This window comes from Streptomyces sp. NPDC005794, assembly GCF_042871445.1.
In the GTDB taxonomy this organism is placed as follows: domain Bacteria; phylum Actinomycetota; class Actinomycetes; order Streptomycetales; family Streptomycetaceae; genus Streptomyces.
The window spans coordinates 226862-342204 of the sequence record NZ_JBIAIN010000004.1 but is presented as its reverse complement, the minus strand read 5'-3'; the positions used below and the strand labels follow the sequence as shown (position 1 = coordinate 342204).

At 71.2% G+C, this 115343-nt stretch carries 86 protein-coding genes, 1 tRNA gene and 4 pseudogenes (2 of these 91 running past the window's edge); 45 read left to right on the top strand and 46 right to left on the bottom strand.

The annotated features are described in order from the left end of the window. Positions 1-167, top strand: partial view of a hydrogenase expression protein HypA gene (locus tag ACFYQ5_RS08580; protein ID WP_389194971.1) — the final stretch only. Its footprint begins 1231 nt before the window's first position; the window shows 167 of its 1398 coding nt (coding positions 1232-1398); the start codon falls outside the window, past its left edge; the stop codon is at positions 165-167. Positions 168-333: 166 nt separating this feature from the next. Here the strand turns inward: ACFYQ5_RS08580 and ACFYQ5_RS08575 are convergent, their stop codons facing one another. Together ACFYQ5_RS08575 and ACFYQ5_RS08570 are read right to left on the bottom strand one after the other, a co-directional pair. After that, positions 334-1080 (bottom strand): class I SAM-dependent methyltransferase, encoded by a 747-nt coding sequence (locus tag ACFYQ5_RS08575; RefSeq protein ID WP_389194968.1) that lies wholly within the window; start codon positions 1078-1080, stop codon positions 334-336. Between the two features lie 292 nt (positions 1081-1372). Then, the gene (locus ACFYQ5_RS08570; protein WP_389194965.1) at positions 1373-1918 is read right to left on the bottom strand and encodes an SMI1/KNR4 family protein; all 546 of its coding nucleotides are present in this window, start codon (positions 1916-1918) and stop codon (positions 1373-1375) included. A gap of 175 nt (positions 1919-2093) precedes the next feature. Between ACFYQ5_RS08570 and ACFYQ5_RS08565 the strand changes: the two genes are divergently transcribed. From ACFYQ5_RS08565 to ACFYQ5_RS08535, 7 genes are all read left to right on the top strand, one after another. After that, positions 2094-2717, top strand: a complete 624-nt coding sequence (locus tag ACFYQ5_RS08565; RefSeq protein ID WP_389194962.1) for an RNA polymerase sigma factor — start codon at positions 2094-2096, stop codon at positions 2715-2717. Beyond that, positions 2714-3745, top strand: coding sequence for a CU044_5270 family protein (locus ACFYQ5_RS08560; RefSeq protein WP_389194959.1), 1032 nt, complete (start codon positions 2714-2716; stop codon positions 3743-3745). The genes ACFYQ5_RS08565 and ACFYQ5_RS08560 overlap by 4 nt, the downstream gene beginning before the upstream one ends. A gap of 266 nt (positions 3746-4011) precedes the next feature. Then, positions 4012-7635, top strand: coding sequence for a DEAD/DEAH box helicase family protein (locus ACFYQ5_RS08555; RefSeq protein ID WP_389194957.1), 3624 nt, complete (start codon positions 4012-4014; stop codon positions 7633-7635). Then, positions 7632-9119 carry a restriction endonuclease subunit S gene (locus tag ACFYQ5_RS08550; RefSeq protein WP_389194954.1) on the top strand — a complete coding sequence of 496 codons (1488 nt, stop codon included), beginning with the start codon at positions 7632-7634 and terminating at the stop codon, positions 9117-9119. The genes ACFYQ5_RS08555 and ACFYQ5_RS08550 overlap by 4 nt, the downstream gene beginning before the upstream one ends. 59 nt (positions 9120-9178) lie before the next feature. Beyond that, the gene (locus tag ACFYQ5_RS08545) at positions 9179-10726 is read left to right on the top strand and encodes an N-6 DNA methylase (protein WP_389195382.1); all 1548 of its coding nucleotides are present in this window, start codon (positions 9179-9181) and stop codon (positions 10724-10726) included. A 33-nt stretch (positions 10727-10759) separates the two neighbouring features. Then, positions 10760-12151: an AAA family ATPase gene (locus ACFYQ5_RS08540; RefSeq protein ID WP_389194951.1), complete on the top strand. Its 1392-nt coding sequence runs from the start codon at positions 10760-10762 to the stop codon at positions 12149-12151. Then, on the top strand, positions 12148-12903 hold the full coding sequence (locus tag ACFYQ5_RS08535; RefSeq protein WP_389194948.1) for an HNH endonuclease: 756 nt from the start codon (positions 12148-12150) through the stop codon (positions 12901-12903). Before ACFYQ5_RS08540 ends, ACFYQ5_RS08535 begins: the two co-directional genes overlap by 4 nt. 27 nt (positions 12904-12930) lie before the next feature. Here the strand turns inward: ACFYQ5_RS08535 and ACFYQ5_RS08530 are convergent, their stop codons facing one another. The 3 genes and pseudogenes from ACFYQ5_RS08530 to ACFYQ5_RS08520 form a co-directional block, all read right to left on the bottom strand. Beyond that, positions 12931-13923, bottom strand: a complete 993-nt coding sequence (locus ACFYQ5_RS08530; protein WP_389194946.1) for a MarR family transcriptional regulator — start codon at positions 13921-13923, stop codon at positions 12931-12933. A 347-nt stretch (positions 13924-14270) separates the two neighbouring features. Further along, positions 14271-14477, bottom strand: a complete 207-nt coding sequence (locus ACFYQ5_RS08525) for a DUF397 domain-containing protein (protein ID WP_389194943.1) — start codon at positions 14475-14477, stop codon at positions 14271-14273. Next, positions 14464-15281, bottom strand: a pseudogene (locus tag ACFYQ5_RS08520) (Scr1 family TA system antitoxin-like transcriptional regulator). Before ACFYQ5_RS08520 ends, ACFYQ5_RS08525 begins: the two are co-directional and overlap by 14 nt. Before the next feature lie 261 nt (positions 15282-15542). Between ACFYQ5_RS08520 and ACFYQ5_RS08515 the strand changes: the two are divergent. After that, a complete protein-coding gene (locus ACFYQ5_RS08515) occupies positions 15543-16196 on the top strand; it encodes a hypothetical protein (RefSeq protein WP_389194941.1) in 654 nt (217 codons plus the stop codon). A gap of 33 nt (positions 16197-16229) precedes the next feature. Here the strand turns inward: ACFYQ5_RS08515 and ACFYQ5_RS08510 are convergent, their stop codons facing one another. Then, positions 16230-16436, bottom strand: a complete 207-nt coding sequence (locus ACFYQ5_RS08510; protein WP_389194938.1) for a hypothetical protein — start codon at positions 16434-16436, stop codon at positions 16230-16232. Between ACFYQ5_RS08510 and ACFYQ5_RS08505 the strand changes: the two genes are divergently transcribed. Further along, positions 16426-18687 (top strand): ATP-dependent RecD-like DNA helicase, encoded by a 2262-nt coding sequence (locus ACFYQ5_RS08505; RefSeq protein WP_389195379.1) that lies wholly within the window; start codon positions 16426-16428, stop codon positions 18685-18687. The two genes, ACFYQ5_RS08510 and ACFYQ5_RS08505, sit on opposite strands and share 11 nt — an antisense overlap. A 168-nt stretch (positions 18688-18855) precedes the next feature. Continuing rightward, complete coding sequence (locus ACFYQ5_RS08500) at positions 18856-20154, top strand: citrate synthase (protein ID WP_389194935.1); 1299 nt, start codon at positions 18856-18858, stop codon at positions 20152-20154. A gap of 174 nt (positions 20155-20328) precedes the next feature. Here ACFYQ5_RS08500 and ACFYQ5_RS08495 read toward each other — a convergent pair whose 3' ends face one another. After that, positions 20329-21048 (bottom strand): alpha/beta fold hydrolase, encoded by a 720-nt coding sequence (locus tag ACFYQ5_RS08495; RefSeq protein WP_389194932.1) that lies wholly within the window; start codon positions 21046-21048, stop codon positions 20329-20331. Between the two features lie 661 nt (positions 21049-21709). Then, entirely contained in the window at positions 21710-22015 is a 306-nt protein-coding gene (locus ACFYQ5_RS08490) for a heavy-metal-associated domain-containing protein (protein WP_389194930.1), read from the bottom strand. A 486-nt stretch (positions 22016-22501) separates the two neighbouring features. On the opposite strand from ACFYQ5_RS08490, the gene ACFYQ5_RS08485 reads away from it, so the two are divergent. Then, on the top strand, positions 22502-23554 hold the full coding sequence (locus ACFYQ5_RS08485; protein WP_389194927.1) for a zinc-dependent alcohol dehydrogenase family protein: 1053 nt from the start codon (positions 22502-22504) through the stop codon (positions 23552-23554). Between the two features lie 36 nt (positions 23555-23590). Here ACFYQ5_RS08485 and ACFYQ5_RS08480 read toward each other — a convergent pair whose 3' ends face one another. Further along, positions 23591-23782, bottom strand: a complete 192-nt coding sequence (locus ACFYQ5_RS08480) for a helix-turn-helix transcriptional regulator (protein ID WP_389194924.1) — start codon at positions 23780-23782, stop codon at positions 23591-23593. A gap of 159 nt (positions 23783-23941) precedes the next feature. Beyond that, positions 23942-24868 (bottom strand): sugar phosphate isomerase/epimerase family protein, encoded by a 927-nt coding sequence (locus ACFYQ5_RS08475; RefSeq protein ID WP_389194921.1) that lies wholly within the window; start codon positions 24866-24868, stop codon positions 23942-23944. 168 nt (positions 24869-25036) lie between these two features. Between ACFYQ5_RS08475 and iolC the strand changes: the two genes are divergently transcribed. The 6 genes from iolC (at position 25037) to ACFYQ5_RS08445 (ending at position 32548) form a co-directional block, all read left to right on the top strand. Further along, positions 25037-26086 carry a 5-dehydro-2-deoxygluconokinase gene (iolC, locus tag ACFYQ5_RS08470; protein ID WP_389194918.1) on the top strand — a complete coding sequence of 350 codons (1050 nt, stop codon included), beginning with the start codon at positions 25037-25039 and terminating at the stop codon, positions 26084-26086. Continuing rightward, entirely contained in the window at positions 26083-26973 is an 891-nt protein-coding gene (locus tag ACFYQ5_RS08465; RefSeq protein ID WP_389194915.1) for a deoxyribose-phosphate aldolase, read from the top strand. The genes iolC and ACFYQ5_RS08465 overlap by 4 nt, the downstream gene beginning before the upstream one ends. Positions 26974-27027: 54 nt before the next feature. Beyond that, a complete protein-coding gene (iolB, locus tag ACFYQ5_RS08460; RefSeq protein ID WP_389194913.1) occupies positions 27028-27912 on the top strand; it encodes a 5-deoxy-glucuronate isomerase in 885 nt (294 codons plus the stop codon). Next, the gene (gene iolD, locus ACFYQ5_RS08455) at positions 27909-29825 is read left to right on the top strand and encodes a 3D-(3,5/4)-trihydroxycyclohexane-1,2-dione acylhydrolase (decyclizing) (protein WP_389194910.1); all 1917 of its coding nucleotides are present in this window, start codon (positions 27909-27911) and stop codon (positions 29823-29825) included. The genes iolB and iolD overlap by 4 nt, the downstream gene beginning before the upstream one ends. A gap of 12 nt (positions 29826-29837) precedes the next feature. Next, positions 29838-31337 (top strand): CoA-acylating methylmalonate-semialdehyde dehydrogenase, encoded by a 1500-nt coding sequence (locus tag ACFYQ5_RS08450; RefSeq protein ID WP_389194908.1) that lies wholly within the window; start codon positions 29838-29840, stop codon positions 31335-31337. A gap of 167 nt (positions 31338-31504) precedes the next feature. Beyond that, positions 31505-32548 (top strand): aminoglycoside phosphotransferase family protein, encoded by a 1044-nt coding sequence (locus ACFYQ5_RS08445; RefSeq protein WP_389194905.1) that lies wholly within the window; start codon positions 31505-31507, stop codon positions 32546-32548. On the opposite strand, the gene ACFYQ5_RS08440 is transcribed toward ACFYQ5_RS08445, so the two are convergent. Further along, positions 32549-33502: a hypothetical protein gene (locus tag ACFYQ5_RS08440; protein ID WP_389194902.1), complete on the bottom strand. Its 954-nt coding sequence runs from the start codon at positions 33500-33502 to the stop codon at positions 32549-32551. It lies immediately after the preceding gene. Positions 33503-33780: 278 nt separating this feature from the next. Here ACFYQ5_RS08440 and ACFYQ5_RS08435 point away from each other — a divergent pair. The 4 genes and pseudogenes from ACFYQ5_RS08435 to ACFYQ5_RS08420 all read left to right on the top strand — a co-directional run. After that, a pseudogene (locus tag ACFYQ5_RS08435) lies at positions 33781-33924 on the top strand (hypothetical protein); the annotation flags it as partial. After that, positions 33917-34543, top strand: a complete 627-nt coding sequence (locus tag ACFYQ5_RS08430; RefSeq protein WP_389194899.1) for a DUF4291 domain-containing protein — start codon at positions 33917-33919, stop codon at positions 34541-34543. The pseudogene ACFYQ5_RS08435 and the gene ACFYQ5_RS08430, both read left to right, overlap by 8 nt. Positions 34544-34691: 148 nt before the next feature. Beyond that, a complete protein-coding gene (locus ACFYQ5_RS08425; RefSeq protein WP_389195376.1) occupies positions 34692-36104 on the top strand; it encodes a sensor histidine kinase in 1413 nt (470 codons plus the stop codon). A gap of 7 nt (positions 36105-36111) precedes the next feature. Next, positions 36112-36795: a response regulator gene (locus ACFYQ5_RS08420; RefSeq protein ID WP_389194896.1), complete on the top strand. Its 684-nt coding sequence runs from the start codon at positions 36112-36114 to the stop codon at positions 36793-36795. Between the two features lie 33 nt (positions 36796-36828). On the opposite strand, the pseudogene ACFYQ5_RS08415 reads toward ACFYQ5_RS08420, so the two are convergent. The 3 genes and pseudogenes from ACFYQ5_RS08415 to ACFYQ5_RS08405 all read right to left on the bottom strand — a co-directional run. Further along, positions 36829-37464, bottom strand: a pseudogene (locus tag ACFYQ5_RS08415) (phosphatase PAP2 family protein); the annotation flags it as partial. A gap of 140 nt (positions 37465-37604) precedes the next feature. After that, entirely contained in the window at positions 37605-37994 is a 390-nt protein-coding gene (locus tag ACFYQ5_RS08410; RefSeq protein ID WP_389194893.1) for a group 1 truncated hemoglobin, read from the bottom strand. Positions 37995-38157: 163 nt separating this feature from the next. Continuing rightward, positions 38158-38577, bottom strand: coding sequence for a GNAT family N-acetyltransferase (locus tag ACFYQ5_RS08405; RefSeq protein ID WP_389194890.1), 420 nt, complete (start codon positions 38575-38577; stop codon positions 38158-38160). Between the two features lie 131 nt (positions 38578-38708). On the opposite strand from ACFYQ5_RS08405, the gene ACFYQ5_RS08400 reads away from it, so the two are divergent. From ACFYQ5_RS08400 to ACFYQ5_RS08390, 3 genes are all read left to right on the top strand, one after another. After that, positions 38709-41393 carry an alpha/beta fold hydrolase gene (locus tag ACFYQ5_RS08400; RefSeq protein ID WP_389194887.1) on the top strand — a complete coding sequence of 895 codons (2685 nt, stop codon included), beginning with the start codon at positions 38709-38711 and terminating at the stop codon, positions 41391-41393. Further along, complete coding sequence (locus ACFYQ5_RS08395) at positions 41390-42280, top strand: ABC transporter permease (RefSeq protein ID WP_389194884.1); 891 nt, start codon at positions 41390-41392, stop codon at positions 42278-42280. Before ACFYQ5_RS08400 ends, ACFYQ5_RS08395 begins: the two co-directional genes overlap by 4 nt. 125 nt (positions 42281-42405) lie before the next feature. Beyond that, positions 42406-43995, top strand: a complete 1590-nt coding sequence (locus ACFYQ5_RS08390; protein ID WP_389194881.1) for a von Willebrand factor type A domain-containing protein — start codon at positions 42406-42408, stop codon at positions 43993-43995. 144 nt (positions 43996-44139) lie between these two features. On the opposite strand, the gene ACFYQ5_RS08385 is transcribed toward ACFYQ5_RS08390, so the two are convergent. From ACFYQ5_RS08385 to ACFYQ5_RS08375, 3 genes are all read right to left on the bottom strand, one after another. After that, the gene (locus tag ACFYQ5_RS08385) at positions 44140-44418 is read right to left on the bottom strand and encodes a hypothetical protein (protein ID WP_389194878.1); all 279 of its coding nucleotides are present in this window, start codon (positions 44416-44418) and stop codon (positions 44140-44142) included. Continuing rightward, a complete protein-coding gene (locus ACFYQ5_RS08380; protein ID WP_389194875.1) occupies positions 44403-44903 on the bottom strand; it encodes a hypothetical protein in 501 nt (166 codons plus the stop codon). The genes ACFYQ5_RS08385 and ACFYQ5_RS08380 overlap by 16 nt, the downstream gene beginning before the upstream one ends. 69 nt (positions 44904-44972) lie before the next feature. Continuing rightward, positions 44973-45281 (bottom strand): hypothetical protein, encoded by a 309-nt coding sequence (locus tag ACFYQ5_RS08375; RefSeq protein ID WP_389194872.1) that lies wholly within the window; start codon positions 45279-45281, stop codon positions 44973-44975. A gap of 450 nt (positions 45282-45731) precedes the next feature. Here ACFYQ5_RS08375 and ACFYQ5_RS08370 point away from each other — a divergent pair, with 450 nt between their 5' ends. From ACFYQ5_RS08370 to ACFYQ5_RS08355, 4 genes are all read left to right on the top strand, one after another. Then, positions 45732-47081 (top strand): hypothetical protein, encoded by a 1350-nt coding sequence (locus ACFYQ5_RS08370; protein WP_389194870.1) that lies wholly within the window; start codon positions 45732-45734, stop codon positions 47079-47081. Positions 47082-47101: 20 nt separating this feature from the next. Next, the gene (locus ACFYQ5_RS08365) at positions 47102-47650 is read left to right on the top strand and encodes a GNAT family N-acetyltransferase (RefSeq protein ID WP_389194867.1); all 549 of its coding nucleotides are present in this window, start codon (positions 47102-47104) and stop codon (positions 47648-47650) included. Positions 47651-48144: 494 nt separating this feature from the next. Next, positions 48145-49101 (top strand): STM4015 family protein, encoded by a 957-nt coding sequence (locus ACFYQ5_RS08360; RefSeq protein WP_389194864.1) that lies wholly within the window; start codon positions 48145-48147, stop codon positions 49099-49101. 61 nt (positions 49102-49162) lie between these two features. After that, complete coding sequence (locus ACFYQ5_RS08355; RefSeq protein ID WP_389194861.1) at positions 49163-50353, top strand: hypothetical protein; 1191 nt, start codon at positions 49163-49165, stop codon at positions 50351-50353. A 57-nt stretch (positions 50354-50410) separates the two neighbouring features. Here ACFYQ5_RS08355 and ACFYQ5_RS08350 read toward each other — a convergent pair whose 3' ends face one another. The 8 genes from ACFYQ5_RS08350 to ACFYQ5_RS08315 all read right to left on the bottom strand — a co-directional run bounded on the left by ACFYQ5_RS08350 (position 50411) and on the right by ACFYQ5_RS08315 (position 65394). Continuing rightward, on the bottom strand, positions 50411-50725 hold the full coding sequence (locus ACFYQ5_RS08350) for an L-rhamnose mutarotase (protein ID WP_389194859.1): 315 nt from the start codon (positions 50723-50725) through the stop codon (positions 50411-50413). Between the two features lie 17 nt (positions 50726-50742). Further along, the gene (rhaS, locus tag ACFYQ5_RS08345) at positions 50743-51834 is read right to left on the bottom strand and encodes a rhamnose ABC transporter substrate-binding protein (RefSeq protein ID WP_389194856.1); all 1092 of its coding nucleotides are present in this window, start codon (positions 51832-51834) and stop codon (positions 50743-50745) included. Between the two features lie 53 nt (positions 51835-51887). Next, positions 51888-52940 carry an ABC transporter permease gene (locus tag ACFYQ5_RS08340; RefSeq protein WP_389194853.1) on the bottom strand — a complete coding sequence of 351 codons (1053 nt, stop codon included), beginning with the start codon at positions 52938-52940 and terminating at the stop codon, positions 51888-51890. Continuing rightward, on the bottom strand, positions 52924-53976 hold the full coding sequence (locus ACFYQ5_RS08335; RefSeq protein ID WP_389194850.1) for an ABC transporter permease: 1053 nt from the start codon (positions 53974-53976) through the stop codon (positions 52924-52926). Before ACFYQ5_RS08335 ends, ACFYQ5_RS08340 begins: the two co-directional genes overlap by 17 nt. Continuing rightward, positions 53973-55496, bottom strand: a complete 1524-nt coding sequence (locus ACFYQ5_RS08330; protein ID WP_389194847.1) for a sugar ABC transporter ATP-binding protein — start codon at positions 55494-55496, stop codon at positions 53973-53975. Before ACFYQ5_RS08330 ends, ACFYQ5_RS08335 begins: the two co-directional genes overlap by 4 nt. 593 nt (positions 55497-56089) lie before the next feature. After that, a complete protein-coding gene (locus ACFYQ5_RS08325; protein ID WP_389194844.1) occupies positions 56090-59368 on the bottom strand; it encodes a family 78 glycoside hydrolase catalytic domain in 3279 nt (1092 codons plus the stop codon). Positions 59369-59401: 33 nt separating this feature from the next. After that, complete coding sequence (locus ACFYQ5_RS08320) at positions 59402-62812, bottom strand: glycosyl hydrolase (protein WP_389194842.1); 3411 nt, start codon at positions 62810-62812, stop codon at positions 59402-59404. Between the two features lie 41 nt (positions 62813-62853). After that, on the bottom strand, positions 62854-65394 hold the full coding sequence (locus tag ACFYQ5_RS08315) for a beta-L-arabinofuranosidase domain-containing protein (RefSeq protein WP_389194838.1): 2541 nt from the start codon (positions 65392-65394) through the stop codon (positions 62854-62856). Positions 65395-65827: 433 nt separating this feature from the next. On the opposite strand from ACFYQ5_RS08315, the gene ACFYQ5_RS08310 reads away from it, so the two are divergent. Then, positions 65828-68908 carry a glycosyl hydrolase gene (locus ACFYQ5_RS08310; RefSeq protein ID WP_389194835.1) on the top strand — a complete coding sequence of 1027 codons (3081 nt, stop codon included), beginning with the start codon at positions 65828-65830 and terminating at the stop codon, positions 68906-68908. 20 nt (positions 68909-68928) lie between these two features. Here the strand turns inward: ACFYQ5_RS08310 and ACFYQ5_RS08305 are convergent, their stop codons facing one another. Beyond that, positions 68929-70203, bottom strand: a complete 1275-nt coding sequence (locus tag ACFYQ5_RS08305) for a phosphoribosyltransferase family protein (protein ID WP_389194832.1) — start codon at positions 70201-70203, stop codon at positions 68929-68931. A 104-nt stretch (positions 70204-70307) separates the two neighbouring features. On the opposite strand from ACFYQ5_RS08305, the gene ACFYQ5_RS08300 reads away from it, so the two are divergent. Further along, complete coding sequence (locus ACFYQ5_RS08300) at positions 70308-71102, top strand: HAD-IIA family hydrolase (protein ID WP_389194829.1); 795 nt, start codon at positions 70308-70310, stop codon at positions 71100-71102. A gap of 266 nt (positions 71103-71368) precedes the next feature. Here ACFYQ5_RS08300 and ACFYQ5_RS08295 read toward each other — a convergent pair whose 3' ends face one another. The 3 genes and pseudogenes from ACFYQ5_RS08295 to ACFYQ5_RS08285 form a co-directional block, all read right to left on the bottom strand. Next, a complete protein-coding gene (locus tag ACFYQ5_RS08295; RefSeq protein WP_389194826.1) occupies positions 71369-72511 on the bottom strand; it encodes a Fic family protein in 1143 nt (380 codons plus the stop codon). 31 nt (positions 72512-72542) lie between these two features. Then, the gene (locus tag ACFYQ5_RS08290; protein WP_389194824.1) at positions 72543-73157 is read right to left on the bottom strand and encodes a hypothetical protein; all 615 of its coding nucleotides are present in this window, start codon (positions 73155-73157) and stop codon (positions 72543-72545) included. A gap of 107 nt (positions 73158-73264) precedes the next feature. Further along, positions 73265-73573 (bottom strand): annotated as a pseudogene (locus ACFYQ5_RS08285) (phosphotransferase); the annotation flags it as partial. Here ACFYQ5_RS08285 and ACFYQ5_RS08280 point away from each other — a divergent pair. Beyond that, positions 73526-73654, top strand: a complete 129-nt coding sequence (locus tag ACFYQ5_RS08280) for a hypothetical protein (RefSeq protein ID WP_389195373.1) — start codon at positions 73526-73528, stop codon at positions 73652-73654. The pseudogene ACFYQ5_RS08285 and the gene ACFYQ5_RS08280 sit on opposite strands and share 48 nt — an antisense overlap. Positions 73655-73803: 149 nt before the next feature. Here ACFYQ5_RS08280 and ACFYQ5_RS08275 read toward each other — a convergent pair. Further along, positions 73804-73876, bottom strand: a tRNA-Arg gene (locus ACFYQ5_RS08275). A 318-nt stretch (positions 73877-74194) separates the two neighbouring features. On the opposite strand from ACFYQ5_RS08275, the gene ACFYQ5_RS08270 reads away from it, so the two are divergent. The 7 genes from ACFYQ5_RS08270 (at position 74195) to ACFYQ5_RS08240 (ending at position 83011) form a co-directional block, all read left to right on the top strand. Further along, positions 74195-75835, top strand: coding sequence for an ATP-binding protein (locus ACFYQ5_RS08270; RefSeq protein WP_389194821.1), 1641 nt, complete (start codon positions 74195-74197; stop codon positions 75833-75835). Next, the gene (locus ACFYQ5_RS08265; RefSeq protein WP_389194818.1) at positions 75832-77787 is read left to right on the top strand and encodes a GTPase; all 1956 of its coding nucleotides are present in this window, start codon (positions 75832-75834) and stop codon (positions 77785-77787) included. Before ACFYQ5_RS08270 ends, ACFYQ5_RS08265 begins: the two co-directional genes overlap by 4 nt. A gap of 155 nt (positions 77788-77942) precedes the next feature. Beyond that, positions 77943-78368, top strand: coding sequence for a single-stranded DNA-binding protein (locus ACFYQ5_RS08260; protein WP_389194815.1), 426 nt, complete (start codon positions 77943-77945; stop codon positions 78366-78368). A gap of 244 nt (positions 78369-78612) precedes the next feature. Continuing rightward, positions 78613-80043 carry a Cys-Gln thioester bond-forming surface protein gene (locus ACFYQ5_RS08255; RefSeq protein WP_389194811.1) on the top strand — a complete coding sequence of 477 codons (1431 nt, stop codon included), beginning with the start codon at positions 78613-78615 and terminating at the stop codon, positions 80041-80043. 186 nt (positions 80044-80229) lie between these two features. Next, the gene (gene ettA, locus ACFYQ5_RS08250) at positions 80230-81894 is read left to right on the top strand and encodes an energy-dependent translational throttle protein EttA (RefSeq protein WP_389194808.1); all 1665 of its coding nucleotides are present in this window, start codon (positions 80230-80232) and stop codon (positions 81892-81894) included. 2 nt (positions 81895-81896) lie between these two features. Beyond that, on the top strand, positions 81897-82319 hold the full coding sequence (locus ACFYQ5_RS08245) for an acyl-CoA thioesterase (protein ID WP_389194805.1): 423 nt from the start codon (positions 81897-81899) through the stop codon (positions 82317-82319). Continuing rightward, positions 82316-83011, top strand: coding sequence for a hypothetical protein (locus ACFYQ5_RS08240; RefSeq protein WP_389194802.1), 696 nt, complete (start codon positions 82316-82318; stop codon positions 83009-83011). Before ACFYQ5_RS08245 ends, ACFYQ5_RS08240 begins: the two co-directional genes overlap by 4 nt. 15 nt (positions 83012-83026) lie before the next feature. On the opposite strand, the gene ACFYQ5_RS08235 is transcribed toward ACFYQ5_RS08240, so the two are convergent. From ACFYQ5_RS08235 to ACFYQ5_RS08165, 15 genes are all read right to left on the bottom strand, one after another. Continuing rightward, entirely contained in the window at positions 83027-83983 is a 957-nt protein-coding gene (locus tag ACFYQ5_RS08235) for an ABC transporter ATP-binding protein (protein WP_389194799.1), read from the bottom strand. Continuing rightward, complete coding sequence (locus tag ACFYQ5_RS08230) at positions 83980-86751, bottom strand: ABC transporter permease (protein WP_389194796.1); 2772 nt, start codon at positions 86749-86751, stop codon at positions 83980-83982. Before ACFYQ5_RS08230 ends, ACFYQ5_RS08235 begins: the two co-directional genes overlap by 4 nt. Position 86752: 1 nt before the next feature. Next, positions 86753-90079, bottom strand: coding sequence for an FtsX-like permease family protein (locus ACFYQ5_RS08225; RefSeq protein ID WP_389194793.1), 3327 nt, complete (start codon positions 90077-90079; stop codon positions 86753-86755). 149 nt (positions 90080-90228) lie between these two features. Next, positions 90229-90633, bottom strand: a complete 405-nt coding sequence (locus tag ACFYQ5_RS08220; RefSeq protein WP_389194791.1) for a globin — start codon at positions 90631-90633, stop codon at positions 90229-90231. 84 nt (positions 90634-90717) lie between these two features. Further along, positions 90718-92118 (bottom strand): FHA domain-containing protein, encoded by a 1401-nt coding sequence (locus tag ACFYQ5_RS08215; RefSeq protein ID WP_389194789.1) that lies wholly within the window; start codon positions 92116-92118, stop codon positions 90718-90720. Between the two features lie 77 nt (positions 92119-92195). Continuing rightward, positions 92196-93527 (bottom strand): VWA domain-containing protein, encoded by a 1332-nt coding sequence (locus ACFYQ5_RS08210; protein ID WP_389194786.1) that lies wholly within the window; start codon positions 93525-93527, stop codon positions 92196-92198. Between the two features lie 225 nt (positions 93528-93752). Further along, complete coding sequence (locus ACFYQ5_RS08205) at positions 93753-95120, bottom strand: PP2C family protein-serine/threonine phosphatase (RefSeq protein ID WP_389194783.1); 1368 nt, start codon at positions 95118-95120, stop codon at positions 93753-93755. A gap of 2 nt (positions 95121-95122) precedes the next feature. Beyond that, positions 95123-97882, bottom strand: coding sequence for a tetratricopeptide repeat protein (locus tag ACFYQ5_RS08200; protein ID WP_389194781.1), 2760 nt, complete (start codon positions 97880-97882; stop codon positions 95123-95125). Beyond that, positions 97879-99216 (bottom strand): hypothetical protein, encoded by a 1338-nt coding sequence (locus tag ACFYQ5_RS08195; RefSeq protein ID WP_389194779.1) that lies wholly within the window; start codon positions 99214-99216, stop codon positions 97879-97881. Before ACFYQ5_RS08195 ends, ACFYQ5_RS08200 begins: the two co-directional genes overlap by 4 nt. A gap of 47 nt (positions 99217-99263) precedes the next feature. After that, the gene (locus ACFYQ5_RS08190) at positions 99264-100304 is read right to left on the bottom strand and encodes a glutamate ABC transporter substrate-binding protein (protein ID WP_389194776.1); all 1041 of its coding nucleotides are present in this window, start codon (positions 100302-100304) and stop codon (positions 99264-99266) included. 11 nt (positions 100305-100315) lie between these two features. Continuing rightward, positions 100316-101701 carry a hypothetical protein gene (locus ACFYQ5_RS08185; protein ID WP_389194774.1) on the bottom strand — a complete coding sequence of 462 codons (1386 nt, stop codon included), beginning with the start codon at positions 101699-101701 and terminating at the stop codon, positions 100316-100318. 314 nt (positions 101702-102015) lie between these two features. Further along, positions 102016-102984, bottom strand: a complete 969-nt coding sequence (locus ACFYQ5_RS08180) for an N-acetylglucosamine kinase (RefSeq protein WP_389194771.1) — start codon at positions 102982-102984, stop codon at positions 102016-102018. Further along, positions 102975-104240 (bottom strand): 6-phospho-beta-glucosidase, encoded by a 1266-nt coding sequence (locus ACFYQ5_RS08175; protein ID WP_389194769.1) that lies wholly within the window; start codon positions 104238-104240, stop codon positions 102975-102977. Before ACFYQ5_RS08175 ends, ACFYQ5_RS08180 begins: the two co-directional genes overlap by 10 nt. Before the next feature lie 183 nt (positions 104241-104423). Then, a complete protein-coding gene (locus ACFYQ5_RS08170; RefSeq protein WP_389194767.1) occupies positions 104424-105584 on the bottom strand; it encodes an ROK family transcriptional regulator in 1161 nt (386 codons plus the stop codon). 144 nt (positions 105585-105728) lie between these two features. Beyond that, positions 105729-106793, bottom strand: a complete 1065-nt coding sequence (locus tag ACFYQ5_RS08165; RefSeq protein WP_389194764.1) for a mechanosensitive ion channel family protein — start codon at positions 106791-106793, stop codon at positions 105729-105731. A 317-nt stretch (positions 106794-107110) separates the two neighbouring features. Here ACFYQ5_RS08165 and ACFYQ5_RS08160 point away from each other — a divergent pair, with 317 nt between their 5' ends. After that, on the top strand, positions 107111-107647 hold the full coding sequence (locus tag ACFYQ5_RS08160) for an HNH endonuclease (protein WP_389194761.1): 537 nt from the start codon (positions 107111-107113) through the stop codon (positions 107645-107647). 35 nt (positions 107648-107682) lie between these two features. Here ACFYQ5_RS08160 and ACFYQ5_RS08155 read toward each other — a convergent pair whose 3' ends face one another. Beyond that, on the bottom strand, positions 107683-110667 hold the full coding sequence (locus ACFYQ5_RS08155; RefSeq protein ID WP_389194759.1) for a beta-N-acetylglucosaminidase domain-containing protein: 2985 nt from the start codon (positions 110665-110667) through the stop codon (positions 107683-107685). A 305-nt stretch (positions 110668-110972) separates the two neighbouring features. Between ACFYQ5_RS08155 and ACFYQ5_RS08150 the strand changes: the two genes are divergently transcribed. From ACFYQ5_RS08150 to alc, 5 genes are all read left to right on the top strand, one after another. After that, positions 110973-111287, top strand: a complete 315-nt coding sequence (locus ACFYQ5_RS08150) for a hypothetical protein (protein ID WP_389194756.1) — start codon at positions 110973-110975, stop codon at positions 111285-111287. Beyond that, complete coding sequence (malQ, locus tag ACFYQ5_RS08145; RefSeq protein ID WP_389194753.1) at positions 111288-113438, top strand: 4-alpha-glucanotransferase; 2151 nt, start codon at positions 111288-111290, stop codon at positions 113436-113438. 38 nt (positions 113439-113476) lie between these two features. Further along, the gene (locus tag ACFYQ5_RS08140) at positions 113477-113689 is read left to right on the top strand and encodes a hypothetical protein (protein ID WP_389195370.1); all 213 of its coding nucleotides are present in this window, start codon (positions 113477-113479) and stop codon (positions 113687-113689) included. Positions 113690-113768: 79 nt separating this feature from the next. Beyond that, entirely contained in the window at positions 113769-114692 is a 924-nt protein-coding gene (locus ACFYQ5_RS08135) for a LysR family transcriptional regulator (protein WP_389194750.1), read from the top strand. Between the two features lie 58 nt (positions 114693-114750). Further along, positions 114751-115343, top strand: partial view of an allantoicase gene (gene alc, locus ACFYQ5_RS08130; RefSeq protein ID WP_389194747.1) — the 5' portion only. It continues 553 nt past the right edge of the window; only the first 593 of its 1146 coding nucleotides appear in the window; the start codon lies at positions 114751-114753; its stop codon lies beyond the right edge, outside the window.

Below are 115343 nucleotides of genomic sequence, written 5' to 3'. Positions count from 1 at the left end.
TGACTGGTTTCGCCATGAACGTCGGCAAAGGCAGCGTCTGCCACACGGCCAGGATGGGCGACGGTGGCTGGGGCCCGCAGTTCTGCAAGAACAGCCGGCCCGAGTACATGTTCGTCGGCACCACCGACAACAAGAGGTGGTTCGAGGCCGTGAAGCTCACGGTGTGACCACCGGGCTTCGGCCCGCGAGGCGAGCCCCCTGGTTGTCACCGGGGGGCTCGCCGAGTCCGGCCCCCGGAGGACGCGGACCACGCCGGAGCGACCGCCAGGAGCGCGCCGTCGCTCACACTGCTGTCGATGCGCGTGCTGAACACCGAGGTCGAGGCCACGGCGGTCAACGACTGAGGCGGCCAGGCCCGTCCGGCTTCCTGAACAGCACGGTCCAGAGGAAGTCCTCACCGAAACACGGGGAGTCGGCCGGTTCGTCCCGCATCCGTCGCAGTGCGATCTCCTCCATCCCGGAGAAGATCCAGCGCAGCGACTCGGGTGTGTAGGCGAGGCCGCCCTGGAGCCCCGTACCGCCGTAGAAGTCGGCGTCGGGTCGCTCGGAACCCATCGCGCCGGACGCGAAGCAGCTGAGGGCGAGGTGCCCGCCGGGTACGAGGGCGCGCTCCACCAACGTGAGGTAGCTGACGCGGCGGTGGGGCGGCAGATGGTGGAAGCAGCCCGAGTCGTAGATCAGGTCGTACGGCCCGGCAGGCGCGTCCTCGGCGAAGGCGTCACCGCAGTGGAAGCGGATGTCCGCCCCGGCGTCGCGGGCCCGTTCCTCGGCCCAGGCGACGGCTCCCGGCGACAGATCGACCGCGTCCACCTCGAAGCCCCGCGAGGCGAGGTGCAGCGCGTTGCGTCCCGGCCCGCAGCCGAGATCGAGGGCACGGCCGGGCCCGATCAGACCGTGGTCGAGGTAGGACACGAGGCTCTCGTCCGGCTTCGCCACGAAGAACGGCACGGGCTTCGAGCGGTCCGCGTAGAACCCGTCCCACCAGCCGCTCGCGTCATCGGTCCACCGGTCGGCCTCCGGCGCGAACAGGCTGTCCATGAGCTTCAGTACGTCGTCCACCGAGCGTATGTTCCGGTCCACCCGGAACCCCCTTCCCGAGACCCCAACTCTAGGCACTGAGCGAGTATTTGTGCAGCTCAGGGCATGTGTGGGAGCTGCCTGGGGGCCCGTTCGGAAGCCTACGGGGAGCGCACGGGCGTGGCCCCCCGTACGTGACTCGTTCCCCTGCCCAAGACTCGCCCGCGGGCCGCCGAGGGCCCTTCCTGGATGTGGCCGAGGTGTGTTTCTCGACCGCTCCGCAGGCGAAGGGCCCTGAGGGGGAGAAATGGCCTCCCGGTCGCCTTGGTGCCGGGGGTGCCCGGGGTGCCGGTGGTCAGGCTTCGATCTCCCACTCGACGCAGTGGTGGCCCGACTCGTGTTCGTAGGTCGACGGCCGGTAGTACAGGAAGGGGGAACCCGTCTCCAGGGAGTCGGCCAGGACCCGGAAGAGCTCTGCCGGACCGGTGGCCCAGAGCGTGCCGTCGAGGTCTCCCGACCCGATACCCATCTCGTACACGTGCCCGTACGAAGGCCCCGGGCGGTGATCGACGAAGGCGACGCCCCCGTCGTTGGGCAGGGCGATCGGCACGCACAGGTGCAGATTCACAGCCAGTTCCTCGTCCTCCCACAGATCGGCTTCGATGTTGCTCTCGCCGACGCCCACGAGGATCTCGTGCATCATCACCATGTCGTCCACACCGCTCAGGCGGTGCCCCAACGGCAGAAAGGTCCCGGCGGGCAGGGGGAACGAGCCCGGTTCGGCCACAGGCGGGGCCGCGCCGTCATGAAGCTCCAGAAGCCTCCTCAGCTCCGGGTGCAGGGCGAAGCCCAGCCGCGATTCCAGCCTGGCTATCGCCTCGGGGGCCGCCGGCCCTCTCAAGGCCGCTCGATCGGCGGGCGAATGCGCCGAAAGCCATGACTCGAAGCGAGCCCACTCGTGATCGAACGCTGCGGTGTCCACCTGTGTCATGGGCCGAAGATAGACGTCCCCACTGACACCAGGGGGTGACCTGAGTCACGGGAACCGCCCCGAACCCCCGGACAGATAAGGGGACATGGAGAGACCACTGCGGGTCCGCATCCGGGACGGCGACGAGGATGCCTTCGCCGACCTGTTCGACAGATACGCACGTTCCGTCTACAACCACGCGTTCCGGCTGACGGGGAACTGGTCCATGGCCGAGGACGTGGTCTCGCTGACGTTCCTCGAAGCCTGGAGGCTGCGGGGCCGGGTGAACGCCGAAGGCGGATCGTTGCGGCCCTGGTTACTGGGGGTCGCGACGAACATGGTGCGCAACACCAGGCGGGCAGCGGCCCGGCACGCAGCCGCGATGTCACGTCTGCCCCCGGGCCCCCAGGGCGGCGCGGTCGGGGACTTCGCCGACGAGGTGGCGAGCCGTATCGACGACAAGGAGTTGCTGGCCGCCGTCCGGCTGGCCCTGGACACCCTGCGGCGCAACGAGCGCGAGGTGCTGGCGCTGTGCGTGTGGGAGGGGCTCGACTACGCGGCGGCCGGCGAGGCGCTCGGTATTCCCACGGGGACGGTCCGCTCACGGCTGTCCAGGGCCCGGCGGAAGCTCGCGGCGGCCGCCGAACGGCGGGAACCGCTGCGCGGCACCGGACAGATGAAAGAGGGCCGCACGAACGCGGCCCTGCCCATTCAGGAGGGAAACCGATGACGCACGACACCTCGTCGCTCCCCGAGAGGGACCTCCCCCCGGGCCGTCACCGCCAGCTCAAGGAGCATGTGATGCGCGAGATCAGGCAGGCCCAGGCCGAGGACCGGAAGACGACCCGTGGCAGGAGGTGGTCGCGGCCGGTCGTCGTGGGACCCGTGATCGCGGCCGCGCTGGCCCTCGCCGTGATCACGGGAGTCACGGTGACCGGAACGGACGGCGGCTCCGGTTCCGGCTCCAGCACCCCGGCGGGCAAGGACGGCAAGGCGACCTACGCCTTCGCCCCCATGATCAACGCCGACACCAAGGGCGGTGCGGCGGCGTTGCTCGACCGCGTCGCGACGGTCGCGGCGCAGTCACCTGCGGACGACGTCCGTGACGACCAGTTCGTCTACATCCGAAGCCTGGTCGCCTACGCGACGATGTCGGACGACGTCGGCGCCGAGCTCGAACCCCTCCACGAGCGTGAGGTCTGGAGGTCCGTGGACGGCACCCGCCCGGGACTGACCCGCGAGCCGGGCGACGAGTTCAGTGACGGGAGGGAGCTGGAACCCGCCCCGGCGCCCGGTGAGCCCGGCTACGAGACGAGCACCCACTACCGGCGCCTCCAGACACTGCCGACGGACGCGGACGCGATGCTGAAGTGGCTGCGCTCCCAGGGGGACGAGAGCGGCGAGGAGCGCAACCTCGACCAGGACGCGTTCGTCCTCGTAGGCGACCTCCTCCACGAGTCACTGATGCCGCCGGACGTCAGCGCCGCGTTCTTCCGCGCCGCGGCGAAGATCCCCGGTGTGGTCGTGGTGCCCGACGCGGTCAACGCTGAGGGCCGTCACGGTGTCGCGGTGGCACGCTACGACTCGTACAACCCGGGGGTCCGCGATGAGCTGATCTTCGACAAGAAGACCCTCGAACTCATCGGCGTGCGCAATGTGGCGACCAAGGCGATCGGCAAGATCGAGGCGGGACAGGTGCTGGGGACCACAGCAGTCCTCCAGCGTGCGGTCGTGGACGCGAAGGGGAAGCGCCCGTAGCCGAGCGGGCTTCGTGACGACCTGGTGGCGGTGGCGGCGGGTGCGCGTTCCCGCCGCAACCGGCCGGGACTCGGACTGTCACGGCCACCTTGTTCCGGTCGCCCGGGCGCTCGGCCCGGTGAGTCTCCGCACCGAGTCACCTCGCTGACGGCAGCGGATCGCCTGGGCGTCGGTCGGCGGGGGACCTGGCAAAAGCAAGGGCCAGGCCGGGTCCTGCCTCGTAGACTCGATCACCTGGCAGCTTGTACCAGTGGGGTGGGAACAGCGTGGACGACCGGCTTCGGGATCTGGCCAAAGCATCTCCGAACTTCGGAGTGCTCTACCAACACCAGCCACTCCTAGCCCTGTACGGCGCCCAGGCCGAACTCAACGTCTTCAGCAATCCGAACGCCGCCCAGGTCCAGGCCGGCCAGTTCGGCGAGGTCCTGGCCGAGGACCTCGTCACCCGTACCGGCATCCGCGTCGCGGGTACGCGGCAGATCGACCGGCTGCGCGCCCTCTCGGACATCCGCGCGCTGTCCCCGGCCGTACGCGATGCCTTCGACCAGCTGCGACGTGAGCGCAACGAGGCCGCCCACGCCCACCTCTTCGACACCACCCGCGCCCTGGAGGCCGTACGCCTCTGTTACGAGCTCGGAGTGTTCTACCACCGCGCCCTCACCGGAAAGCGCACGGTCACCGCCTTCGTACCGCCGGCCATGCCCGTACTCACGGACCCGGCCGAGGTGGCCGAGCTGCGGCAGGCGCTTGACGGCCACCGCGATGCACTGGCCCAGTCGAGAGTCAAGCTGAGCGAGTCCACAGACCGTCTCGAAGCCGAGCGCAGGGCCCGTGCCGAGGCCGAAGCCCTGATGGTCAGCGCCCAGCAGGCCAAGGCAGCGCTGGCCGCCCGCCTCGTCGACATGGAAGCGGAGATCGTCAGCCTCCGGACGACGCAGCACGCTCAGTACGAGACCGACCGCAAGCAGCCGCGTCGGGTGAACGCCGCCGCCCGCGAGGCCATCGTGCACCGCGCCCAGCGCCCGGCCCCGCTCAACGAGGTCCAGGCCCGGCAGAAGATCGACGTCATGCTCGACGAGGCCGGCTGGCTCGTCCAGGACCGTGCCGGCCTGAACCCGCTCGCCGGGCGGGGCGTCGCCGTGAGGGAGTTCACTCTCGCGACCGGGCGCGCCGACTACGTGCTGTACGTCGACGGGAAGATCGTCGGTGTCATCGAGGCCAAGCGAGAAGGCGACCACCTCTCCGGAGCCCTTGCCCAGAACGAGCGCTACGCCAAGGGCGTCCTGAAGGAGCACGCCCTCGCCGTGTGGCGGGAGTCGGAGCCCTTCGCCTTCCGTTACGCCACCACGGGGACCGAGACCTACTTCGTCAACCGCCTCGACCCCGAGGCACGCTCCCGCGAAGTCTTCTCCTTCCACCGTCCCGAGACCGTCGCCGCGTGGATGGAGCGAGCCGAGGACCGCCGCGCCCCCACCTTCCGGGCCGGTCTGCGCCGCATGCCGAAGCTGGAGCCGTACGGTCTGCGTCTCGCGCAGATCGACGCGATCAGCGGCCTGGAGCAGTCCCTCGCCCAGGACCGCCCCCGCGCACTGATCCACATGGCGACGGGGGCGGGCAAGACCTTCACCGCAGTCACGGAGACCTACCGCCTGCTGCGTCACGCGGGTGCCCGCCGCGTCCTCTTCCTCGTCGACCGCAACAACCTCGGCCGCCAGGCCTTGTCGGAGTTCCGCAACTACACCACCCCGGACGACGGCCGGAAGTTCGCCGAGCTCTACAACGTCGACCGCCTCGGTGCGGCCGGCCTCCAGGACACCTCGTCCGTCGTCATCTGCACGATCCAGAAGATGTACGCCCTGCTCAAGGGCGAGCAGCTCACGGACGACGACGCCCGCGACGACGCGGCGGACGCGAAGCGGCAGTCGACCGACACGGCCCTCGCCGGTAACACGGACGGGTCCGGCACGGTCCTCGCCGACAACACGGCGGACGACCCCGAGATGAACTACGCCACCGACCTCCCCATCGAGGTCGAGTACCAGCCTGACGTGCCTCCGGAGTCCTTCGACCTGATCGTCGTGGACGAGTGCCACCGGTCGATCTACGGCCTGTGGCGGGGTGTGCTCGACTACTTCGACGCCCACCTCGTCGGCCTCACCGCGACCCCCACCGCACAGACCCGGGGATTCTTCGACCAGAACACCGTCTCCGAGTACACGTATGAGCAGGCCGTCGCCGACGGGGTCAACGTCGACTTCGACGTCGTCCGCGTCAACACGGACCTGCGCGAACAGGGCGGCGCGAAGATCGAGGCCGGGACCACGGTCCGCATCAAGGACCGCAAGACCCGGGCCCAGCGGTATGTGGAGCTCGACGACGACCTCACCTACACCACCGGCCAGATCGGCCGCTCGGTGATCACCGTCGATGAGATCCGCGCGGTGCTGACCACGTACAAGAACAACTGGCAGCGCTGGTTCCCCGGACGGAAGGATCTCCCGAAGACCCTCGTCTTCGCGGTCGGTGAGGACCATGCCGAGGATGTGCTGAAGCAGGTCAAGGAGGTCTTCGGGCGCGGCGACAGCTTCGCGAAGAAGATCACGTACAAGAGCCGCCAGAACGGCGACAACCCCGACGAGCTGATCAACGACCTCCGGAACTCACCCCAACTGCGGGTCGCCGTCACGGTCGACATGATCGCCACAGGCACGGACGTTCGGGCCCTGGAGTGCGTGATCTTCCTGCGGTCGGTGCGCAGTGCCGTGCTCTTCGAGCAGATGAAGGGGCGCGGCGCCCGCACCATCGATGCCACCGAGCTGCGCGAGGTCACTCCGGACGCGGACGACGACGTGACGAAGGACAGATTCGTCCTCATCGACGCGGCCGGGGTCACCACCTCTCCGCTGGTGGATGCCCGGCCCATGATCCCGGCCACCGGCAAGCAGGTCTCGCTGGCCAAGCTGCTCGACAAGGCGGGCTCCCGGTCGATCAGCGCGGAGGAGGCAGAAATCCTCCAGCGGCGCCTGTCGCGGCTGAACCAGCAGCTCAAGCCGGAGGAGCGCGACCTCCTGACGCACACGGCCGGCGGCACGACGCTCGCCACGATCGCCCGAGACATCGTCGACGCGGTGGACGTCGACGCCCAGGACGAGGCACGGCGCCAGGGCGGGAAGGGTGCGGCCCGCAAGCTGGTCGAGGACGCCGTGGCCGTCCTCACCGGCAACCCGGAGCTGCGGCGCCAGATCCTGGAGATCCGCCGTGACAAGGACCTGACGTACGACGAGACGACCTCCGTCACGGTGACGGAGGTGGAAGAGATCCCGCGCGAGAAGCGCGCCCGCGAGAACCTGGACGAGTGGGGCGACCTGCTGAAGAAGCAGCGCGACCGCAACGCGGCCATCCGGATCGCCCTGGGCAGCGGAAACCCGGTCTCCCCGGCCGAAGCCCGCGCGGCGCTCAAGGAACTGGCGGCGACGATCCGGGCCTCCAGGCGCTCCTGGACGCCCAATGTTCTCTGGGGCTTCCACGAGGACCTGAACCAGGCAGTGGCCCGCCCGGGCCGCGAGGCCGGCATCCCGGACCTGATAAGCCTGATCCGTTACGAACTGGGCGCGGACAGTGAGCTCCGTCCGTACCGTACGGTGGTCCAGGAGCGTTTCGAGGGCTGGCTTCTGCGGCAGCAGCAGGCGGGCGTCGAGTTCACGGACGACCAGCGGTGGTGGCTGGAGAAGATCCGGGATGTCGTCGCCAGCGACGTCGGCATAGAGCCCGCAGAACTTGCCCGAGAGCCGTTCACGGAGCGCGGCAAGGGGCGGGGCTTCATGATGGCGTTCGGCGGGAAAGAGCCGGCGCTGGATCTGTTGACTGAGCTGAATCGGGAACTGGCTTGAGCGAGAAGGAACTTCCGGCGGGGTGGGCGGTCGCCACTTTGGGGCAAGTGGCCGACTGGGGAAGTGGGGGAACTCCTAAAGCTGGGACGCCAGAGTATTACGGCGGAGGTATTCCTTGGGCTGTCATCGGAGACCTTACGGATGGCCCTATAAGTGAGACAGCTGCGACGATTACTGATGCTGGGCTGGCGAACAGTTCAGCCAAGTGGGTACCTGAAGGCGCAGTCTTGATTGCGATGTATGGGTCGATCGGGAAGCTCGGAATCACAAAGCATCGCGTCACGACGAATCAGGCGATTGCTTTTGCTGTCGCAGAGGATCGCCTGATGGACCCCCTGTACCTGTTTTGGTACCTACGCTCACAGAGGGCAGAACTGCTGCGAGCGGGCAAAGGGGGAACGCAACAGAACATCAGCCAGACGGTTCTCAAGGCATGGCCCGTACCGGTGCCGCCGCTGGCGGAGCAGCACCGCATCGTGGAGGCCCTCGAAGGCCACCTGGCGCGCCTGGATGCAGCAGATCTTGGTTTGAGGAAATCCCTGGTGAGAGCTTCCTCTATGAGGCAATCCTTCGTCGGTCGATCATTGCGGGGGGAAGGTGTCCCTCTTTTGCTCGCAGAAGGAACGGCTGAAGATCTCTGCCGGCGTCCACAGTCTGCCCGTGATGCTGGCCCCTGGGTTCTCCCTTCCGGCTGGCTGTGGGCTTCCGTTGGTGAGCTCTTTGACGTCTTTGTTGGCTCGACGCCGAGTCGGAAGAATCCTGAGTTCTGGTCTGGATCTGTTCCTTGGGTGTCCAGTGGGGAAGTCAAATTCAATCGAATCTCCAGCACGCGCGAATCTATCACCGAGAGTGCAGTGGGGAATCAGAAGTCTCGAATCCATCCCCCCGGGACAGTGATGATGGCGATGATTGGAGAAGGGAGGACGCGGGGGCAGGTTGCGATTCTCGATATTGAAGCTGCGCATAATCAGAACTGTGTATCAATTCGAGTCTCTGACACGAGAATCCTTCCCGAATATGTCTATCTTGCGCTTGAGCAGCAGTATCAGGAGTCGCGCAGGGTGAGTTCGGGTGGGAATCAACCTGCGCTTAACAAGGGTAAGGTGAAGGCGATGCAAATCCCTCTGCCGCCGCTGGCTACGCAGCGTGAAATTGTGGCGGTCGAGAGGGATTTCAGTGAGGCGGCCTCCCGATTGCGAGCAGCCCTGCACAGGTCGTTGGCTCGGTCGGCTCACCTGAGGAGGGCTCTTCTCCATCGCGCCTTCACTGGCACCCTCGTCCCCCAGGATCCCACCGATGAGCCCGCTTTCGCGCTCCTCGCCCGTATCCAGGCGGATCGTGCCGCCCAGCCCAACGCGAAGCGCATTCGCCCCGCCCCCGTGTCCGGGAAGGTGAAAGCCCCAATGGCTTCCGCAGGGCCGGTATCGGCACCAGCCCCCACCCCCGCACCCGCTCACTCCGTACAGCAGGAGTTCGACCTGTGACCGCGACCGCCTCCACCCCCGACCAGGCCACTGGCGGCACCGCCTCCGTCGAAGACAACATCGTGCTCGCCCCGCAGGCTGCCGCCCAGACGAACGCCCTGGTGGCGAAGCTCTGGAACTACTGCAACGTCCTTCGTGACAACGGCCTCTCCACCATCGAGTACGTCGAGCAGCTCTCGTACCTCCTCTTCCTGAAGATGGTCGACGAGATCAACGACGACCCCTTCTCGGACGCGGACGCAGCCGAGATCGTGCCGAAGGCGTACGACTGGAAGTCCCTCGTCGGCAAGAAGGGCAAGGCGCTCGAACTCCACTACCGCAACGTGCTCGACGCCCTCGGTACGCGCCCCGGCACCACCCTCGGCACCATCTTCACCAAGGCGCAGAACCGCATCACCGAGCCCGCCCTGCTCGAAAAGCTCGTCGTCGATCTCATCGGCAAGCAGGACTGGACGGTCGGCGACGCGGACCTCAAGGGCGACGCCTATGAAGGGCTGCTTGCCAAGGGCGCCGAGGACACCAAGACCGGCGCCGGCCAGTACTTCACGCCGCGCCCCCTGATCGACGCGATCGTCGAGGTGATGCGTCCCCGTCCCGAGGACACCATCACCGACCCCGCCTGCGGAACCGGCGGTTTCCTCATCGCCGCGCACACCTACATCCGCAAGCACCACATGCAGGACCTCACCCGGGAAGAGCGTCTCGCACTTGGCGAGGGCAAGATCTGGGGCAACGAACTCGTCCCCGGTACCGCCCGCCTCGCCGCGATGAACCTGCTGCTTCACGGCATCGGCAGCAGCGAGGGCAAGAGCCTGATCGACGTCGGCGACGCGCTCGCCACGAAGCCGGGCTCCAAGCACGCCTCTCTCGTCCTCGCCAACCCGCCCTTCGGTAAGAAGTCGGCGATCACCATCATCGGCTCGGAAGGCAAGGCGGAGAGGGAGGACATCTCCTACGACCGTGATGACTTCCGCGCCACCACCACCAACAAGCAGCTCAACTTCCTCCAGCACATCATGTCGCTGACGGCGATCGACGGCCGGGCCGCGGTGGTCCTCCCCGACAACGTCCTCTTCGAGGGCGGCGCAGGCGAGAAGATCCGCCGGCGCCTGCTGGACGAGTTCGACCTGCACACGATCCTGCGCCTGCCTACCGGCATCTTCTACGCGGGCGGCGTGAAGGCCAACGTCCTCTTCTTCGACAAGAAGACCCCGCGTGCGGACGGCAAGCCGCACACCACCAAGGTCTGGGTCTACGACCTCCGCACCGCCAAGCACTTCACCCTCAAGCAGCGCCCGCTGACCCGCGCCGACCTGGAAGAGTTCGTTCAGGCATACGGGGAGAAGCCTGCCGACCGGGTGGACACCTCCGCCGAGGAAGGCGGCCGTTTCAAGGCGTACACGTACGACGAGCTGGTCGCCCGCGACAAGGTGAACCTCGACCTCACCTGGATGAAGGACCCGGCGCTCGAAGACGCCGACAGTCTGCTTCCGCCCGAGGTGATCGCCGCCGAGATCGTCCAGGACCTCCAGGCAGCGCTCAGCGAGTTCGCTGCGATCGCCGAGGCGTTGGGTGGCGAGGTCCCGGCCGACGCGGAACTGGAATAGCCGCCCCTCCCATACCGGACGGAACCGTCAGCCATGTACGTCTCCCGCGTGATCGTCAGCAACATCAAACCGTTTTATGGTCCGCGCACCGTGGATCTCAGACTCACTCGCCCGGACGGCTCGCACGCCGGATGGACCGTGCTCGCCGGACGCAACAGCTCGGGAAAGACGACGCTGCTTCGTGCGCTTGCCCTAGCCCTGAGCGGGCCGCTGGCGGCACGCGGATTGGTGCAGGGGTTCGAGAACTGGTTGTCGAGCGGCGAGGCCGTCGGCGTAGCGCACGCGAAGATCGTCAGAGATCCGGCTTTCGACAAGTTCACCGCGTCCGGGCGAACCAAGGCCAATGTCTGGGCGGGCTTGCGGTGGACAGCCCCGGCCGATGGTGTGGGCGGTCGCAAGAGTGCTCAGCCGGCGCTTGAAGAGATCAGGGAGAACCCCAACACCACGAGCGCCACCCCCGCCCAGCGCGGCCCCTGGGCCGACAATCCGGTGGGCTGGTTCTGTGCCGCCTATGGGCCGTTCCGTCGTATGGCCGGGGGCTCGGGCGAGGTGCAGCGGCTGATGCTGGCCTCGGGCCCCGTGGCGCGGCAGGCGAGCCTGTTCCACGAGGACGCCTCCCTGGCCGAGGGCGTCGCCTGGCTGATCGAGCAGCACCTACGCGCACTCGAAGGCCGAGAAGGTGCCGCCGGACTCAAGAGGGCGGCTCTCTCCGTCCTGGGGGATGGACTGCTCCCTGACGGCTACCGGGTGGAGGGAGTCGACTCCGAGGGCCTGTGGGTCACGCGCGACGGTCACCGGTTCCCGCTGCGGGAGATGAGCGACGGTTTTCGTACGGTGGCCGCGCTGGTGGTAGACCTGTTGAAGCAGATCCACGACTCCTTCGGTGACGAGGCGTTCAGTGCGGACGAGGACCGGCCTTCACTCCGCGTCCCTGGTGTCGTGATCATCGACGAGATCGACGCGCACCTCCACGTTTCCTGGCAGCGCCGCATTGGCCCCTGGCTTACCTCACACTTCCCTAACATCCAGTTCATCGTCACAACTCACAGCCCGTATATCTGCCAGGCCGCCGACCCAGGCGGGCTGATCCGTCTGCCCGGCTCGGCGGAGGACGCGGGGCCCGAGGTCGTATCGGAGGACCTGTACGAGAGGGTCGTCTACGGCAGCGGAGACGACGCGGTGCTCTCTGAGCTCTTCGGGCTGGACACTCCGTACTCCGAGCAGGCTGAACAAGTCCGCGCCGAGTTCATGGCGCTGGAGTCGAGGGTGTATGAGGGGAACGTGGAGCCGGAGACAGCCGAGCGATACAAGGAACTGAAGGGTGTGCTTTCCAGTTCCCCTGCAGCGCGTGTCCACGAGATGTCCGCCCACCTCCACCGCATCGCCGAAGAGATCGAGGATGGCGAGAGGAACGGGACGGAGTGATCCGCCTGGAACGAGCCGCCCTGCCCGTGGACACGGCGGCGCAGCTGAAGGTGTACACGCGGGAAGTGGAGCAGACTGCCGAGGTGGACCGGAAGGGCACGGCGGCACGCCTGTGGTCGCACTCCACCGTGCGACGGCGCGTCCGCGACGGCCTTCTCGCCGTCCTCGCGGACATGGCCCCCGGCCATCAGCGCTGTATGTACTGCGGTGACAGCCAGGGCACGGACATCGACCACTTCGAGCCGAAGAGCCTCGCTCCGGTGCGCACCTTCGAGTGGCTCAACCACTTGCTTGCCTGCGCGTACTGCAACAGCAACCAGAAGCGGAGCAGATTCCCGCGTGCCGAGGACGGCAGCCCGCTGTTACTCGATCCCACGCTTGAGGACCCTCTTGCCCACCTTCGGCTGGTCCTGCCGCTGTGCACGTACAAGGCGCTTACGCCTCAGGGTGCGGCGTGCATAGATGTGTTCGGACTCAACTCACGTGGTGTCCTTGTCGATGGGCGCCGAACGGCTTACGGCACCGCCAAGCAGTCCGTCGAGCTGTGGCGCATCGCCACGGACCGGGGACAGCACGACAAGGCGGCCGAAGTCGTCCGAGTCGCGTGGAATCGGCCTCTCGCCGACGTGCTGGTCGGGATGTTTCACCAGTCGGACCACCCGGCCGCCGCCCTGCTCTTCGACGGCGAGGAAGAGACCCTAGACCTGCTGCGTGACCCGGCTCTGCGCGAGGCATTCCTTTCGCGGGCCTGAGCACAGCGGGCCGGCCGGTGCCCTCGGTCAGGGGGCCTTCATCAGGTTGCGGAGGCTGCCGACGAGCGCGTGTACGTCCCGTTCTACGGGCGCCTCGGCGGACGAGGCCTGTGCGGTGGCCGGGGAGGGTGCCCGGCAGGGGCGGCAGAGGCCGTCAGGGAGGGCTTCCGGCGGTCCGGGTACGCCGCATTCGGTGCACTCCATCATGATGCGGTGAACGCGTGCCTCGTGGGCGGCCGTCGAAGTCGCATCAGGGAGGGGCGGCGGGATCTTGTCGGTGAGCCGACGGCGTACGAAGGCGACCGGTGAGCCGACCTGGGCGGGAAGACCGGCGGTGAGGGCGTGGGCGAGGTAGTCCGTGTTCACACCGCGTCCCAGCCATGCGGCGGCCAGCCCTTCGAGTACTGCGCAGTCGGCGGCGGACAGGGCCAGCCGGGGGTCGGTGCGGCCGAGTTGGGCGAGGGCGAGGTAGGCGGGCGAGTGGCCGCCTGGGCTCTCCGCAGGGGCTGTTTGCTGCGCGGGTACGGGACGCGGGGGCGATGCGGGGGAGGGCTGCGAAGGCTCTACCTGTTCGTATTCATCCGGCCGGGCCACCGAAGCGGCTTGATGGCCGACGGTGCCGGTTCGGGTGAAGATGTCCCACCACTCGCTGTCGTGCGCGGTACGGGACCAGAAAGTACGGGTGACCCACCGGCTCTGACCGCCTTCGCCGACGACCCGGCACCGTACGCGCCGCAGGTGACCGGCCACGCCCAGGGCACGCAGTGCGCTGCCGACCGCCATCTGGCCGTACAGGGGCAGTGACTTGGCCAGCGACTTGACGTCCACGGCCCCGCCCTCGGGCAGCCGGTCGACGTACCCGGCGACGTACCGCTCCCGCTCCGGCAGCAGCGCGAAGTCATCGGCGCGGGGCGGCTGTTGTTCGGGTGTGGTGCGCTTGCCGTAGCCGGGGTGAGCCTTGGCGTACGGACGCGAAGCTGCGGGCGCAGGCGAGGCGGGACTAAGGTTCTTGGTAGCCACGAGATCGGTTCCTTCGATCCTGGGGTGAGACCCCGGCCGGTGCGTCAACACCGCGTCGGGGTCGATTCGTTGAGGGCACCGTAAGCAGTCATGACGCCACGCTGCAAGTTGGTCACATTTAGTCATACTTGCTGGCCGTGACAGGTACGGGAGGTCGGGGTGGTTTTTCCAACCCCTTCTTTCCCTCCCGGAGACAAGCACCGCTCGAACCTCGGGGCTCGTGTCCCGGCCCCTGAATCCCGAAGCTCAAGCGTCGGGCCCGGACCCGTCCTCGTACCCACGAAAGAGTGGGCTGCCTTGTTCCGGGCCTTGACTCCCAAGCTTCGGGACCCGAGCTCCGAGAGCACTCAGGCGTCGAACTGACCGTCCACGACGGCGGCGACGAAGGTGGTCCAGCGGGGGGCGGAGAAGGTGATGACGGGCCCGTGTGGAGCCTTGCTGTCGCGCACGGGGATGTCGGGGTGGCCTGCGGCGACTTCCAGGCACTCGCCTTGGTTGGCACCGCTGTAGCTTGACTTGTACCAGCCGGTGAAGCTGTGCTCAGCACCGTGCATGTTTGTGTTCCTCCGCTATGGCCCTGACCAGTGCTACTGAGTCCAGATGCGAGGCCGCATCACCCAGGGCGAGAGCGTAGTCCGTGTGACAGGCCTCAACCAGTGCCGGATCGTCGAGCAGGTTGCCCGTGTACAGACCTTCCACGTAGGCAACTGGAGCTGTGTCGGCGAAGTTGAGCAGATAGAGCATTCCTTCGAGCAGCGCGTGTGCCCCGGCATCAAAGGTCAGCACATGCAGGCGGAGACGCCCGCGTTCAGCCATGTCTGCGATCGTGTGCAGTTGTTCGGCCATCACCTGAGGCCCACCGACGCGTCGTCTGAGCGCTGCCTCGTCGAGCAACGTCCATGCGACGGGTCCTTGGGGCGTCCGCAGCAGCTTGCTTCGCTCCGAACGGATCGTCACGGCGGCGTCAAGGTCCTCGTCAGTGAAGTTCGTGCGTGCTGACTGGAACACTGCGCGAGCGTAAGCGCTGGTCTGAAGCAACCCCGGGACGAGTTGGGCCCCGTACTGCCGGATCTCTGAAGCTTCGCGCTCCAGCTCCACCACTGCTGCGAAGTAGTCGGCGTACTTGGAATCCAGATCCTCCAGCACCTGACAAAGAAGCCGTCAGACTTCGGCGCCATGTCGATCCGCTGCGCATCATCCGGTTTCGGTAGCCGTCGACCCGCCTCGTAGTGGCTGATGAGGGTGGGTGAACAGACGACCTGTTCGCCCAGTGCCTCTTGCGTCAGCCCCGCCGCCAACCGCCGCAGTTTTAGTTCCTCCCCGTACTTCTCCCGTGGCGTGCGCGCATTCTGGTCCATTGCCACCGACTCCTCTTCCAAACGGGCCGGCTGTCAAGCCCGAACCCCTCAGCGAGTCTCTGCGGGAGGTTCTCCAGGTCGCTGAGTGTCGAGGTGCGCGGCCGGACCTGAACAGCCTCGATCCAGACAGTAAAGGGCCCGCAAGGCGAGATCCGGACATCGGTAATCAGTGATCCCGCAAGCCGCTTGACGTGCTCCCGGACCGTCGCCAAGGCTGTTCACGCAGGGCAGTGCACATGTGACAGTACGGGGGCTCCACCCATGGCCATTCCGAGGCCGGACACCAGCCAGTTCGAGGCGTTCACCACCAACATCGCCTACGCCCGCAAGATGGTGGACGCCGGGCGGAATCTGGCGCCCTTCAAGCCTGCGGCCATCGATGTGGGCGACTTCTACCGGGCTGCCTGGGTGCAGTCTGTGGCCGCGATCGACCACTGGTTCCACGAGGAGCTGTTCCGGCGCGTCGCTGATCTGGCGGCCAAGGACGGCACCGACATGCCACTGCAACTCCAGAACTACGAAATCCCCCTGCGTCAGGTCGAGGCCGTGCAGCGAGGGGATGTCACCTTGGCGGAGGCGGTTGTCGAGCACGTCAAGGAGAGGTGGGGCAGCGCCTCACTGCAGAACCCGCGCAAGATCTCCGAAGTCCTGAAGCTGGTCACCGACAAGAACATCTGGCAGGGCGCGGCCACCCAGATCAACACGTGGCAGGGCAACCGCACCGCCTACACGGAGAAGACGCTGAAGGCCCAGTACGTCACCATCACGGACCGGCGCAACAAGATCGCCCATGACGCCGACCTGGTGGACGGGGACCTCAAGCAGCGGCGCCCCATCAACGAGCACGATGTCACGGATGCGATCAACTGGATCGACCGCATCGCTCTGGCAGTCGCCCACGTGCTTGACGCCTGAGGCGGCCCGAGCCGACGCTGACCTGCGTCCGCTTCAGGCCTGACTCACTTCGTCGATGTGATCGACCAGAGAGCGATACCCGATCTCGTCGGTCCCGGCCTGAGCGACGGATGCCAGGAGGTGCCGCGCATCGGCAGCTGAGCGGAGCAAATGCCCCGGCAGATCACCGGTGCCGTAGCCCCGGCGCGGGCTGTCGGACCCGCCCGATACCGTCGGAGCCATGTCCACCGTGCCGAACATGGCTGTCCTCGAAGGGGTCCTGGAACGGATCACCTACGCCAACGAGGAGAACGGCTACACCGTCGCCCGCGTCGACACCGGGAGAGGGGCGGGCGACCTGCTCACCGTCGTCGGCTCGCTGCTCGGCGCGCAGCCCGGCGAGTCGCTGCGTATGGAGGGCCGTTGGGGCTCCCACCCGCAGTTCGGCAAGCAGTTCACCGTCGAGAACTACACGACGATCCTCCCGGCCACCATCCAGGGCATCCGCCGCTACCTCGGCTCCGGTCTGATCAAGGGCATCGGGCCGGTCATGGCCGACCGGATCACCACCCACTTCGGTGTCGACACCCTGGACATCATCGAGCAGCAGCCCGAGCGGCTGGTGGAGGTGCCCGGGCTCGGGCCGAAGCGGACGAAGATGATCGCCGCGGCCTGGGAGGAACAGAAGGCGATCAAGGAGGTCATGGTCTTCCTCCAGAGCGTCGGCGTCTCCACCTCCATCGCCGTCCGCATCTACAAGAAGTACGAGGACGCCTCGATCTCGGTCGTGAAGAACCAGCCCTACCGGCTGGCCGCCGACGTCTGGGGCATCGGATTCCTCACCGCCGACCGGATCGCCCAGGCCGTCGGGATTCCGCACGACAGCCCGGAGCGGGTCAAGGCCGGGCTGCAGTACGCCTTGTCCCAGTCCACCGACCAGGGGCACTGCTTCCTCCCGGAGGAGCGGCTGATCGCCGACGGGGTGAAGCTGCTCCAGGTCGACACCGGGCTCGTCATCGACTGCCTGGCCGAGCTCGCGGAGGATCCGGAAGGCGTCGTACGGGAGAAGGTGCCGGGCCCCGAGGACGGGCAGCCGGTCACCGCCGTGTATCTGGTCCCCTTCCACCGGGCCGAGATCTCGCTCGCCGCGCAGGTGCAGCGTCTGCTGCGTACGCCGGAGGACCGGATGCCGGCCTTCCAGGACGTCGACTGGGACAAGGCGCTGGCCTGGCTCGCGCGGCGTACGGGGGCGACGCTGGCCCCCGAGCAGGAGGCGGCCGTCCGGCTCGCGCTGAGCAGGAAGGTCGCCGTCCTCACCGGTGGCCCCGGCTGCGGGAAGTCGTTCACCGTCCGTTCGGTGGTCGAGCTGGCCCGCGCGAGGAACGCGAAGGTGGTGCTGGCCGCCCCCACCGGGCGGGCCGCGAAGCGGCTCTCGGAGCTGACCGGAGCCGAGGCGTCCACCGTGCACCGGCTGCTGGAGCTGAAGCCCGGCGGAGACGCGGCGTACGACCGTGACCGGCCGCTGGACGCCGACCTGGTCGTCGTCGACGAGGCGTCGATGCTCGATCTGCTCCTCGCCAACAAACTGGTCAAGGCGGTGGCACCCGGTGCCCATCTGCTGCTGGTCGGGGACGTGGACCAGCTGCCCTCGGTCGGCGCCGGGGAGGTGCTGCGGGATCTGCTCGCCGAGGGCGGTCCGGTCCCGGCGGTCCGGCTGACCACCATCTTCCGGCAGGCCCAGCAGTCCGGCGTCGTCACCAACGCCCACCGGATCAACTCCGGAGTGCCGCCGCTGACCCAGGGGCTGGACGACTTCTTCCTGTTCGTGGAGGACGAGACGGAGGACGCCGGGGTGCTCGCCGTCGATGTGGCGGCCCGTCGCATTCCCGCCAAGTTCGGCCTGAATCCCCGCCGTGACGTGCAGGTCCTCGCCCCGATGCACCGTGGTCCGGCAGGTGCCGGCCACCTCAACGGGCTGCTCCAGCAGGCCATCACCCCGAGTCGCCCCGACCTGCCGGAGAAGCGGTTCGGCGGCCGGGTCTTCCGGGTCGGCGACAAGGTGACCCAGATCCGGAACAACTACGAGAAAGGGGAGAACGGGGTCTTCAACGGCACGGTCGGCGTGGTCACCGCTCTCGACGTGGACGAGCAGAAGCTGACGGTCCTCACGGATGAGGACGAGGAGATCCCGTACGAATTCGACGAACTGGACGAACTGGCCCATGCCTACGCGATGACCATCCATCGTTCGCAGGGCAGTGAGTACCCGGCGGTCGTCATCCCGGTCACCACCAGCGCCTGGATGATGCTCCAGAGGAACCTGCTCTACACCGCGGTGACCAGGGCCAAGAAACTGGTCGTGCTGGTCGGCTCACGCAAGGCCATCGGCCAGGCAGTCCGCACTGTTTCCGCAGGCAGGCGCTGTACGGCGCTGGATTTCCGGCTACGAGGCGGGTCCGTCGAAGACTTCACCGAAAAAATGATCGATCAAAACGGTGGGAAACATCACTGAGCCCTTCCGGAACCGGATCTCAGGGGGCAGGATGAGAAAGTTGGCGGCACTCAGTGCCGTCGGTAGGTCCAATGGACGACCCCGAGTGCACTCTCCTGCGCCAAATGGGGGAGGGTGGAGACAGTCAGGGCACCTCGAAGAAGAGGCACTACGTCGGTGAGGGATGACGTGAGCGAGCACACCAACAACGCTGTAGTACTGCGGTACGGCGATGACGAGTACACCTACCCGGTGATCGACAGCACCGTCGGCGACAAGGGCTTCGATATCGGGAAGCTCCGGGCCAATACGGGCCTGGTCACGCTGGACAGCGGATACGGCAACACAGCCGCGTATAAATCCGCCATCACCTACCTCGACGGCGAGCAGGGCATCCTGCGGTACCGCGGATACCCGATCGAGCAGCTCGCGGAGAGCTCGACGTTCCTCGAGGTCGCCTACACGCTGATCAACGGTGACCTTCCCAAGGTCGACGAGCTGTCGGCCTTCAAGAACGAGATCACCCAGCACACGCTGCTGCACGAGGACGTCAAGCGGTTCTTCGACGGCTTCCCGCGCGACGCCCACCCGATGGCCATGCTGTCCTCGGTCGTCAGCGCGCTGTCCACGTTCTACCAGGACAGCCACAACCCGTTCGACGAGGAGCAGCGCCACCTCTCGACGATCCGGCTGCTGGCCAAGCTCCCGACGATCGCGGCGTACGCGTACAAGAAGTCGATCGGTCACCCGTTCGTCTACCCGCGCAACGACCTCGGTTACGTCGAGAACTTCCTGCGCATGACCTTCTCCGTGCCGGCCCAGGAGTACGTGCCGGACCCGGTCGTCGTCGCGGCGCTGGAGAAGCTGCTCATCCTGCACGCGGACCACGAGCAGAACTGTTCGACGTCCACCGTGCGTCTGGTCGGCTCCTCGCAGGCGAACATGTTCGCCTCGATCTCCGCCGGCATCTCGGCCCTGTGGGGCCCGCTGCACGGTGGCGCCAACCAGTCGGTGCTGGAGATGCTCGAGGGCATCCAGGCCAACGGCGGCGACGTCGACAGCTTCATCCAGAAGGTGAAGAACAAGGAGGACGGTGTCCGCCTGATGGGCTTCGGCCACCGGGTGTACAAGTCCTTCGACCCGCGCGCCAAGATCATCAAGGCCGCCGCCCACGACGTGCTGTCGTCGCTCGGCAAGTCCGACGAGCTGCTCGACATCGCGCTCAAGCTGGAGGAGCACGCGCTCTCCGACGAGTACTTCGTCTCGCGCAACCTCTACCCCAACGTGGACTTCTACACGGGCCTGATCTACCGCGCCATGGGCTTCCCGACCGAGATGTTCACCGTGCTGTTCGCGCTCGGCCGGCTTCCCGGCTGGATCGCCCAGTGGCACGAGATGATCAAGGAGCCGGGATCGCGCATCGGCCGCCCGCGCCAGATCTACACCGGCGAGGTCCTGCGCGACTTCGTTCCGGCCGAGGGTCGCTGAAGCCCGACCACCCGCTGGTTCGGCCTTCCCGGATCCGCTGACGTACCGGGCCTCTGAGCCCACTGCCTTCGCCCCGCGTACCGTGCTCGATCATCGAGCACGGTGTACGGGGCGATTCGGCGTTCCGGGGGCGGCCGGTGGGCCGTCCCGTCGGAGCCCGGAGTGGGGCGGCCGTCAGCCCGCGGCCTGGGCGGTGACGCGCTGGATGGCCTTGAGGGCGAGGTCGGGCCGGTCGACGTAGATCTCGTGGGCGCTCTTGTCGGCGGTGCTGAGCTTGGCGTTGGTGGAGACGCCGAGCCACTTGTGCTGGCCCTCGGTCCACACCTTCTCCAGGCCGTCCCCGTACGTGGGCACCTCGCCGAGGTAGCGGACACCGTGCTGGATGACTTCCACCGGGATGTCCCCGGCGGAAGCAACCTTCCCGTCGGGGAGGAGCAGCATCTCCGCGTTCTGTCCCTTGTTCACCGCGAGTGTCTGCGCCCGCAGCTCGTCGGCCGGGGCGGCGGCCGACTCGGGAATCACCTTCGAGATGTCGGCGGTCGTGGTCGGCGATGTGGCGTCCATCAGGACCAGGCCCCTGACCTGGTCCTGATGGTCGGGGGCGTACCGCGCGGCGAGCAGCCCGCCCAGCGAGTGTCCGGCCAGGACGACAGGACCGTCGCCGGCGACCTGGTCGAGCACGCCGGTGAGGATCTTCCCGCTGTCGGCAACGGTCTGAGGACCGGTCGGCTTGTCGCTCGCGCCCTGGCCGAGGCGGTCGAAGGAGCAGACCCGGTTCTCCTTGCTCACGGTCTCCTGGAAGTCGGCCATCTTGGTCAGGTCGTCACCCAGCCCCGTCATCATGACGACGACGGGTTTTCCGTCCACCGCGTCGCCGGAGCAGGAGACGTTCACCGCATGTCCCTCGACCGCCTGTCCCCCGGGCGCGCGGCCCGGAACGCGAAAAGCGCCCTGCCGCCAATCCCCCCACGGGTCGACGGACAGGGCGCTTCCCATATCCCGGAGCGGATTCCCCCCACGGGATCCGGCCGGGCGTTTGCGCGGGAGCCTGAACTCCCTTGGTTTCCGGTGGTGCGTATTCAGTTCGGTCCTGCTGTGCGGCTGCCGGGGTACGTACGCACGCGGGAGGGCCGCTCAAAGCTCCCCGGTGGACGTGCCCCGGCCAACACGTGCCAGGAGTGTCCCCCAAGACACTCCATCGGACGTCCCCCAAGACATCCTTGGCATCGCACTCTTAGACTCACCAACCCATCAGATGGTTACCCTCAAATCGGTGTGATCTAAGTCTCTTTGTGGAAATTATGTGAAGGGGTGCGGCCTCAGGTCGTCCGGCTACGGCGAAGGTCGGCGAGAACGCCGTTGCCGCCCCCGCGATCATGGCGCTGATCAGCCTGAACGGGGTGGGAGGCGATGGTCACGTCGTGGCCGAGGCCCTGGAGGGGGTTGCTTCTGATGGGTCACAGCGTACGCCTCGACGGGCGGATGGCGGCAAGGTTCACCTTGAGATCTTCATGAACGAGCGTGAGGACGCCCGCTTCGATCCTCATCGGTGGGGTCAGGCGCGGCCCACGAGCTCGTAGCCCGCCTCGTCGACGGCGGCGCGTACGGCGTCGTCGGTGAGCGGGGCCGTGGAGGCGACGGTCACCCGGCCGGTGGCGGCCTCGGCCTTCACCGAGGTGACCCCCTCGATCCCGGAGATCTCCTCGGAAACCGCTCCTTCGCAGTGGCCGCAGGTCATGCCCTTCACCTCGTACACCGTGGTGACGCCGCCCACCTGGACGTCAGCCGCCCCGTCGTGGCAGGAGCCGGTGGACGAGCAGCAGGAGCCGGTGGTCCGGGGTGTGTCGGTCTCGGCGGTCATGACGTTCTCCTCTTCGCGGGCGTATATGGATGTGGCGGATGTGACGCGAGTGGGTGCCGGGAAGCCCGGTGCGCCTACTCGTATCCCACTATACCCCTAGGGGGTATGAGTGGCCGCCTGTCGTCACCCCATCGGGTACGTCACGCGTCAGGGGCTCCAGGCAGCGGTGCGGCACCATCTTCAACTCCCTGATGCAGACCTCCCGTTCGGCCCCCTCGTGTGCCATGACCAGACCGAGGCCAGCCGTGAAGAGGACGAAGGACATCTCGGCGGTGCGGGCGGCCCGGTCCCCCGGGAGTTCCGGCGGGGCGCCGGGACTCCGAGGAGGCGGCCGGAGCCGACGTCCATGCGCGGGACAAGATCACAGCCGGGGCGTAGATTCGCCGGATCGGCGGACGGTGTGAGCCGGGGCGGGCGCGAGCTGGATGACAGCAGTCGGACCGTGCGAGTCGGGCCGTGCGAGACGGATCACGGGAGGCGGGGCCGATGCGGGCAGTGGTGTTCGAGGAGTTCGGGCGGGAGGCCCAGGTCCGGGACCTTCCGGATCCCGCCCCCTCGGCCGGGGGAGTCGTGGTCCGGGTCGAGGCCACGGGCCTGTGCCGGAGCGACTGGCACGGCTGGATGGGCCACGACGCGGACATCGTCCTCCCGCACGTACCCGGGCACGAACTGGCCGGAGTGGTCGAGGAGGTGGGCCCCGGCGTGCACAACTGGCGCGCCGGCGACCGGGTCACCGTGCCCTTCGTCTGCGCCTGCGGCCGGTGCTCCGCCTGCGCGGCGGGCGCCCAGCAGGTATGTGAACGGCAGACCCAGCCGGGCTTCACCCACTGGGGTTCCTTCGCCGAATACGTGGCGCTGGAACAGGCCGACGTCAATCTCGTCGCCGTGCCCGAAGGGCTGTCGTCGGCCACGGCGGCCGGACTCGGGTGCCGGTTCGCCACGGCCTTCCGGGCCGTCGTGGGGCGGGGGCGGGTGGCGCCGGGGGAGTGGGTCGCCGTGCACGGCTGCGGCGGGGTCGGGCTGTCGGCCGTGATGATCGCGGTGGCCTGCGGAGCCCGGGTCGTCGCGGTCGACGTCTCGAGGCAGGCCCTGGAACTGGCGCGGGCGTTCGGCGCGTCCGCGTGCGTCGACGCCTCGGCGCACCCGGCCGGTGCGGACGAGGCCGTACGTGAACTGACCGGAGGAGGTGCGCATCTGTCACTCGACGCGCTGGGCTCCCCGGTCACCTGCGCCGCCTCGGTGCGGAGCCTGCGGCGGCAGGGGCGTCATGTCCAGGTCGGACTGCTGCCGTCGGCCGCCGGTGACCCCGTCGTTCCCATGGCGCGGGTGATCGGTCTGGAGCTGGAGATCCTCGGCAGTCACGGCATGGCCGCTCACGACTACCCGCCGATGATGGACATGGTCCAGGCCGGCACCCTGCGGCCGGACCTGCTGGTGACCTCCACCATCACCCTGGACGCCGCCCCGGTGGCGCTCGCCGCGATGGGCACCGCCCCCGGAGCGGGTGTCACGATCATCGAACCGGCGAAGGAGGCCTGAGCGGTCGGACCGGCCGGCCGGGCCGAGCCATCCGCGTCAGCGCCCCCGGTTGCCCGGCCGGGACGCGATCCACGCGAGGACGGTGTCCGCACACCAGCGGGGCCTCCCGTTCCGGACCTCGTCGGGAGGCGGGAGCAGTCCGCGTTTGCGGTACGAACGGACCGTGTCCGGCTGGACCCGGATGTGCGCCGCGATGTCCTTGTACGACCAGAGTGTTCTGTCCGTCATGAGTACGACCCTCTCTGTACGTCCCTGTGTCTCCGTTCCGGTGAACGAGGGCGTCCCGGGCGGGGCAGGGTGCGTCTCGAACCCGTGACGCGGGTTCGGCGGAACGCGGACATACGTGACGGAGGAGTGACTGCCGTGACGGGAAGAGTGGGGTGCGACTCAGGAGGACGGCCGCGCGGGCCCGCAGATGCGGAGGAACTCCCGGGTGCGGCGTGCGATCGGCAACGGCTTGTCGGGCGGGCAGGGATACATGTCCTGCTCGACAATGGCGAACAGGTCGGTACCCAGGGCGCGCGCGGCGTCCAGTACGGGTTCCAATGCGGGCACTCCGCCCGGCGGCTCGCACATCACGCCGCGCGCCACGGCTGGACCGAACGGCACCTCGTTCGCCACGACATCGGCGAGCACCGCCGGGTCGACCTGCTTGAGATGCAGATAGCCGATCCGTTCGCCGTAGGTCCTGATGAGCTTCACGCTGTCCCCGCCGCAGTACGCGTAGTGGCCGGTGTCGAGGCAGAGGGAGACCAGGCCGGGGTCGGTGGCGTCGAGGAAGCGGTTGACGTTCTCCTCGCTGTCGATATGCGTGTCGGCGTGCGGGTGCACCACGATCCGCAGCCCGTAGCGGTCCCGGACCTCGCGGGCCAGGCGTTCCGTCTGGGTGGTGAGGTCACGCCACTGCGCGGGGGTGAGCGTGCGGTCCTCCAGCACCTCGCCCGTCTTGTCGTCCCGCCAGAACGAGGGGATGACCACCAGATACCCGGCGCCCATCGCCCGGGTGAGTGCCGCGATGCCCGCGACATGCTCCCAGGTCCGGTCCCAGACCGCCGGGCCGTGGTGCAATCCGGTGAAGACGGTTCCCGCGGAGACGGCGAGATTCCGGCGGGCGGTCTCGTCCGCGAGCTGGGCGGGGTCGGTCGGCAGGTAGCCGTACGGGCCGAGCTCGATCCACTCGTAGCCCGCCTCGGACACCTCGTCGAGGAACCGCTCCCAGGGCACCTGCTGCGGGTCTTCGGGGAACCACACTCCCCACGAATCGGGTGCCGAACCGATGCGGATGCGGGCCGGAGAGGGTACGGAGGAGGTCATATCGCCCACCCTCCAGTCCTCCGGGAGACGTGTCAAGAGTTCGTCCGAATGTCCGGACAAAGTGTTGACAGGGTTCCTGGTGAGGGCTAGACCTGGGAGCGGCCGCCCGGCCGTGGCCGACTCCCGGGACGAGATGCCGGGCCGGAGTACCGGGTCGAAGGGATGCGTATGCCTGAGCCGTACGACGTGATCACCATGGGGCGGATCGGGGTGGACATCTACCCGCTGCAGACCGGCGTACCGCTGGCCGAGGTCGAGACGTTCGGGAAGTTCCTCGGCGGCTCGCCGTCCAACGTGGCGGTGGCCGCCGCCCGGCTGGGACGGCGTACGGCTGTGATCACCAGGACCGGCAGGGACGCCTTCGGTGACTACCTCCACCGGGCGCTGGAGGAGTTCGGGGTGGACGACCGGTGGGTGAGCGCCGTGGCGGAGTATCCGACCCCGGTCACCTTCTGCGAGATCTTCCCGCCGGACCACTTCCCGCTCTACTTCTACCGGCAGCCCAAGGCACCCGACCTGGAGATCCGCAGCGGCGAGCTCGACCTGGACGCGGTGCGGACCGCCCGGGTCTTCTGGATGACCGGCACCGGACTGTGCGCCGAACCCAGCCGCACCGCGACCCTGACCGCACTCCGGGCCCGTGGTGCGGCACCGGACACGCCTGGGCAGCCGCGCGTCACCGTCTTCGACCTGGACTGGCGCCCCATGTTCTGGGGTGACGGGCAGGACGGGAACGTCGAAGCAGCCCGCGCCCACTACCGCGAGGCGCTCACCCACGCCACCGTCGCCGTGGGCAACCTCGACGAGTGCGCGATCGCCACCGGCGAACGCGAGCCGCATGCGGCCGCCCGCGCCCTGCTCGCCGCCGGGCCCGAACTCGCCGTCGTCAAACAGGGGCCGGCGGGTGTCCTCGCCGCCCACCGTGACGGCACCACCGCCGAGATCCCGCCCCTCCCCGTCGACGTCGTGAACGGGCTGGGCGCCGGGGACGCCTTCGGCGGTGCCCTCTGCCACGGGCTCCTCGCCGGCTGGGACACGGAACGCGTCATGCGCTACGCCAACGCCGCCGGGGCCATCGTCGCCTCGCGCCTCGCCTGTTCGTCCGCGATGCCGTTCCCGCACGAGGTCGAACGGGCCCTGGCCGACGGCGTCGTCGGTGCAGCCGTAGAAGCCGTGGAGGCCGTAGAAGTCACCGGAGTCACGGGAGCCACGCCATGACCCCGCCCGCCGCGGCCGGAGTCTCCGATCTCGTCCGGCTCCGTACCCACCGCCCCGAGGCCGTCGCCGAGGCCGCCGCCGCCCGCCGCAGGCGCCCCCTCGTCGGTGCCTCCGGCCGACTGATGATCATCGCGGCGGATCACCCGGCCCGTGGCGCCCTCGCCGTCGGCGACGACGACCTGGCCATGGCCGACCGCTTCGACCTGCTGGAACGCCTGTGTCTGGCCCTGGCCCGCCCCGGCGTCGACGGGGTGCTCGCGGGCGCCGACGTGCTGGAGGACCTGCTGCTCCTCGGCGCCCTGGAGGGCAAGGTCGTCCTCGGATCCATGAACCGTGGCGGCCTCGCCGGAGCCGCCTTCGAGCTCGACGACCGCTTCACCGGCCACCGCCCCGCCGACCTCTTCCGCCACGGCTACGACGCGGGGAAACTCCTGCTGAGGATCGACCACGACGACCCGGGCTCCCTGGACACCCTGCACACCGCCGCGCGCACGGTGGACGAGATGGCCGCCCTCCGACTGCCGGTCTTCATCGAGCCGTTCCTCTGCCACCGCACCCGCGACGGGCTCCGCACCGACCTGGGAGCCGCCGCCGTCACCACCTCCATCGCCATCGCCTCAGGCCTCGGCGGGACGTCCGCGTACACCTGGCTCAAGGTCCCCGTCACCGACGACCCCGGCGACATGGACCGGGTGATGCGGGCCTCGACCCTCCCCGCCGTCCTGCTCGGCGGCGAGGTCACCGGAGATCCGGACACGGCGTACGAGAAATGGCGCGGCGCACTGCGGCTGCCGACCGTCCAGGGGCTGGTGGTGGGGCGTTCGCTGCTCTACCCCGCCGACGGGGACGTGGCCGGCGCGGTCGACACGGCTGTGGGGCTGTTGTGAACGTCTGGCGCCGGGTCTTCTGTGAACGAGCGGGACGACGGGTAGGGATGAGCCATGAAGACGACCGACGAGCAGCAGAGGTACCACCTCAGGGCCGGCGAGTCCGCACAAGGCCCCTACGCCCTCGACATCGGCCCGGAGCGCGCCGGGTGGGAGCGGTCGAGCCTGCGCGTCCTGGAGCTGGAGCCAGGTGGTGTTCATACGCTGGTAACCGGGGAGAGCGAATGGATCATCCTTCCGTTGTCCGGTGCCTGTACGGTGCAGGCGGCAGGTGAGATCTTTGAACTGCTGGGCAGGACAGACGTGTTCGGTGCAGTGACCGATTTCGCCTATGTCCCACGCGACGCCCTCGCCCAGATCGCCTCCGGCGCAGGAGGCCGCTTCGCCCTGGCAGGAGCGAAGTGCGAGCGACGACTCCCCGCTCGCTACGGCCCCGCGCCGGAGGTACCGGTAGAGCTCCGCGGTGCCGGTGCCTGCTCGCGTCAGGTGCACAACTTCGCCGCCGCCGACACCTTCGACTGCGACCGGCTCATCGCCGTCGAGGTCCTCACCCCCGGCGGCAACTGGTCCTCCTACCCGCCGCACAAGCACGACGAGCACCACCCCGGCGCCGAGTCCGTGCTGGAGGAGATCTACTACTTCGAGGTCGAGGGCGACGGCCTCGGCTACCACCGGGTGTCGCCGTCCCGCCCCGGAGGCACGGACGTCCTCGCCGAAGTCGCCACGGGGGACGCCGTCCTCATCCCCGACGGCTGGCACGGGCCGTCCATCGCCCCGCCCGGCCGCACCCTGTACTACCTGAACGTGATGGCCGGTCCGGGCGAGCAGCGTGAGTGGCTGATCCGCGACCACCCGGACCACCGCTGGATCCGCGACACCTGGCCCACGGAGCCCGTCGACCCCCGACTGCCGCTCCACGACGTGGAGGCCGCCCGGTGACCACACCACACAGCACGCCCCGCACCGCCTCGAAGCCGACCCGCAGGCTCACCACCGCCCAGGCCCTCATCGCCTTCCTCGCCCGCCAGTACACCGAGCGCGACGGCCGGCGCCACCGTCTGATCAACGTCACCTGGGGCATCTTCGGCCACGGCAACGTCGCCGGCATCGGACAGGCGCTCGTCGAATCCGGCCCCGCGATGCCGTACCTCCAGGGCCGCAGCGAACAGGCCATGGTGCACGCCGCCGTCGGGTACGCCCGTCAGTCGGGCCGGCTCTCCGCCCACGCCGTCACCACCTCCATCGGCCCCGGCGCCACCAACCTCGTCACCGGCGCCGCGCTCGCCACCGTCAACCACCTGCCCGTGCTGCTCCTGCCCGGCGACACCTTCGCGACCCGACCCGCCGACCCCGTGCTCCAGCAGCTCGAAGTGCCGCACACCGGCGACGTGTCCGTCAACGACTGCCTGCGCCCCGTCTCCCGCTACTTCGACCGGATCACCCGCCCCGAGGCACTGATCCCGGCGGCCCTCCAGGCCATGCGGACCCTCGCCGACCCGGCGGACACCGGCGCCGTCACGCTCGCGCTGCCGCAGGACGTGCAGGCCGAGGCGTACGACTGGCCGGCCGAGTTCTTCGCGACGCGCGTCTGGAACGTACGCAGGCCGGCCCCCGATCCTCACGAGCTGGAGCAGGCCGTCCGAGCGGTGCGCTCGGCGCGCCGCCCCCTGATCATCGCGGGCGGCGGTGTCCACCACAGCGGCGCCGAGGAGACCCTCGCCGCGTTCGCCGCCGCCACCCGCATCCCCGTCGCCTCCACCCAGGCCGGCAAGGGCTCCCTGCGCCACGACCACCCCGCCGATGTGGGCGGCATCGGCCACACCGGCACCGCCACGGCCGACGGGCTCGCCCGCGAGGCCGACCTGGTCATCGGCATCGGCACCCGCTACACCGACTTCACCACCGCGTCCGGCACCCTCTTCGCCGACCCCGCGGTCCGCTTCCTCAACCTGAACATCACCGGGTTCGACGCCCACAAGCTCGCCGCCCTCCCCCTCGTCGCGGACGCCCGGACCGCGATCGAAGCGCTCGGCGAGGCACTCGGCGCCCGGGGACACCGCGTCGACCCCGCCTACGAGAGCGCGTACACCGATGCCAAGGACCGCTGGGAGCAGCGCGTCGACGCGGCCTTCGCCGCCGAGGACCCCGACGCCCGGCCCACCCAGGCACAGGTCCTCGGGCTGCTGGACGAGCTGGTCACCGAGGACGACATCCTGATCAACGCGGCGGGCTCCCTCCCCGGCGACCTCCACAAGCTGTGGCGGACCCGCTCCCCCCGCCAGTACCACGTCGAATACGGCTACTCCTGCATGGGATACGAGATCCCCGCCGCCCTCGGCGTCCAGCTCGCGGCACCGGACCGGCCCGTCTGGGCCCTGGTCGGCGACGGTACGTACCTGATGAACCCCACCGAGATCGTCACCGCCGTACAGGAGGGCCTGCCCGTCAAGCTCGTCATCCTGCAGAACCACGGCTACGCGTCCATCGGCGGTCTCTCCGCGTCCGTCGGCGCCGAACGCTTCGGCACCGCCTACCGCCACCGCACCGCCGAGGGGGCGTTCACCGGCGGCCCGCTGCCCGTCGACCTCGCCGCCAACGCGGCCTCCCTCGGCATGCGGGTGCTGCGCGCCGGGACCGTCGGGGAGCTGCGCCAGGCCCTCGCCGAGGCGCGCGGCGCGGACCGTCCCACTTGTGTCTACGTCGAGACCGAAACGGCAGACACAGTGTCGGGGCCTCCCCCGGCACAGGCGTGGTGGGATGTTCCCGTAGCCGAAACCGCGACCCGCCCGTCGGCGGTCGAGGCCAGGAAAGAGTACGACCGGCAGATCGCAGCCCGACGCCGCCACCTGTGAAGGAGCACGCTCATGAAGACCGTCAACCACTGGATCGGTGGCAAGAGCGTCGAGGGCACGTCGGGCCATCACGGTCCGGTCACCGACCCGGCGACCGGCGCCGTCACGACCCAGGTGGCGCTCGCCTCCACCGAGGAGGTCGACGCCGCGGTGTCCGCCGCGAAGACCGCGTACGAGACGTGGGGCACCTCCTCGCTCTCCGCCCGGACCGCCGTCCTCTTCCGCTACCGTGCCCTGCTGGACTCCCACCGCGACGAGATCGCCGCGCTGATCACCGCCGAGCACGGCAAGGTGCACTCCGACGCGCTGGGTGAGGTCGCCCGCGGCCTGGAGATCGTCGAGCTGGCCTGCGGCATCACCACCCAGCTCAAGGGCGAGCTGTCGACCCAGGTCTCCAGCCGGGTCGACGTCTCCTCGATCCGGCAGCCGCTCGGCGTCGTCGCCGGCATCACGCCGTTCAACTTCCCCGCCATGGTGCCGATGTGGATGTTCCCGCTGGCCATCGCCTGCGGCAACACCTTCGTCCTCAAGCCGAGCGAGAAGGACCCGTCGGCCGCCAACCTGCTGGCCGAGCTCGCCGCGGAGGCCGGGCTGCCCGACGGGGTGCTGAACGTCCTGCACGGTGACAAGGTCGCCGTGGACGGGCTCCTCGCCCACCCCGACGTCGCCGCCGTCTCCTTCGTCGGCTCCACCCCCGTCGCCCGGTACATCCACGCCACGGCCTCCGCCCACGGCAAGCGTGTCCAGGCGCTCGGCGGCGCCAAGAACCACATGCTGGTCCTCCCCGACGCCGACCTGGACGCCGCCGCCGACGCAGCCGTCTCCGCCGCGTACGGCTCCGCGGGTGAGCGCTGCATGGCCATCTCCGCGGTGGTCGCCGTGCGTTCCGTCGCGGACGAGCTGGTCGCGAAGATCCGCGAGCGCGCCGAGAAGATCACGATCGGCCCCGGTACGGACCCCGCCTCCGAGATGGGCCCGCTGATCACCGCCGCCCACCGCGACAAGGTCGCCTCCTACGTCACCGGGGCCGCCGCACAGGGCGCCGACGTCGTCCTCGACGGCACCGGGCACACCGTTGACGGCTTCGAGGACGGCCACTGGATCGGCCTGTCCCTCCTGGACAACGTCTCCACGGACTCCGACGCCTACCGCGACGAGATCTTCGGCCCCGTCCTGTGCGTCCTGCGCGTCGAGACGTACGAGGACGGCGTCGCCCTCATGAACGCCTCGCCCTTCGGTAACGGCACCGCGATCTTCACCCGTGACGGCGGGGCGGCCCGCCGCTTCCAGCTGGAGATCGAGGCCGGCATGGTCGGCGTCAACGTCCCGATCCCGGTGCCCGTCGGCTACCACTCCTTCGGTGGCTGGAAGGACTCCCTCTTCGGCGACCACCACATCTACGGCAACGACGGCGTGCACTTCTACACCCGGGGCAAGGTCGTCACCACCCGCTGGCCCGACCCGGCCGACGCCCCGGCGGGCGTGGACCTCGGCTTCCCCCGCAACCACTGAGTTTCCGCTCCACGCACGTGAAGTTCAGTGGGCTCTCTGGCCGGATGGCGCTTCGGCGTATTCACTCCCTCAACTCTCCGTTGACCAGGCGGAGTTGTAGAAGCATCAAGCCGGTCGCACTTCCGCCGGTGCGTGCACGGTCGGCCTCGGGCTGAAAGACTGAGCGCATGGTGTCGGCATCGCAGCTCCCGTTCGCCGAGGTACTGAGGGACCGGCTCGGCCCGCCCGTACGCCCGGCCGAGCTCGGGAGCAGCCCCCGTTCACGGGTCTGGCGCATCGAGCTCGCCGGGCGGTCGGCCGTACTGAAACAGCTGGTGGCGGGCCCCGAGGCCGACGAGCGGTACGAGCGCGAGGTCGCCGCCCTGACCATCGCGTCGAGGGCTTCCGGCTCCCCGGTCGTTCCCGCGCTCCTCGGCACCGACCCCGTCGAGCGGGTCCTCGTCCTCGAACACCTCGACGAGCGGCGGCCGTCCGCCGACTGGATCGTCGACTACGCGGCGGCCCTGGCGAGGCTGCACGCCACCGCCGGCCCCGGCGACGCGGGAACCCTGCCCCGCTGGCAGGGCCCGACCGGGGCCGACGTCACCTCGTTCCTCACCCTGGCCGAGAGCCTCGGGGTCTCCGCGACACCGGGGGTACGGGACGAGCTCCATGCCCTCGTGGACCGCCTCGGCCGGGCGGAAGGGACCGCACTGCTCCACGGCGACCCATGCCCCGGCAACGATCTGCACACCCCGGACGGCGTCAGGTTCATCGACTTCGAGCAGGCGTCCCTGGGCAGCAACCTGATGGAACTCGCCTATCTCCGCATCGGCTTCCCGACCTGCTGGTGCGTCACGAGGGCGGCGGGCCCTCTGCTGGAGCGGGCGGAGACCGCCTACCGCACGGCCTGGCACACCGAGACCGGCACCCCGCTCCCGGACACCGGCCTCGCCGACGCCTGCGCGGGCTGGCTGATCAGGGGCGACGCCCTGGTACAACGCGCCCACCGAGGCGCCACCGACCACTTGGCCCGCGTCCCGGCCGAGGACTGGACCTGGGGCACGGCGACCGCCCGCCAACGCCTCGCCCACCGGCTGGGCGTGGTCGCGGACATGGCCACACCTCACGGGGCCCTACAGGGCCTCGGCGCTCTCGCGGCGGACCTGCGCCGCGCGGTCCTCGACCGCTGGCCCGCAGTGCGGCCGGTGCCGGAACGGCGCCCGGAGTAGTCACTGGAAGCTCAGGCGGTGCGGGTGGGCGGGATCAACGGGGCAGGTGTGCACGCGCATCAGGCCACGGCCGAGGTAGACATCAGTCGGGTTGGTCACGTGTGGGTCGTGGCCGGAGTCCCGGTCCTCGATCGGCAGCCAGCTCCGTGAGGCCCCGTCACACTCCCACATGTCCACGGTGAGCAGGGGCGGCATCGCTGCCCCGCACACCTCGCAGTCGACCGGAGCGGGGTCGGTCAGGTGCCAGGAAGCAAAGCCGCCGACCTTCCAGCCAGGGGCGATCGACAGATCGCTCATGTAGTTGATCTCCTCGGGCTCGGCAGCTTCGGCTGCGGCCATCGCCTCTTCGTACTCTTCATACGTCGCGTAGCTTGCTGGTGGAGCGGAGCTGTATTCGTCCGCATCGTCCTCGTCGAGGCGCGCCTCCTCCCACTCGTCGATCGCCGCCTGGAGTTCCTCCTCCAGGAGGCCGAGATACTCGTGCTCCACGACGCGCTCAGGGTGTACGACGCACATGTTCGGCACGCATTCCTCGCGGCCGACCACCGGCGGTTCGGGCTGTGGCATGAGTACGGCGCCGACGTCGGTGGACCGTCGCCATTTCAGTACGACGTCGATGGTGCGGTCGGCGCCGTGCACCTCGAACGGGCACCAGAAGACCTGCAGCAGGTCGTGGTCCTCGGGGCCCACGAGATCGGGAATCTCTTGTGCGTACAGCTGTGCAACGGCCAGCATCGGCAGCGGGGCGTCGTCATGGAGATCGGGAAGGTGATTGCCCTGGGTCATACCGTCGAGCAGGTGCTGTTCCTCCTCGGTGTACTCCCTCTCCCGGGCATCCTCCTGGATCCGGCGGCGCCGGCGCACATCGGAGAGGAGGTGGCCCGTGCCCTTCGGGTGCACGGCCGTGCACACCGGCCACGGTTCGTCGGCAGGCCACAGCAGCGGGCCCGCCACCGAACTTTCCTGCACCCCGGGAACGCCGTGACGTGGGTGCAGCCGTGTGGTCGTGCGCCGGTGGGCTGCAAGGGCAGGGAAAGCCGCTTCCACGTCGAGGGGACGGGGCGGGGTGGTGCGGGTCACGAGAAAGCCTTCCGTATACGGTCGGTGGCGATGTCATACAGCGGGCCGGACACCGACGGCGGGGTTCTCCAGGCTGTGCGTGACGGTGTAGCCCCTGTTTCCGAAGACCGTGAACTCCCACCTGACCGGAAACGGGTCCGGGTCTCCGTGACAGCAAGGGGCCCCACGGCCCGACGCTCATGTGCGGGGCCGATGCGTGGTCCGCGTTCAACGGTGAGGCCGAGGCGGGCCGTACCACGGAGCGAATTTCATGTGCTGTGATCGCCGGGGTCCCGCATTCTGGGGCGTATGAATGACCAGACCCACCAGACCCACCCGCCTCGTTACGAGATCCGCGCGCAGCACACCGACTCCACCGTCACTGTGTATCAGGCCTATCCGCCCGCGATCGGACTGCCCGCCGCCCGCGACGGGCGCTTCCCGCCCGTCTGGAAGCGCGACCGCATGACGTGGATCAAGCCGAGCTTCCTGTGGATGATGTACCGCTGCGGCTGGGGCACGAAAGAGGGTCAGGAGACGGTGCTCGCCGTCGAGATCAGCCGCGAGGGCTTCGCATGGGCGCTGGAGAACGCCGAACTCTCGCACTACGTGGGCGAGGTGCACCAGGATCAGAGCGCGTGGAAGCGGGCGCTGCGATCGGCTCCCGCACGCGTCCAGTGGGACCCCGAGCGCGATCTGGACCTGAACCCTCTGCCGTACCGGTCCCTCCAGCTGGGGCTCTCCGGGGAAGCCGCCCGGCGGTACGCGGACGAGTGGATGGTGTCCGTCCGCGATGTCACGCCGCTGGCCCGTGAGGTGCACGCGGCCGTCCGGTCGGGGGAACGGGAGAAGGCCGCCGCCCTGCTGCCCGTGGAGACACCGCTCGAACTCCGTGCTCCTCGCCCGGTGCCCCCGGCCTCCCGGACACGACCCTGACTTTCGGCAGTGCCGGACGGCCTTCGGATTCCGTACCGTCGGGCCGGTGAACCCGAACCTGAACCTGAACCCGATTCCGCACCGGAGCGTGGCCGAGGAGTGTGGCGGACCGGCTGAGGACGACCGGCGGGGTCCCGGTTCCGGTGGGGTGTACGACCGGGCGCGCGTGGCGGCTGTCGTGGTGCCTGCCGCTGTGGCCGTGTCCGGCGGGCTCAGCCTGGTGAGTCCGTGGTGGGCCGTGCCGACCGTGGTCGCCGCGTTCCTGGCGGGGCGGGGCCCCGGGCGTACCGGGGCGGCCGTCTGCTCGCTGGCCGCCGTGCTCGCCGCCGGAGTGGTGGCCGCCTCACTGGTGCCGTCCTTGCTCGCCCTCGGTACCCGGTTCGTGGGGGTGATGGTTCTGGGCGTTCTGCTGCCCTGGTTCGCGGGGCGGTTCTGGCGGCAGTACCAGGAGCTGGTCCGGGCCGGCTGGGAGAAGGCCGAACGGCTGGAGCGGGAAAGGCGGCTGGTCGCCGAACAGGCCCGGCTGGCGGAACGGGCCCGGATCGCGCAGGACATGCACGACGTGCTCGGCCACGACCTCAGCCTGATCGCCCTGTCGGCGGGCGCCCTCAAGCTCGCACCCGGTCTCGACGAACAGCAGCGGCGCGCCGCCCAGGACATCAGGGCAAGGGCTGCCACGGCGGTCGAGCGCCTGGGCGAAGTGATCGGCGTGCTGAGTGAGAACACGGAGGGGCCGCCGTTGCGGCCGCACGGGCGGGAGCTTTCCGAACTGGTCGGCGATGCGGCCGAGTCCGGGCTGAGGGTCGAACTGCGGGTGGACGGGGAGGCGGACGGGCTTCCTCCCGTCGTCGGGCGGGCCGTGCACCGGGTCGTGCAGGAAGCACTGACCAATGTGGCCAGGCACGCCCCCCGTGCGGCGACGACGGTCCAGGTCAGGCACACGGAGACCGAGACCGAGGTGGCCGTCGTCAACGGTGCCGCGAAGGCCGCCGGACGGCCGCCGAGGGAGGGAGGCCGGGGGCTCATCGGGCTCGACGAGCGGGTCCGGCTCGCCGGTGGCACCTTCGAGCACGGGCCCCGGGACGACGGCGGCTTCGCCGTGTCCGCCCGGTTGCCGCATCGCCTTCCGGCACGGCTGCCGGACCGTCCAGCACCGGCCCGGGCCGGTGGCCCCGAGGGCGGAGCTCCGGCCGAGTTCCGTACGGCACGCCGGCGCGCGCGCCACACCCTGGCCACCGCGCTCCTGGTCCCGCTGGGTGCGGGAGCGGTGCTGGGTGCCGTGGTGACGGGGTGGGACATGGTGTCAGCGGCACGGTCGACACTCGATCCGGGTGACTACGCCCGGCTGCGGGTGGGGCAGGATCGTGCGGAGGTGCGGCGGGTGCTGCCGGACCGCCAGTCGGTCCACCGGCCGGACGGTGGAGAGCGGCCCGAGGGACGAGGGGTGACGTGCGAGTACTACGCGATGACGGCCGACCGCTTCGACAGCCGGTCCGGGGACGCCTACCGGCTCTGCTTCCGCGAGGACACGCTGGTCTCCCTCGACGCCCTCGCCGCGTGAGCGCGCGATGACCCGGGTGCTGATCGCCGACGACGAGCCGATGATCCGGGCGGGCGTGCGGGCCGTGCTGTCCACCGACCCGGACATCGAGATCGTCGCCGAGGCCGGCGACGGACACGAGGCGGTGGAGCTCGTGCGGCTCCACCGCCCCGACGTGGCGGTCCTCGACGTACGGATGCCGAGGACCAACGGCATCGACGCCGCGGCGGAGATCCGCCGGACCGTTCCCGCCACCGGCGTCATCATGCTCACGACGTTCGGTGAGGACGACTACATCCTCCGGGCGCTCGGCTGCGGGGCCGCCGGCTTCCTGATCAAGTCGGGAGAGCCCGAGGAACTCCTCGCGGGCGTACGGGCGGTGGCCGACGGCGCCGCCTATCTGTCACCGAAGGTCGCCGCGCGCGTGGTCGCGCACCTCGCGTCGGGCGGAGCCGGCACCCAGGCCGGGCGCCGGGCCGCCGCCCGGGAGAGGGTCGCCGGACTGACGCCCAGGGAACGCGAGGTGCTGTCGTTCCTCGGGAGCGGACTGTCCAACGGGCAGATCGCCCGGCGACTCCATGTGGTGGAGGGAACGGTCAAGGCGCACGTCAGCTCCGTCCTGTCCCGCCTCGGGGTGGACAACCGTGCCGCTGCCGCCGTCGTGGCCCACGAGGCGGGCGTCGTGCCCCCGCATACGGTGGAGAACGGCTGACGCGACGTGCTCCACCGGCCGTTGGGCGACGATCACGAACGCCGCCACCACGGCCGCGCCGAGCAGTGAGCCGGCCAGCACGTCGTGCGGGTAGTGGACCCCTGTCAGGACCCGCAGCAGTGCTGCCGCCACGGCCAACGGCACGGTCACGGCGGCCAGTCGGGGCCGCCGGAGCGCCAGCCCCGTCGCCAGTGCGGCGGCCAGAGTGGCGTGGTTGCTGGGGAACGACCAGTCGCCGGCCTCCGGACACGCGGCGAACGCTTCGGCACCGGGCACGGCCCGGCACGGGCGTTCCTCGTCGACCACCAGTTTCAGCGCCTCGCTGACTGCGTACGCCGTCACCGTGCCGACGCCGGTCAGGACGGTTCCGGCAGCCAGGCGCGCGTCCGTGCGGCGTACCGCCGTCCAGCAGAGCAGGAGCAGCATCAAGCCCAGGACGACCAGGGTGAGCTCGGTGACCGGTTCCAGGAGGTGGGCCAGCCAACTGGGCGCGTCCGCGACCGTCGCCGTCAACGACCGGTACACGGACACGGAGACCCCCTGGGTCACCTCGGTCGGTTCGGCCCGGCCGAGCCCACCAGGTGACAGGAGTGCGACGGCGCCGGCGGCCGCAGCCAGAAGGGCTGCAGCCCGGAGCGGGCGTGCGGCCCGGGAATGTGGGTTCTTCATGCCGCGAACGTACGAGCGGCAGCAGGCCGGGCGCCCTGGCCGAACGGCAGGGACCGCATACGACGAACGTCAGGGGTGACGCCCGCGCGAGGTGCGGTCAGGGATCACCCACGCGGGCTTCGGTACGCGGGCATCCGCTGTCAGGCGGTGACGATGTCGGGCTTCAGCGGCAGCAGGGTCTGCGCGATCGTGCCGATGGTGGCGTCGTCCAGGCCCGCTTCCTTCAGCGCAGCGGCCAGGTGGCCGACGACGCGGTCGAACGCCTCGCTCGTGATGGCCAGCCCCTCGTGCGCGCGCTGCATCGTCCGTCCTGGATACGGCGCCTTGGAACCCAACGCCTGTCCCACGAAGAGGCGTTGGTGCCGCTTGAGTCGTTCCATGTCCCGGCCCTCGAAATATCCGCTGAGCTCGGGATCCGCGAGGACACGTCCGTAGAAGATGTCGACCACGGCTTCGACCGCGTCCGCTCCGCCGATGCTCTCGAAGAGCGTGGGGGCAGCCTGAATGGGATCTTTTGCGGTGTCTGTCATGTGAGCAGGCTCCGCCCGTTCCCTTGCGGGCGGGTGAGCGCGCCGTTGCCCACCGGTTACTTTGCTCACATGCGGGACCCTCGTGGTGTGTGAGCACCCGTACACATGGCCGTCACCTGAGGGTCGGCCCGTGCGCGTCGGGGCCCGGCACACCGGGACGTGCTCAGGACGCGTCGCCGAACTCCCAGGTCAGCATCGCGAACCCCCCGTCGTCCGCCGCCCCCGCCGAGCGATACGTGGCGAGCGCCGCCTCGTTGTCACGCTCGACACCGACCCACATGCCGTAGCAGCCGCGCTCCCGCGCCTCGGCCGCGAGGGCCTCCGTCAGCGCCCGGCCGACACCTCGGCGGCGATACGGCCCGTCGACGGAGAGTTCGTACAGACACATCTCCGTGCCCTTGTCCGGGTGCAGCATCTCGATGCCTGAGACGAATCCGGCGGGGACGCCGTCCACGTACGCGATCAGCATCAGATGGCCGTCGGCCGCCAGGAAGCGGGCCGCCCACTCGGGGCGGGGCTCGGCGTCGTAGAGATGCGCGGCGGCGAGGAGCTCCGCGGTGGTGGTGGCGGGGCGGATGTTCACGTATGAACCTTTCGTGACGGCGGCGTACCGCATCCGTAGTACGGGTGGGCCGTGCCGTACCTCTCAGGGAGGCTGCGGACTTCCCCCTGACGGCATCCTGGTGCACCGCGCGTCCCGTTTAGGGTCGAGTCATGGAGAAACCGACTTCCCGGTGGCGGCACCGGCTGCCCCGTACCCCAGGCCGGTGGGCCGCGGTCGTCGCCGCCCTCGCCGTGCTCGTGGGCGCCGGGACCTGGACCGCCGTTGCCGACGACAGTGAACCGCCCGTGCACCGGCACGACCGGATGATGAAGATGAACGGGGTATCGGTCGACACCTCGTACTTCACGTCCGGTGGCACGCAGCGCCGGCCCGCCGTCCTCATCGGGCACGGCTTCGGCGGCAGCAAGAACGAGGTGCGTGCCCAGGCCGAGAAGCTGGCCGCCGACGGGTACGCCGTCATGACGTGGTCCGCCCGGGGCTTCGGCAGGACGAGCGGCGAGATCACGCTCAACGCCCCCGACGGCGAGGTCAAGGACGTGTCCGGGCTCATCGACTGGCTGGCGGAGCGGCCCGAGGTCGAGCTCGACGCGAAGGGTGACCCGCGCGTGGGTGTCACCGGCGCCTCGTACGGCGGCGCCGTGTCACTGCTCGCCGCCGGGTACGACGAGCGGGTCGACGCCATCGCACCGGTGATCAGCTACTGGAACCTCGCCGACGCGCTCTTCCCGGACGGGGTGTTCAAGAAACTCTGGGCCGGAATCTTCGTCAGCTCCGGCGGCGGCTGCGAGAAGTTCGAGAAGCAGCTGTGCGAGATGTACGAGCGGGTCGCCGTCAGCGGCAAGCCGGACGCCGCCGCCCGCCGGCTCCTGACGGAACGTTCCCCCGAGGCTGTCGCCGACCGGATCGACGTACCCGCGCTCATCCTCCAGGGCCAGAGCGACTCGCTCTTCCCGCTCGGCCAGGCCGACGCCATGGCCAAGGCCATCAAGGCCAACGGCGCGCCCGTGTCCGTCGACTGGATCGCCGGCGGGCACGACGGAGGGGACGACGAGGGGGATCGCGTCGAAGGCCGGGTCGGTGCCTGGTTCGACCGGTACCTGAAGGACGACAAGGGCGCCGACACCGGGCCCGGGTTCCGTGTGACCCGCACCGGCGGCGTCGACTCCACCGACGGCGCGGCCCTGAAGCGCGGCGCGAGCAGCGCCACCTACCCCGGGCTGACCAGCGGCGGACGGAAGATCCCCCTGACCGGGGCCGGGCTGCCGTCCGCCGCGGCCGGTGGGCAGGGCGCCCAGACCTTCCGCAACCCCGCCGGAGCGAACCCGCCCTCCATCTCCGCCGTCCCCGGCGTCGGCGGCGGGCTCTCCCAGCTGTCCTCGCTCGGCGTCGGGTTCTCCCTCGACTTCCCCGGGCAGTACGCGCGCTTCGACTCCGCCCCGCTGAAGAGCGCCGTACACGTCACCGGATCGCCCACCGTCCGTGTGCACGTGAAGGCGGACCAGGGCGACGCGGTGCTCTTCGGCAAGGTCTACGACGTCTCGCCGGACGGGAAGCAGCAGGTGCTGCCCTCGCAGCTCGTCTCCCCCTACCGGATCACCCCCGAGGAGCAGGGCAAGCCGGTCGAGCTGACCCTGCCCGCCGTCGACCACGAGGTGGACGCCGGGCACAGCCTCCGTCTCGTCCTCTCCGCGACGGACCTCGCCTACGCCTCACCCGCCGAGCCCGCGACGTACACCGTCTCCCTCGACGGGGCGCTGACCGTCCCCACGGCCCCCGCCGTGAAGACCGCCGCGACCACGATGCCCTGGTGGACCTGGGGCCTCCCGGCGGCCGCGCTCGTCATCGCCGCCGCCCTCCTGCTCACCGCACGCCGGCGCACCGCGACCCCCGCCCCGGACCCGGCGCTGACCGGCGTACCGCTGCAGATCACCGGGCTGTCCAAGAAGTACGCCAAGTCCGCCGACCGGTACGCCGTACGCGATCTTGGCTTCCAGGTCGAGAAGGGGCAGGTCCTCGGCCTCCTCGGACCGAACGGCGCGGGCAAGACCACCACCCTGCGCATGCTGATGGGGCTCATCACCCCCGACGCCGGAGAGATCCGCGTCTTCGGGCACGCGATCCGCCCCGGTGCGCCCGTGCTGTCCCGCGTGGGGTCCTTCGTCGAAGGCGCCGGCTTCCTCCCGCACCTGTCGGGCCGCTCCAACCTGGAGCTGTACTGGCAGGCCACCGGGCGGCCCACCGAGGACGCCCACATCGAGGAGGCCCTGGAGATCGCCGGACTCGGCGACGCCCTGGCCCGCGCGGTGCGCACCTACTCCCAGGGCATGCGGCAGCGTCTCGCCATCGCCCAGGCCATGCTCGGCATGCCGGACCTCCTCATCCTCGACGAACCGACCAACGGCCTCGACCCGCCCCAGATCCGCGAGATGCGGGACGTGATGATCCGGTACGCGGCCGGAGGCCGCACCGTGATCGTCTCCAGCCACCTCCTCTCCGAGGTCGAACAGTCCTGCACCCACCTGGTGGTCATGGACCGCGGCCGGCTCGTCCAGGCCGGCCCGGTCGCCGAGATCACCGGCTCCGGCGACACGCTGCTCGTCACCACGGCCGACGAGGTGACCGAGCCGCTCGTGGACAAGGTGGCCGCCCTTCCTGGCATCGGCTCCGCCGTCCGGCTGGACGACGGCCACGGCCTGCTGGTCCGTCTCGACGGCACCACAGCCGAGCGGCTGGTCTCCGAACTGGTGCGTCTCGACGTGCCGGTGACGGGAGTCGGGCCGCACCGCCGCCTGGAGGACGCGTTCCTCACCCTCATCTCCCAAGGATCCGCATGAGCTCCGCACCAGAGATCCAGGCCCTCGCCGAAGCCCCCGGATACCACGCCCGCCGGACCCTGCCGCTGCGCGTGGAGGCGATGAGGCAGCTGCGCAGGCGGCGCACCCTGCTCATGTTCGGGGTGCTGGCGGCCCTGCCGTTCGTCCTGATCATCGCCTTCGCGGTCGGCGGCACCCCCGGCGGCGGTGAGGGAGGCGGGGGCGGAGGCGGTTCGCGGATCAACCTCATGGACGTCGCGACGGAGTCCGCCGCGAACTTCGCGGCGACCTGCCTCTTCGTCTCCGCCGGCTTCCTGCTGGTCGTTCCCGTGGCCCTGTTCTGCGGGGACACGGTCGCCTCCGAGGCGAGCTGGTCCTCGCTGCGCTACCTGCTCGCGGCGCCCGTGCCCCGGGCCAGGCTGCTGTGGAGCAAGCTCGTCGTGGCGCTCGGCTTCAGCCTCGCCGCGATGGTGATCCTGCCGCTCGTCGCCCTGGGCGCGGGAGCCGCGGCGTACGGCTGGGGGCCGCTGCGGCTGCCCACGGGGGGCGAGCTCAGCACCTCGGACACCGTGCCGCGCCTCGCGCTCGTCGTCGCCTTCGTCTTCGTCTCCCAGCTCGTCACCGCCGGGCTGGCGTTCTGGCTGTCGACGAAGACGGACGCACCGCTCGGCGCGGTGGGCGGCGCGGTCGGACTGACCATCGTGGGCAATGTCCTGGACGCGGTCACCGCACTCGGTACCTGGCGCGAGTTCCTGCCCGCGCACTGGCAGTTCGCGTGGGCCGACGCGCTCCAGCCCGAACTCGCCTGGGGCGGGATGGTGAAGGGAGCAGCCGTATCGGTGACCTATGCCCTGATCCTGTTCGCGCTCGCCTTCCGGGGGTTCAGTCGTAAGGACATCGTGTCCTGACCTTGACGTTCCGCCCCGCAGCCGCCTGCTGTTGCGCCATCGAGACGGTTCCGCAACGCTTCTGACGACTCCGCCCGGCCACCTCGTACGTCACATTCACAGTTGTCGACGACGTGGGGGTACACGTGGAACGCAGGGCACGGACACATCGCGGAGCGCTCGCGCTCCTGCTGGCGGGCGGGATCCTGATCACCGGCTGCGGCGCGGGGGGTACGACCACCGAGACGTCCGCCGACCGCGGCGTCGCCGAGAACCGCGGGCCGGCGGGGGGCAGGCAGCCCTCCGCCGCGCCGGGGCCGGAGGAGGCCGGGGCGAGTCAGGCCGAGGACGGAACGGCGCGGGAGAGCGCGGCCCCCGACTACCTGTCGACCTTCGCCCTCGACGTGGACACCGCCAGCTACGGATACGCGCGCCGCACCCTCGGCGACGGGCAGCTGCCCACCGCCGACACGGTGCGCCCGGAGGAATTCGTCAACAGCTTCCGCCAGGGCTACGAGCGGCCGAAGGGCAACGGGTTCGCCGTGAGCGTCGACGGCGCCCGCCCCGGGGCAGCAGCCTCCGACTGGTCGCTCGTACGGGTCGGGCTGGCCACCAAGGCGGCCTCGGACACCGCTGAACGCCCGCCCGCCGCACTGACCTTCGTCATCGACATCTCCGGGTCGATGTCCGAACCCGGCCGTCTCGACCTGGCGAAGACCTCGCTCGGCATCCTCGCCGACGAACTGCGCGACGACGACTCCGTATCCCTGGTCACCTTCAGCGGCGAGGCCGAGACCCGGCTGCCGATGACCCGCCTCCAGGGCAACCGCACCAAGGTCCGGGACGCCATCGAGGAGATGGAACCGGCCGACTCCACGAATGTGGCCGCCGGCATCGAGCGGGGCTACGAGGAAGCGGTCGAGGGACACCGCAAGGGCGCCACCAACCGGGTCGTCCTGCTCTCCGACGCGCTCGCCAACACCGGCGAGACCGACGCCGACGCGATCCTGGAACGCATCGGCGACGCACGCGAGGAGTACGGCGTCACCCTGTTCGGCGTCGGGGTCGGCAGCGACTACGGCGACGCGCTGATGGAACAGCTCACCAACAAGGGCGACGGCAACACCACCTACATCGCCGACGAGACCCAGGCCAGGAAGGTCTTCGTCGACCAGTTGCCCGCCCATGTCGAACTCCGGGCCCGCGACGCCAAGGCCCAGGTGGCCTTCGACCGCGAGACCGTCAAGCAGTTCCGGCTCATCGGCTACGAGAACCGCAAGGTCGCCGACGACGACTTCCGGGACGACAGCGTCGACGGCGGCGAGGTGGGCCCCGGCCACACCGTGACCGCGCTCTACGCCGTACGGCTCCGTGAGGGCGCCTCCGGCCGCGTGGCGACGGCGACGGTGCGCTGGCAGGACCCGAAGACGCGGAAGGCGCGCGAGGAGACCGGGTCGGTGGAGACCGGCGCGATCGACGGGAAGCTCTGGGACGGCGCGTCGCCGCGGCTCCAGGTCACCGCGGTGGCGGCGTACTTCGCGGACACGCTGCGCGGCGGAGACCTGCCCGGCACACCCGCACTCGGCGAACTCGCCGACCGCGCACGGAAGCTGGCCGCCTCCACCGAGGACAGCTCGGTGGAGAAGCTCGCCACGGCGATCGAGCAGGCCGACCGCATCACGAACGGTGCCGGCGACGAACCGCCCGGCGACGGGGGCGAGGGCGAAGTCGGCTGACAGGGCGTGCTCAGCGGGGCGATGGAACCCGCCGCCGCTCCACCGCGATCTCTGCCGCAGCCAGGACGAGGGCGCCTTCCTCGGGACGGACGCCGTCCCACCGTGTGCGTGTCGGGTCGCCGTCCGGAAGAGGAAGAACCCACGTCATGCCGTGTCGGACGCGTGCGGCCGGCTTCTTGCGCACGGCGCAGAGAAGGCCTTCCGTCGCGGCGTTCCGGCGCGTGGGGTGGAGTTCGGCGGCGTACGGGGCTGCCCGGTCGCCGTTCCGCCGCACAGCTCCCACAGCACGTTGTCCAGGTCGCGTTTCGGTGTGTCCTGTGCCGGGTCGGGGTAGGCGACGCCGGCCGGGGTGATCACTACGTCCGCGGACGTCGTGCTCTCGCCCGTCCACGAGATCACGTACGGCGCTACCGGTCTGTCCACGGTGTTCCCTCGGAAGTCGGCTTCGGGTAGGCGATGAAGGCGTAGTGGTCGTTCAGCCAGCGCAAGCAGTTCTCGTACGTGTCGTCGCCGACGGGCATGGCTTCCCGGCCGGTCGAGAGGATGCCGTCGAGGAAGCCCCCGCCGGCGAGCGAGCAGGCCTTGTCGAACTCCGGCTGTACGTCGGTCTGCGTCGAGCCGCCGATGAGCTGGTCGGTGAAGTGCTCCCCGTGCACGCGCCACCCCCGCTCGGCGGCGTACTTGCCGAGGCGCGCGTGCGTGCCGTCGACGTCGGTCCCTGGTGTGGCCAGCACGTACGTACAGACCTTGATGGGACGGCTCTTCGCTATGGCGGAGAGGACGTTCTCGAGAAAGCCGCAGCGCAGTGCGGTCAGCCTGCCGTTGGGACTTGACCGTCGACGGGGTGTCTTGCGGGCGTAGTACGGCCGGTCGTCGGCGGTCTCGTGGTCGGGGACGGTCTCCAGCACAGCATCCTCCGATGTAGCTCAATGCAGGCCCTGGTGTCGAAGCGGGTCGGAGTCCGCCCCGGCGCGGAGTCAGAGGGTGAGGCCGAGCAGTTCAGCGAGCGCGGCATGGGGTGTCGATTCGGGCCGGCACAGGGCAAGGGCCTGCCGGAGCGGGTCGAGCGGCACAAGGCGGTCGCTCGCCGAGGGGCGGAGCCAGTACGGGCCCGGGGGTGCGGAGCGGTTCAGGGCCGGCAGGGTGATCGTGTGAGGGCCACCGAGGCACACGGCGTACTCATGGGGCTCCCAGCGGGTACAGGACCCGGGCGGGACCAGCCAGTAGAGCCACCCGGCCTCGGGGTCCTCAATGACCGGCCCACAGCCACCCTGTTGCCGGAGCATCGTCAGCCGGGTCCGGGCGTGTAAACGCGCCAGTTGTGCTGCACCGGGTTCGAGCGGGAACACCCTGCTCCACTCGCGATCGACCGGGGAGCTCGGCAAGGGATCCGACGAATGCGTCGGCCGGCTACCGAGAGGTAAGCGGTGATCCGCCGCACCGTCCGGGTGCGCTGGCGGCCGTGCGGTTTCGATGGACACAGGGACTCCCTGGTTACGCGAATGGTTCGTACCGGCACTGTCAGCAAGGGCAAGTACGAGCCTGGCGACGCCCGCCTTCCAGACCTAGTCCCGTCTCTCCCTCGGAGCGCGCACGCAGGTTGACGTCGAACCTCGTACTTTCCTCGGAGTTACCTCGGTGCCGCTGAGCATGTTGGTTTCGGGGCAACTTGTTGAGGGCGGGGCTCTACCGTCGACGCCAGTGACATGCAAAACGTGCAGGAGATGAGGGAGACCATGCCAACGCTGCTCCGGTACCTGCTCGACCAGCGTGAGCTCCGCGACCTCGCAGCGTTTCTGCCCTACTTCAAGAAGGCTGCGCGTGAGCTGGCGGCGTTCGAAGAGAACCCCGCCATCGCGACTCTCACTCCGGCGAAGGCAACCTTCGAGGGCTGGTACTACGGCACCCGCAGACCCCAACGGGAGGCCCGGAGGGTGTTGGTACGCCTCCTGGGCTACAGCATCGACCAGCTGTGGACCGAAGTCCCGGACGGTACGGTGCCGGAGCTCTCCCCGCTGTTCGGCACGTCACGCGCAGAAAGTCCGGCCGAAACCGGCTTGGCCATGCACGAGATGAAAAGGACGGGCGTAATGGCAGCACGACGCGCAATGGATTTCGCTCTGGGTGCGGAACGCGACCAGGTAGGCGACGAAGCTCTCGGTTTCCTTCAGGACGAGGTCGCCCGGATTGTGGAGCTGTACCCCCGCATCCCTTTGTCGGAGATCTGGGAGGACCTGGCCAACGCACAGGAAGACACATTCCGGATCCTCGAAGGCGGACGAGCTCGCCCCTCCCAGCTCAGGGAACTGCACTTCATGGCTACGGTGCTCACCTTTCTGATGGCGAAGGGCTCCCACGACATGGGTGAGTCCAAGGTCGCCCTGCAGCAGGCCCGCGTCGCCGCGTTCTGCGCGAAGGAGGCCGAACACACCGGTCTGATGGCCGTGGTTGACGGGCTCAAGTCCCTCATCTCCTACTGGGCGGGCCGGCCCGACGACGCCTTGCACTACGCCCGGCAGGGGTCGACCTATGCTCCCGACCAGAGGGGCACGGTCAGCGTGTGGCTTCCCGGGCTCGAGGCCCGCGCCGCAGCGCTCCTCGGCGACGAAGGGGCCGTGCGGGCAGCCAACCAGAGGGCGGAGTCGCTTCGCGAACTGGTGGTGCCCGATGACCTGGACGCGCTGGGAGGCCTGCTTACCTACCCGGAGCTGGAGCAGCTCTACTACGTGGTCGAGTCGGAGGTGCTTCTCGGCCACGGCGACACCCAACTCGCAGCGCGGGCGGAGGAGGCAGTGCGTGGCTTCAGCGATCGCGAGCAGTCGCACTGGGCCTTCGGCGATCTCGCCGGCTCACAGTGCAACCTGGCTCTCGTCCGGCTGTACGCCGAGGACCTGGACGGTGCGGCAGCGGCGATTCGTCCTGTCCTCGACCTGGCCCCGGGCCTGAGGAACAACGGGATCGTCAGGTCCGCCGAGCGGGTGAGGAGTGCGCTCGGCCGTAACTCGATGGGCACCACAGCACTGGCAGGCGACCTGCGCACCGAGATCGGCATGTATGAGCCGTCTCGCCCTGCTCTGCCTCGGTAGGCCCGGGATACAGTCCCTGCATGTACCCGATCAGCCGTTCCAGCGAGCGCCTGGAACTTCGCGAACTCACCATCGATGACGTAGACGCTATTCTCGCGATCTACGGAGACCGCGAGACGACGAAGCACATGTCGTTCGAGCCACGGACGCGAGCACAGGTGGGGCAGATCGTCGCTCGCTCCGTCGCCTCGGCCGGCGCGTCACCTCGCAGTGAGTACGCCCTCGCAATCGTCGAGAGGCACAGCGACGACCTGATCGGGTTCGGCCGCATAGCCACCGACCCACACCAGCCCCGCGGCGCCACCTTCGGCTTCGCGCTGAACGCCAAGGTCTGGGGATCCGGGTACGGCGTCGAATCGGTACGCCTCCTCCTCGGGCTCGGCTTCGAGGACCTGAAGCTTCACCGCATCTGGGGAGCACGATCGCCTCTGAACGAGGCGTCGGCAAGGACCATGGCGAAGGCGGGCATGGTGGAGGAGGGCATCATCCGGCAACACATCGAGAGAGCCGGAAAGTGGCGCGACTCGGTGGTGCACGCGATCGTCGAGGACGACTGGGCCTCTCGGTAGCCACTCAGTGTGATAGTCAGCCGCCCGGCACCGACGTGGCGGGCGCGCTGTCGTGGCTTGGCACCTTCGCGAAGAGGTCGCGCTCGGTCTCCTTGGGCGGGGCGTACGTACACGGTCCGCGGGATCGGTGACCCCTTGGCCCAGCGGCCGGCGTTCTCGAGGCCCTTCTCGGTGGCGCTGTTCATGCCGAGGTCGGTCGCGCCGCCGGCGCGGAGGCTGTGAGAGGAGACGGGACGTCCGTCTGCTTGAAGCATGCCCACGTGTCCGCGACGTTTCCGTGACCGGGCGGCAGCAGCCCGGCACTCATAGCGCGGAGACCAGCGGCCATTCGCCGACTTTCCCGTGTTCTCGGTCATGTTGCGCTCAGTTGCGCAGACCGACGTGTAGGCGATCGTCCTCTGCGGGCCTCGATCCGCTTCTGGAGGCCCGTGTTGTCGGTGGCGGCTGGTAGAACACGTCGGACAGCCATCGAACGGACTGTCAGGAGCACCGCCTTGTCCTATGTCCACCATGTCCACCACGTCGAGCAGTTCCACGGACTGCCCGCCTTCACCTTCCCGGCCTACGCGAACCCCGTGGACCTGCCCGACGCGGACGCCGTGGCCTGGCGGCTGCACTGCGACCCGTATTCCAGCGACGAGCGCTCCGATTCCTACTGGAGGCGGTTCACCGAATCCGTCGACCTGGGGAAGATACGTGCCCTGATCCTCGGCAGCCCCTGGTACGACAGCGACGGCGGGAGCGACCTGCACGAACTGATCGGTCTGCGCGAGACGTTCTCGGGGCTGGAGGCGCTGTTCCTCGGCGATCTGGAGGACGAGGAGGCGATGATCTCCATGATCGAACTGGAGGACCTCACCGAACTCCTGGAGGCGTTCCCCGGTCTGCGGGAGCTGGCCCTGCGGGGCGGTGACGGCCTGCAGTTCCCCGTGACGGGCCACGCGGCGCTGCGGGTGCTGCGCGTCGAGTCCGGTGGGCTGCCCCCTGAGGCGGCGGCGCAGATCGCCGCCGCCTCGCTGCCCTCCCTGGAGCGGCTGGAGCTGTGGCTCGGTGACGACTACTACGGCGGCGGCACCACGGCCGAGCACCTGGCCCCGCTTCTCACCGGCGTCGGCAAGCCCGCCCTGCGCCACCTGGGGCTGCAGAACAGCACGGTGCAGGACGAGTTGGCGGCGGCCCTGGCCACCGCGCCGGTGGTACGCCGGCTCACCTCGCTGAGCCTGTCGATGGGCACCCTCGGCGACGAGGGCGCCGAGGCGCTCCTGGCCGGGCAGTCGCTGGCCCACCTGCGGGAGCTCGATCTCTCGCACCACTTCCTGAGCCGGGACATGATGCTGCGGATCTGGACGGAGCTGGAGCCGCAAGGGGTGCGCGTGAACCTCGACGGCCGTCAGGAGGAGGACACCGACGTCGACGACGAGACGCGCCGGTACGTGGCGGTCGCCGAATGACCTGCCCCGCACCAGCCGCCCGCCCCGCACACCACCCCACCGCAGACGGAAGGCCCGCCCGATGACCGACGTCCCCACGCCCGAGGACCCGGACGACCGCCGGATCGCCAGCCGTGACCTGGACGGCGCGCGCCCACTGGAACCCGGCAGGCGGGTCCCGTACGGACACGTGCTGCACGCGGCCGCCCGGCTGGGCCGGAGCCCCGCCGAGGTGGTCGCCCGGCTGACCGCGCTGGGGTACGCCGACATCCAGGACGCGGGTGTACCGCTGCCCGAGGCGGTCGCCCTCGACGACGCCGCGCTGACCAGGAGGGGGAACGTCTCCTCGTTCACGCATTCATGGATCGACGTGTCCGAGCCCGTCTCCCTGCGCCAGCTCCTCGAAACGGCGGAGCAGGCCCGGCGCGGCCCCGCCGACGTCGCGCGCAGGCTGACGGCTCTCGGCTACCGGACGGGCGGAGACGGGCCGCTCCCCGAGACCCCGGACCCCCGTGACGTCATCCTGATCCGCGCCGACGCCAGGGGGGAGGGGACCTGGCTCCGCTGGAATGACGAGGTGTCCGCCGCCCAGGTGCTGGACGCGTCCCGGCGTCTGTCCTGCAGCCCGCACGCCGCCGCCACGCGGCTGGCCTCCCTCGGCCTCCGGCTGCCGTACACCCCCGAAGCCGACGACGAGCGGCTGCTCAGGACCGGCGACACCGGTGCGGTCCGCTGGCTCGGCCGGTCCATGTGGCCGACCCTGGGCCACGTCCTCGCCGTCGCCAGGGAGACGGGGCGGAGCCCTCAGGACGTCGTGGACCGGCTGAAGGCGCTGGGGCTCGGCATGCCGGACGGTTCGGTGCCCGACTCCCCGGACGACGACGACCTGGTCCTCCTCAGCGAGAACCTCGACGGCCGCCGGCCCTGGCTGAGGACGGACACCGTCGCCGGGCTGCGGGTCGAGCACGTCCTGCGCGGGTCCCTCGCCACGGGGCGCGGCCCGGCGTCGGTCGCCGCCAGGCTGGCGGAGCTCGGCCACCGGTTGCACGAGGACGCGAAGCTGCCCGAGGCCGCCGACGAGGCGGACATCCGGCTGCTGGCCACCGTCGACCGCTCGTACCGGGACGGGGTCCGCCTGGAGAAGGTGCTGCGCAGCGCGAGCCTGACGGGCCGGAGCCCCAAGGACGTCGCGGCCCGGCTGACCGCGCTCGGCTACGACCTCGTCGACGAGGTGGAGTACCCGGACGTGCGGGGGGCTCTCGCCAGGTCGTGACAGACGTCCGCCCCGGCTGTCGGGTGACAGTCAGGGCGGGCATCGGGCCGAGACGTCTCAGGCCAGGTGGAACACCTCGGTCAGCGGGATCATGGCCTCGTCGGCGGCCTCCGACTGCTCGAAGAACTCGCCCATCTCGCGCTGCCACCGGGCGTTGACGTCCGTCGCCGCCATCGCTTCCCGGGCCGCGTCGAAGTCCTCCGTCTCCAGATAGCCGACCAGCAGGCCGTCCTCGCGCAGGAACAGCGAGTAGTTGTGCCAGCCCGCCTCGGACAGCGCGGCCAGCATCTCCGGCCAGACCGCCGCGTGGCGCTCGCGGTACTCGTCCTTGCGGTCCTCACGGACCTTCAGCAGAAAACAGACGCGCTGCATGGAGTCCGGGCCCCCGATCAGAAGTTGAACGTGTCGATGTTCTTCGAGTCGAATACGGTCGGCTCGCCGAGGATGATCTCGCCGTCCTTGCCGATGGTGTACTCGCCGAGCTTGCCCGCCTTGAACTTCTCGCCCTCCGCACCGGTGATCTGCCCCGACGCCAGCGCCGCGGCCGCGTACGAGCCGAGGTAGCCGAGCTCCTCCGGGTTCCAGAGAGAGAACTGCTCGACGGTGCCGTCCTTGACGTACTTGCGCATCTGGTTCGGGGTGCCGAGCCCGTTGAGCACGACCTTGCCCTTGTACGAGGAGTCGCTCAGGTAGCGGGCCGCGGCGGCGATGCCGACCGTGGTGGGCGAGATGATGCCCTTGAGGTCGGGGTAGGCCTGCATGAGGCCCTGGGTCTGCTGGAAGGACTTCTGGTCCGCGTCGTCGCCGTAGGCGACCTTGACCAGCTCCATGTCCTTGTACGCGGGGAGCTTCAGCTCTTCCTTCATGTAGTCGATCCAGGTGTTCTGGTTCGTGGCGTTCTGGGTGGCCGACAGGATCGCGATCTTGCCGTTGTGGCCGAGCTGCTCGCCGAGGCGCTGGACCAGGCTGCGGCCGATCTCCTCGGAGCTCGCCTGGTTGATGAAGAGCTGACGGCAGTCCTTCGCCGTGTCCGAGTCGTACGCGACGACCTTGATGTTCTTCTTCATGGCCTGCTTGAGCGGGCCGCACACCGCGTTGGGGTCGTTCGCCGAGACGAGGATGGCGTCCTGGCGCTGCTGGATCAGGGTGTTGATGTAGGAGACCTGCGAGGACGCGTTCGCGTCGGACGGGCCGACCTCCTTGCCCGTGCCGCCGTACTCCTTCGCCGCCTCGATGCCCGCCTCGTCGACGATCTTCTCGTACGGGTTGTTGATCTGCTTGGGCAGGAAGGCGATCTTCAGGCCCTTCTTCAGCGGCGCGTCCGGGTCGGCCTTCGCGGAGCTGTTGCCGGCCTTCGCGCTCCCGCCGCTGTCCTTGCTGTCCTTCGTGGTGCCGGAACAGGCGGTGAGGGCGAGGGCGAGGGAGACGGCGGTGGCTGCGGTCGCGACGGCGCGGCGCCCAGCGGCATTGCGGAGCATCATGGCGGCGTGTGCCTTTCGAAGAGGGAGCGAAGAGGTAGGGGGAAGGGGGTGGGTCACGACTGCGGTTCCGGGGTGTTCGCGGCCCGCCGGTGCCGTCGTTCGACGACCGTGGCGATGATCCGTGGAGTCAGGACGGACGCCACGAGCAGCAGCCCGGTCACGATGACCTGCACCTCGTTGGCGATGTCGTTGAGCGTGAGCAGGTTCTTCAGCACGCCGATCAGCAGGACACCGGCGACCGCGCCGAAGAGCGTGCCCTTCCCGCCGTCGAAGTCGATGCCGCCGAGCAGGACCGACGCGATGACGAGCATCTCGAAGCCGAGTCCGTTGTCCGCGCGGGCACTTCCGTACCGGAGGGTGAAGATCACCCCCGCGAAGGCGGAGAACAGGCCGGTGACGACGAAGAGCAGCAGCTTGATCCGCTTGACCCGGATGCCGGCGAAGTACGCGGCCTCCTCCTGGGCGCCGATCGCGAAGAGCGAGCGGCCCAGCCCGGTGGCGTGCAGCACCACCGCGGTGATCGCGGCCAGGATGATGAAGAGCAGCACCGGGTAGGTGAGGAAGGTGCCGGGGACGGTCGTGGTGTCGACGGCCCAGTCGGCGTAGACCTGCGGGAAGTCCGTCACCGCGTCGCTGCCGAGCGCCACTGAGGCCAGACCCCGGTAGAGCGCCAGGGTGCCGATGGTGACGGCCAGGGACGGCAGCCCCACCTTGGTGACCAGCCAGCCGTTGAGGAGGCCTCCGGCGATCCCCACCAGGAGGACCACCGGCACGATCGTTTCGAAGGCCCAGCCCGCCTCCCACAGCGCCCCGGTCAGCGCGCTGCCCAGGCCCAGCATGGAGGCGACCGACAGGTCGACCTGCCCGGCGACGACCAGGAGGGTCATCGGCAGGGCGATGATGGCGACCTCGGCGATGTCGTTGAAGGCGAACGCGAGGTTCTCAGCTGAACCGAAGCCCTCCGTGGTCCCGAGCCCGACGACGAGGACCGCCACCAGCAGGACACCGACCGCGGTGTCCCAGCGCAGCGCCAGACTGCGCACGAGAGAGGGTTTCGTTCCGGCCCGCGGCGTGGGAGCCGTCGTGGTGTCAGGCGCCGTGGTCATGACGGGCGTTCCTCTTCCTCAGTGCGGCGGTCATCCGCAGGTTCACGATCCGGTCGACGCTGATGGCCAGCAGGAGGAGCGCGCCGGTGATGGCGCCCTGCCAGAAGGAGTCCACCTTGAGCACCACCAGGACGCTGCCGATGGTGGTGAGCAGCAGGGCGCCGAGCGCGGCGCCCCATACGGTGCCGGTGCCGCCGGTGATCGCGACACCGCCGACGACGACGGCGCTGACGACGGTCAGCTCCCAGCCGTGCGCGTTGTCCGCGACGACGGTGCCGAAGCGGGCCAGCCACAGGGCCCCGGCGAAACCGGCGACGGCCCCGGAGAAGGCGTACGCGGCGAGCACCCGGCGGCGGATCGGGATGCCGGCGAGACGGGCGGCCTCGGGGCTCGACCCGATGGCGTACAGCTCGCGCCCCGAGCGGTAGCTGCGCATGAAGTACGCCGTCGCCGCGAGCAGGACGAGTGCGATCAGCGGCAGGTACGGAATGCCCAGCACGCTGCCGCTGCCGAGGCCCAGAACCGCCTCCGGCACGTCGGAGGCGCTGATCTGCTCGCCCTGCGCCCACCAGTAGTCGATGCCCTGGATGATGTAGAGCATGCCCAGGGTCACCACGAGCGCCGGTACCTTGCCGAAGCTGACGAGGGCGCCGGAGACCAGGCCGCAGACGACACCGATGGCGATGCCGAGCAGCATCACGGTCAGCACACCGTGGTCGCTGCCCGCGACGAACTTGCCGCAGGCGAAGGCCGACAGGCCGACGACGGAGCCGACGGACAGGTCGATGTTGCGGGTGATCACGACGGCGGACTGGCCGACCGCGAGCAGCACCAGGATCGACGCGTTGAGCAGCAGGTCCTTGATGCCCTGGTCGGACAGGAAGCGCGGGTTGGCCAGGTAGGTGCCGAGGATCAGCAGGACCAGCGCGCCCGCGATGGAGATCTCGCGTGCCCGGAAGACCGCGTCCACGAGCGAGGTGGCACTGCGCTCCGGCGCTTTCGCGGTGTCCGGGGGGCTCTCGATGGTGGTGGTCATGCCGCTGCCCTCTCGTTACGTCCGGTGGCCGCGGCCATGACCGACTCCTCGGTGGCGCTCGCGCGCGGGATCTCGGCGACGAGCCGGCCCTCGTGCATCACGAGCACCCGGTCCGCCATGCCGATGACCTCGGGGAGGTCGGAGGAGATCATCAGGACGGCGAGGCCCTCCGCGGCGAGCGAGGAGAGCAGCCGGTGGACCTCCGCCTTGGTGCCGACGTCGATCCCGCGCGTCGGTTCGTCGACGATCAGTACGGTGGGGCCGGTCGCCAGCCACTTGGCCAGCACGACCTTCTGCTGGTTGCCGCCGGACAGCACCCCCACGGTGTCGGCGAGCCGGTTGTACTTGAGCTGGAGACGCACCGCCCAGTCGGCGGCCCGGTCGTGCTCCAGGGCCCGGCTGACGAGCCCGCGCTTGCGGACCTCGTCCAGGCCGGTGAGGCCGATGTTGCGCTCGATCGACATATCCATGACCAGTCCGCGCTGGCGCCGGTCCTCGGGTACGAGCGCGAGTCCGGCGTCCATCGCGGCGGTCGGCGAACCGGGGCGCAGCACCGTGCCCGCCACCTTCACCTCGCCCGCGTCGGCGCGGTCGACACCGAAGACCGCCTGCGCGACCTCCGTGCGTCCGGCGCCGACGAGCCCGGCGAGCGCGACGATCTCGCCGCGGCGGACGTCGAAGGACACGTCACGGAAGACGCCCTCGCGGGTCAGCCGGTGCACCGACAGGGCGACGTCGCCGACCTCGGCGTCCTGCTTGGGGTAGAGGTCGTCGAGGTCACGGCCGACCATCCTGCTCACCAGGTCGTCCTCGGTGAGGTCCTCCAGCGGCTCGGAGGAGATCCACCGGCCGTCGCGCAGGGTCGTGACCCGCTGGCACAGTTCGAAGATCTCGTCCAGGCGGTGCGAGATGAACAGCACCGCCGCACCCTCGGAGCGCAGCGTACGGACGACGGAGAAGAGCCGGGCGGTCTCGCTGCCGGTCAGGGCGGCCGTCGGCTCGTCCATGATCAGGACGCGGGCGTCGAAGGAGAGTGCCTTGGCGATCTCGACGATCTGCTGGTCGGCGATCGACAGTCCACGGGCGGGCCGGTCCGGCGCCAGATCGACCCCGAGCCTCCGCATCAGCCCGGTGGTGGTCTCGTGCACGGCCTTGCGGTCGATGCGGCCGAGGGACCGCCGGGGCTGCCGGCCCATGAAGATGTTCTCGGCGATGGACAGGTCGGGGAAGAGCGTCGGCTCCTGGTAGATGACGGCGATGCCGGCGTCACGCGCGTCCGCCGGGCCGTGGAAGACGACGGGCTCGCCGTCGAGGAGCACCTCGCCGCCGTCCGGGCGGTGCACTCCGGCGAGGGCCTTGATCAGGGTCGACTTGCCTGCGCCGTTCTCACCCGCGAGTGCGTGGGCCTCGCCGGGGAACAACTGCAGGGAGACGTCCTGCAGGGCCCGTACGGCACCGAAGGACTTGCTCACGCCCTTCAGGGCCAGGACCGGGGCCGGGCCCGGGGCGGACTGGTTCATGGATGCTCCTCAGCGGTGGGACTGTTCCGCTCCACGCGCCGTGAAAGGTTTCAATGAGGTTGCTCGGAAGCTAAACGGGGATTGCGGGCGCAGTCAATGGGTTGATGGCGAGAAGTTCCAGGAAGGGGGGCGATGTGCGACCCGAATGGGGGGAATGGAGGGGCGACCTTGACAGCCTTCGGGGCGGCCCACTATCTTCCAGGCGCTTGAATCGATTCACATAACGGTCAGGCATCGCTCAACTCACATGTGCGCGCCAGGCGTTCTCGCCGGATGGTCAGGACGGACGGTCCCGTCCGAGAAAGACCACGAGCCCCGCCCTGCCGGGGACCGGCACCGGGACCTGGCGCCGGCCCCCGCGCCGGTGGAGGCGCAGCGTCGCCCCGGCGTGCGCGGACGTGAGCAGTCGGCGCCGCCCGTCCGGGGCCGCCTCGGTGACCGCCGACAGCAGCGCCGCGCCCCCTCCGCCCCTGGACCGTTCCGGAGAGGAAAGGATAGGGCGCCCTGCGGTGACGCGAGGGCGCACCCGCACGACGTGGGGGCGCCCCCCGGTGTTCCGGAGCGCGCCCCCACGCCAGGGCTGTGATCAGCGTTCAGGACCCGGTGGCCGCGCCCGTGTACGTCGACGTGAACGTCCAGTCGCCCGAGCCCACCTCGTACACCGCCTCGCCGTTCTCCGTGCGCAGCGGCCGTGCCCCGGCCGTGGCGCCGGGACGTCCGGAGCTGACCGGGACGTGGACCTCGGCCGTCGAACCCGCCGGCACGGTCACCCGCAGGCGGTAGCGCTCGCCGTCCCGCTGCCAGGACGTCGTCGCCTTGCCGTACGGCGTCGTGTACGACCCCGACGCGGACGTGAGGTCACCCACGACCGCCGGATCCACCAGCAGCCTGCGGTAGCCCACCGAGCCCTCCGCCTGCTCGATGCCCGCCACCCGGCCGGTGAACCAGGAGTCGATGGCGCCCAGCATGAAGTGGTTCTGCGACTGCCCCGGGCCGCCGTCCCAGCTCTCGCCGAGCGTGGTGTTTCCCGCCCGTACCTGGTAGCCGTAGCTCGGACTCGTCGTCCGCGTGGCGATCCTGTGCACCACGTCGTCACGGCCGGACTCCGACAGCACCCGGAAGACGGCAGGGAGCGAGATCTCACCCAGCAGCAGATGGTCGCCCGCCGTCTCGATTCTGCCCACCAGGTGGCCCAGCAGCCGCTCCCGCTCACCGGCCGGATAGGCGCCCATGTCCAGGGCCAGCGCCTCGGCGCCCTGCCCACCGCCGCCGAACGTGCCGGACGCCGGGTCGTAGTACGCGTCGGAGACCGCCTTCGCGCTCGCGTCCGCCTCCGCCCGGTACCGCGCCGCCGCCTCCTCGTCGCCCAGGACACCGGAGATCCGGCTGAGCGCGTCGACGACCCGCCAGTAGCCGTACGTACCGGCCACGGCGCGCGGGAACGTGCGGTCCGGGGTGAACCAGTCGCCCAGGCCGTAGTCGAGGATGCCGTCCTCGACCTGCCCCTCCAGGAACGCGGCGTAGGCCTTCATCTGCGGGTAGTACGTGGACAGCGTGTCCTGGTCGCCGTACGTCGTGTACATCTGCCACGGGACGAGCACGACCGCCCCGCCCCAGTTGGAGTCGTTGCGGTAACTGCCGGGGAGGCTGGTGTACTCCGGGACCGTGCTCGGGACCAGGCCGTCCTCGGTCTGCGCGTCACTCATGTCGCGCATGATCTTGCGCAGGTAGGCCTGCATGTCGAAGTTGCCGGCCAGGGCGGGAAAGACGAGCTGGTTCTGCTCCAGCCAGCCGAGCTTCTCCCGGCTGGGGCAGTCGGTGAGGACGCTCATCATGTTGCCCTCGATCGACCGCCGGATGATCGAGTGGATGCCGTTGATCAGCTCGTCGGAGCTGGTGAAGTCCCCGGCCGAGGCGTTGTCCGCCCGGAGGACCTTCCCGCGCACCGAGACGGTGGCGCCCTCGGGCAGTCCTCTCAACTCCAGGTAGCGGAAGCCGTGATAACTGAAGGACGGGTGCCAGGTCTCGGACGTGGCACCGCCCGTCGTGTAGCTGTCCCACAGGGGGCCGCCCACATTGCTGATCGACTGGAAGGCGTGGCCGTCCTTCAGCGACTCGGCCGGGTAGATCCGCACCGCGGTGCCCTTCGGCGCCCGCACCGTGATCTCGGGCCAGCCCGCGATGTTCCGGCCCAGGTCGAAGACCCGGCTCCCCGCCGCGCCCTCGACCTCCTTGCCCTTCAGGGTCTCGACCACCCGGACCGGCTCGGTCTCCCGCGCGCTGAGGACGGCGGGCCGCTCCGGGGTGCCAGGCGCGGCCACCTCGGCGGCGTGCTGCCAGCCCGCGCGCGACCCGCGTGGCTCGTCCCAGTGCGGGATCTCGCGGCGCGCGTCGTAGTCCTCGCCGCCGTACCAGTTGGACGACGTCGTCGCGCCGAGCGTGGTGCGCCAGTCGTCGCCGCTGCGGACCGTGCGCACCGAACCGTCGGCCAGGGTGATCTCCAGCCGGGCGATCAGCTTCGGGTCGCTGATGTTGCCGTACAGCTTGCGGTAGCGGTCGGCGGTGGAGACCACGTTCGACATGCCGTTGCCGAGGGCCACCGCGAGCGTGTTGGCCCCCTTGCCGAGCTGCTTCGTCACGTCGTACGTGGCGTACTGCACCCGGTCCCGGTAGTCGGTGTTCGCCGGTTCGAGCACGGCGTCACCGACCGGTTCGCCGTTGAGTGTCGTCTCGTGGATCCCGAGGCCGGACACGTACAGCCTGGCGCTGCGCACCTTCTGCTCCAGCGCGAAGTCCTTCGCGAACAGCGGCAGTCCGGCAGGCAGATAGGGCTCCGGCGGGCGCTGCCCGGTGACCCCGGCGATCCGTGTGAAGCCCGCGTCCGGGGCGTCCGAGGCGGAGACGGTGTAGTCGACCGGGAAGTTCGGCACCGTGCCGTCCTCGGTCAGGACGTCGGCGCGCGGATACAGGGCCACCTCGTCGAACGTCTTCGCGGACTTCATGTCGAGGGTGAGGACGACGGGTTGTCCGGAGACGTCAGGTCCGGAGTGCGCGGCGCTCGCATAGCCGGCGGCCGTCTGCAGGGCGCTGTTGGGCAGCCCGTCCACGGCGAGGGCGGGCTCCCACGTCTTGCGGAGGGTGTTCGTCTCGGAGGCGGTGACCGCCGAGCCCTTCGCCAGCCCGGAGGCGCCCGTCGTCGAGTCCCGCACGTCGATCTCACCGAGCTGCACCCGCCACGCCTGCTCCGGGAAGGTGTCGGCGAGCGGCAGCCCGAGCTTCGTCACGTCCAGCCGGACGTACCGCGCGGTGGTGCGCTCCACCTTCACCACCACCGGGGTGACGGTGCGCCCGCTCAGCGCCCAGTCCTGGTGGGTGATCCAGTCCGCGCCCGCCCAGTCCCGCTGCCGCGTCAGTCCCGTCTCGAAGACGGCCGCCTCGCTCCAGCCCGAGTCACGCCCGGAGCCGCCGGACCAGAGCATCACCCGCCAGTGGACACGGGTGCGCGAACCGAGCTCCTCACCGGCGTACGTCGCCTCCGGCACGGCGGACTCGACCTTGCCGGAGTCCCACAGGTCCGCCCGCCCCCGACGCAGCTTCTCCAGCGAGGTGGCCGCCTGGATCCGGTAGGCGGACTGGACGGTGGACCGGGCGCGGGCGGTGGTGCGCCAGCTCAGTGACGGGGTCGTGTCGTCGATGCCGAGCGCCTGGGCGAGGCGCTGGGTGCGCAGTCCGGTCGCCGAGAGGACGGCCGGGGCGACCGCGTCGGCCGTGACGGCCGTCGGCAGGACGGTCACCAGGGCGGTGAGCCCACTGGCGGCGAGCAGTGCGGGGCGGCGCAGGGCGCGGGAGGTGAGAGGTCTGGATCTGGGCACGCGGGTGCTCCTTGTACGTGGCGGAGGGGCGGATCAGACGCGGGGGAGCGCGGCCGTCGCACGGCGGTAGGGGCGGAGGACGACGGGACCGAGGAGCCCCGACGGGATGGGCTTGTTCCGCTCGTTGGACAGGGTGTTGGAGACCTTCACGGAGAGCGTGTTGCGGCCCGGCCGCAGCAGCTCGGTGACGTCGGCGGTGTAGGGGCTCCACAGCAGCGGCGGCAGTTCCGTGCCGTTGAGCGTGACCGCGGCGACCTCCCGTACGACACCGAGGGCGAGCCGGAACCCCCGGTCCCGCAGCGCCGCCCGGTCCAGGGTGAACGCGGTGGAGTACGTGCCGCTGCCGGAGAACAGCGGTGCCAGATCCGTCCAGCTGCCGAGCGGCCGGGTCACCGGCTCGGCGCCCTCACGGGCCAGCCGCAGCGTCCAGTCGCCGTCCAGCGGGACCGGGGTGAGCGGATCGGTGACCACGACGGTGCCGCGGTAGCTGTGCGCACCGTCGGTACCCGCCACGGCGTACCGGCCGGGTGCGTCGGCGACCGCGGTGACCCGCAGCTCACGGCCGTGCCGGGTGACGGCCTCCACGGGGAGCGCCGCATCGGTGAGATGAGGCCCGGACCGTGCTCCGTGGCGCAGCACCACGGCCTGGGTCTCGTACGGCGCGAGGCGCAGGGGCACCCGTACGCCGGCTGCCGCGTCCTGCGACGTCCCCCACCGGCCCGTGCGGTACACGGGCGCAGGACGGGCGGACCCGGTGACCGGGTCCCACAGCTCCGGCACCCCGGCGGCCGGCAGCGCGGCCACGGTCTCGACCGTCTCCCCGCTCTCGTTGTTGATGAGGAAGGCGGTGTCCTTGCCGCGCACGGTGCGCAGGACCCGCAGCGCCGGTGCGGCCGGTTCCAGGACGGCGGCGGCCACCCCGGCGGCGTACGCCGCGTCCCGCAGCCCGCCGGTGTCCGTCACCCGCACGGCCTCGCCCTTCCCGGAGCGGCGACGGCTCGGCACGCTGTCGCCGAACAGCCCGCCGAACGCCCGCTGCAGGGAACGGTCCTGGCCGTTCGCGTCCTCCAGGGGAAGCTCGCCCACGGCGACGACGGTGCCGCCGGCGCGGACGAACTCGGCCAGCTTCCGTACGGTCGCCGCGGTGAGGGCGGGGGTCACCGGAAGGACGGCCAGATCGTAGCGGGCCGCGCCGACCACCAGTCGGCCGTCGCGCACCGACCCGTGCGCGAGCAGCCCCCGGTCACCCGAGAGCGCCCCCTCGTGCACGAGGTCGAAGTCCACCTGGGCCTGCTCCAGCGCCTCGGCGGCGCCGTTGAACGCGCCGTCGACCTCACCCTGCCGCCCGGTGCCCGTGAACTGCTCGGCCGCCCGCTGCGGCTGCACCAGCGCCGTGCGGGCCGCCGAGGTCCCCCGGGCCAGCTCCATCACGCGCCCGATCCAGTCGGAGATCGGCTCCATCGCCCACCACCACGGTGAACGCGGCCCGAACGGCGGCGGGAAGAACACCCGGGTCTCGTCCGTCCACAGGGCGTGCAGCACGGTGAGGTTGACGCCCCGGGCGGCGTGCGCGCCCAGCAGGGCGCGTACGAAGTCCGGGGCGACGGCCCAGCCCATGTTGCCGAAGGCCTCCAGCAGCACCCGCTCACGGCCCATCTGGTGGCCGGAGGAAGCCGGGTTGCGGGGCGTCATCGTCGAACCGCCGGCCTCGTACTCGGCGGTGATGACGTCCCCGCCGGGGATCTGCGCCCACTGGTTGACCTTGTGGAGGTCGCCGGTCGACCAGATCCGCTTGGAGGGCGAGGTCTCGTCGTACAGCGGATTGGTGATCAGGACGGTCTTCCGCTGCTCGTACCAGCGGGCCTGCTTCTCGAACGCCGCGGCGAAACGGTCGGAGACCGCCTGCCAGAAGCGCCCCCGCTCGATCCGGCCGCTGCGGCCCAGGTCGTCGAAGGCGCAGGCGTACGCGAGACCCGGCTCGGTGCCCACGGCGCGCAGCGCGTCCTCCAGGGCCGGGGACCAGGGCAGCCGCCTGAAGTGGGCCTCGGCGGAGGCGAAGAACGGCTCGTCGTCCCAGAAGCCGGGGACGACCGTGCCGAAGTACCGGCCGAAACGGCGGTGGTACTCACCCGGCACGATGTCCAGCAGCATCTCGACCGGCTCGTCGGCGAGCAGATCGACGTAACTGCGGCTGTAGCCCTGGCTGTCGTCGATGAGCGGTGCACCGCCGAAGAGGTCGATCTGCCAGCGGCCGGCGGGGACCTGCCAGCCGTCGCCCGCACGGAGCTCGGACGTCAGATCGGTCAGCGAGCCGGTGCCGGTGGCGCCGACCGGACGGGCGGCCGCGGCGACGGGCTCGCCCGTGACGCCCGGACGGGCCGGGAAGTCACGCGGCGAGGACGGGTCGGTGAAGTCCTGCTCGTACAGGGAGGTGCCCGACACGTCGGTGACGGTGAGGCTGTCCCACAGCGAGCGCTGGGTGCCGGTGGCGCGGACCCCGGCGCTGCCGGATCCGTACGCCGCGTCGGTGACGGTGACCTTGTCCTTGCCGTCGAGGGTGACGGAGAGCGCGGACCCGGACACCTTCACCACGAGGGTGTGGAACTTCGTGCTGTTGAAGCCGTCGGTGCGTGTGGTCCTGGCGAGTTCGGCGGTCTCGCCGCCGGTCAGCCGGGACACGGTGACGACACCGGTCCGGTCGAACTCGACGACGTAGCCGTCCGAACCGTCCGCGTTCGCCCGTACGACGAGGGCGGCGGAGGAGGAGTGATCGCCCTTGGCGCTCGCGGTGACCGTGACATCGGTCCAGCCGGCACCGGCCCGCAGCACGGCGGAACCGCCGAGCACGTCCGCGTCGGCCACCAGACGGCCGGTCTCCGTGCCGACGCCGGTGGTGCTGAGGAGGTCCGCGCGGACAGGGCCCTCGACGACGGTGGTGGAACGCCACAGGGCCTTGAGCCGCAGGTCGGGGCGGGGCTCGTAGGTGCGTGAGCCGACCGTGCCGCCCTTCACGATGTACTCGCCGGCCCGGCCACTGGGGAAGTGGTCGTCGTTGAAGATCCAGACCCGCATGCCGGTGCGTTCCGCGACCCGCAGGACGTGCTCGACGATGTCGAACCAGCCCTCGGTGAAGAACTCGGGCTGCATCTCGGCGTTGTCGAAGGGGAAGATGATCACCTCGAACATCCCCTTGGAGCGGAGGTCGGCGAGCTGGGTGTCGACCAGTTCGGGGGTGACCGCGCCGTTCCAGTACCAGTAGACGGCGGGGCGGCTGTCGCGCGGCGGGTCGGTGAAGCGCGCGGGGGAGTAGCCGGAGGCCGGGGCCGCCGTGGGGGACTGCCCCGGTGCGGCGGACGCGGTGCCGGGCGAGCCGACGGCGAGGGCCGTGCCCGCCACCCCGGCGGCGGCCACAAACGTACGTCTGGACAGGGGGAATTCAGGCATGCGGGAGCTCCGTGTATCCGTGGACGAGAGGTGGGGGCGTTTCAGAGTGCGGCGACCTGCGCCGCTGTCAGGGCCCGGTTGTGCAGTCGGAAGTCGGCGACCGCGCCGTGCAGGGCCGGGTGCGTGGAGTTCTGCGAACGGCCCAGGTAGTTGCGGGTCGAGGCGCCGAGGAGCAGCGGGCTCTGGGTCATCGCCGCGTTGCGGCCGGCCTCCACCCCGTCGACGTACAGCACCGCGGTGCCGGCGCCGACGGTCAGCGCGACGTGGATCCAGCGGCCGGTGGGCAGCGGGCCGGACGCGTCGACGACGTCCTCGCCCTCCATGCCGGAGATCTTCAGCGCGGCGCGTGCCGTGCCGGCCCCGGTGCGCGGGGTGAGGAAGAGGTAGGTGCCCTTGTGGTACCCGAGATCGAAGATCCGGGCCGAGTTCGCGAGGCTGTCCAGGCGGACGCGGACGCTCACGGTGAGCGCGTCGAGCCCGGACGGCACGGACGGGGGCAGGACGACGTGACCGCCGGTTCCGTCCAGCGCGACGGCGTCGTGGCCGTCCGGCCCCTGGTCGGTCCAGGTGGCGCCGGCTGCGAGCAGCGCGGGCGGGAAGGAGCCGGTCCGGTCGGCGGACGTGGTGCCCGAGCCCTCGTCCAGGGTGTGGCGCACGACCTCGTGCGGACGGGACGGGCCGGGTGCGACGGCCCAGTACACCGAGTAGTTCTGGTGGTGGACGCGGTGGAAGGGCAGCAGGCGTATCCGCTGCCCGTCGGCGAGCGCGGTGAACTCACCGGCCCGGCCGGACGGACCGGTGGCCGGCCGCAGCGAGCCGGGCCGTACGAGCGGAACGGTCGCGAGCGCGGTGTCACCGTGGGCGCCCGCCAGCACATGGGGCCCGTAGGAGACCGACTGGACCTGCGGGTTGTCCGGGGCGGGACGCCAGACGGGTTCGCGCGGCAGGTGGAGCTCCACGGTGTCGCCGCGCTTCCAGGTGCGGCGGATCGTGAAGTAGGTGCCCGGCTCGGCCGGATCCCCGCCCACCGGGCGCCCGTTGACGCGTACGGAGGCGGACCGGCCGTGCCCGTGGGCCAGCCAGCAAGGTATCCGCAGCCGCAGCGCGAATCTGCCGCCGCCCTCGGTGACCGTGAGCCGGGTGAGATCTCCGGCCGGACCGGGCGTGGACTGACGCAGTGTCACCTCCCGTTCGCGCCAGCGCACTTCGGACGGAATGTAGAGATTGACGTACAGCGCCGCGCTCGGTCCGCTGCTGTCGGCCGACCGGAAGTAGACGGAGTCGGCGAACTTCGTGTGGGTCTCCAGGCCCGTGCCGTGGTCGCAGGAGAAGTTGTCGTAGTCGCTGCTGTAGCTGCCGGGCGCGGACCCGAGCCCGCCCTTGGGCTGCCTGCGTGACCCGGCCCAGAGGCCCGTGTAATAGGTGACGAAGCCGTGTGCGGAGTCCGGGTCCTGCTCGGCGAGGAGCTGGTTGACCAGGGTCCACTCGTAGTGGTCCATGTAGGCGGCCGTGTCCGGGTCGTGCAGGAACAGCTGCCGTCCGAGCTTGAGCATGTTGTAGCTGTTGCAGTTCTCGCAGGTGTCCGCGGACAGCCGGCTGACGATCTCGCCCGGCGGCCCGAAGAGCTCCTGGTTGGAGTTGCCTCCGATGGCGTACGAGTGGTCGTCGACGACGGTCTTCCAGAAGTAGGCGGCGATGTCGCGGTAGCGGCGCTCTCCCGTCGCCTCGTAACTCCGGGCCGCCCCGACGATCTTGGCTATCTCTGTGTTGGCGTGCCGGCCCGCCAGCTCGTCCCGGCCGGCCGCCAGCGGCCCGTACAGCTCCTCGTGGTCGAAGCGCCGGGCCGTCACCAGGTGCGCCGGGTCGCCGGTCGCCAGGAAGAGATTGGTCAGCACCTCGTTCATGCCACCGAACTCGACCTTCAGCAGCGTCTGCATCCGGTCGTACGCGAGGGGCGCGGTCCGGCCGTCGACCCAGCCGGCCATGGCGCGCAGCACGTCCAGGGCCTGGGCGTCGCCGCAGAGGAGGTACTGGTCGAGCAGCCCGGCCATCACCTTGTGCAGCGTGTAGTACGGGGCCCACGGCTTCCCGCCCGCTTCGAGCTGGTCGAAGACCTCCTCGGGGAAGGCGGAGAGATAGCCGGGCCGGTACCCGGCGGCGGGCGCCGCCCTCTGGCACTCGGCGAGCGCGGCCACGAGGTGGCGCCCCTTGGCGGCGTACGCCTCCTCGCCGGTGTGGGCGTGCGCCTGGGCCAGGGCGGACAGCAGATGGCCGGTGGTGTGGCCGCGCAACTGGACGTCCGGCGCTTCCCAGCCGCCGCAGGGCTCGGCGTCCGAGGCGATCCCCACGTTGAGGCGGAAGGTGTGCAGTAGCCGGTCCGGGTCGACGAAGAGCAGATAGGCGCAGGTCCGCCGCATGTTCTCGCGGAACGGGCTGTCGAGCAGCCGGACGTCGCCCAGGGGCAGGGGCGCGAGCGCCGGACGAACGGCGGTCGCTCCGGGGGCGGTCGCGCGCGGCGCGGCTGTGGCTGCGCCGCCGGACAGCGCCAGAACCGCCGTGGTCGCCGCTGTCGCGGTCAGCACCTGGCGGCGGGTAGGGGGCGGCGGGCGGTGCGGATGAGGGGGAGGCGAGGCAGTCAAGGACCGGGCTCCTTCCGGCGGGGGGCGGCGCCGGACGCCGAGGACCGGTCGGCTGTGAACGAGGCTTCCCCGAAGATGAGTTGAAACGTTTTACGACGTCCGGTGGCAAGCTAAGTGCTGCCGCCGACAGCGTCAAGACTTCCCGCCGGAAGTGGCTGGCTGGGAATTACGTCCCACTTCACCCGTGTATATGTGCACTGTTGGCTGGCTGGGTGGCCGAGCTGGTGGTGTCCGCGAAGGAGAAGGTTGTGCACACCTCTTGTGGTCGGCGTGGTGGCCGCATATGTTCCAGCCGAGATATTGAATCGTTCAAACCTCTATGTGTGTCTGCACGGCGGTATGCGTGCCGACACGGGCGAACCAGCAGGGTGGCGAGATGCAGAACAGACCGGGCCCCGGCGAGACGGCCGTGAGTGACGCGGTGACGAACGCCGAAGCGGACGGCGGGGCAGGCCCGCACACCGGCCTCGGGCGACGGGCCGTCCTCAGGATGGCCGCGGCGGCGGGTGCGCTCGCCGCACTGCCCCTCTCCGGAGCCACGGCGGTGGCCGCGTCCCCGGCCGCCGGGCCCGCCGCCAAGGGCGCCTTCGCCCGCAGCTTCGCGTCCCCCGCCGCTCCCGTACGCCCCAAGTTCCGCTGGTGGTGGCCGGACGCCCTCGTCGACGCCGACGAGATCGAGCGGGAGATCGACCAGATCGCGGCCGCCGGATTCGGCGGGGTCGAGATCGCCGCCGTCACCCACAGCGTCTCCGAACCCATCGACCCGGTGCGTCACGGCTGGGGCACCCGCGCCTGGACCGACGCCGTCGAAACCGCCCTCCGACGGGCCCGCAAGCGCGACATCGTCGTCGACCTCACCCTCGGCCCGGCCTGGCCCGCCGCCGTCCCCGGCATCACGCCCGACAGTCCGGGCGCGGTCAAGGAACTCGCGCACGGCGTCACGGTCGTGACGGCGGGCACCGCGTTCTCCGGCCCGCTGCCCGAGCCCGTCACCGCCCCGAGCTCCGGCGTTACCACCCGCACACTCCACCGGGCCCTGGCCGCCCGGGTCACCGCCGGCACCTCGCCCACCGCCGCCCAGGTGCAGCTCGACCTCGACACCGTCACCGACCTCACCTCCCGTGCGGCGGCTGCCGGAACCCTGGAGTGGACGGCCCCCGACGACGGCACCTGGCTCGTCATCGCCTGCTGGCTGCGCGGCTCCGGCCAGCGCCCCGAGGGCCCCGCCCACACCGCACCGCTCAGCTACGTCGTCGACCACTTCAGCGCGGCGGGCACCCGCGCGGTCATCGACTACTGGGAGGAGCACATCCTCACCTCCCGCATGCGCGCCCTGCTGAAGGAGAACGGCGGCGCGCTCTTCGAGGACTCCCTCGAAATGGAGACCCACGCCACGCTCTGGACCCCCGGCATCGAGGCCGAGTTCGAACGCCGCATGGGCTACGCCCCCGCTCCGTACCTCCCCGCGCTCCTCCAGACGAAGGAGAAGTACGTCTTCTCCTTCGACGCCGCCACCAACAAGGCGATCCGGCGGGACTTCATGGAGGTCGTCACCGAGCTGTACGTCGAGAACCACCTGCTTCCGGTGCAGAAGTGGGCCCACGGCCTCGGACTGCAACTGCGCATCCAGCCGTACGGACTCCAGACCGACGCCATGTACAAGGCGGCCCTCCTGGACATCTCCGAGGGCGAGTCGCTCGGCTTCAAGAACCTCGACGACTTCCGCACCCTGGCCGGCGGCCGGGACATGGGCGGCAAGCTCATCCTCTCCAACGAGGCCGGCGGCACCGCGGGCGGCGCCTACGCCACCACCTGGGACGCCACGCTCAAGAAGCTCGTCATCCAGTACGCCGCCGGCGTCAACCAGGCCGTCTTCCACGGCTTCGCGTACGCCTCCGCACCCGGCGCCGCCTGGCCCGGCTTCGCCGCCTTCTCCCCGTACAACGGCGGTACCGGCTACGGCGAGGCATGGGGCCCGCGCCAGCCCACCTGGGGCCACGCCCCCGACATCGCGGGCTATCTGAGCCGTACCCAGCAGGTGCTCCAGACCGGGGTCAACAAGGTCGACGTCGGCGTCCTGTGGCAGAAGGGCTACGCCGGCTCCGGACTCGGCGCGTCCTGGTTCACCGCCGACGGCGTCCCCGTCGGCTGGACCCACCTCTTCCTCAGCCCCCGCCTGCTGAGCCTCCCGAGCGCCGTGGTGAAGAACGGCAGGCTGGCCCCCGAAGGACCGGCGTACAAGGCGCTGCTCGTCGACGGCGACATCATGATCAACCGTGAGCACACCCTCCAGACCGATGTCGCCGAGAAGCTCCTCGGCTACGCCCGCGAGGGCCTGCCGATCATCGTCATCGGCGACTGGAGCGACGGCCACGTGCCCGGCATGCCCCGCACAGGCGACAACGACCGGCTCCTCGCGCTGATCCGCGAGCTCCTCGCCCAGCCCACCGTGAGCAACGTCCCCGACCGCCCCGACGTCCCGCAGGGCATCGCCGCGCTCGGCCTCACCCGCGACGTCGAGTACGCCGAGTCCTCGATGCTGCTCCACAACCACCGCGCCGACGCCGACGCCGACTACTACTTCTTCGCCAACGACGCCGTCAGCAAGAAGAACTCCACCGGCACCCGCATCAGCCACGACGTCACCCTCACCACCCGCCACCGCGAGGTCGTGCCGTACCGCCTCGACGCGTGGACCGGCACGATCGAGCCGCTCGCGGCGTACACGCGGCTGCCCGACGGGCGCCTCCGGCTCCGCATCACCCTCGAACCCGGCGCCACCACGATCATCGCGACCGCCGGCCCCGGCCGCTGGGCCAGCGGCCCCGCCCCGCAGTGGTACGCCACCGCGACCGAGGCCGCCGAGGTGCGCCGCGCGGCCGACGGCAAGATCGAGATCCGGGACACCCGCCCGGGGACGTACGCCACGACCCTCGGCGACGGCCGTACGGTCCGGGCGCGCATCGACGACGTACCCGCGGCGATCCCGCTGACCCGCTGGACCCTGTCGGCCGAGGACTGGACCCCCGGCGCCACCGCCTCCACCACCGAGAAGACCCGCCGCACCGTCGAGCTCGACGGGCTCGTCCCCTGGACGGAGATCCCGGATCTCGCCGACTCCTCCGGCATCGGCCGCTACCGCACCACCGTCCGCCTCGGCCGGCCCTGGACCGGCGGCCACGGCGCGACGCTGGAGCTGGGCGAGGTCTTCGACACCTACCGGGTCACCGTCAACGGGCGCCATCTGCCGCCCGCCGACCAGGTGACCACGACCGTCGACGTGGGCCCGTATCTCCGCAGCGGCACCAACACCATCGAGGTGGAGGTCGCCACCAGCCTCCTCAACCGGCTGCGGGTGTCGAACGCACCGGTCTTCGGCGTGGCCCAGCGGCAGAAGTACGGACTGGTGGGACCGGTGCGGCTCGTCCCGTACGGAAGGGCGGTGGCCCGCCGCTGAGGGAGGGCCACCGGGGGGCGTCAGCCGGCCGGCCGCACCAGATGCGTGAGGAACCAGTCCTGGGCCAGGTCCGCGACCCGGTCCAGGGCGCCCGGCTCCTCGAACAGGTGCGTCGCGCCCGGGACGATCTCCAGCCGGTTCTCGCACTCCAGCGCGGACTGGGCCTGCCGGTTGAGGTCGATCACCGTGGTGTCGGCGCCACCCACGATGAGCAGGGTGGGCGCACGCACGGCGGACAGGTCCGCCCCGGCCAGATCGGGGCGCCCGCCGCGCGAGACCACGGCGCCGACACCCGAGTCCGTCCCGGCGGCGGCCCGCAGCGCCGCCGCCGCTCCCGTGCTCGCCCCGAAGGAACCGACCGGGAGGGAGACACGGCGCCGCAGCCAGCTGGTGGTGTCCGCCAGCCGCCCGGCCAGCAGGCCGATGTCGAAGACGTTGGCGCGGTAGACCTCCTCCCCGGGGGTGAGCAGGTCGAAGAGCAGAGTGCCCAGACCGGCGCGGTTCAGCGCCGTGGCCACCGAGCGGTTGCGCGGGCTGTGGCGGCTGCTGCCCGAGCCGTGGGCGAACACGACGACCGCCTCGGCGTCCCCTGGAAGCGCGAGATCCCCGGGGAGCGGGACCCCGCCCGCGTCCACCACGACCTCCTCGGCGGTGGTGCGGCCTCCGGAAGCCCGTGCCAGCAGCGAGACGACCTCGTCGTCGGAGGTCTGGGAGAAGTCCCGGTACCACTCACCCACGGCGGAGAACAGGTGCGGAGTGGAGAGGCACACCACCTCGTCGACGTCCTCGCCCAGCCTGGCCGCGACATCGGGCGACGCCACGGGCACGGCCAGCACGACATGGGCGGCGCCCTGCGCCCGTACCACCTGGCAGGCGGCCCGCGCGGTCGCTCCGGTGGCGATCCCGTCGTCCACGACGACCACCGCGCGCCCCTTCAGCGGCAGACGTGGCCGGCCCTCCCGGTACGCCCGCGCCCGCCGCCCGAGCTCCGCGGCTTCGGCACGCTCGACGGAGGCGAGGTCCTTCTCGCGGAGCCCGGCGTGGCGGACGATCTCGTCGCTGATGACCCGGACCCCGCCCTCACCGATGGCGCCGAACCCCAGCTCCGGGTGGTACGGCACACCGAGTTTGCGGACCACGATCACATCGAGCGGGGCGCCGAGGGCCTGCGCCACCTCGTACGCCACCGGAACCCCGCCACGCGGCAGGCCCAGGACGACGGGATCGCGCCGCTCCAGGTGACGCACCGCGACGGCGAGCCGCCGCCCGGCATCCGTGCGGTCGGTGAACAGCACGGGGGTTCACCTCCAACAGAGGGGAAGAGCGGAACACACACGCGCGCCCACCTTCGAAACAATCCCATTTGCGCCGGTTCGGCAAGTCGGGGACGGTCGGTTGTATGGAGCGAACCGGCGCGGTCCTGATCGACATCGACGGCGTGCTCACGGTGTCCTGGGAGCCGCTGCCCGGCGCCGTCGAGGCCCTGGAGCGGCTCCGGGCCGCCGACGTCCCGCTGGCTCTGGTCACCAACACCACGTCGCGGACGCGCGCCCGGATCGCCGAGCGGCTCGCGGATTCGGGCTTTCCCGTCGGCCCCGACGACATCCTCACCGCGCCCGCCGTCACCGCCGCCCATCTGCGCGAGAACCACCCCGGCGCCCGCTGCCTGCTGATCAACACCGGTGACGTACGGGACGACCTGTCCGGGGTGACCCTCGTCGAGGAGGACGCCGAAGGCGCCGTACCCGACGTCGTCGTACTCGGCGGCGCGGGCGACGCCTTCACGTACACGGCACTCAATCGCGCCTTCCGCCTCGTCCAGCAGGGCGCGGTCCTCGTCGCCATGCACCGCAACCTGTACTGGCGTACCGCCGGAGGACTCGACCTCGACACCGGGGCCTTCCTCCTCGGCCTGGAGCGCGCGGCGCGCACCGAGGCCGTCGTCACCGGCAAGCCGGCCGGGGCGTTCTTCGCCGCAGCGCTGGCCCACCTCGGTGCCGGCCCGGGGCGGACGCTGATGGTCGGCGACGACATCGACACGGACGTGCTGGCCGCCCAGCGTCACGGCATCACCGGCGTGCTGGTCAGGACCGGTAAGTACCGGACGGAGACCCACGCGGCGGCAGAGGGCACGCCGGACCACGTGGTGGACTCGTTCGCGGACGTGCCCGCCCTGCTCGAACGGCTCGGCTGACCCGCGACCGGACCCCACTGACCCTTGAGGAAGCACTGCTGGTCCGGCCTGTCCCGACGGGTACAGCCTCCAGCCACCACCGGATGATCCGGATGCTCTCGCCCCGCTCCCATGGCACGACGGGCCGGCACCTGACGCCACCTACGCCCGCCGCATCGTCGGCCGGACCAAGGAACTGGAGGCCCGCATCGAGCCGGCGCAAAGCCTTTCGGCGCTGGAAGCCGCGGCGGCGTAGCGCACATCAGTGGCGCCAGGAGTGCGCACGGTCATTGCGTACGTCGGTAGGGATCCGTGTACGGCTCCATGGACTGGCGGACCTCTTCCCGGACCGGGTCCATGAGGGGACCGGGTGCGTAGTAGCGGGCCCGGGCCTTGCCGTGGGCGACGAGCCAGCCGCGGGCGACGAGCTCCCGGATGTCGCGGATGGCTTGCTGGTCGCTGAGGTCGGCGTCCTGCTGGTAGACGGTGCGGCGCACCTTCGCGTCCGAGAACGCGGGCAGCAGGGCGTAGACCACCCGCTCGTCCAATCCGGCGGCCTCGACGCCTTCGACCAGGCGGGTCCATGCCCGCGACATGACGTCGAAGCGCCGCTGGGCCTGCTGGGCCTGGCGATGGTGGGCGGTCAGACAGAACCGGATCCAGGGCCGAGTGTCGCGCTTCGGACTCCAGTGCGGGCCGCCGACGTCCTCCAGGATCTGGTAATAGGCGTACGTGTTCTGTCCCCGGCCGAGCCACTCCTCGATGGAGGAGAACTCGGGCGGCATCAGAGCCTCGCGAGAGAAAACGAGGGTGGACAGGGCGCGGGACATGCGTCCGTTGCCGTCCTTCCAGGGATGAATCTTGACGAGGTTGAGGTGAGCCATGGAAGCGCGGACGTGGACGGGTGCGTCGAGGTCGCCCTCGTTGAGCCAGTCGATGAAGTCCGCCATCAGAGCGGGAACGTCCGCCTGGTCCGGTGCGGTGTAGGCGGGGACGAGGGGGTCGTCGGGGCTGGTGACGTAGACAGGTCCGTCGCGCCAGCGGCCGGGGCGTTTGTCGAGGTGGTGGCCTTGCAGCATGAAGTGCAGGCCGTTGAGCAGGCCGGCGTCGTACCGGAAGTCGTCTCCCGCGTCGGCGAGGGCCTGGATGTAGGTCATGCCGCGCTGGTAGCCCTCCAGCTCGGCACGCGTCTTCTCTCCGGTCTCCAGGGGCTCCTCGCCTGACAAGAGGGCTTCCACGTCGTCGACCGTCGCCGCGTACCCCTCGATGGTGTTCGATCCGGCGATCGCGCGGGCGGTGAGATTACGGCGCAGCTGGCGGGTCCAGCGTGGGGTGGCTCGGAGCATGTGGCGCAGGGAGTGGCGCATGCTCTCGATCTCGTCGAGGGCCCGCCGGTCGTCGGCGTTCAGGGAGGGAGGCGCGTAGAGCATGCCTACATGACATGATGATTCTGTCATCAAGTCAAGTGGTTGCGCCCAGAGCACTCCCTCGTTGCGACCGCTTCTCTGCCTGTTGTGGCTCGTCGCTGGGCCAGCGGCGCGCCGCCGTGGACCAGGGGTGCCTCTGGCGCAGCGCTACGAACTGGGAGCTGCGAATTCCCCGCTGAGGTGGTGCAGGCATTGGCGCGGCGACCGTCGGGGAATTTCGGAATGCACGCCCCGTGCCCTGCAGAGAAGGAGTTCCCTCGTGCGGCAGATGTGCGGCGGACGCATGCGTCACACCGGTCGGCCTGGTCGTTGAGACCCTGCCCAGGAGCGGACCGGGCGCCCTTCCGGTCCCATCGGGTGTCGGAAGGAACGCAGCAGACCTACCTCGGCCCAAGGGGGTGAGTGCGGTCGCCGGGTCGCCGCGCTCCGGGGGCCAGGAGGCGAGTCGTCGCCAGACCTCGTCGGCGTGGGGTGGGCGGTCATCCGGTGCCTTGGCGAGAAGTTCGAGTACGAGGGTTTCGGGGAGCATGAGTTCCGAGCGGTGCTCGAAGACGGGTTCGCCGGTGAGCATCTTGTGGAGCAGGCAGCCGAGCGCGTACAGGTCGGTGCGCTGGTCGACCGGTTTGCCCAAAATCTGTTCGGGTGCCATGCACTCCAGGCTGCCCGGTCGCTCGCCCGTGGTGGTGAGCCTGGCGTGCCGGGCTCGAGGATTGTGACCACGCCGTCGGTGCGGATGATGACGTTACGGCCCTTGAGGTCGCGGTGGGCGACGTCGTGGGCGTGCGCGGAGCCGAGGACGGAGGCAATCTGCCCCCCGATCGCAGCTGCTTCTTCGATGCCCAGCTGCTCCTGTTCGGCGATCCGGTCTTCGAGGCCGATGCCGGTCACATATTGCATGACCAGGAACCGTGTGCCCTGCTCCTCGCCGAGGTCGTAGACGGTGGCGATGCCGGTGTGGTCGAGGCGTGCGGCGGCGCGGGTCTCGCGCCGGAAGCGTTGGCGTACCGGCTTCCCCTCGTGGTCGCCGCCGAGCGCCTCGCCGCGTACGACGAAGCGCTTGCGCACCTGCCCGGCTTCGCGGTCAAACCGCTGGAGCAGGCGGCGACGGGTGAGTATCGCTTCATGGACCGCCGCGGCTGGCCGTGAGTTGCTGCCCCAGCTGGGGGATGTATGTGGGACCCAGCACCCCGAATCGAGGGTGTATATCCAGGCAAAACAACCTCGCGGGCGCCGAGAAGCCCTCCGCGAGATCGCTCGCGGAGGGCTAAAAGCAGGCTCTGACCTGTGTAAACGTGCGCCCCCGGCAGGACTCGAACCTGCGGCCAAGCGCTTAGAAGGCGCCTGCTCTATCCACTGAGCTACGGGGGCCGGGTGTCGGCCTGGTGCCCCGGAGGGCCTGGTTCAAGCCATCCGCGACCTTGCCGGGACAAGGATAGGGCTCAGATCACCTCGTCCTGGTTGCTTCACCTGCGTGGCACGATGTGGAGGTTCAGTGAAGCGAACCGATAATCGCAGGTAGGTGCGATTCATGCATCGCTTTTGGCGTCTCACGCCCCGGGTGTTGTGTACTCGTTATGCCTGCGCCCTACTCATCCCCTCTGTCCCCCGGGGTGGATCCGCCGCGCAGAGGGGCCCTATACGCTTCAAAAAGGCGTCAAAATTGGGCATTCTTCGCATGTGGTAACCATGGATGTACGGCCCCAGCTCATCGACGCACTTTCCGCCCTGCGCGACCGTGTCGCTGCCGTGCGTCTTCCACTTCCGCTGCCGGGTGCCCCGCGGGCCCGGCAGACGCGGACCGAACTGCTCGCCCAGCTCGACGACTACCTCGTACCCCGTCTGAAGGATCCCGAGGCACCGCTGCTCGCCGTGATCGGGGGATCCACCGGCGCGGGCAAGTCGACGCTCGTCAATTCGCTGGTGGGGTGCCGGGTCAGTGAGGCCGGTGTGCTGCGCCCGACCACGCGGACGCCCGTACTCGTCTGCCACCCGGACGACCACCACTGGTTCGCCGGGGTACGGGTGCTGCCGCAGCTGACCCGGGTGTGGCTGCCCCCGGGGCAGGTCCCGGACCCGGACGGGCTCGACCACCTCGGGGCCGAGGGGGGCGACGACACCGTGCTGCGCGTGGAGACCGCGGCGACCCTGCCCCGGGGGCTCGCGCTCCTGGACGCCCCCGACATCGACTCGCTGGTCGTACGGAACCGGGTCCTGGCCGCCGAACTCATCTGCGCCGCGGATGTGTGGGTCATGGTGACCACGGCGTCCCGGTACGCGGACGCCGTGCCGTGGCATCTGCTGCGCACCGCCAAGGAGTACGACGCCTCCCTGGTCACCGTCCTGGACCGGGTGCCGCACCAGGTGATCGCCGAGGTGTCCCGGCAGTACGCCGCCCTGCTCACCCGGGCCGGTCTGGGCGAGGTTCCGCGCTTCACCATCCCCGAGCTGCCCGAGTCCGCGGGCGGTGGCACGGGGCTGCTGCCCACCACCGCCGTCGCCCCCCTGCGCGCCTGGCTCATCCACCGGGCGCAGGACCCGGCGGCCCGTCAGCAGGCCGTGGGGCGTACGGCGTCCGGGGTCATCGACTCGCTCAACGTACGGATGCCCGAGCTGGCCGGGGCGGTGGCCGCACAGTACGCCGCGGCCGTGCGGCTGACCGGTGTGGTCGTGGAGGCGTACGGGAAGGAGCTGTCGCGCGTGCGGCGGCGGCTCCGGAACGGTGCCGTGCTCGCCGGCGGCGCCCGCACCCGGTGGCGCGGATACCCGCTGTACAGCACCGCGGAGGAACTGCTGGACGCACTCGTGGAGAGCCTGATCGCCCTCGTGCAGTGCGCCGTCGCGGCCTCCGACGAGCAGATCCGCGCGACCTGGCAGCGCGAGCCCGCCGCCGGGATCTTCCGGTTCGAGGACGCCGGCCGCGAGGACGGCGGATGGGGGCCCGCCGAGGACATCCAGGGCCGGATCGCCATGGCCGTACGCCGCTGGCGGCGCGTCCTGGAGGAACTGGCCGAGGAAGAGGCGCGGCTGCTCGAACGCAATGCCGCGCCCGACGCGGAGACGGTGGCGGCGCTGCTGGCCGCCGCGCTCCTCGGCGGGCGCCGCGCGAGGGGCGCCGGCGAGCAGCTCGCCGAACGGATCGGCGCCCAGGGTGCGCTGCGGCTCCGCGACAGGGGCGGGGCACTGCTCACCGACTGTTTGGACCAGGTCATGCACGGCGAGCGCGATCGGCGGCTCGCCCCGCTGGACGCGCTCGAAGTCGCCCCCGAGCCGCAGGCCGAACTCATCGCCGCGCTGTCCGTACTGCAGAAGGAGAGGTGGCAGCGATGACTGCCGTCACTGACCAGGGCCAGGACCACGGGCAGGGGCCGGAGCCCGAAGGGACGGGGCAGGCCCGGGGGGAGGACGGCCGGCGCTGGGACGACGGGCTCATCGCGCGGCGTGCCGCCGAGGCGGCACAGGAGGGCCCCGAGGACGAGCAGGCCCCCCAGGAGGACGATCCGGCGCTCCAGGTCGAGGCGTACGGGCTGCCCGGCAGCCCCCTGCGGCCGCGGCTCGACGCGCTCCGCGAACTGGTGGGGCTCTCCCGCGCCCGGCTCGACGGGGACACGCTCGCCGAGGCGGGGCGGGTGCTCGACGAGGCGTCGGCCCGCCAGCGGCTCTCCTCCCGGCACACGGTCGTCGCCGTCGCGGGGGCCACCGGCAGCGGGAAGTCCACCCTGTTCAACGCGCTGGCGGGCGTTCAGATCTCCGAGACGGGGCTGCGCAGGCCGACCACCTCGGCCCCGATCGCCTGCAGTTGGACCGACGGCGCCGCCGGGCTGCTCGACCGGCTGGCCATCCCGGGCCGGCTGCGGCGCAGGCCGGTGCAGGGAACCACGGCCGTCGACGAGGCGCTGCAGGGCCTCGTCCTGGTGGACTTGCCCGACCACGACTCGGCGGCGACCGGCCACCGGGAGCAGGTGGACCGGGTGCTGGCCCTGGTCGACGCGGTGATCTGGGTCGTCGACCCGGAGAAGTACGCCGACGCGGCGCTGCACGAACGCTACCTGCGGCCGCTCGCCGGGCATGCCGAGATCTCGTTCGTCGTGCTCAACCAGATCGACCGGCTCCCCGGCGAGGCCGCCGATCTGGTCCTGGACGATCTGCGCCGGCTGCTCGACGAGGACGGCATGCCGGTGGGGGAGCACGGCGAGCCGGGCGCCACGGTCATGTCCCTGTCCGCGCTCACCGGAGCCGGGGTGGGGGACCTGCGCGAGTTGCTCGGCAGGTTCGTCCAGGCCCGTACGGCGGCGGCGCGCAGGCTGTCCGCCGACGTGGACGCGGCCGCCGCGCGGCTCCGGCCGGTGTACGTCGCCGAGGGGCGGCCGGGGCTCGGCGAGCGGGCCCGCGAGGATTTCGCCGACCGGCTCGCGGACGCCGTGGGCGCGGGCGCGGCGGGGCAGGCCGCGGAACGCGAATGGCGCAGGAACGCGGGGCGGGCCTGTGGGACGCCCTGGCTGCGGCTGTGGCGCTGGTACGAGTCCACCCGGCAGCTGGGCGGCCTCGACCTGATGGCGCAGGTGCTCGCGCCGCCGGAGGAGGAGATCACCGCCCGGCAGCGGGTGGAGCAGGCCGTGCGGAAGCTGGCGGACGACGCGGTGGACGGGCTGCCCACGCCGTGGGCACAGGCCGTGCGCGAGGCGGCGGTGAACGGGGCGAAGGGGCTGCCGGAAGCGCTGGACGAGCTCTCACGGAACGCGCAGGCGGGCGCCGGGGGCCGGCCCCGTGGGCGGAGCGGGAACGGGGACACGGGGTCCGCCCCGGTGGGCCCGGGCGGGGCGGGTACGGGGGCGGGCCGGAGGAATCGTGGCGCCGATTCCGCGGGTGCACCCGGCGCGCCCGTCACCGGAGCTCCGGGCAGTCGCGGCAACAGGCCGCCGCGTCCGGCGTGGTGGCCCGCGGCGGTGCTCGCGCAGGCCTCGATGACCTTGCTCCAGATCTTCGGCGGACTGTGGCTGCTCGGCCAGATCGTGGGCGTGCTCGCACCCGGCCTGATGGTTCCGTCCCTGCTCATGCTGGCCGGAGTGGTCGGCGGACCGCTCGTCGAGTGGTCGTGCGCGGCAGCGGCACGGGGGCCCGCGCGCCGGTACGGGCAGGAAGCGGAACGGCGGCTCCGTGAAGCCGCGGCCGGCTGCGGCAGGGCCAGGGTCCTCGACCCGGTGGCGGCGGAACTGGCGCGCTACCGCGAGGTGCGGGAGCGGTATGGGGCGGTGACGGAGTTTTCCACAACCGGCGGGTAATTCACAGGCCGCACGGGATTCCCGGTTTCCGTCCAGCATGGTTCGCGACGGATCAGACAGACGCACCGGACCGCACGTCATCGCACCGCATCGGCGCAGGGCGGACAGCGGGACGGAAAGCGGACGGAATGTGGCAGGGAATCGGGGGACGGGAAATGAACGAGACCTTGGTGACACTGGTGGGAAACGCCGCGACAGCGGTGGACTTCCGGGAGACGGCGACAGGGCCGACGGCGCGATTCCGATTGGCGGTGACGCCCCGGCGGTGGGACAGGGAACAGCAGATCTGGACGGACGGCCGCACCGGCTTCTACACGGTGTGGGCACGGCGGACGCTCGCCGCGAATCTGTCCGGCTCGGTCTCGGTGGGGGAGCCGCTCGTCGTGCACGGCCGCCTGAAGGTGCGCGAGGAGGAGAAGGACGGGGTGTGGAGGACCTCCGTGGACATCGAGGCCATGGCCGTGGGACACGACCTGACCAGGGGGACGGCCGCGTTCCGGAGGGTGGTCAGGGGTGACCCCGCCTTGACGGCGCCTACGCATCGTCAGAAACCGGCCACAGAACTGGCATCGATGTCCTGAAGTGGAGGAGGCGCGCCGAACAGGGCTGTAACGATTACGAGTCGGAATGCTTATCTGACGGCATGACGGGGGATTCCCCTTCGCTCGCTCCTTACGATTCCCCCGTACTCATGCGGCACTTGAGTTTGCTGGCGAGGCACCTCCCACACGCGCATCAGCGTGAAGGTCTCGCCCGGAGGGGAAGTCTGTGTTTTCTGTGTCTTCAGCATCCATTTCGTCGTCCACGGCGGCGACGGAGGGTTCCATGGGGAGCCGGAGTGGGCGGGGTCGCGGTCTCGTCAGGGCGACCGCCGCGATACTCACCGCCGGACTGGTCGCCGCGGGAACCCTCGTCGGTGCGACGTCCGCCGTCGCGGACGAGACGGGTCAGCACCAGGGCGGGGCGACGGCCGTGCTGGACGGCCTCAAGACCTACGACAGCGCTGTGCTGCGCACCGGAGGTGAGGACGGCAAGGCGGGCACGACGCAGGAGCTTCCCGCCGGCCTGTTCGAGCTGGACGTGGACGGAGGCGGCCAGCTGAAGACGTACTGCATCGACATCCACAACCCCACACAGGACCGCGCGAAGTACCTGGAGACCCCCTGGGACCAGACCTCGCTCGGCGCCAACGAGGACGCCGGCAAGATCCGCTGGATCCTGCAGCACTCCTACCCGCAGGTCGACGACCTCGCACAGCTCGCCGGCGAGGCCGGCACCGGGCCGCTCACCGCGAAGACGGCGGCCGCGGGCACCCAGGTCGCCATCTGGCGCTTCTCGGACAAGGCCGATGTCGAGGCCAAGGACGAGCACGCGGAGAAGCTGGCCGACTGGCTCGAGAAGCAGGCGGAGAGCGTCGCGGAGCCGAAGGCCTCCGTGGCACTGGAGCCCGCCGCGGTCTCCGGCAAGGCCGGGGAGCGGGTCGGCCCGGTCACCGTCCGTACCGACGCCGGTCAGGTCTCCGTGACCCCGCCGGCCGACGCCGCCGCGAGCGGGGTCAAGGTCACCGACAAGGACGGCAAGCCCGTCACGGAGGCGGCCGACGGCACCGGGCTCTACTTCGACATCCCCGAGGACGCCGCGGACGGCTCCGCCTCGCTGACCGTCCAGGCCACTACGTCCGTGCCCGTCGGCCGGGTCTTCGCCGGGCTGACCAAGAGCCAGACCATGATCCTCGCCGGTTCCAGCGAGTCCACCGTCACCGCGACGGCGAGCGCCACCTGGGCCGAGAAGGGCGCGGCCCCCGCGCTCACCGCACGGAAGAACTGCGCCAAGGGCGGCGTGGACATCACGGCGAGCAACAAGGGTGACGAGGCGTTCACCTTCGAGCTGGCCGGCACCGAGCACGCCATCGCGGCGGGCGAGACCCGTACGGTGACGATCCCGGTCGCCGAGGACCAGGCGTACGACTTCACGATCACGGGCCCCGGCGGCTTCAGCAAGAACTTCAAGGGCGTCCTGGACTGCGAGACCGCAGGCACCCCCGCCCCGGGTGACGACACCAGCACCCAGAGTGGCGCCGAGCCCGTGCCCGCCCAGACCGGCACCAGCTCCACCGGCGCGGAGGGCGACCTCGCGGCGACCGGCGGTTCCAGCGCCACCCCCGTCATCGCGGGTGTCGCCATCGCCCTCGTCGTCCTCGGCGGCGGCGCGGTCTTCCTGCTCCGCCGGAAGAAGTCGCAGGGCAGCGGTGCGTGACTGAGCACCGGTGCGGCGGGCAGAGCGCGCCGTGAAGTGTCGTGAAGAGCCCGGTACGGACCTCCGTACCGGGCTCTTCACGTCCCCGAGGCCGTACCGGCACCCGGACGGGTTTCCGTCCGGGTGCGGACGTCAGGCAAGATGGGTGTATCTGCCCACACCTCTATTGCTGCCGGACGGTTTCTCTTGGCTGAGTACATCTACACCATGCGCAAGACGCGCAAGGCGCACGGCGACAAGGTGATTCTCGATGACGTCAATCTGAACTTCCTGCCCGGCGCGAAGATCGGTGTCGTGGGGCCCAACGGCGCCGGTAAGTCCACGGTGCTGAAGATCATGGCGGGCCTGGAGCAGCCGTCCAACGGTGACGCGTTCATCTCACCCGGATTCAGCGTCGGCATCCTCATGCAGGAGCCGAAGCTCGACGAGTCGAAGACCGTCCTGGAGAACGTCCAGGACGGCGCCGCCGAGATCATGGGCAAGCTCAAGCGCTTCAACGAGGTCGCCGAGCTGATGGCGACCGACTACTCCGACGCGCTCATGGACGAGATGGGCAAGCTCCAGGAGGACCTGGACCACGCCAACGCGTGGGACCTGGACGCGCAGCTGGAGCAGGCCATGGACGCCCTGGGCTGCCCGCCCGGCGACTGGCCCGTGACCAACCTCTCCGGTGGCGAGAAGCGCCGTGTGGCGCTCTGCAAGCTCCTGATCGAGGCCCCGGACCTGCTCCTCCTCGACGAGCCCACCAACCACCTCGACGCCGAGTCGGTGAACTGGCTGGAGCAGCACCTCTCGAAGTACGCGGGCGCCGTCGTCGCCGTCACGCACGACCGGTACTTCCTGAACAACGTCGCCGAGTGGATCCTCGAGCTCGACCGTGGCCGCGCACTGCCCTACGAGGGCAACTACTCCACGTACCTGGAGAAGAAGGCCACCCGTCTCAAGGTCGAGGGCCGCAAGGACGAGAAGCGCCAGAAGCGGCTCAAGGAAGAGCTGGAGTGGGTCCGCTCCAACGCCAAGGGCCGCCAGACCAAGTCCAAGGCCCGCCTCGCCCGTTACGAGGAGATGGCGGCCGAGGCGGACAAGATGCGGAAGCTGGACTTCGAGGAGATCCAGATCCCGCCGGGCCCCCGGCTCGGTTCCATCGTCGTCGAGGTCGAGAACCTCTCGAAGGCCTTCGGCGACAAGGTCCTCATCGACGACCTGTCCTTCACGCTGCCGCGCAACGGCATCGTCGGCATCATCGGTCCGAACGGCGCGGGCAAGACCACGCTGTTCAAGATGATCCAGGGCCTGGAGACGCCGGACTCCGGCGCCATCAAGGTCGGCGACACGGTCAAGATCTCCTACGTCGACCAGTCCCGCGCCAACATCGACCCGAAGAAGACCCTCTGGGCCGTCGTGTCGGACGAGCTGGACTACATCAACGTCGGCCAGGTCGAGATGCCCTCGCGGGCCTACGTCTCCGCGTTCGGCTTCAAGGGCCCGGACCAGCAGAAGCCGGCCGGTGTCCTCTCCGGTGGTGAGCGCAACCGCCTGAACCTGGCGCTGACGCTCAAGGAGGGCGGCAACCTGCTGCTCCTCGACGAGCCCACCAACGACCTCGACGTCGAGACCCTCTCCTCGCTCGAGAACGCGCTGCTGGAGTTCCCCGGAGCAGCGGTGGTCATCTCCCACGACCGCTGGTTCCTGGACCGCGTCGCCACGCACATCCTGGCGTACGAGGGCGACTCCAAGTGGTACTGGTTCGAGGGCAACTTCGAGTCGTACGAGAAGAACAAGGTCGAGCGCCTCGGTGCGGACGCGGCCCGCCCGCACCGTGCCACGTACAAGAAGCTCACGCGAGGCTGATCGTGGCTCGTCATATCTACAGCTGCCCGCTGCGCTGGTCGGACATGGACGCCTTCGGCCACGTGAACAACGTGGTCTTCCTCCGCTACCTGGAGGAGGCGCGCATCGACTTCATGTTCCGGCTGGCGCCGGGGGACGGTTCGCCGTCCTTCGCCGGCGGGTCCGTCGTGGCCCGGCACGAGATCGACTACGTGCGCCCGCTGGTCCACCGGCACGCGCCGGTGACCATCGAGTCCTGGGTCACGAAGATAACCGCGGCGTCACTGACGATCGCGTACGAGGTCAAGGACCCCGACCAGGTCTACGTACGGGCGGCGACGGTCGTCGTGCCCTACAACCTGGCCGAGGAGCGGCCCCGGCGGATCACCGCCGAGGAGAAGCTCTTCCTGCAGGAGTACCTCGACCAGGAGCCCGCCGTCGCATGACAGTGCCCGTACGGTCGCCGCGGTTCGCCGACGCGAGGGAGGCGGCGGACCTCGCCGCCTTCCTCGGCCGGCTGCTCCACTACGACCGGGCCGCCGCCGTCCGCCTCCAGGCGGGCGGCGGCGCGCTGGCCGTCTTCGGCCGGCCGCCGTCGTTCGACGTCCTCGCGATCCGCACGGCCCGGCTGTCAGAGGCCCACGACTTCGACGTCACGGTCTCGGCCGGTGAACTCCTCGAAGCGCTGAACACGGACGGGGCCGACGAAGCGGCCGGCCTGAGCGCACTGCCGGCGCCCGTCACCGGACCGCCGTGGGCCGGCCTGCTGCCGCCGCGCGGCGGCTGGCAGGAGCGCCCCGGACTGCCGGGGCCCGTCGAGCTGTGCACCGGACTCGCCGACGCCGTCGCCGAATTCCGGACCCGCGACGCGGCGCTGCCCGAGGACCGGCGTACCCGGGCGGAACGCGACCTGATCGGCCGCGACATCTGGTCCCGGACGGTCGGGGACACGGACCTTCCGCTGCGCGCCGTGCACGCCGCCCAGTCCCTCGGCTTCCTGCGCCCGGCACCCGGCTTCCCCGTCGCGCTGCTCGCGGCCGGTTCCTGGCTGCGGCTGCGCACTCCGTACGGGGCGATCGCCCTGCGGGGCGCGGGCGGTGGCCTCGGCGCGCTCGCCGTGACCGTGGGGACGGCCTGAAGTCCCGGCCGGGGCCTATTCCCTCGGTGCGTCCGGCCACACCCCGATGTGGTCCCGCTCCAGCTCCAGCAGCACCCGGTGCTCCATCCCCAGCGCCTCGGTGTAGTCGGCCGGAAGCTGCAGCCGGCCCGCCCGGTCGAGCATCGCGTACTCCCGCGCCACCTGGGACTCCTGCCCCGTCGCCGCGTCCACCTCGATGTGCCGCAGCACCTCGGAGGACGTACGGCCGTCGCGGATCGCGACCGTACGGCGCACCTCGTCCGCCACCGTCTGGTCGTGGGTGACGATCACGATCGTGGTGCCGAGCTCCTCGTTGGCACGGCGGAACGCGGCGAAGACCTGCTCGCCGGTCGCCGAGTCCAGCTCACCGGTCGGCTCGTCGGCGAGCAGCACCGAGGGGTTGTTGGCGAGGGCCACCGCGATCGCCACCCGCTGCTGCTGACCGCCTGACATCTGGGCGGGGCGCCGGTCGCGGCAGTCCGCGACCTCCAGCATCGCCAGCAACGACTCGGCCCGCGCGGCCCGTTCACGGTTCCGGCCACGACCGCGCAGCTGCATGGGGAGCGTGATGTTCTGCGCGGCGGTCAGATACGACAGCAGATTGCGGGAGGTCTGCTGCCACACGAAGCCGACGACGTCGCGGCGGTAGCGCAGCCGCTCCTTCTGCCCCATCGTCAGCAGGTCGCAGCCGGCCACCTTGGCCGCCCCGGCCGTGGGGACGTCCAGGCCCGCCAGGATGTTCATCAGGGTCGACTTCCCGCTCCCGGAGGCGCCGACCAGGGCCATCAACTCGCCCTCGGCGACCAGCAGATCGAGCCCCTGGAGCGCCTGGACCTCCACCCCGTCCGTGGAGAAGACGCGCACCAGCCGGTCGCAGGCGATCAGGGCGTCATGCCCGTACGAAGGCCGGTCACGGCGCGCGGCGGCCCGCTGTTCGAGTTCCGCCAGGGTGGTCTCTGTCGATGATGTCACCGGGTGTCTCCTGCCCTGAGTTCCTTGATCGAGCCACGGCGGCTCGCCCACCACGCCTGGACCCCGGCCACGGTGGCGGCGAGGACGACCACGCCGACCGCCGGGAGCGCCAGCGACAGGAGGTCGGCCCGCAGCGAAGCCGTGTGCGGTGTCGAGGGGTCGCCACCGGCCAGTGCCAGCGCGCCCAGGTCGATGCCGGGTGCCAGCAGGGCGATGGTCGCCCAGCCGACGAGGAGCCCGCCGGACGCGGCCAGCAGCGCCTGCGGCATCGCCTCGGACGCGAGCAGCCGCCGCCCCTGCCGGGTGGTGAGCCCCATGGTGCGCAGCCGGGCCAGGAGAGTGGTGCGCTCCGGCGCGGTCTGCAGCAGGGAGAGGAGCACGGCGAGCAGCGCGTAACCGGCGCCCGCCACGACAGCCGCCCCGTAGATCTGTTCGGCGCCGGACTGTATCGGGGTATCCACGAACCTCGCGCGCTCGGCGGGCCGCCACCGCACCCCGAACCCCGGGCCGGCGTCGCGTGCGGTGGCCCGCAGCCGCTGCCCGTCGAGTGAGGACCCGGAGACCAGCAGGGTCGTGGGATCCGGCAGGGGGAGCCCCTTCACGTCGACGACCAGGAACTCCGCGTCGCTCACCGCGGAGGTACGCGAAAGCACCCCGGCGACCCGCACCGTGATGTCCCCCGCCTGCGACCGGACGGTGTGCGGCCGCTTCCCGAGCCGCTCCGCGAGCGCGGGCGAGACGATCGCGGGTAGCGCCTCGCCCTGCCCCGGACCGCTCCTCAGCGAGGCCGTGGGGAAGGCCGGCAGGCCGGTGCTGCGGGCCAGGCGCGCGTACGACTGCGGTTCGACGCCGAGGAGGGTGGCGCGCCTCGTGCCCGGCCCGCCGTCCTCGGAAGCCGCGACCTCGGTGCCGTACTCGATGTGTACGGGCGCGACGTCGTCGACGCCGTCCACCGCCCGCACCTGACGGATGAGGCCGTCGGAGACCGGAGCCGGTCCGCCCTCCCCGCTGATCCTGGCGTCCGCGCCGACCGCCCGCAGCGCCGCACCGTCACGCGCGTCCGAGACCCCCGCCAGCACCGAGCCGCCGAACGCGGCCGTGGTCAGGGCGATCAGCAGGGCCAGCAAGGGCAGGGTGCCGCTCGACGAGGCCCGGCCCGCGCGTGCCAGTGACAGGAAGCCGACCGCCCCGCGCAGCCGTGCCACGGGGCGGGCCGCCAGCCGCAGCGGCAGCGGATACAGCCGTACGAGAACGAGCGCCGCGATCAGCCCGACCAGGACGGGCGCGGCGCTGACGAGCAGGTCGGCGCCGGGACCCGTCGACGTACCGCGGCGGCGCAGTGCCGCGACCGCGCCGACCGCCAGGACGAGCAGGGTCAGTTCGGCCACCGTACGGCGCCGGGACGGCCTGGCACGCGCCATGTCGTCGCGGGCACCGTGCAGCAGCGGCCTGCGGTGCTGCAGGGCCGTACGCAGCGGCAGCGCCACGCAGACCAGCGCCGCGACGGCGGCGGCAGCCACCAGGGCGGGCAGGAACCTGGCCTCCCGGACGAGCAGGACGGCCGCCAGCAGCCCGAACGCCGCCGAGGGCAGCACCGCCACCGCGGTCTCGGCGAGCAGCCGGCCCCCGATGCCGCGCAGCGAGCCGCCGCGGGAGCGCAGCAGGGCGAGCTCCTGGTGGCGGCGCGCGCTGATCAGCCCGCCGGTCATCAGGAGGACGACGGCGGCCACCGCTCCGATGCCCACGGCGGCGACCGTGACGACGGATCCGATGGTGGCGCGCATCGCCGTGTGGGAGTCGAGGATCGCGTCCAGGTCCGTGGTGAGCGTCGTGTTGGGGCCCACCAGAGCGCGCAGCCTCAGCAGCCCGGGGCCGTTCTCCAGCGCGGCGACGGCGTCCCGCAGACGGGGGACGTCGGCCGCGGTGAGCCCGGAGGCGTCCGGAGCGAGGCGCCAGTACAGCTCGGGCTCGCCCGTCGTGTCCAGCAGCGCCGGTCCGGTGTCGGGAGCCAGGAGCAGCGTCGCCGTCCAGTAGAGGACCGGCGTCGGGGAACCAGGGTCCCGCATCAGCGACGGGGCGCGGTAGAGAGGATCGACCGACCAGTAGCCGCTCTGCGGATCCAGCGGGGTCACGAGGCCCGTGACGCGTACGGTCAGCGGCTTCCCGCTCTGCGTGGGCACCGTGATCGTGGAACCCGGCTTCATCTTCAGCTCCGCCGCGGTCTCCTCGGTGACGGCCGCCTCCACCTCGCCGGTGCCGGCGGTCACCTCGCCGCGCGCGGCGGGCCAGCGGCCCGCGGCCAGCCTGCTGTGCTCGCCGAGTGCCGACGGGACGGCGTAGTGCAGTTGCGGAGGCATCGCGTCGGGGCGGGGCAGCCAGGCCTCCTCCGCGACGATCGGCTTCGTGGTGTGTACGCCGTAGGAGGAGAGCGGCCGATCGGCCCGCAGGGGGCCGGGCAGCGCCTTCACCAGGGCGCGGTCGATCCCGGCGCGCGGCTCCTCCCGCATGACCTGCTCACGCGCGGGGCGCGGCACCGTGAGCGAGGGCGGAGGGGTGGCCACCTCGAGCACGCTCTGTCCCGGCGGCGCGGCCGTGACGTCATGGCGCAGCGCCCGCGTCTCGTACGCGTCCACGGAACGCGGGAACGCGGCGGCGAGGAAGGCGGTCAGGAACACCAGGACGGCGAGGGCGGCCGTGATACCGGGGGCGGTGCGCAGCCGCGTACGCACCCAGGGGGCGCAGGCGGCCGGGATCTTGGTGGCTTTCATGTCAGTTGTCCCCCTGGTGGCGCAGCGACACCGCAGGATCGGCGCGGCGCAGTGTGATCGCGGCGACGATCAGCAGCGGCAGTGCGGCGACCGAGGCGAGCAGGACCGCGACCTGACCTGCGGGCAGCATCACCAGTACATCCGGCACGGGCCTGGTGGCCTGCCCGGTCAGTACGACGAGTGGCACGACGGCCCTGGTGAGCACCGCCCCGAGGGCGAGCCCGATCAGCAGGGCCAGGGTGATCAGGACACCCTGTTCGGCGGCCGCCGTCCGCGCCAGCCGGCGACGGGGCGCGCCCAGCGCACGCAACACGGCGAATTCGGCGGCCCGTTCGCGCTGCGAGCCGACGAGGCCGACAGCGAATCCGACCGCCGCCAGTGCGGCGGCCACCACGGCGACGGCCAGCAGCGCGGACTGAGGCCCCGCCCCCAGCGGGTCGTCCGCCAGTTCCCGTGCGACCTCGTCACGCACCCGTACCTGCGCCGGATCGGTGCCGGGCAGTCCGCGCAGTTCCGCCGCCACCTCCGGGCCGTCGCCGGGTGCGGTGCTCAGCCACCACTCGGTGGGTGCGAGGGCGGCCCCCGACCGGTGGGCGAGCACCTCCGACACCGCCTTCAGGTCCAGCAGCAGGCTCCCGCCCGCCTTCGTGGACGACTCCTCCGAGGCGCCCCCGGGCGCACCGGCGGCCGCCCCGGGGCCGGTGGTCGGCAGCTGCCGCACCGACGTCACCAGCGTCACCCGGACCGTGTTGCCCGCCAGCGTGAGGTCGACCTCCTGACCGGTCCTCGCCCCCGCATGGGTCAGATACGCGTCGGTGGCCACCGCCTTCAGCGCGGGGGCCGCGGGACGGGCCGCGGTGATCCGGAGGGTGCTGACCGGGACGTCGTAGAAGCCGCTGCCGGCGGGGGTGTAGCCGGTCTCGTACCGGAAGGCGGGTGACGAGCCGGAGTCCGTCACCGCCTCCGGTGCCTTTCCGGCCTGCTCCTCCCCGGCCGCCGCCGTGATCTCCCCCGCCTCCCAGCGCACCCCGGCCGAAGCGGGGGCCGGCTGCTCGCCGCCTCCGGTGGTGAGCGCCCTGATCTCGGTCACGGAGACCAGCCGGGTCTCGGCGCGTCCTTCGGGTACGTCACTGTCCAGCTCGAAGCCGGTCACCGCCAGCTCACCGGCGGCGGACACGGGGAAGGACACGGTGTGCGCGCGGCCGTCGACGGCCACGCTGCCCGCCCCGATCCGGTACCCGATGCCGTAACGGTCCTCCAGCAGCACGCTGACCAGGGCCGTCGAACCGGGCGTGGCCTTCCCGCCGCGTGCCGAGGTGTCTCGGATCCGCAGATCGAACCGCACCTGCTCACTGCCCTCGGGCAGGACCACCCCGGTCCGCGCGGTCCTCGGCGGGGCGATCGCGTCGAACAGCTCCTGCGGTGAGGTTCCGGAGAGGTCCTCGCGCATCAGCATCCGCTCGCCCGCGTGCGCGGTGTCGAGGGCGAGCACCTCGGCCGTGCGGCCGCCGGAGAGATCGGCGGTCGTCCGGAAGGCCGGAGCCGCCTCCCGTACGCCCGGCAGATCCGTGTACGCGGCGGCCTTCGCCGGGTCGCCCGACAGCGTGCCCACCATGCGCACCGACGCGCCCGATCCGAAGTCCGCCTGGTCACTCTGCGAACGGTCCCAGGACGCGCTCTGACCGATGGCCAGCATGCCCGTCGCGACCGACAGGACCAGCAGCAGCACCGGGCCCGCGCCCCGCAGCGGCCTGCGGCTGAACTGCCAGCCCGCCAGGGCCGTGAACAGCCCACGGCCACCTGCCGCACGGCGCTCCGCGAGCCGGGCGGCGGGCGGGAGCAGACGCAGCGTCAGCACGGTGCCCGCGAGCAGGGCCAGCGCGGGCGCGGCGACCAGCAGCGGATCGATGCCCAGCTCGCCCTTCCGGTCGCCGCTGAGCGCGCCGCTGCCGGATGCCCCGGTCTGCCGGTCCAGCTGCCAGTACGCCACCCCCGCTACGAGCAGCAGCCCGATGTCGGCGCCCGCGCGCACCGGAGTGGGCAGCGTCGCGGACCGGGCACCCCGGCGCCCTCCCGTCGCCGCCGTCAGCGCGGGCGCGACCACGGCGAGCGCGCACACCAGCGCGACGGCGCCCGCCACCAGCCAGACGGTGCCGTTCACCGCCCCGTCGAGCCGCAGCCCGATCCGGCCGAGCTCGCTCCGGTCCGCGAGCAGCCGGGTCAGCGGACCGGCGAGCAGCGGCGCGACGACGGCGGCGGGAACCGCGAGCAGCAGCGCCTCGATCGCGGCCAGTGAGGCGATCCTCCCCCGCGATCCGCCCCGGGCCCGCAGCAGTTCGGTCTCGCCGCCGCGTTCGCTGCTCAGCAGCCTGGCCACGAGCAGCAGCGCGTAACCGGCGAGCAGGACCAGCTGCACGGCCACGATCATGATCGTGGAGCGGGACACCAGCAGCGCCCGCTCGATCCGGTCGATGACGGTCGGCAGCGAGGTCCGCACCGTGGCCCCGGCCCCGAACACCTCGGAGGCGGACAGCGCCTTCGGCCCTTCCGCCGACGCCTGGCGCAGCACCCCGGTCCGGCCGGTCGTGACCGTACGGAAGTCGGCGGTGGCCAGCCAGGACACCGGACCGGCGCTGACCCGGGCGGAACCGAGCACGGCGGGGTCGGCCAGCAGAGGGCCGTAGGTGGTGAAGACGACCTTGCGGACGCCGCGCCCGTCGAGCGGATCCAGCTGCCAGTACGCGTCGTCCAGGTCGGACGCCTCGTACACACCGGTGATCTCCACCGGCAGCGGCGCCTCGTTCGTCCGGTCGGTGAGGGTGATCCGGGAGCCCGGCCTCAGTTTCAACGCCTCGGCGGCGGCGCGCTCCAGCGCCACCTGCACGGGTTCCTTCCCGCCCCCGGCCCCGGCGTCCGGCAGACGCCCCGAAGTCAGGCGGACACGGCTGCGGTCGAGCGCGGCAAGGTGCGTCAGATCGGGCTCACCGCGCCGCGCGGCGGGCGACCGCAGGCCGCGCGGCAGCGCGTACGGACCCGAGCTCTCCAGCTTCCGTACGGTCACCGGCAGCCCGTCGAAGGTGGCGCGGGCGGTCCGGCGCACCGTGGCGTCGGCCTCCTCGCGCTGCTCGCGGTCCACATCGGCGGATACGAGGAGCGAGGCCTGCTCGGCGGAACCATGGGTGAGCGTGTGCCGCAGGGCCGCGTCGCCCATGGAACCGGAGAACGCGGTGAGCGCGGCCAGCACACAGGTGGTGAGCAGCACGGCCGGGACAGCGGCGGCGAGCAGGAGCCGGTGCGCGCGCACGCGCATAAGGACGAACCCCGTCACCTGATCCCCCGTACCCTCAGCAGCCGCACGCCCCCCGGCGCGTACCGGATGCTTTCAGAGTGCAAGGGCTCCTGGAAACAGCCTGTGGGTGCACCTTGACGGGATCGTGACCGTTATACGGCTTCGGAGCACCGGATTCCGTGCAGCGGTCAGCCGGCGGTGTTGATCATCGAGGCGGCGGCGTAGGTGAGGTAGTCCCACAACTGCCGCTCCTGCTCGGGAGGGAGCCCGAGCTCGTCGAGGGCCACCCGCATGTGGCCGAGCCAGGCGTCGTGCGCCGCGCTGTCCACCTGGAACGGGGCGTGCCGCATGCGCAGCCGGGGATGCCCCCGCTGGTCGCTGTAGGTACGCGGACCGCCCCAGTACTGCATCAGGAACAGCGCGAACCGTTCCTCGGCGGGGCCCAGATCCGCCTCCGGGTACATCGGCCGCAGCAGCGGGTCGTCCGCGACGCCCTGGTAGAAGCGGTGGACCAGGCGCCGGAAGGTCTTCTCGCCGCCGACCTGCTCGTAGAAGGTCAGCTCCTGCAGCGTGTCGCGCGGAATCTCTGTCACCCGTCCATGGTCGCAGACGCACCGGCCGAGGACCGGGGTCCTAGGACCCCGGTCCGAAACCGTGCGCTTCCCGGTCCCGCCGGATCAGTCGCGGCGGACCGTGATCGTCGTCCAGGCACCGACATGCACCTGGTCGCCGTCCTGGAGCGGGACGGGGACATAGGGCTGGATCGGGTCCTCGGCGCCGTTGAGCGTGGTGCCGTTGGTGGAGTTCTGGTCGACGACGGCCCAACTGCCGTCCGGCTGCTGCACCAGCACGGCGTGCTGGTGCGAGACACCCGGGTCCTCCGGCGGTACGGCGAGATCGATGTCGGGGGACTCACCGGTGCTGTGCCGACGGCGGCCGATGGTGATCTGGCTGCCGGTGAGCGGCAGATGCTGCTCCGGGGAGTACGCGGGCAGGTTGAGCCCCGTCGCCTCGGGGCCGCTGCGCTGCATCATCGCCAGGAAGTAGTCGCGGTCCGGGGCGACGACGGCCGTCCAGCTGACCGGCCCCTGGTCCCGTCCGACCTGGACGGGGCCCTGGCCGGGGAACTGCTGCTGCGGTGCCTGCGGTGCCTGCGGTGCCTGCGGTGCCTGCGGTGCCTGCGGTGCCTGCGGTGCCGGAGGCGTCTGCGGGCCCTGCTGGAGGAAGGCCTTCGGAGGCTGCTGCTGCGAGGAGGGCGGCGGCAGCATCCAGTCGTCGTCCCCGCCGGTCTGCGGCGCCTGAGGCCGCTGAGGCGCGGGCGGCGCGGACTGCTGCTGGAACGACGGCGGAGGCGGCGGCCCCTGCCGCTGCGGCTCGAACGGCGACGGCGGGCCGCCCTGCCCGCCGGGGCCCTGCGGGCTCTGCCCCTGCTGGGCGGGGTGGGGCCGTCCGGGCTGACCCTGCGGCTCGAACGGCGACGGCGGGCCCTGCTGCCCAGGAACCTGCCGGCCCGGCTGCTGTCCCTGCGCCTCGAACGGCGACGGCGACTGCTGCTGGAACGACGGCGGAGGCGGCGGCCCCTGCTGGAAGGAGGGCGGAGGCGGCGGCGGACCCGGACGCCCGGCCGGCTCGGGCGAGAGCGGCTCGGCAGGCCGGTTCATCTGCGAGGGCCGGGAGCTCTGGTATTCGAACGGGTCCCGCTGCGGGCTCTGCTGCTGCGGCGGGGGGCCCTGCTGCGCCTGGAAGCCGGGCGGCAGATTCAGGCCGGGTGCCGGGCCGCCCGCGCCGCCCTGCGGCGCCAGCGGGGTGTACGACGTAGCCGTGTTCGTGAGGAAGTTCCAGCGGCACTCCTCGCAGTACGGCGCGTTCGCCTCACGCGGGGTGCGGCACTGCGGGCAGAGCTCGGCCTGTGCGGTCGGCCGCCCGGCGCCGGGCGCCTGCGGGTAGCCGTAACCGGATGGCGGGGGAGGCGGCGGCGGGACCGCGCCCGAGGGCGCGCCCGTCCCGGCCATGCGATGTCCGCAGACCTCGCACCAGTCCTCGGAACCCGACTGGTGTCCGTTCGGGCAGGTCGGCATGTCGGCGCTTCCCCCTCTCCTCGTCCGGCCCGGAGGCCGCCATGCTTGTCGGTGCGCCGTCCGGTGGCCCGGGGCGGCTATTTCTTGACGCGAACCGTCTTGGTCGAGCGCGTTTCGAGTGTCATCTCGTCCGCTTCCGCGACCCTCGCTTTCAGTCGCACAGTACCCGTCGCCGCGTCGACGACGTCGACCACCTTCGAAAGCAGTTTCGCAGTATCCGCGTTCCCGGAGGCCGACGCGAGCTGGACGGCACGGCCCAGTTTCGCCGTCGCGCCGTCGAAGTCTCCGGATTTACGCGCATCCAGCCCCTGTTGGATGACTTGCGCAAGTTCCGCCTGTCCTGTGTAGTGCGCCACCTGCGGGTTGATCGAGGTGGACGCGACCATGTCGTCCGTCCACACGGCCCGTACGAGGCCCTGGGCGAGGGTCTGCGGGGCGCCGCCGTCGGAGGCCACCGGAAGGATCAGCGAGACCCTGGCCGCCAGCATCTCCTGGCCGATCCCGGCCTCCGGAACCCTCACACAGAGGTGGTAGTCCCGGGACTCGTCACCCCAGGAGCCGGTCGGATAGTCACCGGCGCGCGGTCCCGCCTCGGTGCGGCGGCCGGTCAGATCGGCGACGGTGGGCGCCACCTGCTTGACGAACACGATCTCGACACCGACGGGCGTCCAGAGCCGCAGCGCCACATCGGCGACCTCCTTGCCCATCGCGTTCTCCATCATCTGTGTGAAGTCCGCGGCGAGGCCGGCCGGATCGGCGACGATGTCCGCCGTGCCGAGCAGGGCGGAGGCGATCGCTGTGACCTCTTTCACCTCCCAGTCGGTACCGACACCTCTCGCGTCACAGGTGAACCGGCCCGCACAGGAATCCAGAGCGGCCCGCAGGTCCTCCGGCGCTTCGTGCTCGTTGCGCCCGTCGGTGAGGAGGATGCCGTGCCGGATGTCCACCTCGGCGGCCCCGAGCAGCCGGTCGGCCAGCCGTAGCCAGGTCCCGATCGCGGTGCCCCCACCCGCGCTCAGCCGGCGCAGGGCCTCCTTCGCCTGGGCCTTGGTCTGCGGGTCGGCGGTCGCCAGCCGCCCGTTGCCCGGGTACACGTCCGCGGCCACGTGCGTTCCCGCGACCACGGCGAACCGCGTGCCGTCCCGCAGGGTGTCGATGGCCGCCGCCGTCGCGTCGCGCGCGTTGCGCATCTTGGCCGGCGGGTAGTCCATCGAGCCCGAGCAGTCGACCATCAGCACCACAGCGGCATCCGGGGCACGACCCGCCAGGGGCACGCCGCCGGTCGTACCCCCGCCCGTGGACGTGACGGTGACGATCGCGTTGACGTCGCGACCGCCCTCGGGCAGGAACTCGTTCTGATACACCTCGGCGGTGAACTGCGGCACGCTGGACTTGGAGAAGACGGCCATCTGATCGGCTCCTTGAGGCTCCACGTATGTCGGACGAACGTGTGTGTCGGACGAAGGCGTGTGCCGGGTGACGGCATGGGGCGGGAAGAGTTCAGGGCGCGGGACGCGGGCGCCGGGCTCAGGAGGGGAACGGCGTAAGGACGGGGCGTTACGGCTCGAGGACGGGGCGTTACGGCGTGAGCGCAGGGCGGAACGCCGGCCGGGCGCCGGCGGACCGGGCACGGCTCAGGCCGATCCTGCCCCTGGGACCGCCACCGCGAACGGCAGAAGCGCCACTGTTACGTTGTCGTGGCCCCCGCCGTCGAGCGCGTGACCGACCAGCACCTGGGCGCCGTGCAAGGGCCGTCCGTACGCCTCGGGCGGCACGGCGGCGGCCATCTCCGCCGCCGACTCCGCGTAGTTCCACAGACCGTCGGTGCACACCACCACCAGGCCGGACCGGTCCGGTTGGAACGACGCGGTGTGCGGCTCCAGTTCGTAGGCGTCTGCGCCGAGCCAGCCCGTGATGGCGTGGGCGCGCTCGTCGGCGTACGCCTCCGCCTCGTTCATGAGGCCGGCCGCCACCATCTGCGCGGCCCAGGAGTCGTCCTCCGTGAGCCGGGCCGGCGGGTTGGAGCGGTCCTCGGGAACCCAGTAGACACGGCTGTCGCCGACCCAGCCGACGACCAGCAGACCGCCCGCCATGACCGCGCCGACCAGGGTGCAGGCGGGGGCGTTCTGATGGCGGTGCTGATCGTGCTCCAAGGCCCGACCGGGGACCTGCGCCAGTGCGTTGACCGACTCGGAGGCGGCCACGATCGCCTCGTGCATCGCCTGCTGCGGATGGGTGCCGCGGGGCAGGGACTCCAGCAGCGCCTCGTTGGCGGCGCCCGCCGCGGCTGCCGACGCCTCGTCGGGGCGGGTCGCCGACGAGACGCCGTCGCACACGATGGCGACGACGGCCGGGGAACCGTCCGGCAGAGCGGTGCAGGACACCGCGAACGCGTCCTCGTTGCGGTGGTGGCGCAGGCCCCGGTCGCTGACCGCCGCCACCGAACCCAGCTCCTGCTCCATGTGGTCGCGTTCGCGGGGCTGGGCGTGGCCGCAGTTCTCGCAGTAGCCGTCGTCGTCCACATGCCCCGAGCGGCAGGCCACGCAGACCTTGACGCCGGCCGTCGGGGCACCGGCCGTGGCGTGCTCCACGGTACGGGGGTCGGGCGCGGCCAGTTCGAAGTCGCCCGAGGCGTCCGGGACGTCCTGGGGGGCGGCCCCCGGAGCGTCCGGCTCGTCGAAGCGGACCGCCGTCCGGTCGGCGGTGGGCAGCGGCTTGCCGCCCGAGTCCACGCCAGGGAGGTCGGCGGGGCGGTGCGTGGGCGCCGGCAGGTCGGAGCTGTCCGTCCCGGAGGCGGGAGGCCACTCCACCGGGCGGGCGGCGGCAGGTACCGGCACGCCCTGCGCGGGCACCGTGATGGCGACCGTCGGGCGGTCGCCGGGCGACGCCGGCACCACGGAGAGGTCGTACCCGCACGCTCCGCAGAACAGGTCGCCCTGCTCCAGCGGTTCCTCGCAGCTGGGGCACCCCGGCAAGGAGGCCTGCTGGTGGATCTGTGACATCTTCACACCCAGGTCCGGGGGCGGAAACGGTTGGCCCGCTCCACCAGTTCGATCCTCTCGTCGCCCCGCTGCGCGAGCCGGGCGAGCATCCGGTACGAGCGTTCGAGACCGAACCTGAGGCCTCGCTCGTCCAGCTCACTGCCCAGTACCGTCCTCGGGCCCGCGGCTGCGGGAAAGGACGGAGCTGACGGCTGAGCCGTGGGACTACCGGAGAGTACCCAGTCAAGTGCCGTACCCAGTACCTCGGTCGACAACTGTTCACGTCTCACCGCGTCCAGGCCGTAGTCCCGCAGCGCGGTCACCTGGTCCGCGGCGGCGGACAGGTCGTCGATCAGCGGCTCGTACGGTGCCCGCCCACGGAGCCGGGCCCGCACCGCGGCCACCCGGGCCGCCGTGTAGTGGATCGACGACTCGGGTACGGACTCCAGCGTCCGCACCGCCCCGGCCCGGTCACCGGCGGCGACCTGCACCCGGGCCAGACCGAACGCCGAGCTGACGAAGCCCGGGTCCGTCGCCCACACCAGGCGGTAGTACTCCGCGGCGTTGTCCAACTGCCCCAGCACCTCCGCGCAGACGCCCAGCGCGAGCTTCGGCGCGGGCTCGCCGGGGAAGGCGTCGTAGACCGCGTCGAAGGACAGCGCGGCGATCCGGTGATCACCGGTCACCAGCGAGGTGATCCCGCGGTACCAGACCACCCGCCAGTCGTCCGGGTGCTGCGCCTCCACCGACGTCAGCGCCCGCATGGCGGAGCCGAGTTCGCCCGTCTCCAGACGGGCGCGCAGCTCCCGCAGCCGGGTCTCGAGCGAGGCGGCGGGCACGGAGTGGAGGGCGGCGATCAGCTCGGCGGCCGCCGACGTCATCACCCCGGCGAGGAACCCGGCGTTGGGGTCGTTCGGGTCGACCCGGGGGACCGGCAGGGCCAGCGAGGCCGCCCGCGCGTCGAACGCGGCCAGCAGGGGCGTCGCGCCCGGGTACACGGCCGGGGGAGCCACCGGCCCAGGGACCGCCGCGCGAGGTGCCGGAACGGTGGCCGCCTGTGTCTGCGGGTACGCCCCCGCGCCGCCCGGAACGCCGCTCCCGGTACTGCCCCGGACATGGGTGTCGGGCGCGTACAGCGGGCCGGCACCCACGGCCTGCGGCGCCACGGCGCAGGGAGCGGTCCCCGGAGCGGCCGGCGGAACGGGGACGGACGCCGGGAAAGAGGCCGGGAGGGCGGCAGTCCCACGGCGGCCCCCGAAGCGCCCCGTACCGCCGGACGGACCGGTCCGGACACCGAGCCGCGACACCTCGTCGGTCAGCTCCGCGAACAACTCCGTGTCCGTCACGCGCGTCTCCACACCGAACAGGGTCGAGAGCGCCGAGCGTGGCCGCCCCGTCTGCAGGGCGACCACCTCCCGCAGCACACCCGTCAACTGCTCCGCCATCTCGGCGGCCGAGGAGAACCGGCGGTCGGGGTCCGGGTCGGTGGCCCGCACGAGCAGCCGGTAGAACGACTCGTACCTCCGGAACACCTCGATGTTGTCCGGATCGGGCAGCGCGTCCACGAAGACGTTCGTGTACCCCTGGAAGTCGAAGGTCAGCACCGCGAGCGTCCGCGCGACCGTGTAGAGGTCGGAGGCGACGGACGGGCCGGCCTCCGCCACCTCGGGCGCCTGGTAGCCGACGGTGCCGTAGATGGCCGACTCGGCGTCGTCCATCCTGCGCACCGCGCCCATGTCGATGAGCTTGAGCTGGCCCTCGGTCTGGATCGCGTTGTCGACCTTGAAGTCGCAGTACAGCACATTGCGGCTGTGCAGGTGGCCGAGCGCCTCCAGCGCCTCGATGCCGTACGCGCAGGCCTGCTCGACGGGCAGCGGGTCACGCTTCCCGGCCGGTGTGCGGCGCTCGTTGGCGATCTCCTTGAGCGACTTCCCGCCGACGTACTCCATCACGATGTAGCCGTCGAGCGACCCGGTGCGCTGGTCGAGGTGTTCCACGAAGTTGTAGATGCGGACGATGTTGGAGTGTTCGATCTCCGCGAGGAAGCGCCGCTCGGAGATGGCCGCCGCCATGGCGTCCTGGTCCCCGGTGTCCAGCAGGCCCTTGAGGACCACCCAGCGGTCCGAGACGGCGCGGTCCACCGCGAGATAGACCCAGCCCAGCCCGCCGTGCGCCAGGCAGCCCGCCACCTCGTACTGCCCGTGCACGACGTCCCCGCCGCGCAGCTTGGGCACGAAGGAGTAGGGGTGACCGCACTTGGTGCAGAACCCCTCGGTACGGCCAGGCCGTTCGCCGCGCGCCCGGCCCACCGGCGCCCCGCAGTCGGAGCGTGAGCAGAACCGCTTCCGCTCGGGGACCTCGGGATTCGCCATCACCGCGTCGTGCGGGTCGGGCCGCGGTACGTCGGGGACGAGCACCAGACCCGCGCCGAGCCTGCCGCGCCCGGAGGAGGCGCCCGTCGAGGCGCCCGAGGAGCGCACCGAGACGGAGGGTGAGGTGGAGTTTCCGGACAGGGAGCGGGACAGCCGCCCGGAGACCGACCGCCGGGAGGTCGACGAGCGGGAGGAGCGCGCGGACGCCTGTGAACCGGTCCGCTGCGAGGTGCTGCCGCTTCCCCGGCCGCCGGCCGCCCTGCCGCCGCCCGCGATGCCGGTGGGCGGCGAACTCACCATGCCCGTCGGCGACACGACCGGCGCCAGGCCGCAGGTGCCGCAGTACAGCTCACCGCCGCCCATGTCCTCGTAGTCGCCCTCACACGTGGGGCGCTGGCACCGGTTGCTCATGATGTCTCCCCCTGTCCGTCGTGCTCGCCCCGACGGCGTGGTGTCAGCAGTTCGGTGACCGCGTGCTGATAGCGCAGCACCGTCTGTTCGGCGACGCGCAGATCGCACGGCGCGCTCCACAGCATCCGGCGGGCCGCGTCGTACCGCGCGATCAGCAGGGGATCCTCGGCCAGGCCGTGCCGGGCCACCTTCGCCTTGTACGCGTCCAGCCTGCCGCGCAGCTCCGCACGGACCGCGAGCGGTGCCGTGACGGACGTCAGCGATTCGCGGGCGCGCAGCAGTTCTTCCTCGGCCTCCCGCTCCAGCGAGTCCAGCAGCGGCGACAGCCGGTTCCACTGGGCGTGCCTGCGGTATTCGGAGGCGACGGCCAGCCGCTCCTGCAGCGCGGTCGGCGGGCCGCTGACGGGGGGCACCTCCGACGCGGCGATCTTCGCGAGCACCTCGCCGCGCGCGGAGCGGGCCTCGGCCAGCGTACGGTTCGCGCGCGACAGCAGGTCACGCACGTGGACCAGGCGCTGCTCGGCGTCCTGCCGGACCGCCAGCACCGCCTCGATCTCCCGGCGCACGTCCTCCAGGGCGCGGGCCGCACGGTCGTAGCGCGTGGTGTCGGGCCGCCCTCCGCCGGGCGCGGCGCTGCCGGGGCCCGGCAGCCAGAACGCCAACGGATCAGAGATCACCTGCACCCGCAGTACGGTCAGCTCCTCGGCGATCGACTCCAGGTCGTCACCCGCCGGATGCTCCCCGGGGCGTACGCCGACGGAGTGTGCCAGCGAGCCGGTCCGGTGCAGCTCGGTGGCCAGCAGGTCTATCCGGGCGGGCAGCGTCGACCAGACGGAGTCCGACGCGAGGACCATGTCCAGTGCGTGGGCGTACAGGTCGTTCATCCGGGCGACCAGCTCCTCCAGCGTGAACCGTTCGGAGAGCCGGGCCGGACCGGTGAGCGAGGCGCCCGGGCCGGCCGCTCCCTGGTTCGCCACGGTCACACCGTCGCCGCGCAGCAGGTCGGTCAGGGCCATCAGGTCGCTCCTGCCGGGGTAGCGACGTCTGGCCCGTATCTCACGGGCCGAGGCCAGCGCCCCGGCGTAGGCGTCGAAGTACCTCCAGAGCAGCGTGATCGACTGTTCGGCGGAGGCCCAGCGTTCCTTCGTGACACCGGTCAGATCGGCGCCCTCCAGGAGCCGGCGGCCGGCATGTTCCTCAAGGGCGAAGAGCGAGCTCTCGATGGCCTCGTGTTCCGCACCGAGCCGGGCCAGCGTACGGTCCGCCTCGTCCCGGCCCATGACAGGGTCAGGGTGCCTCCCCGCGAAGCCGGGGAAGGTTCCCGCCATGCCCATCGATCACCTCTCCACTCGGTTCGCCGGGCCCGGAGGCCCGAACAGGTTCAGTTGCTGCGGTACTCGGGCGCCGGGGGCCCCTTGATGCCGGGCAGCCCCTCCGCCAGCCACGCGCGGTACGACTTCATCCAGGCACTGTTCGCACCACCCGCGCGGTACTCCTCCAGTACGTGGTTGACCCGGGCCACCAGGTCGTCGGCGCCGAGCTTCGCGGCGACGCCGTAGTACTCGGTGGTGAACGGTCCGTCGCCCTTGAGCTCCACCGCCGGGTCCTGGGCCGCCTGACCGGCCGCCAGCGCGTTGTCCGTGACCACCGCGTCGACCTCGCCGAGCTGCAACCGCACCAGGCAGTCCAGCTGGTTGGGGACCGTCAGCTGGTCCTCGTCCAGCGCGGTGTCGTCGTGCTCGTCCGTGAAGACCGCGCCGAAGGACTTCTCGTCCAGCGCGTCGTACGCCGTCGAGCCCTCGGCCGAGCAGACCCGCTTGCCCTTGAGTGACTCGTTGTAGCCGTCGATCGTGGACTTCTTGGGGGCCAGGACCTGCTGACCGGCCTGGAAGTAGGCCGTGGAGAACGAGACCTGTTCCGCGCGCTCGCAGTTGATCGTCATCGTGCGTACGACGACGTCGACCTTGTCGTGCTCCAGGGCCGCGATGCGCTGGTTGGTGGGAATGGCGCGGAAGATCACCGCGTCGCGGTCGCCGAGGATGTCCTCCGCGATCGCCCGCACGAGATCGATGTCGAAGCCTTCGAGCGTGCCCGTGCCGGTCTCCGGATTCCGGTAACCCCACCGGAAGCTGTTCTGGTCGACACCGGCGATCAGCTTGCCGCGCTCCCTGATCTTCCGGATGCTCGGGCCGTCGGCGTCCTGGGCCGGCAGGCTCGCCTCCGGGTCCTCGCACTGCTCGGCCTCGGCGGGCACCGCCGAGGTGGCGCCATGGCCCGTGCTCTGCCCGCCGAACGTCCCGTCGCCGTGCGCCAGCGGCAGCAGGGTGAGCGAGGCCGTGACGGCGCAGGCCACCGCCATGCCCGTCACGCCGCCCCAGCCGCGCAGCCTGCCGCCGGTGGCCCAGCCCTTCGCCCTGGTCATCGCTCGTCCCCTCACCGGTACTCCGAGAGCCTGCGGTTGACCCCTGTCATCACGCCGGCCGCACCCAGCAGGGCGAGGACCGCGGCCCCGACAGGCAGCCCGCCCAGCGCCCCGCGCCCGTCCCCGGCCGCCGCGTCGAACTCGTCCTGTTCATGGGCGAGTGCCCGTTCCAGCGCGTCGTCGACCTTCCCGAAGGACTCGCCCGTGGAGTCCTTCGCGCCGATGATCTGCGCCAGCGCGCTGTCGTACTCACCCCGGTCGTCCGTCGTCCGGGCCTTCTTGTGGCGGTCCTGCCACTCGGACACACTCTTGATCGCGGCGTCCACCGGTTCGCTCCCCCGGGAGTCGTCGGCGGCGAGGTTCCGCGCGCTCTCGAGCTGTGTGCCGAGTGCCTTCATGCCCGTGCCGTAGTCGGTCTCGTACTTGTCCTGCGTGCCGTCCGGGGTGAGTACGGCCCCCCGGGCGACCAGTGTGAGGTTCTCGTTCGCGCGCGCCTTGAGCGAGTTGATCCGGGCCTTGTTGAGGACGTCGAGTGACTCCTGCCCGTGCACCATCGCGCTACGCAGCTCGGTCCTGGCCACCGTGTGCCCGACAGCCAGCCAGAGCAGCACCACCGTGGCCGCGGCGGTCGCCGCGAGCAGTCCGTGGTTGAAGACGCGGTTCGTCCTGCGGTAGTTGCGCCGCTGCGTCCACGCCAGCGCGGCCAGCGCCACGATCCCGGCGGCCAGCGAGAGGAAGGGCCACTGCCGCGCGTCGGCCGAGTCCGATCCGAGCCGGCCGGTCTCGGCCGCGTACAGCCGCTCGGCGGCCGGGAGGATCTCGTTCGTCATCTTCTGGTTGGCGTACCGGAGATAGGCGCCGCCGAGCGGCAGCCCCTGCCGGTTGTTGGCCCTGGCACGCTCGATCAGACCCGTGTACTCGGGAAGCAGCTCGCCCAGGGTGATGATCTCCTGGTGCGACGAGGCGTCGGTGCTCGCCGCGGCCTCGACCAGCAGCCGGGAGGCCTCCTTGATGTCCGCCTTGTACTGGGCGTGCACATCCGGGGGCTCCTGGGCGCCCGCGAGGAAGCCGCTCGCCGCCATCGTGTCCGCGTCGGCCAGCGAACGGTAGATGCTCGCGGCGCCCGCGCTCAGCGGCTGACTGCGGGTCACCACGTCGTCGGCGGACGACGCCCGCCCGGAGATCTCCAGGTAGGTGACCCCTCCGAACACCACGACCAGCAGGGCCAGTGCGGCGCCGATGATCTGCAGCCTGCCCGGCTCGGTCGTCGCCGCGGCGCGCAGCCGCTCGACGGCCACGGACGGGACGCCACGGCGCGGCGCGGGTACGGTCACGGGCGCGGACGACTGATCCGGTCCGGGCTCACGCAGCGCGGTCCCGCTCGGCGGGTGTGTCACTTGACCTCCCCCTCGGTCACTGACGTCGACCCGGGCCCCCGGCCGATCGGGGGACGACTGGTCCTGGCCAGAAGTATGGACCCAGGGGGCCCGGTCCACCAGGAATGCCCAAATCCCGGGCCGTCCCCCCGTATTCGATCAGGATGTGCGTAAACGATCAAGGCGGTCGGCCGGGCGCGCCCCTCGGTGGACCGATCTACCCACTGTTCTCCCCACCATGAACACGTTCGGGACAGCTGATCGGTTCCCGAACCCATCGGTTCCCGGACGCATCGGGCGTCCCGCGCGGCATCGCAGGGGACGCCCTCCCGCCCTCAGACGTACTGCGCCCGCAGCCTGGTGTGCACCGCCGGGGCGGCCCCCGTGCGGTCCAGACCCAGCAGCCCGGCGCCCAGCACCGGTGGCGCAGAGACGACCCGGACCACCGCCTTCGGGGCGCGTACGGCGAGGAGCCGGGCGATCCGGTCGTCCAGAGCCGGGTGGCGGGCCGCCAGCACGCTGCCGCCCAGGACCACGGGCACCTCCTCCTCCAGCAGTCCGAGCCGGGTCAGTGAGACCGAGGCCATCGCCACGACCTCGTCGCCGAGCCGGTCCACCAGATCACCCGCGATCCGGTCACCGGCCGCGGCGGTGGCGAACAGCACCGGCGTCATCTCGTGCCGGCGCGCGTAGGGGATGTGCCCCAGGTGCAGTGCCTCGATCAGCGCGTACATCGAATCGAGCCCGAAGTGCTCCGGCAGGGAACGCGCCAGCTCGGTCGGCTCCCCGCGTCCGTCCTCGGCCCTCGCCGCGAACCACATCGCCTCCTCCGCGAGTCCCGAACCGCCGCCCCAGTCACCGGACATCCGGCCGATCGCGGGGAAGCGGGCGGTGGCCCCGTCCGGCCCCATGCCGACGCAGTTGATCCCCGCGCCGCACACCACGGCCACCCCCCGGGGTTCGTCGGCCCCCGCCCGCAGGATCGCGAAGGTGTCGTTGCGGACCTCCACGGTGCGGCCCCAGCCCCGGGCCTCCAGGGCCTGTGCCAGATCACGCTCCTCGACCGGGAGATCCGCGTTGGCGAGACAGGCGGACACATGCTCGGCACCGTCCACCCCGGCCCGCGCCAGTGCCGGACGGACCGCCTCCGCCAGCCCGTCCACGGCCGCCACGACCCCGACGACCGGCGGTTGGAAACCACCCCCGCGCGCGGCGCCGAGGACCGTGCCGTCGGCGCCGATCACGGCCACGTCGGTCTTGCTGTTGCCCGCGTCGATCGCGAGCACATGTGCGGTCAGGCCCACGCCAGGTGCTCCCGGTTGTGCGCGATCAGCTTGTCGGTGAGCGCCTCGGCGTACTCGAACTGGCCGATCAGGGGGTGGGCCATCAGCGCCTTGAACACGCGGTCCCGGCCGCCGCGCAGCGCGGCTTCCAGGGCCAGGTCCTCGTACGCGGTGACGTGCGCGATCAGCCCGGCGTACAGCGGGTCCAGCGCGGGTACGGCGAGCGGTGCCGCGCCCGTGCGGCCGACCCGGGACTGGACCTCGATCACCGCGTCGTCCGGCAGGAACGGCAGCGTCCCGTTGTTGTACGTGTTGACGACCTGCACGGCGGAGCCGCCCCCGCCGAGCAGCGAGGACGCCAGGTCCACGGCGGCCTCCGAGTAGAAGGCGCCGCCGCGCTTGCCCAGCAGCGCGGGCTTCTCGTCCAGCGCCGGGTCGCCGTACATCTCCAGGAGTTCCTTCTCCATCGCGGCCACCTCGGCCGCCCGGGACGGCTTCGTACCGAGTTCCCGTACGACCTCGTCGTGCGCGTAGAAGTACCGCAGGTAGTACGAGGGCACCACGCCGAGCCGGTCGACGATCTGCCGCGGCATGCGCAGGTCGCCGGCGATCGCGTCGCCGTGCTCCGCGAGCAGCTTCGGCAGGACGTTCTCGCCGTCCGGCCCGCCCAGGCGTACCCCGAGCTCCCACGTCAGGTGGTTGAGCCCGACGTGGTCGAGGTGCACCTCGGCGGGTGTCACGTCGAGCAGCGCGGCGAACTTGCGCTGGAAGCCGATCGCCACGTTGCACAGGCCGACGGCCTTGTGCCCGGCCTGGAGCAGCGCCCGGGTGACGATTCCGACCGGGTTGGTGAAGTCGATGATCCAGGCGTCGGGGTTGGTGCGGCGTACCCGCTCGGCGATGTCCAGGACGACCGGAACGGTGCGGAGTGCCTTCGCGAGACCGCCCGCCCCGGTGGTCTCCTGACCCACGCACCCGCATTCGAGCGGCCAGGTCTCGTCCTGGTTGCGGGCGGCCTGGCCGCCGACGCGGAGCTGGAGCAGGACCGCGTCGGCGCCGGCGACCCCGGCGTCCAGGTCGGAGGTGGTGACGATCTTCCCCGGGTGTCCCTGTGTGGCGAAGATCCGCCGTGCCAGGCCGCCGACCAGCTCCAGCCGGTCGGCCGCCGGATCGACGAGCACGAGCTCCTCGACCGGCAGGGTGTCCCGCAGCCGCGCGAAACCGTCGATCAGTTCGGGGGTGTAGGTGGACCCGCCACCAACTACTGCGAGCTTCATGGTCTTCAGCCCTTTACTCCGGTGAGGGTGACGCCTTCGACGAAGGCCTTCTGGTGCGAAGAAGAACACGATGACGACCGGCGCCATGATGAGCACCGTCGCGGCCATCGTCAGGTTCCAGTTGACCGCGTGGGCGCTCTTGAAGGACTCCAGGCCGTAGCTCAGGGTCCAGGCGCCCGGGTTTCAGGCGGTGTCGAAGACGCTGTCGCGCGCCTGGGCGAGAGCGGTTCGCAGCGCGCCGGTCAGGATCGGATCGCCGTCGATGTCGCTGATCCGGAGCAGCGGCCTGGGCAGCGCCAGACCGGTCATCTCGGCCTCGACCCGCTGACGGAGGTCCTCTCCGCCGGCCTGGGCCACGAGACCGGAGAGGACGACCAGCTCGGGATCGACCACGGCGACCACGGACGCGAGGCCGGTGGCCAGCCTGCGGGCGACCTCGGCGCACACGGCCTCGTCGGCGAGGGCCTCGGCCGGCGGCCTGCCTCCCGCCAGGTCGCGTACGGCGGGGATGGAGACCTGGCTCTGGAAGCCGCCCCCCGCGTCGGGACCGGCCCAGTCGGCCGCCCCGCCGCGGGCGAGCGGGGCGCCGGGGAGCGGCATGTAGCCGATCTCCCCGGCGCCGCCGGTGGCGCCGCGCAGCAGGGTGCCGCCCAGCACGATCGCGGCGCCCACGCCCTCGTCGAGCCAGACGAGCACGAAGTGGTCGTGGTCCTGTGCCGCACCTTCGTACTGCTCGGCGATGGCCGCGAGGTTCACGTCGTTCTCGATCACGACCGGCCTGCCGACCACCTCGGCGAGGTCGGCGATCAGGGTGCGTGAGTGCCAGCCGGGCAGATGGGGCGCGTAGCGCAGCTGGCCGGTGTGCGGGTCGATCGCGCCCGGTGTGCCCACCACCACGGCGGCGAGGTCGTCATGACCGAGACCGGTCGGGCGCAGGGCGCCGTCCACGGCCTCGGCGACGAGCTGGGCCGTGCGGTGACGTACGTCCCCCGCGACCGCCTCGGCCTCCACGCGGCAGGAGCCGACCACCGTGCCGGTGATGTCGGCGACCACCGCGTCGATGCCGGTCGGCCCGACGGAGAGCGCCGCGACGTGGGCGGCGGCCGGGTCGATCTCGTACAGCACGGCGTTGGGCCCGGGGCGCCCGCTCTGGCTGCCCGTCGAGCGGACCAGTCCCGCCTCCTCCAGCCGCGCCAGCAGCTGGGAGGCGGTGGGCTTGGAGAGCCCGGTGAGTTCGCCGATGCGGGTGCGGGTGAGGGGGCCCTGGGAGATCAGGAGATCGAGCGCGGCCCGGTCGTTCATGGCGCGCAGAACGCGGGGGGTGCCCGGTGTGGTTCCGGCCATGAGCGCCGCCGCCTTCTGTTAGGAAACTTTCCTATCGATGAGAGGACGGTAGGGGCGGCGTCACGGACCCGTCAATGGGAAGCGCCCCCGGGGCAACCAAAGCGTTACCTGCGGGGGCGCTGTACGCACCGGCTGTTCAGCCGGTCACTTCGTCATGCTCGGCGGCGGTATCGGGGTCGCCGCCAGCGACTGCGGTGACGTCGCCGAGGCGTACGCCGACGGGGCGGCCATGCCGGCCGTCGGGTCCGAGGCCGAGGCGCCGTCCGCCTCGACGGCCAAGGGGCCGACCATCTGGATGCCTGCCGTGTCCAGGGCCTGCTTGATCCGCCAGCGCAGCTCGCGCTCGACGCCCAGCGATTTGCCCGGCATGGTCTTCGCCGTGACCCGTACGGTCATCGAGTCCAGCAGCACCGCGTCCAGGCCGAGGATCTCCACCGGGCCCCACAGCCGCTCCGACCAGGGCTCCTCCTTGGTCATGGTCCCGCCCGCCTCCGTGATCGCGGCGCGGACCCGGATCAGGTCCTCCGTCGGGCGGACCGTGACGTCGACACCGGCCGTGGACCAGCCCTGGCTGAGGTTGCCGATCCGCTTCACCTCGCCGTTGCGGACGTACCAGATCTCACCGTTGTCGCCGCGCAGCTTGGTGACGCGCAGGCCGACCTCGATGACCTCGCCGGAGGCGACACCCGCGTCGATCGAGTCGCCGACGCCGTACTGGTCCTCCAGGATCATGAAGACACCGGAGAGGAAGTCGGTGACGAGATTGCGCGCACCGAAGCCCAGGGCCACACCGGCGACCCCCGCGGAGGCCAGCAGCGGGGCCAGATTGATCTGGAAGGCGCCCAGGATCATCAGGGCCGCCGTGCCGAGGATCAGGAACGACGTGACCGAGCGGAGTACGGAACCGATGGCTTCGGAGCGCTGACGGCGGCGCTCGGCGTTGACCAGCAGGCCACCGAGAGCGGTGCCCTCCACCGCCTGGGCGCTGCGGTTCATCCGGTCGATGAGATTGGTCAGGGCACGCCGGATCAGGTAGCGGAGCACGATCGCGATGGCTGCGATGAGGATGATGCGGAGGCCGGTGTTCAGCCAGGTGGACCAGTTCTCCTCCACCCAGCCTGCGGCGTTCCCGGCCCGCTCGGCGGCTTCGTCCAGCGAGCCGGCGGCACCGGGTGACGAAGCCGTGGCCAGGAGGGCGGACAGGGACACGACGGGGACCTCCAGGTGGGGCGACAGCGGACCAACCACAGTAACGAAGCCGGGGGAGTGGTTCGTTGCCGTCGATGGAGGAGAGACACGTCTCACCCCGGGACGCACGGGGGTGCGGCCGGTCCCCGACGGTGCGGGCCGCCCTGCTGGGGCACCCGTTCGAGGGGGCCCGGGCCGTGCGGACGGCCGGCCGGTGAGAAAAATCCCTCCGGCCCGTTACCCGTACGTGGTGGCGCTCGGACCAGGCATGAGGAGAGACTGAGACCGGATCGTCCCGGCGCGAGCCACGCGTCGCCGGCGCACAAGGAGGCATCCACGTGCCGCACGTCCTGGTTCTCAACGCTTCGTACGAGCCGCTCGGCGTCGTACCTCTCCGCCGCGCGCTCGTCCTCGTCCTCGAGAACAAGGCCATCTGCCTCGAGGAGTCCGGCGCCTTCATGCACAGTGCCACCTGTGCCGTTCCCGCGCCCAGCGTCGTCCGCCTCAAGCGGTTCGTGCGCGTCCCCTACCGGGGGCCCGTTCCGCTCACCCGCCGTGCGCTCTTCGCGCGGGACGGCGGCCGCTGCATGTACTGCGGGGCAGCCGCGACGAGCGTCGACCACGTCATCCCGCGCAGCCGCGGCGGGCAGCACGCCTGGGACAACGTGGTGGCGGCCTGCCGCCGCTGCAACCACGTCAAGGCGGACCGCCATCTTCCCGAGCTGGGCTGGCGGCTGCGCCACCAGCCGGCGCCGCCCAGTGGTCTCGCCTGGCGGATCATCGGGACCGGACACCGGGATCCGCGCTGGCTGCCCTACTTGCAGCCGTTCGGCGCGGACGACGTGATGGCCCGGATCGATGGCGTTTCCGCCTGAGGAACCGGGCCTTCGCCGTCCGTGGGCGGCCCGCGTCAGCGACTCTTCTCGTCCTCACCGGCGACGGCGTAGGCCTCGACCGACCAGAGCGAGTAGCCGTACTGTGTGGCCCGGCCGTCGCCCTGGACCCTGATGAAGCGGGTGTCCTTCGCGTCCATCCGGACCGACTCGCGCCCGCCGCCGCCTTCCCGCACGGTCGCCGCCGTACGCCAGGTGCGGCCGTCCGGGGACACCTGCACGCGGTAGCGGGAGGCGTAGGCGTCCTGCCACCGCAGCACGACCTGGCCCAGCCGCACCGGCCCGGGCAGCTCGGCCTGCCACCAGGCGCCGTCCTCGACGGGTGAGGACCAGCGGGTCTCCGGATCGCCGTCGGAGGCTGCCGCCGCCGGGAAGTCCGGGGTCTCGTCGCCGGACGAGGACGCCTTGGCCTTACGCACCAGATCGGGGCCCTCCGTGCGCGGGAAGGCCCGGACGGTCAGAGTGCTCTCCTCACCCTCGAAACGCAGTAGCACCTCGTACTCGCCGGCCGGGGTGCCGGCCGGCACGGTGATGTCCACGGGGATGTCGGTGCGGGAGCCCCGTGTCACCGTCGTCTGCTTCGGGACCTTCACCTCGACGCCCTTGGGCGCCTTCGCCGTGAGCGTGCCCTTCACCTTGCCGGGGCGCCCGCCGGCCAGCCGCGCCTCGACCCGCTGGGTGCCGCCCCCGATCACGGCGTCCGTGGTGTCGCGGACGAGGGCGAGCCGGGCCGCCGGTTCGTCCGCGAACCACGGGACGATCGCCCGCACCTCCGGGGCCCCGGGCGTGTTCGTCACCCCCGGGGCGAGGGGGCCGACGAAGACGGGGCGGGCGGACGGAACGGTGACCCGCAGCGCGTCCGCGCGCAGGCCCTTCACCGCGGTCTGCGTCCAGCCCGACGCCGAGAGGGAGCCCATGCCGCGCCAGCCCTCGCCCGGGACATGGACCTCGAGGACCGCGTCCGGCGCCCCGTCGTCCGGCCGGGCCAGCGTGGTGACGGCCTCCAGCGTGCGGGCGCGGTCGAGCCGGAGCGTGTAGCCCTGCGCGTCCCGGCTCGCCGTTCCCGCGTCGCGGTCGGTGCCGTTCCAGGCTTCGGCCTCCTTCAGGACCCGGTCCAGGAACGGGTCCAGGACGCCCTTGCCGACCGTCGCCGTGCTCGCCCGGATCTTCGCGCGCAGCGGCTCGAGCGCCAACTGGGCCTGCCAGGCGGCCGCCCCGTCGCCGCGCTCCTGCGCCCGCAGCAGGTCGACGGCGAGTTCGCCCGCCCTGCCGTACCGGGCCAGTTGCTCGGTCCACGGCCGCACCTCGTCCTGGAGCCGGCCGCCCACGGGGGCCGCCAGCCGCTCCTGGGCCTGCCGCATCACACCGAAGGCGGCCCGCAGCTCACGTGCCGCCTCGCCCGCGTCGTCCGCCGTGTCCGCGGCCCGACGCGCAGCCCAGAACGCCTCCAGCAGCGGCCGGAGGTACGCGGACTCGTCGCCGCCCAGCACCGAGGTGGCGCTGTTGCCCGCCAGGGCCCCCAGCGCCGCCCGGACGGTGGCGTCGCCGCCCGCCAGATCGTCCATGGCCGCCTGCCAGGAGTCCTGCGGCCGGTACCCCTTCGGGTTCCAGGCGAAGTCGGCGGCCGTGAACAGCGGGATACGGGACGCCGAGGGCTGCTCCATGGCGTTGGCCAGCAGTGCCGCGGAGCCGCTGGCCACCGCGGGGTCACGGCCGGTGTACGGGCCGAGGAAGATGCGGTCCCCCGCGTAGTCGTTGACCGGGTAGTTGTCCATGGTGACCAGGGGATGGCGGAAGGCGTCGCGCGCGCCCGCCAGGTCCCGTCCGGTGATCGTTTCGGGTACGACCCCGACACCGGTCCAGGCCACCTCCACCCGGTCGTCCAGCTCCGCGGCGAGCGCCGTGCGGTAGTCGGTGGCACCCTCCTGGTAGAACTCGGTGGGCATCACCGACAGCGGCTCCGCGTCCGGGTGCCGGTCCGCGAGGTGCCGGGCGACCGCGCTCGCGACCCTCGCCTGCGCCCTGGCCGCCGCCTCGGGCCCGCTGCCGAACGTCTCCGCGTCCTGGTCGCAGTGCCATTCGCTGTAGCTGACGTTCTGGAACTGCAGCTGGAAGGCCCGCACGCCCAGGGCCCACATCGCGTCGATCTTCCGGGTGAGCGCCCGCACGTCCGCGTCGGAGGCCATGCACATCGCCTGCCCGGGCGAGACGGCCCAGCCGAGCGTCACATGCTCGGCCCGCGCCTTCTCGGCCAGCGCGCGGAAGTCGGCGCGCTCGGCGGCGGGGTACGGATCGCGCCAGCGGGTCTGCCGGTACGGGTCGTCGCCGGCCGCGTAGAGGTAGCGGTTCTGTTTCGTGCGCCCCATGAACGCGAGCTGGGCGAGCCGCTCCTCGCGGGTCCACGGCTGCCCGTAGAAGCCCTCGGTCATCCCGCGGACCGCGGCACCCGGCCAGTCGCGGACCACGGCTCCGGCGACGGTGCCGTCCCGCTCGAGCTGGCGCAGGGTCTGGACTGCGTGGAACAGGCCGTCCTCGCCGACCCCGTCCAGAGCGACCGTGGGCCGGTCCTCGGCCCTGCCCACGGCGAGGCGATAGCCCCCGGACGGCAGATCGGCGCGCTCGGAGGCGCGCAGCACCCGCAGCGCCCGGTCCGCGTCGGCGCCGCCGAGCCGGATCACCGGGCCCCTGCCGGGCAGGGCGTCGTGCACCGTGCGTACACCGGCGTCGCGCAGCAGCGTCCGCAGCGCCTCCACGGCGTACGGATCGGCCTTCGCGTCGGCGAGGAGGGTGACCTCGGTTCCCAGGGCGACGGACTGCCCGGACGCCTTGACGGACTGCGGCCGGGGCCAGACGGCGGGCGGCCGCGCGTCATCGGCGCGGTCCTCAGCCGTCGTGGCGGGGGGGACGGGGGCCGCGACGGCGGCCGGCGCGAACGGGCCGAGCAGTCCGCCGATCACAGCCACGGCGACGGCTGTCGCATGCCTCCTGCGCCCGAGCTGCACGCCGTACTCCTTCGAAAGATCCCCGCCCGGCAGTGACGTCCGAGCCCACCACCAGGGCGCCGGGGTGTCAATGCGCATGGCCGGTTTGACCGATATGCCGGGTGTGTTGGCTGGTGTGGCGTGTGGGTATCCGGGGGAGACTCGCCGGGTGGCCGAAAGTCACCCATACCTGGCGTACGGGGGAACGGAATGTGACCTACGGCACGTTGGGCTCGTTGTCATAACGCCTATGTCACGTCCACGCCTGCTCCCGCGCCCGCTGGGTAGGCCTGCTGTGTCCTGTCGTCCATGGCCAGGAGGCCAACGTGCCCGCTTCCGCGCAGCTTCTGCTCTCCGCCCTCTCCAAACAGGTACCGAGCCCCACGGGTCCCGATCCGCTGGCAGGCGAGAAGTCCCCGACCCTCACCGTCCCTCCGATGATCAGTGAGCTCCCGCTCGCCGATGTCTCCCACCTGACCGGTGAACCCGCCTTCACCGACAGCGCCCCGCTCACCAGCGAGCCCCCGCTCGCCGACGCCACACCCCTCACGAGCGAGCCACCGCTCGCCACCGTCGCCCCTCTGACCAGCGAGCCGACAGCACCCGGCACCGCAGGGGGCATGGAGTCCCCAGGAGTCTGAATGGGCTTGTCCCGGCTCGCCGCACTGCACGGCGTCGCCACCTCCTTCTCCCCGTCCGCGGATGTCACGGTGTCCGTCCCCGACGACACGGTCACGGCCGTGCTCGCCGCGCTGGGCGTCGACGCCGCCACCCCCGCGGACGTACGGAGATCACTCGACGCGGCCGAATCGGCGGCGGCCTCCCGACTGCTCCCGCCGACGGTGGTGGCCTGGTCGGGAGAACCGCTGCCGGCCGCGCTCAGCGCGCTTCCGCCCGGCGCGGTCCTGACGGTCGACCCCGAACCGGGAACCTCCGACGCGCCCTCGCCCCTGCGCATGCGGGTGCTGCCCGCCCCGGCCACGCACCCGCCGGGCGCACCGGAGACGCCCTCCTGGTGGACCGAACCGCCCCTGGGCGTCCACCGGCTGACCGTCCGTACCCAGGACCACCGGCACGCCACCGTCACGCTCGTCGTCGCTCCGGACCGTGTGCCCCAGCCGCCCGCCCGTACGCACGGATTCCTCGTCCAGCTCTACTCGATGCTGTCCGCCCGGTCCTGGGGCATGGGCGACCTCGCGGACCTGGCCGACCTCGCCGCCTGGGCGGGACGGACCCTGGGGAGCGACTTCGTCCAGGTCAACCCGCTGCACGCCGCCGTACCCGGCAGGCCGGCCGACCCGTCGCCGTACCGCCCCTCCTCGCGCCGCTTCCCCGACCCCGTCCATCTGCACATCGAGTCGATCCCGGAGTACGGCCATGTCGCCGAGCCCGGCAGGGCGGCCCTGGACGACCTGCGCCAGGAAGCCGCGGCCCTGCGCGAGGCCGTGCTGAACAAGGGCGCGCTGATCGACCGCGACGCCGTCCGGGACCTCAAGAACCAGGCCCTGGAGATCGTCCACGAGGTCCCCCTGACCCCAGGCCGCCGCGCCGCCTACTGCGACTTCCTCGCCGAACAGGGGCAGGCCCTGGAGGACCACGCCCTGTGGTGCGCCCTGGCCGAGGTGCACGGCCCTCTGTGGCGCGCCTGGCCCGAAGGACTGCGTGACCCCCGCTCCCCGGAGAGCGCCCGTGCCCGCACCGCGCTGCTGGACCGGGTCGACTTCCACTGCCGGCTGGCCTGGCTCACGGACACCCAGCTGGCCACCGCCCAGAGCGCCGCCCGGGAGTCCGGGATGGCCGTCGGGATCGTGCACGACCTCGCCGTCGGCGTCCATCCCGACGGCGCCGACACCTGGGCCCAGCAGGACGCCTTCGCCCACGGCATGTCCGTCGGCGCGCCCCCCGACGCCTTCAACGCCCACGGCCAGGACTGGGGGCTGCCCCCCTGGCGGCCCGACGCCCTCGCGGCGTCCGGTTACGCCCCCTACCGCGACCTCCTGCGCGGCCTCCTCGCCCACGCCGGGGCGCTGCGCATCGACCACGTCATGGGGCTCTTCCGGCTCTGGTGGGTTCCCGTAGGGCACCCACCCACCGAGGGCGCGTACGTCAGCCAGGACGCCGAGGCGATGCTCGCCGTCCTCGTCCTGGAGGCGCACCGGGCCGGTGCCGTCGTCATAGGGGAGGACCTCGGCACCGTCGAGCCCGGCGTACGCGAGGCGCTCGCCCGGCGCGGGGTGCTCGGCACCTCCGTGCTCTGGTTCGAGCGCGACTGGGACGGCACCGGGCGCCCGCTCGCCCCCGAGAAGTGGCGCCAGGACTGCGTGGCCACGGCGACCACCCACGACCTGCCGTCCACCGCCGCCCGGCTGACGGGCGATCACGTGACGCTCCGCCACCGGCTCGGCCTGCTCAGCAGGAGCCTGGAGCAGGAGCTCGCCGAGGACGCCGCCGACACCGCCGAGTGGCTGGCCTACCTGGCCCGTCTCCGGCTGCTGCCCGAGGGCGGCGGCGACGAGGAGGCGGCCGTCCGCGCCGTCCACCGGTTCCTGCTGCGCACCCCGGCCCGGATGACCGGGGTCTGGCTCCCGGACACCGTGGGGGACCGCCGTCCGCAGAACCTCCCCGGCACCTGGGACCAGTACCCCAACTGGCGCCTGCCCGTCGCCGATGCGGAAGGTCACCCCGTCACACTGGAGGAGATCACCGCGTCACCCCGGCTGCACAGGCTGATGGCCGTCCTGAGGGGCGGCCCCGAGGTCCGTACGGCACCCCCGGGCGCGCGCCCCTCGTAGGCGTTCGCTACGTTTGCACCGTGGACAAGAAGAACGCTATGCGCGCCGGCGCCGTCGCGGCCGGTACGACGCTGATGATGCTGCTCATGTCGTCCCCCGCGCTCGCGCTCACCCGCGACGACGGCGACGACCCGGGCCCGGGCCTGAACGTGCTGGAGACCCTCGGCCTCTACGTCGCGGCACCGATCGTCCTGTTCCTGGTGATCGCGGGACTCGTCATGGTCCTCGACAAGTCCAAGAAGCAGGCCTAGTCGGCCGACCGGAGTGCGCCGCCGGTACGACGTACCGCGCGGCGCACCGGCATGTCCGGGTGCCCGGTAGGTTTCGGCCATGACCGAGTGGGACGTCAAGAAGCTCCGCATCCTGCGCACCCTGCGCGACCGGGGCACGGTCACCGCCACGGCCGAAGCTTTGCTCATGACCCCGTCCGCCGTGTCGCAGCAGCTGACCAACCTCGCCCGGCAGCTCGGCGTCCCGCTGCTGGAGGCACAGGGCCGCCGCGTCCGGCTCACCGACGCCGCGCATCTCGTGCTGCGCCACGCCGAGGCGGTCTTCGCCCAGCTGGAGCGCGCCGACGCCGAGCTGACCGGCTATCTGCGGGGCGAGGCGGGTGAGGTGAGGGTCGGCGCCTTCTCGACCGCCGTGCCCGCCCTCGTCGTACCGGCCGTGCAGCTCCTGGGGGCCGAGGACCGCCCAGGGCCCCGGATCCGCGTACGGGAGGCGGAGGCGGCCCAGGCGTACGAGCTCCTGACGGCCGGTGAGGTGGACCTGGCGCTCTCCCTGGCGGCGCACGCCCCGACGGCCCGGGACCCCCGCTTCGCCCTGCTGCCGCTCCTGGCCGACCCGCTGGACGTGGCGTTGCCCGCCGGCCACCGCCTCGCCGCGACGCCCGCGTTGCGGCTGGCCGGCCTCTCCCGGGAAGCCTGGATCTTCGGCGGGTCCGGCCCGTGGTCGGAGATCACCACCGCCGCCTGCGAGGCCGCGGGTTTCGTCCCCGAGCAGGCCCACAGCGCCTCCGGCTGGACGGCGATCCTCGCCATGGTGCGGGCGGGCATGGGCGTCGCCCTGATCCCCCGCATGGTCTCCGCCTCCGACCGGCCGCGCGACGGCGTGGTGATGCGGGTCCTGGAGACTGACCGGCCGTACCGCCATGTGGTGGCGGCCGTACGGCGGGGCGCGGAACGCGGTCCGGCGCTCGCACGGGTGCTGGCGGCGCTGCGCGAGGTGGCAGCCGGAACCGTTAAGCAGACCTGAAGGAACCGTACGAAAACTTTCGATGGACCTGATCGGTGGGGAGGCGGACAGTGGACCCATGCCGACCGACACGATCCAGACGGAGCCCCGTTCCACCGACCCGCACGCCCATGACGCGGCCCCCTACGGCGGCGGGGATCCCTACGCCGACTACCGCGCAGGTGCCTTTCCCTTCACCGAACTGGCCGACCTCGCGGACCGCCGCCTCGGCGCGGGCGTGATCGCGGCCAACGACGAGTTCTTCGCCGAGCGCGAGAACCTCCTGATCCGCGAGCCCGCCGTCTTCGACCCCCAGCGTTTCGGCCACAAGGGCAAGATCATGGACGGCTGGGAGACCCGCCGCCGCCGGGGCGTGGACGCGGACCAGCCCTTCCCCGCTCCCGAGGATCACGACTGGGCGATCGTCCGGCTGGGCGCGCCCGGGATCGTCCGCGGCATCGTCGTCGACACCGCGCACTTCCGCGGCAACTACCCGCAGCGCGTCTCCGTCCAGGCGGCAGCGGTGGAGGGCGCACCCGGACCGGAGGAACTCCTCGCCGACGACGTGACGTGGGAGGAACTCGTCCCGCCGACCCCCGTACGCGGCCACGCCGCCAACGGCTTCGAGGTCACGGACGGCCGCCGCTACACCCACCTGCGCGTCTGCCAGCA

Excerpts from the sequence above, each read along its gene's own strand:
- ACFYQ5_RS08565 (WP_389194962.1), top strand. The coding sequence starts at position 2,094 with ATGGAGAGACCACTGCGGGTCCGCATCCGGGACGGCGACGAGGATGCC.
- ACFYQ5_RS08560 (WP_389194959.1), top strand. The coding sequence starts at position 2,714 with ATGACGCACGACACCTCGTCGCTCCCCGAGAGGGACCTCCCCCCGGGC.
- ACFYQ5_RS08540 (WP_389194951.1), top strand. The coding sequence starts at position 10,760 with ATGTACGTCTCCCGCGTGATCGTCAGCAACATCAAACCGTTTTATGGT.
- ACFYQ5_RS08525 (WP_389194943.1), bottom strand. The coding sequence starts at position 14,477 with ATGCACGGTGCTGAGCACAGCTTCACCGGCTGGTACAAGTCAAGCTAC.
- ACFYQ5_RS08515 (WP_389194941.1), top strand. The coding sequence starts at position 15,543 with ATGGCCATTCCGAGGCCGGACACCAGCCAGTTCGAGGCGTTCACCACC.
- ACFYQ5_RS08510 (WP_389194938.1), bottom strand. The coding sequence starts at position 16,436 with ATGTTCGGCACGGTGGACATGGCTCCGACGGTATCGGGCGGGTCCGAC.
- ACFYQ5_RS08490 (WP_389194930.1), bottom strand. The coding sequence starts at position 22,015 with ATGACCGCCGAGACCGACACACCCCGGACCACCGGCTCCTGCTGCTCG.
- ACFYQ5_RS08485 (WP_389194927.1), top strand. The coding sequence starts at position 22,502 with ATGCGGGCAGTGGTGTTCGAGGAGTTCGGGCGGGAGGCCCAGGTCCGG.
- ACFYQ5_RS08480 (WP_389194924.1), bottom strand. The coding sequence starts at position 23,782 with ATGACGGACAGAACACTCTGGTCGTACAAGGACATCGCGGCGCACATC.
- ACFYQ5_RS08475 (WP_389194921.1), bottom strand. The coding sequence starts at position 24,868 with ATGACCTCCTCCGTACCCTCTCCGGCCCGCATCCGCATCGGTTCGGCA.
- iolC (WP_389194918.1), top strand. The coding sequence starts at position 25,037 with ATGCCTGAGCCGTACGACGTGATCACCATGGGGCGGATCGGGGTGGAC.
- ACFYQ5_RS08465 (WP_389194915.1), top strand. The coding sequence starts at position 26,083 with ATGACCCCGCCCGCCGCGGCCGGAGTCTCCGATCTCGTCCGGCTCCGT.
- iolB (WP_389194913.1), top strand. The coding sequence starts at position 27,028 with ATGAAGACGACCGACGAGCAGCAGAGGTACCACCTCAGGGCCGGCGAG.
- ACFYQ5_RS08450 (WP_389194908.1), top strand. The coding sequence starts at position 29,838 with ATGAAGACCGTCAACCACTGGATCGGTGGCAAGAGCGTCGAGGGCACG.
- ACFYQ5_RS08445 (WP_389194905.1), top strand. The coding sequence starts at position 31,505 with ATGGTGTCGGCATCGCAGCTCCCGTTCGCCGAGGTACTGAGGGACCGG.
- ACFYQ5_RS08430 (WP_389194899.1), top strand. The coding sequence starts at position 33,917 with ATGAATGACCAGACCCACCAGACCCACCCGCCTCGTTACGAGATCCGC.
- ACFYQ5_RS08420 (WP_389194896.1), top strand. The coding sequence starts at position 36,112 with ATGACCCGGGTGCTGATCGCCGACGACGAGCCGATGATCCGGGCGGGC.
- ACFYQ5_RS08410 (WP_389194893.1), bottom strand. The coding sequence starts at position 37,994 with ATGACAGACACCGCAAAAGATCCCATTCAGGCTGCCCCCACGCTCTTC.
- ACFYQ5_RS08400 (WP_389194887.1), top strand. The coding sequence starts at position 38,709 with ATGGAGAAACCGACTTCCCGGTGGCGGCACCGGCTGCCCCGTACCCCA.
- ACFYQ5_RS08395 (WP_389194884.1), top strand. The coding sequence starts at position 41,390 with ATGAGCTCCGCACCAGAGATCCAGGCCCTCGCCGAAGCCCCCGGATAC.
- ACFYQ5_RS08375 (WP_389194872.1), bottom strand. The coding sequence starts at position 45,281 with ATGCTCCGGCAACAGGGTGGCTGTGGGCCGGTCATTGAGGACCCCGAG.
- ACFYQ5_RS08370 (WP_389194870.1), top strand. The coding sequence starts at position 45,732 with ATGCCAACGCTGCTCCGGTACCTGCTCGACCAGCGTGAGCTCCGCGAC.
- ACFYQ5_RS08365 (WP_389194867.1), top strand. The coding sequence starts at position 47,102 with ATGTACCCGATCAGCCGTTCCAGCGAGCGCCTGGAACTTCGCGAACTC.
- ACFYQ5_RS08355 (WP_389194861.1), top strand. The coding sequence starts at position 49,163 with ATGACCGACGTCCCCACGCCCGAGGACCCGGACGACCGCCGGATCGCC.
- ACFYQ5_RS08350 (WP_389194859.1), bottom strand. The coding sequence starts at position 50,725 with ATGCAGCGCGTCTGTTTTCTGCTGAAGGTCCGTGAGGACCGCAAGGAC.
- rhaS (WP_389194856.1), bottom strand. The coding sequence starts at position 51,834 with ATGATGCTCCGCAATGCCGCTGGGCGCCGCGCCGTCGCGACCGCAGCC.
- ACFYQ5_RS08340 (WP_389194853.1), bottom strand. The coding sequence starts at position 52,940 with ATGACCACGGCGCCTGACACCACGACGGCTCCCACGCCGCGGGCCGGA.
- ACFYQ5_RS08335 (WP_389194850.1), bottom strand. The coding sequence starts at position 53,976 with ATGACCACCACCATCGAGAGCCCCCCGGACACCGCGAAAGCGCCGGAG.
- ACFYQ5_RS08330 (WP_389194847.1), bottom strand. The coding sequence starts at position 55,496 with ATGAACCAGTCCGCCCCGGGCCCGGCCCCGGTCCTGGCCCTGAAGGGC.
- ACFYQ5_RS08320 (WP_389194842.1), bottom strand. The coding sequence starts at position 62,812 with ATGCCTGAATTCCCCCTGTCCAGACGTACGTTTGTGGCCGCCGCCGGG.
- ACFYQ5_RS08310 (WP_389194835.1), top strand. The coding sequence starts at position 65,828 with ATGCAGAACAGACCGGGCCCCGGCGAGACGGCCGTGAGTGACGCGGTG.
- ACFYQ5_RS08300 (WP_389194829.1), top strand. The coding sequence starts at position 70,308 with ATGGAGCGAACCGGCGCGGTCCTGATCGACATCGACGGCGTGCTCACG.
- ACFYQ5_RS08295 (WP_389194826.1), bottom strand. The coding sequence starts at position 72,511 with ATGCTCTACGCGCCTCCCTCCCTGAACGCCGACGACCGGCGGGCCCTC.
- ACFYQ5_RS08290 (WP_389194824.1), bottom strand. The coding sequence starts at position 73,157 with ATGGCACCCGAACAGATTTTGGGCAAACCGGTCGACCAGCGCACCGAC.
- ACFYQ5_RS08270 (WP_389194821.1), top strand. The coding sequence starts at position 74,195 with ATGGATGTACGGCCCCAGCTCATCGACGCACTTTCCGCCCTGCGCGAC.
- ACFYQ5_RS08265 (WP_389194818.1), top strand. The coding sequence starts at position 75,832 with ATGACTGCCGTCACTGACCAGGGCCAGGACCACGGGCAGGGGCCGGAG.
- ACFYQ5_RS08260 (WP_389194815.1), top strand. The coding sequence starts at position 77,943 with ATGAACGAGACCTTGGTGACACTGGTGGGAAACGCCGCGACAGCGGTG.
- ACFYQ5_RS08255 (WP_389194811.1), top strand. The coding sequence starts at position 78,613 with ATGGGGAGCCGGAGTGGGCGGGGTCGCGGTCTCGTCAGGGCGACCGCC.
- ACFYQ5_RS08240 (WP_389194802.1), top strand. The coding sequence starts at position 82,316 with ATGACAGTGCCCGTACGGTCGCCGCGGTTCGCCGACGCGAGGGAGGCG.
- ACFYQ5_RS08230 (WP_389194796.1), bottom strand. The coding sequence starts at position 86,751 with ATGAAAGCCACCAAGATCCCGGCCGCCTGCGCCCCCTGGGTGCGTACG.
- ACFYQ5_RS08215 (WP_389194789.1), bottom strand. The coding sequence starts at position 92,118 with ATGCCGACCTGCCCGAACGGACACCAGTCGGGTTCCGAGGACTGGTGC.
- ACFYQ5_RS08210 (WP_389194786.1), bottom strand. The coding sequence starts at position 93,527 with ATGGCCGTCTTCTCCAAGTCCAGCGTGCCGCAGTTCACCGCCGAGGTG.
- ACFYQ5_RS08205 (WP_389194783.1), bottom strand. The coding sequence starts at position 95,120 with ATGTCACAGATCCACCAGCAGGCCTCCTTGCCGGGGTGCCCCAGCTGC.
- ACFYQ5_RS08200 (WP_389194781.1), bottom strand. The coding sequence starts at position 97,882 with ATGAGCAACCGGTGCCAGCGCCCCACGTGTGAGGGCGACTACGAGGAC.
- ACFYQ5_RS08195 (WP_389194779.1), bottom strand. The coding sequence starts at position 99,216 with ATGGGCATGGCGGGAACCTTCCCCGGCTTCGCGGGGAGGCACCCTGAC.
- ACFYQ5_RS08190 (WP_389194776.1), bottom strand. The coding sequence starts at position 100,304 with ATGACCAGGGCGAAGGGCTGGGCCACCGGCGGCAGGCTGCGCGGCTGG.
- ACFYQ5_RS08175 (WP_389194769.1), bottom strand. The coding sequence starts at position 104,240 with ATGAAGCTCGCAGTAGTTGGTGGCGGGTCCACCTACACCCCCGAACTG.
- ACFYQ5_RS08170 (WP_389194767.1), bottom strand. The coding sequence starts at position 105,584 with ATGGCCGGAACCACACCGGGCACCCCCCGCGTTCTGCGCGCCATGAAC.
- malQ (WP_389194753.1), top strand. The coding sequence starts at position 111,288 with ATGGGCTTGTCCCGGCTCGCCGCACTGCACGGCGTCGCCACCTCCTTC.
- ACFYQ5_RS08140 (WP_389195370.1), top strand. The coding sequence starts at position 113,477 with ATGCGCGCCGGCGCCGTCGCGGCCGGTACGACGCTGATGATGCTGCTC.
- ACFYQ5_RS08135 (WP_389194750.1), top strand. The coding sequence starts at position 113,769 with ATGACCGAGTGGGACGTCAAGAAGCTCCGCATCCTGCGCACCCTGCGC.